Genomic DNA, 110,869 nt, shown 5'->3' on the forward strand with positions numbered 1-110,869 from the left:
CGCTGAAGAGCTCGACGGGTGCGGATCTGAGCGTCACCGGCAAGGCCGACCTGCTCAAGGCTCTCGCCCTGACGACGTCTGTGGGCGGCGGCAACGCCACCGTGTCCGTTGCACGGACTACGAGCGCGGGCTCGCTGGGTGCGACGATCGCCGACGGCTCGACGCTGAACGTCGACGGCCACGTCATTACCTTCAAGAACGCGCCGATCCCGGGCTCGACCGGTGCTCCGAGCGTTCCGAGCGGCTTCGGTGCGAGCGGCAACGTCCTCACCGACGGCAACGGCAACTCGACCGTCTATCTGCAGGCAGGCACCGTCAACGACGTGCTGAAGGCGATCGACCTTGCCACCGGCGTGCAGACTGCCGCGATTGCTGCCAACGGCACGGCGACACTGAGCACCGCAACCGGCCAATCGAACTCGACGATCAATACGTCCGGCCAGCTCAAGCTCTCGACCGGGATCAATGCCGACCTCTCGATCACCGGCTCCGGCAATGCGCTGAACGTGCTCGGCCTCGCCGGCAACACCGGCAGCGCCACCGCCTTTACCGCGGCACGTACCTCGGGCGTCGGCGGCCTCAGCGGCAAGACCTTGACCTTCTCCGCCTTCAACGGCGGTACGGCGGTCAACGTCACCTTCGGCGACGGCACCAACGGAACGGTCAAGACGCTCGACCAGCTCAACACGCAGCTTCTGGCCAACAACCTGGCTGCGACGATCGACGCCAACGGCCTGCTGACCATCACGGCGTCCAACGACTACGCGTCGTCGACGCTCGGCTCGACGACCGCCGGCGGTGGCATCGGCGGCACGCTGACTTCGGCGCTGACGTTCTCGACGGCGTCCAACCCCATCCAGGATGCGGTTGCACAGACGGCCCGTGCGAACCTGGTGTCTCAGTACAACAACATCCTGAACCAGATCGACACGACCTCGCAGGACTCCTCGTTCAACGGCGTCAACCTGCTGAACGGCGATCAGCTCAAGCTGGTGTTCGACGAGACAGGCAAGTCGAGCCTCAACATCACTGGCGTGACCTACAACTCCAAGGGTCTCGGCCTCGCTGCCTTGACCGTTGGTGTCGACTTCATCGACAACGCCGCGTCCAACCGCGTGCTGACCAATCTGAACGCCGCGTCGAGCACGCTGCGCTCGGAAGCCTCAGCGCTCGGTTCGAACCTCTCGGTGGTGCAGGTGCGTCAGGACTTCAACAAGAACCTGATCAACGTGCTGCAGACCGGTTCTTCGAACCTCACGTTGTCCGATACCAACGTCGAGGCGGCCAACAGCCAGGCGCTGTCGACCCGCCAGTCCATCGCGGTTTCCGCGCTGTCGCTGGCCAACACCTCGCAGCAGAGCGTGCTCCAACTGCTCCGCTAAGTAGCTGGCATCACTGAATAAAACCAGAGCGGCGGGGTCGTTTGCCCCGCCGCTTTTTTGCGTCCGGAGGCGGGCAGGGACGTTCACCGGCCATTAACCCTATCCCTTAAACCGGCGTTAACCATACTTTAAAGGACAGCCTCTAAGACTGGACAAAAGCCCGCTTTCAAGACCGCGCGGCCGATTCGTACCTGGTTCAAGAGGAAGACTCGCCAATGTCCAACATCGTTCTCTCGGCGTCCGTTCGCCAGAACCTGTTGTCGCTGCAGTCGACGGCCGACTTGCTGGCCACGACGCAGGAGCGGCTGTCGACCGGTAAGAAGGTCAACACGGCGCTCGACAATCCCACCAACTTCTTCACGGCCCAGGGGTTGGACAACCGGGCGAGCGACATCAGTAACCTGCTGGATGGCATCAACAACGGTGTGCAGGTGCTGCAGGCGGCCAACACCGGCATCACCTCGCTGCAGAAGCTAATCGACAGCGCCAAGTCGATCGCCAACCAGGCGCTCCAGACCACGGTCGGCTATTCCACCAAATCGAACGTCTCCACCACGATTCCCGGTGCGACGCCCGCCGACCTCCGCGGCACGACCTCCTATGCGAGCGCGACCGCCAAGAGCAACGTGCTGTATACCGGCGCAGCCGGTGGCGTGACCCCGGTCACGGGAACCGCCGCGCTCGGCGCCTCGCTCGGCTCGACCGCCGGCGCCTTTACCGGCACAGCGGCGCTCGCCGCCGACGGCACCACCGCACTGTCCGGTACCGCCACGCTGCTCGGCACGACCGCATCTACCACCTTCAGCACGGCGCCCGCGGACGGCGACACCCTCACGGTCAACGGCAAGACCATCACCTTCCGCACCGGTATCGCCCCGAGCACGCAGCCGACCGGCTGGGGCCTCGACGCCAGCGGACACATCGCCACGGACGGTAACGGCAATTCGATCGTCTATGAGGGAACGGCGGCTGCGCCCGGCGCGACCGTCAACGACGTCCTCAGCGCGATCGACCTCGCCAGCGGCGTCAAGACCGCGGCCATCAGCGCAGGCGCCGCAACCATCACTGTCAGCGGCTCGGCCGGTCCTGTCGGAACGCTCCAGGTGGCATCGTCCATCTCGGGAGGCGGCGCGGTTACGCTGAAGAGCTCGACCGGTGCCGATTTGAGTGTGACGGGCAAGGCCGATTTTCTCAACAAGCTCGGTCTGACCCCGGCGACCGGTGCAGGCAATGCCAGCGTCACTGCGGCCCGATCGACCACCGCGGGCTCGCTCGGCTCTCTCGTTCAAGACGGCTCGACGCTGAACATCGACGGCCACACCATCACCTTCAAGAATGCCCAGACGCCCCAGTCGGCGATCAGCGTGACCTCCGGTGGCGTCAACGGCAACATCGTCACCGACGGCAACGGCAATTCGACCGTCTACATCCAGAGCGCGACGCTTACCGACCTGCTCAACTCGATCGACCTCGCCACCGGCGTCAAGACCGCCAGCATCTTCAACGGCGCGGCGACGCTGTCGACCACCGCGGGCCAGATCCCCTCGTCGGTCAACAGCAGCGGTCAGCTTGCGCTCTCCACCGGCATCAACGCCGACCTGTCGATCACCGGTACCGGCAATGCGCTCAACGCGTTCGGTCTCAGCGGCAATACGGGAACGGCGACCGCTTTCGCCGCGGCGCGCAACTCCGGTGTCGGCGGCGTCAGCGGCAAGACGCTGACTTTCACGTCTTTCAACGGCGGCACGCCGGTGAACGTCACCTTCGGCGACGGCACCAACGGCACCGTCAAGACGCTCGACCAGCTCAATGTGCAGCTTCAGGCCAACCACCTGACGGCGACGATCGATGCCAACGGCGTGCTGACGGTCACCACCGTCAACGAGTACGCATCCTCGACCCTCGGCTCGACTGCCGCCGGCGGAACGGTCGGCGGTACGATCACCGGCGTGCTGGCCTTTACCACCGCGCAGCCCCCGATTCAGGATCCCGTCGCGCAGACCGCGCGCTCCGGCCTGGTCAGCCAGTTCAACAACATCCTGGCGCAGATCGACACGACCTCGCAGGACTCGTCCTTCAACGGCGTCAACCTGCTCAACGGCGACACGCTGAAGCTGGTCTTCAACGAGAACGGCAGCTCGACGCTCGGTATCAACGGCGTCGTGTTCAACGCGGCCGGCCTCGGTCTCAGCAATCTCGTTCCGGGCACGGACTTCATCGACAACGGTGCCACCAACAAGGTGCTGGCCAGCCTGAATGCCGCTTCGAGCACGCTGCGCTCCGAGGGTTCGTCGCTCGGTTCGAATCTGTCGATCGTGCAGGTGCGTCAGGACTTCTCCAAGAACCTGATCAACGTTCTGCAGACCGGCTCGTCCAACCTGACGCTGGCCGACACCAACGAGGAAGCGGCGAACAGCCAGGCGCTGTCGACCCGCCAGTCGATCGCGGTGTCCGCGCTGTCGCTGGCCAACCAGTCGCAACAGAGCGTGCTGCAGCTGCTCCGCTAATTTCGCGGCGCAAGATCACTCATCGATTTCGCGGCGGGGCTAACGCTCCGCCGTTCATTTTAGGGAGATCGCTAAGGCAGGATTAGCTGAGATCGACGCGCACAACGCGTGACGCGTTTACAGCGTGCACATGCGCGTCTAGCTTCACGATGACGAAGAACTCCGAGACCCGTAATAATCCGGAGTGCTTCCAAGCACACATGTAAGCAAATCTTAAGCGGTGCTGCCTAGGGTCGGGAAAGAAATCCTTAAGCGCGTTCAACGGGCTAGGTAACCTCCAGGGTGTGATTGATGTCGAATTCCGCTGCCTCGGCCTACGCGCGTGTTGCAACGACCACCGCATCTCCTCGCGACATCGAAGCGCAGACCCTGCTCAAGGCAGCGAACAAGCTTCAGGATGCGATCAACAGCGCCGAGCCGTTCAGTGAGCAGACCACGCAGGCCCTGATGTTCAATCGCAAGCTCTGGACGATTTTCCTGAGCGAGGCCATGCGCGAGAACAATCCGCAGCCGATCGACGTCCGGCAGAAGATCGCCAACATCAGCGTGTTCGTGCTGAGCCAGACCGCCGCGCTGCAGATGAGCCCGCAGTTCGATCACTTCCGTCCGCTGATCGAGATCAACCGCAATATCGCCGCTGGTCTGTCCGGCCGTCCGTGATCGAGCACGGCTCGTTCCGCTTCGGCAACACCAAGTTCATGCTGACGGATAGCGGCAAGGCGCAGATCGGAACGTCGTCACCGATCCCGCGACCGGTTCGAGCGATCTCGATGTTGCCGTTGCGACGCTCGACGCCTGATCGTCAGGCGCTGCGGTCGGTGCTTGCCGGACGCGAGGGCTCGGATTTCAAATCCTGCGCATGGAAATAGGCCCGCCGGCGTAGCATTGCTTCGTCGGGGAACTGGTTGACCACCGCGTCGGTCCTGTCGTTGACGACCTGGAAGACGAACGACGCCGCCGCCTGGTCGAACACGACCTGGCGTGAGACGTTCTCGTTGCTTCGCAAATCGTTACGTGCAGGCGCGCTCGCATCGCCGGCGGCCACTGTCTGGCTCACGGGCAGATCGGTTTGCACGGCCTCGTTCGCCGCCGCATTCGACGTCGTTACGATCTGCACGGCGGCCGGTATCCCCACCGGCCTGATGCTGAAATCTGTACTCATGGCAGCCTCCTGGTTGCCTCACGTGAGTCAAATCCCAACCCCTCTCAATACGCAACCATGGAACACCGGGATTGAACATCCGGTAAGGAAACGTGCCTAACCGCGCGACGATGTTGCCGCGCGGCTTTTCGTAAAATTGTCGCTTGTTGTTGCGCGCGCTCAGAGCGAGCGGCTGACCGCGAGCGGCGTGATGTGGCGCGGGCCCGGCGCGGCGCGTCGTCCCGCGGCCGTATAGGTGTTCGGCACGTTGCGCTTCTGGATCTCGGCGTTGACGCCGCGCACGACGCTCTCCGAGACGGCGTGAGCGGTTGCGAGCACGGTGAGATTGACCTGGAGCATCGCGCGGAATGCATCGTGGTGCCGATGCAGCGTCGAGAGCAGCTCGGGCGCGGATTTGGCGAGCTGGGCCTGGTTCGCCTTCAACTGGGTGACGGCGCCGACATAGTTTCGCGACAGCTCCTGCTTCTTGCTCTCGAGCGTCATTACCTCGCGGACCTGGCCGGCGCGCACGAGCTCGGTCTCGCGCTCGATCAGGCCGAGCAGGGCACTCATCGCATCCATCAACTGCTCGGCGATCTTGCGTGCCTCGGCGCTGCCGGGTGCGGTGTTCGGGCGCTGCGCTTGCACCGGCTGACGCGAGGCGTTGAAGTGGTTCATCTCGTTTGACCTTATGCCGTGCGGATCGTTTTTGCCTGCTGCATGATCAGGGTGCGATAGACGTCGGTGGCGATGCCGACGCCGCCGGCGTTGGCGAAGTTCTTGGAATATTGCTCGGTCAGCATCGAGCGCCACACGCCGGTGCCAGGCGTGTCGCCGAACGGGCCTTCGCCCTTCAGGCCCGAGGTCATCTGCGAGAACATGCTGTTGAGGAACATCGCCTCGAAGTCGGTGGCGATCTTCTGTGCCTTGGCCTGCTGCTTCGGCGGGACCTTCTGCAGTGCTGCGGCGAGATCGAAGTCCGGCCGGCCGTTGCGGCTCTCCACCGAGAAGGCGGAGCTGGCGACCCGTGCGGTGTTGACCATGCCGGTCTGCATCACATCACCTCGATGTCGGCTTCGATCGCGCCGGCGGCCTTGATCGCCTGGAGGATGCTGATCATGTCGCGCGGGCCGATGCCGAGGCCGTTGAGACCGTCCACGAGCTGCTGCAGCGAGATGCCGTCCTTGACGACGGCCAGCTTCTTGCCGTCCTCGGTGACGGTGACGCTGCTGCGCGGCGCGACCACGGTGCGTCCCCGCGACAGCGGGTTGGGCTGGCTCACCTGCGGGCTCTCGGAGATCGTGACGGTGAGGTTGCCCTGTGCGACCGCAACGGTGGCGACGCGGACGTCGCGGCCCATCACGATGATGCCACTGCGTTCGTCGATGATGATCTTGGCGGCGAGATCCGGGTCGACCTGGAGCTGCTCGATTTCGGTGAGAAAGGCGACGACATTACCCTTGAACTCCGGCGGGATCGCAAGCTGCACGGTCGATGGGTCGATCGGCTCGGCGGTCTTGACGCCGAGATAGTCGTTGATCGCGGCGGCGATCCGCTTGGCCGTGGTGAAGTCGGCATTACGCAGCGCAAGGCGGACGTTCGGCAGGCGATTGAGCGCGAACTCGATCTCGCGCTCGATGATGGCACCGTTGACGATGCGTCCGACGGTCGGCACGCCACGCACGATTTTCGCCGCCTCGCCCTCGGCCTGGAAGCCGGAGATCGCGAGCGAGCCCTGTGCGACCGAGTAGACGTTGCCGTCGGCGCCGAGGAGCGGAGTGACGAGCAGGGTGCCGCCCTGGAGATTCTTGGCGTCGCCGAGCGCGGAGACGGTGACGTCCATGCGCGTGCCCTGGGTGGCGAAGGCCGGCAGATTGCCTGTCACCATCACGGCGGCAACGTTGCCGGTGCGGATGGTGGCGCCGCGGATGTTGACGCCCATGCGCTCGAGCATCGCTTGCAGCGACTGCTTGGTGAAGGGGATGTTGTTGAGGGTATCGCCGGTGCCGTTGAGGCCGACGACGAGGCCGTAGCCGATGAGCTGGTTCTGCCGCACGCCTTCGATGTTGGCGAGATCCTTGATGCGCGATGTCGCGCTTGCAGAATTGACCGAGAGCACCAGCGCTGACAGCGCGGCGCAGGCCACTCCCACAAGTCTCACCCAACGAACGCTTGGCATCCTCTGCTCCCCGAGGCTCCTCAAATCGAAGGACCATCACGACACTCCCATGACGAGCTGGTCCGACGCTGTCCTTGCGAGCGCTGTGCCAAGTCGGGGCAGCGGGCGTAGGTAGCTGAATAGGTTGAATAAATCTGTTTCGAGCGACCTCAGCCTGTGTTGTCCCTGAGGAGCGAAACTGCCGCCTGTCGGCAGATTTTGCCGGGCTGTTTACGGGGCGTTAACCATAAAACGGCGAATGTGGCGCATCGATCACCCGGATTGCTTCCGATGCGCATCTACGGACCGAACGGCACCACGCTTGGAACGCCGGCCAGCCAGGCCAGGCGGACGAGCTCCGGCACCTTCGTGCTGCCCGACCCGTCGTCGGCGCCGGAGACGCGGGGCGCCGCCGCACCGAAGGCCACCGCCAACATCGACGGGCTGCTCGCGCTGCAAGGCATCGAGGAGGATCCCGTCGAGCGTCGCAAGCGCTCTGTCGTGCGCGGAAAGACCGCGCTCGACGTGCTCGACGATCTCAAGATGGGACTTCTCTCCGGCAAGCTCGACGCCTCGACCGTGATGCGGCTGCGTGACGCTGCGGCGAACCTGAAATCGTCCTCCGGCGATTCCGGCCTGGATTCGGTGCTGTCCGAGATCGAGCTGCGCGTCGAGGTCGAGCTCGCCAAGGCCGGGCAGGCGTAGCGTCTTAAGCCGCTTCATCCTTCAACTGCGCGTCGTAGCGGCGCTGGGCGGCGAGCACGTCTTTCAGATTCTGCTCAGCCCAATCGCGCAGCGGATCGACGGCTGCAGCGAGCGTCACGCCGAGCTGCGTGATCGAGTATTCCACGGTCACCGGCACGGTTGCGATGGCGTGACGCGTGATCAATCCGTCGCGCTCAAGCGACTTGAGAACCTGGCTCAGCATCTTCTGCGAGATGCCTTCGATCGTGCGGCGCAACTGATTGAAGCGCATCGGCTCCTGGCGCAGCAGCAGCAGGATCAGCACCGCCCATTTGTCACCGACGCGGTCGAGGATCTGTCGCGTGGGGCAGTTCGCTGCATAGACGTCTGGCTTCATCGTCGGGTCCTCGCGATCCATTCCGCTCATTTACCGGCGCCGCCGGTTACTCCTGTGTAATCAGGTAAGCACAAAGTGCTCTCTTAACACCAGCGCTCTTTACGATATCTAGTTACCGATAGTTACCAAAGAAAGCAAAGGAGCCTTCCATGAAAATCGCAGTTGCCGGCGCCTCGGGCCGGGCCGGGTCGGAGATTACCAAAGAACTGTCCCATCGCGGCCACACGGTTACGGCCATCGCCCGCAACCCCGAGAAGATCGCGGCCCTGCCGAACGTCACGCCCACCAAGGGGGACGTGCTCGACCAGCCAGGACTTGCCAAGTTGTGGGCCGGGCATGACGTCGCCGTGAGTTCCGTGCACTTCCTGGCCAGCGACGCGCTCAAGCTGATCGGCGCGGCCAAGGATTCCAAGGTCGGTCGTTACCTCGTCGTCGGCGGGGCCGGCAGCCTGGAGGTCGCTCCGGGCGTCAAACTGGTGACAACTCCCGGCTTTCCGGCTCAGTACAAGGCTGAGGCGGAGGCAGGTTCGGCCTTTCTCGACCTGCTGCGGCAGGAAAAGGCGCTGAACTGGACTTTCATCTCGCCGTCGGCCCTGTTCATCGAGGGGGAGCGCACCGGCAAGTTCCGGCTTGGTACCGATCAGCTTCTCGCAGATGCGAACGGCAAAAGCTGGATCACCTTCGCGGATTACGCCATCGCGCTCGCCGACGAGATCGAGCGGCCCGCCCATGAGAGGCAACGTTTCACGGTCGGCTACTAGGCCTACGGCCGCTCCCGGGCCCTTCAGGATAAACCTTTCCTGTGCAAGGGCTTGGGGGCGCCGGTCGGACGATCAGGGAAACATTGTCTGTCACAGGAGGCCGCTATATAACGCCCCGCTCAGCGGACCCCGTTCCGCGTACGAGTCGTTGCTTAGACAGATAGGCCGCCCTTGGAAAAGTTGAAAAACTACCGACCGACCGAAAAAGAGCCTTTCATGAACGACAGGCAGAAGGAGTACTTCCGCTTGAAGCTCCTCGCCTGGAAGGATGAGATCCTCAAAGAGTCCAAGCTCACCCTGCAAGCCCTGCAGGAGGAGAACGTGAACCACCCCGATCTCGCCGATCGGGCATCGTCGGAAACCGACCGCGCCATCGAACTCCGTGCCCGCGACCGCCAGCGCAAGTTGATCGCCAAGATCGACGCCGCGCTCCAGCGTATCGAGGACAACACCTACGGCTATTGCGAGGACACCGGCGAGCCGATCTCGTTGAAGCGGCTCGAGGCTCGTCCCATCGCGACGCTCTCGGTGGAGGCGCAGGAGCGCCACGAGAAACGCGAGAAGGTCTATCGCGACGAATAGAGTCCGAGCCGCAGCGATGCGGCTCTTTGTTTTTTGACGCAAGGCGCGCCTTTTCGCGCCCTGATCGGCATTTTGCCTGTCGCTTGCAACCGCGCGCTTCGGCGCGCGAGCGCAATCGCGAAAAGTGAATCGCGATCAATGGGCTAGACTCAACTCCTCCGAGCTCACGTGAGTTCGGATGAGAAACAGCCTTCACTTCAGGTGCGGGAGGTTTTGCGAGTCGCATCAAGGACATCGACTTGAATGCTGAGGCACTGATCCAGGAGCTTCACGTCTTGCTGCATCAGGCCTGTTGCTACGCTCCAAGGCGCGCATCCCCATAAAGCCCGGACCAGCTCAATATTTCCTTAAACGCCGGCGCAGCCCATGCTGCCATGATGTGGCCGCTCAGCGTCAGCAGCTCATCCAGCTTGGGCTGGTGACGTGCAGCCGCGCGGCCTCCTGCGCTTGTCACGCCCCGGCGGGGATGCTGAAGTGCCGTCCTCGATTGTGGTGTGTAGGAGCCGGCGCCGATGGACAGAATTCTCGCAGCCGCAAAGGCGATCGCGCTGGCGCGCCGCAACCATGCGCCGCTCGCGCCGCTCGAAGTTCCTCCGGCCGATGAAGCCGAGGGCTATCAGGTCCAGCGCGCGCTGCACGATCTGCTGCTGCCGCATGCCGGCCCGCTGGTCGGCTACAAGATCGGCTGCACCAGCCAGGTGATGCAGGATTACATCGGCATTCCACACCCATGCGGCGGCGGCGTGTTCCAGAAGGGCGTGCACGACAGCGGTGTACGGCTCGCGGCTGCCGACTATGTCCGGGTCGGCGTCGAATGCGAGATCGCGGTGCGGCTGAAGCGCAATCTCGCCGCCGGCGAGGCGCCGTTCACGGCCGAATGGGTCGGCGAAGCCGTCGAGGCCTATCATCCCGCGATCGAGATCGTCGACGACCGTTATGTGAAGTGGGAAACCATGGGCGCGCCGACGCTGATCGCCGACGATTTCTTCGCCGCTGGCTGCGTGCTGGGCGAGGTCGTGCCGCGCTCGTCGGTGCCTGACCTGAATGCGATCAAAGGCCGCGCCATCGTCAACGGCGAAGAGGTCAGCCATGGCACCGGCGCCGACGTGCTCGGCCATCCCCACAACGCACTCGCCTGGCTTGCCAACCATCTCGCCGCCGAGGGCAAGGGTCTGCACGCGGGACAGCTCGTTCTCACCGGGAGCCTGGTGAAGACGCTGTGGCTGAAAGCCGGCGACAAGGTGCGGATGGAGCTGGACGGGCTGGGCACGGTGGAGGCGGAGTTTACGTGATCTCTCCGCGTCATTGCGAGCAAAGCGAAGCAATCCAGAGTCCCTCCGCGGTGGCGGTCTGGATTGCTTCGCTTCGCTCGCAATGACGGAGGTTAGAGCAGCGGTGTCGCTACGATCGCGCATCCGGCCAGTTGTATGCAGCCATCGCCAAAATACATGCGGCCCTCGCCAGGGGAGCTAGCGAGGGCCGCGTCGTACATCGTCGTCCGCGCCTAGGTTCGCGAACACGATGTGGGAGCTCGGGAGAAGTTAGAAGGGCAGCAGCACGTCCATGACTTGCTGGCCGTAGCGCGGTTGCTGCACGTCCATGATCTGGCCGCGGCCGCCGTAGGCGATGCGGGCCTGCGCGATCTTGGTGGAATCGATGGTGTTGTCGCTCTGGATGTCTTCGGGGCGGACGATGCCGGCGACGATGAGCTCGCGAATTTCGTAGTTGACGCGGATTTCCTGCTTGCCTTCGACCACGAGGTTGCCATTGGGCAGGACCTGGGTGACGACCGCCGCAACGTTGGTCTGCAACGCTTCCTTGCGGTCCACGCTTCCTTTGCCCTCGCTGGACGCGGTCGAGTCGGCGGTGAGGATGCGTCCGGGCAACACCTTCTGTGCTTGGGCGCCCAAGGTCTTGGCGCCGATGAAGTCGGTGATTCCGGAATCTTCCTTGTTGGTGCGGCTGCGCTGGGTGTCGTTTTCGATATTGGCCTTGTCGGTGATGTTCACGGCCACCGTCAGGATATCGCCGACCTGATGGGCGCGCTGGTCCTTGAAGAAGGCGCGGCTGCCGCTGCGCCACAGCGAGTTCGGATTGTAGGAGGCGACCTCGGGCTTCGGCATCGGCATCTGCACCGGCTTGTAGCCGGGCTGCGTCGTCGGATTATCGATCGCCGACAATTTCGGCTGCTCGCCGATCTGCGACAGGCGGTCGATCGAAGAGCAGCCGCTCGCCAGCGCGCAAGTCGCCAGCAGCAGGGCAGAGATCGCGATGCGACGGGGACGAAAAGCCGAACTGAACGTGGACATGACTTACTCTGACTTGGCTGGAGCTTGCGAGACGCGGACTTGCGGGATCTGGGCTTGCGCGATCTGGGCCGGAGATGCCGGGGTCTGGACCAGGTTCCGGACGAGGGCTGCGGTATCGACGGGGGCGGGCGCCTCGTCGCGCTTGAGCGAGGAGGTCTGCTCGACCGCGGCCGGCATCGGCGCGGCCTGGCTGGCGCCCTGGACCGTCACCTGGCCGCGGCCGGTGACGACGCCGCTCAGCGTGCGCTTGGTCTGCAGGTTGAGCACGCTGATGGTGTCGCCCTCAGCGCCGCTCTCGATCGCCTTGCCGCGCGTGGTGAGGTAGATTCCGGGGACCTGGTAAATGACGGTGACGTTCTGGTCGCGTTGCACGAAATCGGGCTTGACGATGTCGGCGACGCGGATCGGCGTTCCCGCCCGCATCGGCCGGCGAAGCTGCATGCCGAGCGTGCGATCGCGCGAGGCGGCCTCACCGGTGACCTCGGCCTTCGGCCGGCGCTCCATGGCGACGTCGGAGGACTTCAGGAGATCGACGCGATCGATGTCGCGCGTCAGCACCGCCACTTCCACCGTCTCGATCGCGGTGCCGCTGAAACGCAGCTTGGTCGGCGCCGGATTGTTGTCGTTGTTGATCTCGAAGGCGATGTCGAAACGGCCGCTGCGGGCGTCGTAGCGGGTTGCGACCGGCTGCAGCGCACCGGTGTTGGAGGCATCCAACCGCATGTCGGCAATGCCGCGGTCGAACGTGACGGTGATGTTGGCGGCATCGCCAAGTCCGAAGCGGCGCTCGAGCGCCGTGGCGACCGCGGTTTCAAGGTCCTTGTTCGCCAGCGTGCGGGCGAGACGGGTGACCTGGACCTCCTTGATGTCGCCGGTCATCACGCCGATCACCTGCTTCGCGCGCAACACCGCCAGCACTTGCGCGACCGGCAGCGCACCGGTGGTGCCGAGATCGGGTGAGCGGTAGAGCGGGATCAGCGCGGCCGAGCCGGCATTGTCGATGAGATCGCCGACCCGCACCACGTCCGAGGTCACGGTGATGCTCGCGCGCAGCGTCGGCGTCGCGATGAAATCGTCGGCGGCCCGTGCGGGCAGTGCCAGCGCGAGGAGAGCGGAGATCGTGGCGAGGGTGGTGCGGATCATCGTCATCACCTCAGCGGAACAGCGCCGTGGTCGACTGCATCATCTGGTCGGCGGCGCTGATCACCTTGGCGTTCATCTCGTAGGCGCGCTGGGCGGCGATCAGATCGCTCATTTCCGAGACGACGTCGACATTGGCCTGCTCGAGGCTGCTCTGGGTGATGTTGCCGAAACCCTCGGAGCTCGCGGTGCCGTCCTGCGGCGGGCCCGAGGAGGGCGTCTCGGTGAACTGATTGTTGCCGACCGGCTGGAGGCCGGCTTTGTTAATGAATCGGGTCAGGCCGATCTGGCCCTGGACGGCCGAGGTCGACGAACCCGGCAGCGTCACCGAGACCTGGCCCTGCACGTTGATGGTGAGGCCGGAGGCGTTGTTCGGGATCGTGATCGTCGGTTGCACCGGGTTGCCCTGCGCGGTGACGATGCGCCCCTGATTGTCCATCTGGAAGGTGCCGTCGCGGGTGTACTGGTAGCTGCCGTCGGGCATCAGGATCTTGAAGAAGCCTTCGCCCGTGATAGCCATGTCGAGGTCGTTGCCGGTCTGCGACAGCGTGCCCTGGGTCATGCTGCGCGGCGTGCCGACGGTCTTGACGCCGCCGCCGATGTCGACGCCGACCGGCAGGATGGTGCCCTGGTCGGAGGACTGGGCGCCGACGCGGCGGACGTGTTCGTAGATCAGGTCCTGGAACGCCGCGGTCTGCTTCTTGAAGCCGGTGGTGCGCAGGTTCGCGATGTTGTTGGAAATCACCTGAACGTTGAGTTCCTGTGCCGCCATTCCGGTTGCTGCGGTGTGAAGCGCCTGCATGTCAGTTCTCCCTCAATCAGGCCGGAACGTCGGCGAGCTTCTCGATCGCCGACTTGTGCATGTCACTCTGCTGCTGGAGCAGGTTGGCGATGGCAGTGTAGCTGCGCATGACTTCGACCATCCGGCTCATCTCACCGACCGAGTTCACGTTCGACTTCTCGACATAGCCCTGCTGCACGGTCGACTTGGTGTCGGCCTGCGGGACCGCGGAGCCGATGTTGTAAAGGTTGGCGCCGAGCTTGGTCAGCTTGGCCGGATCGTCGAACGAGGCCATGCGGATCTTGCCGCGGATCGAATCGTTCTTGGCCGTGCCCTCGAGCACGGTAATGGTGCCGTCCGGCGCGACGTTGATGTCGTGGTCGGTCGGCTGGAAGGTGATCGGGCCGCCGGTGCCCAGCACGAGGTTGCCGTCGGAGGTGACGAGCTGGCCGGTGCTGTTGAGCGAGAACTTGCCGTCGCGGGTGTAGCGCTCGGCGCCATTGGCCTGAACTGCGAAATAGGCGTTACCGCTGATCGCCATGTCGAGCGGATTCTTGGTCGGCTCCATCGGCCCCTGGCCGACGTCGCGGAAGGTGCCGCGGTCCTGCACATAGGAGACCCGGCGGTCGGAGCCGACGAAATTGTCCTCACGCGCGTTCGAGTTGAGGTACTCCTCGAACAGCGAATGGTCGGCCTTGAAGCCGTTGGTGTTGGCGTTGGCGACGTTGTTGGCGATGACATCCATCTGCCGTTCCAACGTCATCTGTCGTGACAAGCCGATCAGAAGCGCGTTCTGCATCGGAAATCTCCCCTGAGTGAGATCTGCCAGCTCGCTCTCCCAAGCGCATTGGCCGATCCCGTGAACGAGACCTCGGGTTCTCCCAAACCTTGGGTCTCGGTCCTTTCTCAGCGAAACTCGTGCCAAGCAAAAAAATGTTGAAGTTTCAATGCATTGCTCGTTTTTCGAGGGTGCGGGGAGGCGGCAGAAAGGGTCTGTTAGCCATGTTTGCCCGGCAGATTTTTCCTAGCGAAGGCCCAATCGAAAGGTTCCGTTAACCATTATTACCGTAGCGTTTGCGGGTAAGAGGAGCACTGCGCTGGGGCATTTGTATCGCGTCACTGTCTGCCAGGAGCTTCGCTCTTTCGACCCCTTGAGAGATGAGCGAGCGCGGCGATCATGGCAGAGAATGAAGCGGAAGGCGGCGCAGGCGCGGAAGCCGCTCCGCCCAAGAACAAGTTCAAGCTGATGATCATGGCGGTAGGCCTGCTCGCCGTTCTCGGCGGCGGCGCCGCGACCTGGTTCTTCTTTTTCCGTCACGGCGACGACGAGCATCACGCCGAGGCGGCGCCCCCGCCGAAGCCGCCGTCTTTCGTCGAGGTTCCCGACATCATGGTCAACCTCGCCGGCGCGCCGGGCGAGCGCGTCCAATATCTGAAGCTCAAGATCGTGCTGGAGCTGAAGGAAGAGAAGCAGGTCGAGGCGATCAAGCCGACGATGCCGCGCATCACAGACATCTTCCAGACCTATGCGCGCGAACTCCGCTCCTCCGATCTCAACGGTTCCGCCGGCATCTTCCGGCTCAAGGAAGAGCTGACCAAGCGGGTCAACGCGGCGGTCGCTCCGGTCCAGGTCAGCGCGGTGCTGTTCAAGGAAGTCGTGATCCAGTGAGCATGACGGGCTAGGGATCATGGCAGGCACCGACCAACCAGACCAGGATGCAATTGCCGCCCAATGGGAGGCCTCGCTCGATTCCGAGGATCCCGCCGAGGCCGCGAAGGCTGCTGCCGAAAACGAACTATCCGAGACCATGGCCCTGCAATGGGCGGCCATGGTCGAGGATGGCAGCCGCGATCTCGGCGCCGGCAAGAATTCCGGCGAACGGGTGCTGTCGCAAGAGGAGATCGACAACCTCCTCGGCTTCGCGGTCGGCGACGTCACGCTCGACGATCATTCCGGCATTCGCGCCATCATCGATTCGGCGATGGTCTCCTACGAGCGTCTGCCGATGCTCGAAATCGTCTTCGACCGCCTGGTGCGGTTGCTGACGACCTCCTTGCGCAATTTCACCTCCGACAACGTCGAAGTCTCGCTCGACCGCATCACCTCGGTGCGCTTCGGCGACTACATGAACTCCATCCCGCTGCCCGCCGTCCTCACCGTCTTCAAGGCCGAAGAGTGGGACAATTTCGGCATGGCCGTGGTCGATTCCAGCCTGATCTACTCGATGATCGACGTGCTGCTCGGCGGCCGCCGCGGCTCGAGCCAGCTCCGCATCGAGGGCCGGCCCTACACCACGATCGAGACGGAATTGGTCAAGCGGCTGGTCGAAGTCGTCATGGCCGATGCCGAACAGGCGTTCCGGCCGCTGTCGCCGGTGACCTTCACCATCGACCGGCTCGAGACCAACCCGCGTTTCGCCGCGATCAGCCGTCCTGCCAACGCCGCGATCCTGGTGCGCCTGCGCATCGACATGGAAGATCGCGGCGGCAACATCGAGCTGCTGCTGCCTTACGCGACCATCGAGCCGATCCGGGGCGTCCTGCTCCAGATGTTCATGGGCGAAAAGTTCGGCCGCGACCAGATCTGGGAAGGCCATTTCGCCACCGAGATCGTGCAGGCCGAGATCTCCGTCGACGCCGTGCTCTACGAAGCCGACATTCCGCTCAAGCAGCTGATGCGGCTGAAGGTCGGCGACACGCTGCCGCTTGACATGCGTGCGGATGCCAACGTCACCGTTCGCTGCGGCGACGTCACCATCACCGAAGGACGCATGGGCCGGGTCGGCGACCGCGTCGCGATACGGGTGACGAAACCCTTGCGCAAGCCAAGTACGACACTTGCGATGTTCGAAAAGGTCGACGAGCAGAACAAGATGATGGAGGCCCCATGAACCACTCCCTAGGAATGGCGATCGAGACGCTGGTGGCTATCCTGTTGATGCTGACCATCGTCTACTGCGTCACGCTCAACAAGCGACTGACGCGGCTGAAGGCGGACGAGCATTCGCTGAAGGCGGTCATCGGCGAGCTGATCACCGCAACCGAGATCGCCGAGCGCGCGATCGGCGGGCTGAAGCTCGCCGTGCGCGACGTCAACGAGAACCTCGGCAGCCAGCTCGCGTCGGCGACCCAGATGTCCGAGCAGCTCTACAAGCAGCTCGGCGAAGCCGACAACGTGGTGCGGCGCCTGTCCAAGATCGCAATCGCCGCGCGCCCCGTGACGAACCCGGAAATGGTCGCAGCGCCCGCAGCCAAGCCCTCGTCGGCGAAGGCGGTGGCGGCTGCGGCCGAAGCCTTCTCCGAGCGCCGACGCTCCAACGGTCTTGCCGCATAAAGTCAGGGTATGAAGTCCTTTCGCAACATCCGCGTCATTCCGATCGTGCTGGTTGCCGTCGCTGGCCTCGCCACGCTGAAGGTCACGGGTCTTGTGATCAATGGCGGCTATGTCTTCGACTACAAGCCGGGCCCGACCAAGAAGTCCTGGGCGCAGGAGAATCTGAACTTCCCGGCCAGCCGTGAAGATCCCGATATCACCGGCTCGACCCATGGCGCGCCGAAGGAGGCGCCGAAGCCGGCCGCACCGGACACCAAGTCCGAAGGCGCCGCGGTCAGGGAGGAAGCCCAGCCGCAGATCTCCGCCTCGGAGCGCGCGATCCTGGAACGCCTGCAGTCGCGCCGCCAGGAGATCGAAGCCCGCCAGCGCGAGATCGACATCCGCGAGAGCCTGTTGAAATCCGCGGAGAAGCGCATCGAGAACAAGGTCGAGGAGATGAAGGCGGTAGAAACTCGTATCTCCGCGACGCAGGCCGAGCAGAAGGCCGCCGAAGCCCAGCGCATGAAGGGCCTCGTGACCATGTATGAGGGCATGAAGCCGAAGGACGCCGCACGGGTCTTTGACCGGCTCGAGATGGGCGTACTGATCGAGATCGCCTCGCAGATCGCGCCGCGAAAAATGTCGGACATCATGGGATTGATGTCCCCGGAGGCCGCCGAGCGGCTGACGGTCGAGATGGCCCGTCGGGCCAATGGCGGCGGCGATCAGTCCGCCTCGGCCGGCGAGCTGCCCAAGATCGACGGCAAGCCGACCCAAAAGCCGAATTGAGGGCTCAAGTCGAAGCGCGCTTCGGCAACCCGCGCGCTATTCCGCGGTGCTTCAGCGAGGCCGAGCGAGAGGCTCGCGTGTCTAGTTCACGAGCGCCGGTTGCACCCTGCGGCCAGCGAGGCGCAACTGCTTCTCCCCACGAGGAAGAATCCGAGACTGCTGCTTGGTCAGCGCGGCCTTCGTGATACGAGTCACGAGCTGCAGCGTGCTATGGCAACAGGAACATTCATATACTTTCAGGGCATATCCTCTGGCGATCGGAACGACTGCGACGACCGCTCTCGCCCTGCTACATACAATGCAACCGGCTTCTCCGCTCATTGATTACCCCCCAAGCTAACCAATCGGTTCTTCGCCGAGATCGCATCTGATTCAGAGTCGCTCGCGAACCGCAACTCCTCGGAGGTTGTGAGTGCGCGCGCTCAGCAACTCATCGAAGCCGCGGATCCAAGCTCCCGCCGCGGATGCAGACGCAGCAGGCGCCACCTTCTGAGACTGCGATGAGTTGACGCGCGCAGATGTGAAGTGGCGTACAGTGACGCGTTAAGACTTCGTCCTAGGCTTCCACCATTCGCAATCAGCAGCGCAGGAGTAGGCCATGAACTACTCGTCCGCGGGAGAACGCGTCATTGAGGCCGTCAACCGTCTCCTCATAGCGGCGATGACGTCCGCCTGGACATCCACCCTAAGTCACCAGCATACAGCGCCGCCCGAAGAGGGCGAAAGCAACGATGACGAATCTTGTCTTGATGGAGAGAATTCCTCCGCGCCGGATGGCGCCGGCAAGCGACACTGAAGACGCGGTCGGCTTACGGCGTCACACGACCAGATCGTGTAACATATGGCCGTGAACTGCACTTGCGCCGTAAGGTGGATCAACATCGAGCAGGGATGCTTCAGACAAGGACTCCAGCTCGGACCCGTGGGTGCCTCCAGTGTGGTCGTGATGACGGGCGAGGTCTGAAAGATGATCCAGCACTGCACCGTGTTGTGAACCCTGCGAAGTGTCATCCTTGAACTGGAATGAGTCGCCGAGCTGCGGGGAATCGGCAGGTATTGACCCAGCCGCTGCATGGGGCTGCTCGTGCTGCTCGGCCGCCTTGCTTGAGGGCGAATGGTCGACTCCGCCGGTCGACGACTTCGGAGCGCCCGGGTTGAGCGTAATGTTTGCCTCGTCATTGCTGCTATGGCCGTGGGCATTGGCGGCGTGTTCCGGGTACAAGTCGCTATGATCCCGGGCATTACTCCCTGGCTGAAGGCCGAGGCCGGTCTGCTGGTCGGCGGCGTTGTGAGCAAAATTCAGCGCGGCGACAGCGATGTCAGGCATCTGGCCGGTTCCGGCGGTCATGCCATGGTTGCCAGTCGTGTCCGTGTCGAGCTTTGCCCAATGATCGAAGACAAAGCTGCTGTCCGTCGGTGTGGCCACGTGTTGCAAGATCGTGGACATTCCGAGGGCTGCGGGCGCTAACGCGTCACTGTAGGGCGTTTCGGTTGCGTACGTTTGCTCCCCGTCTGAACCGGAGAGGCTGGAATGGTCGGTCCGTCCGATCTGGACCCAGCTCGAATCGAGGCTGTAGGTCGACTGGATTGTCGAACTCCCGTCGGCGAGGAGCGTGCCGTCGCCGCTCGTGGAATCGGACCAGCCCCCGGAAGAGGTTGCCGTCACGACAAGCGCGTCACTCTGCGCCGCTGCGGTGAGGTCGAGCAGCTCGCCGGCATTCGCCATCACAGGTACCGCCGCCGGTGCCTGGATGAAGTCCGCCGCGTCGATGGTTGCGATCCCCTGCAAATGGATTTCGAGCAGACTGGAATCGCCGATGTGCAGGGTCTGGTCCGTTGGATTGACGTATACGATGGTTTCGTTAGCAGCGCTGTCATAGAGCCAGGCGATCGCATGTGCCGGCACGGTCGTGCTGGTTGAGCTCAAGGCCAAGATGACGAACCCAAGCGCGCCAAAAGCGGTCAAGTCGATCTTGTCGGCCCCCGATGCGAAGTCGGTGATGGTGTCGTACTGGCTTGCTTTGGAATCGGCTACGAACAAGTAAGCGAAGCGGTCGTTCCCATTGCTGCCGGTGAGTTGGTCCGCACCAAATCCACCGGTAATGGTGTCGCTGCCGTTGTTGCCGTTGATTGTATCGTTGCCCGAGCCCCCGTAGATGGTATCATCCCCATCGTTGCCTTTGATTGTGTCATTGCCGGAGCCGCCGTAGAGAACGTCCGCTTTGCCGGTGCCGTTGACGGTATCACTGCTGGCCCCGGCGTAGATGATCTGACCTGTGTCGCCGCCGCCCGCGATGGTTTCGCCCCCCGGCGTTCCATACACGTTGGGGGGATCCGAGATCACGACAGATCCGGTGGCCAAGTAATCAAAATCGTTGGGGTCTGCGTCACTGGCGCCATGGATGGCGATGGTCACCACCTGCGTCGTACCATCGATGGCAGTGACCGCGAAGGTGTCGGTCAACGTGTCGCCGACCTCAAGCGACTGAACCACACTATTGTTGTTGTCGAGGGTGTAAGTCCATACGCCGGCTGCCGTCATGGCGAAGGTGCCGTAGCCGTCGTCGCTCGCGGTAGCCGAAGAGACCGCGGTAAAGGTGTTCGGCGGGTTGTCGACGTCTGTATCGGTGAGCGTGCCGGTCGCGAGGGGAAGCCCGGCCGAGAAAGTGCCTGCCTCGGTCACCGAGCCGGTCGTAGTGCCGGAAATGACGGCCGCGTCGTTGGTGCCTTGGATGGTGATCGTCACCACCTGCGGCGTTCCATCGAGGGTTGTTACAGTGAAACTGTCGATGAGTGTGCCGCCGACATTGAGCGCCTGTACCGCGCCGTTGGCGTTGTCGAGCGTGTAGGTCCACACGCCGGCGGCGCTTATCGCAAAAGTGCCATAACCGCTCGTGCTTGCCTTGGGCGAACTCACGGGTGTGAAAGTATTGGACGTATTGTCAACGTCGGCGGCAACGAGCGTGCCCGTTGCGCTCGGCGTGCCTGGTGTCGCGTTGGCAACGCCTCCGGCCTCGGTCAGCGAGCCGGCCGTGGCGCCGGAAATGATGGCGGCATCGTTGTTGCCGTGGATGGTAACCGTCACCACCTGGGCAGTTCCGTCCAGAGTGGTCACTGTGAACGTATCGATCAGTGTCTCGCCGGCATTGAGCGCCTGCACTGCAGGGTTGGCGTTGTCGAGGGTATAGGTCCACACGCCCGCCGCCGTCATGGTGAAGGTGCCGTAGCCGGCCGCGCTCGCCGTTGCCGTGCCGACTGCCGTGAAAACATTTGCGGTCGTGTCGACATCAGTGTCGGTGAGCGTGCCGGTCGCGGTGGAGGTGCCGGGGTTTGCATTGGCGATGCCGCCAGCCTCGATCACAGCACCGGTTGCCGCGCCGGAGATGATCGCCGCGTCACTGGCGCCGTGGATCGTGATCGTCACCACTTGGGCCGTGCCTCCGATCGTGGTCACCGTAAAGCTGTCGGTCAGCGTCTCGCCGGAATCGAGCGCTTGCACTGTGCTATTGGTGTTGTCGAGCGTGTAGGTCCACACGCCGGCTGCGGTCATCGTGAAGGTGCCATAGCCACTGGTGCTCGTTGCTGGCGAACTCACTGCCTTAAAGGTATTGGGCGGATCGTCGACGTCGGTGTCGGTGAGGGTACCGCTCGCAATCGGCGTGCCGGCTGTTCCGTTGGTGATATCGCCAGCCTCGACAACTGAGCCGGTCGTGGTTCCGGAGATGAATGCGGTGTCGTTGACGCCGTTAATGGCGATCGTGAAGGTCTGGCTGACAGAGGCGGATCCGTCGGAAACAGTCACCACGAAGCTCTCGGTCGTGGGCGCCGTCAGCGCGTTGATCGCGGCGCTGTTGGGCACGAACGTATAGGCGCCGCTCGCGCTGTTGACGTAGAGCGCCCCGTAGGGATCTGTCTTCGACAGATCGTATGTCACTCCGCCGATAACCGTGTTGCCGGCGCTCGCCCCGATGACGCCGAAGGTCAGCTTGGCATCACTATCGTTGCTGCTCGCGGTGAACGTCCCGCTCGTCGCCGTGAATGTGTCAAACACCACGGTATCGAGTTCGGCCGGGCCGGCTCCGATGCTCAGCGTCGGCGGTGCATGTATGATCAGGGGCACAGGGATGATGAACGGCGGGGCATGCGCAAGCGGATCTTGCAGTGCGGGAGCCTCGGGCGGAATGAAATTGATCGGCTGTAGCGGCTGGGATTTGACGAAGGGGGGTGTGCCCGACCCGTGGGGTCCTTGCCCTTGAAGATTGGCGAGCGCGTCCTGTTGCGCGGCCCTCAACTCCTCCATGTGAGCAGCAGTGTTCGTGACCTGGTTTACGCTGACCGAGGACCCCACCTTTTTGAGCACGATCGTCTCGCCGGGATCCTCGACGATGATGTGCCGTGGGATCGGCTCCTTCGTCACGAGCTCGAATGCGCCGTGGGCAAGGTCCTTGTAAGTGATGGAATCGTCATCCAGAATTGTCACATCCGGGTCCGCGGCCTCGCCATTTTTAGCGGCGGAGAAAGTCAAGGCTGCAAGCGTCAGGATCCCGAAACCGCCCGCGTGGCCCCGGGCGCGAATGCCTGCAACTGGCGTATTCAGCCGGAGCGACCCGGCTTCTGCCAGCCGGCCTGGCACGAAACCGAAGCTCCCTCGGCTCACGTCGAGCAAGGCCGAATGTGATATGCCTTCGGCTTCGAAGACAAATTCGCTCAGAGCGACGTGAGTGCCGCAGGCCAGGTTGAAAAGAGTACCGTCGATGAAGCGAATTGTAATCTGTCCGTCGGCACCGGTTTCTATCACGTCAGCCCGGTTGACCGGCGCACCAGCTACGGCTTGTGTGGCGACGCCGCTGGCTCGCCTGAGCGTACCGCAACCGATCACTGTATGAATGTGGCCGATGATTGGGACGGACAGGGCTATGGCGGCCTCGTTCCCAACCTGGATGCCGGACGCAACTGACATGGCTCGACCTCGCTTGGGTGATCGATTCAGGCTCGGCGCGCTGCCATGGTCTTGCTCGGCTCCGTCCTCGCCTAGGGACAACAAATATCCTGGGCGCCAGCAGCCGAAGGCTTGCCCGCCGAACTAATCAAGTCTGCTCTAGAGAGAGGCGCATTGCGCAGCGAACAGCGACGCGTACTTCCGATCCCCGCCGTGCCCTGCCCTCCCGTCAAAAGTGATTGAATTTACAAACGCGGAGCATTTAATTTGTGGCGTTTCCGTAACCCTGGAGATAAATTAAAACGATAAAACAAATTAAACAAGAATTATATATGATATTTTGTGGCAGCTAGGCTTCGCGGTTCAAAAAATGGGCCGACGACAGCGACAAGATCTTCTCAGAAAGGGTGGATCATGTGCAGATCTATGATAGCCGCATTGGCGACCAGCTTTGTTTTGGCGCTTGTCAGTTTCCTGCCGAGTGCGGCTCGAGCGCAAATCGATTCCGCCAAGCCCGCCGTCGTTAGCTCGTCATCGAAACCCATTGGTAAGGTAGTGGCGGCCACAGGCTCGGTCTCGATCGAGCATGCGGGCGCAGTGATCGTTCAGGCGAATGTCTCGGGTGAGCCCGGCCGGGCCAACACGGGCGATCCCGTATATCTCGGTGACGTGGTGCGGACCGGGGCCGACGGCCGAATCGGCATCAACTTTACGGACGGCACCTCGTTCAATCTGTCGAGCAATGCCCGTATGGTGTTGGATCATTATGTGTACGAGCCGGACGGCAAGTCTAATGCGACGCTGTTCAATCTCACCAGGGGAACGTTCACGTTTGTCGCTGGCAGTGTCGCAAAGACCGGCGACATGAAGGTCGATACTCCCGTCGCCACGCTAGGAATCCGAGGCACGACGCCGCATATCGAGATTTCGGATGATGGGTCAGTCAAATTCTCGACCCTGATCGAAGAGGGCAAAAGCAAGCTCCTGAAGAAGCCGCCGGCATCCGCAGCAGCGGAGCCCGATCGAAGCAGCAACCGCAGACTCAACATCTGTCGGGGATGTTGAGAACTTTGCTCGTTCCGAAGCGCCGTGATACCCGCAATGCCGGCCGGGCAGAGAGCCCCAGGGTTAGCCCTTCGTTCACGCAGTCAAACGCTTGGTTTGAAAATGATCGCAAGAGCCAGTGTCATCAAGACAGTGATGCTCATTTTCGTCATTGTGCTGTCCGGTCCGTCGGCTTTAGCGCAGAAGCCGAAGAAGGTCAGTTCGCTCAAGAATGTTGAACTGTGTAACGGCTCAGATCGCGTATTGCCCGAAGCTCGGATCGATGGCTGCACGGCGTTCATCGATGCGGGCGAGGGGACGGCGAACGGCTTCGCTGTCGCTCACAACAACAGGGGCAATGCCTACAGCGCCAAAACCGACTATGAACGCGCGATCAGTGATTTGGTTGAAGCGACCAGGCTCAATCCAGATTATGCGAAAGCTTTCAACAACCTCGGCGTGGCTTATCTGAGGAAAGGCGCGCACGACCTGGCCCTTGTCGCTTTTGGGGAGGCGCTCAAGCTCAACCCAAACTATGGCGCTGCTTTTGCCAACCGTGCGGCAGCCTACCTGAAGAGGAATGCGTACGACCGTGCAACGCAGGACTATGATGAAGCAATTCGCCTCGATCCGAATCTGGAGGCGGTGTGGAGCGGACGCTGTTGGGCCCGAGCCGTCCTCGGCGCCTTGCGGGCCGCGCTGGAAGACTGCGATAGGGCGCTTGAATCGGGATCAAACAATGCCGCAACATACGATTCGCGAGCTCTGATAAACCTGAAAATGGGGCAATTCTCCGCGGCTATCGACGACTACAATTTTGCGCTGCGGTTCGCGCCCAAGCTGGCACATGCGCTCTATGGCCGCGGAGTTGCCAGACTTAAGCTCGGCGACAGAGCTGGCGGCGATAGCGATATTAGCGCGGCAAGAAGAATCGACGCTGGAATTGGCGAGGACTTTGCCCGCTATGGAGTGCCGTCTAACGATTGACAAATCGCGGCGGCGCTGTTGCGTGGGTGTTAACAACTCCTTAACCGCCTGCGTCTCAACTCCAAAGCTGGGGGCCGACCACGCTCGATCCGGCAGGGCGTGCGGCCCCAATCAAAATATAGCATTAACAAGTCCTTAATTGGCGAGACCTACAGTCAATGGCACCGGCCGGCGCGATGGCCGGCTTGGATTGTCAGACCGGAAGAAATGCTGCCAATGGCGCAGAAGGCTGCCGATGGATTGTGGTCGCGAGCCCGCGCTTTGGCGCAGGGCCTGTCGCGTCATGTCTGCGCGGCGCCGCTGCTGGCAGCCGGCCTGCTGATCGGCTTCACGGCGCCTGTCCCGGCGGCCGATGCTATCCGGGGCGAGGCGACTTTCTCGGCCGGCGGCGGCTTTGCCCGTCTCGTGATCAAGCTCGGAGAGGACGTCCCCTCCGAGGTGACGACGGCCGGCTCCATTCTCGTCATCCGTTTCGACCGGCCGGTCGACGTTCCCGTCGACCGCGTCCCGGAAGGCGCGCCCGACTACGTCAACTCCGCCCGCCGCGATCCCGATGGCGGCGCCATCCGCCTGTCGCTGGCGCGGCGCGTCACCGTCAACACCATGAATGCCGGCGAACGTACCTTCATCGACCTCTTGCCGGAGGGTTGGAAGGGGCCGCCGCCGAGCCTGCCGATGGACGTGGTCAAGGAACTCGCCGAGCGCGCGCGCGTCGCCGAACGCGCGCTGCGCGCCCAGCGCGCCGCGGCGGAGAGCAAGAAGCGTCCGCAGATCCGCGTGCGCGCCTCGGTGCAGCCGACCTTCGTCCGCTTCGTATTCGAGATGCCCGACGGAGTCGGGGTATCCTCCGTGCTCAACGAGCAGAAGCTCACGCTCGCCTTCAACGCCAACCTCAATTTCGATCTGGCGGACGCGGTCGTCGCGGCGCCGCCGAACGTCGCCTCCATCAAGCAGAAGGCCGATATCGACCAGACCAGTGTCGAGATTGCGCTGATCGGCGATTCCGACGTGCATTCGTTCCGCGACGAGAAGAACTACGTCGTCGACATCTCCTTCCAGCCGGACAAGGGCAAGATGGCCGCGTCGGCGGAGGCTGCGATCGCGCAGGCCAAGCCCGCCGCTCATGGACCGGCGCCTGCGCCCGAGAAGCCGGCGGTCGAGAAGCCGAAGGAGGCGCAGCGCGAGATCGCGCCACCGACGTCCGAGACGATCGCGCGCGAAGCCAGGATCGACGTCAAGCCCGAGGTGAAGCCGGAAGCACCCGCCGCCATGCAGCCTGCTGAAGCGCCGAAGCCGATGCCGGCTCCTGCGTCCGAAGCCGCGCACGCTGCGCAAGCGCTCAAGGAAGCGCCCAAGGAAGTTTCAAAGACTGTCGCGCCAGTTGCAGAAACTGCGGTCGCGCCTGCCAAGCCGGTCATGGCCGAAGCGCCTCAGGAGGCCGTGAAGGAAGCTGCCAAGGAGCCCGTCAAAGAGCCGGTCAAGGCCGCGCCAGCAGAGGCGTCCGCCGCGCCGCAGCCGATTGGTGCCAGCGTCGATGTCCGTCGCGACAGCGACGGCCTGCGCGTGACCTTCCCGCTTCAGGTCGCAACGCCTGCGGCGGCGTTCCGCCGTGGCGACACCGTCTGGCTGGTGTTCGATACGGCGAAGCCGATCGACGTCGAGGCAATCCGCACCAGGGGCGGTGCGATGATCGGCGAGGTCGGCCGCGTCCCGCTCGAGAAGGGACAGGCGGTGCGCATCCGTCTCACCCGGCCGCTGGTCTATTCGCTGACGAGCGAGGAGGTCGGCAAACAGACCAACTGGCTCTTGACCCTCGCCGACAAAATCCAGGCGACGCCGCTGCCGCTGATGATCTCGCGCAACATCACCGACCCGGCGCTCGCCAACATCGCGATCCCCTTCGCCAATCCGGGGCTCCTGCACAAGCTCACCGATCCCGATGCCGGCGACACGCTTTATGTCGTCACCGCGCAACGGCCGGTGCGCGGCTTCATCAAGCGGCAGGACCTCGTCGATCTCGCGCTGCTGGAATCCGCGCATGGCATCGCGATCCGGCCGAATTCCGACGAGGTTGGCGTCGAGGTCGGGGCCGACAAGGTCATCCTCGGCAAGAAGGGCGGGCTGACGCTGTCGCCGGTCGACATCTCGGCCGAGCGCGCGCCGACCGCAGTGCGGCCGGTCTTCAGCCCCGAAGGCTGGCGCAAGGGCCAGTCGGAAAACTTCATCGCGCGTCAGAACGACCTGATCACCGCGATCTCCAGCGTCGAACCGGCGATGCGTTCGCTGCCGCGGCTCGACCTCGCGCAATTCTACATGTCGCGCGCGATGTATCACGAGGCCAAGGCCGTCACCGAATTGATGCTGGCCGATCCCCTCAACAAGGAGGAGAGCGGTGCGCTGATCATGCATGCGATCGCGAGCATCCTGATCGGCCGGCCGGCACAGGGCCTGAAGGACCTCGCCAATCCCGTGATCGGCAACAGCCACGATTCCCAGCTCTGGAAGGCGCTCGCCTATGCGCGCCAGGGCAAATGGGCGGACGCGCGCGAGAAGTTCAAGAACGTCGAATTCGCCATCGCCTCGCTGCCGCTCGACGTCCAGCGCATCGTGACGATGGAGGCGATGCGCGCTTCGCTCGAGGTGAAGGACTATGCCGGCGCCTCCAAGCGCCGCAGCGAGCTCGAGGTGGTCGGCGTTTCGCCCGAGGCCGCGCCCGGCTTCGCCGTGCTGCGCGGCCGGCTCGCCGAGGCGCTCGGCCACGACAAGGACGCGCTCGACGACTACAAGTTCGCGGCCGGCTCGTCGGACCGGCCGGCTGCGGCCGAGGCCAAGCAGCTCGAAGTCGCGCTGCGGCAGAAGCGCGACGAGATCGGCAAGGAAGACGCGTTGCGTGAGCTCGAAACGCTCGCGATGACCTGGCGCGGCGACTCGATCGAGGTCAAGACGCTCCAAATGCTGTCGCAGATGTTCGCCGAGAACGGGCGCTACCGGGACGCGCTCACCGCGGCGCGCACCGCGACAAAGCTGCAGCCGAACGCGGAAGCCTCGCGCCAGGCGCAGGATCTCGCCTCCGACCTGTTCACGCAGATCTTCCTAGGGCCCAAGGGCGACGAGCTGCCGCCGATCGAAGCGCTGGGGATGTTCTACGAGTTCCGCGAGCTGACGCCGATCGGCCGCCGCGGCGACGAACTGATCCGACGCCTCTCCGACCGTCTTGCCTCGATCGATCTGCTCGATCAGGCCGCCGAGCTCCTGCAATACCAGGTCGACCACCGCCTCGAGGGCGCGGCGCGTGCACAAGTCGCCGCGCGCCTGTCCATGATCTATCTGGCCAATCGCAGACCCGACATGGCGATCACGGCGTTGCGCGCGAGCCGTATCAGCGACCTCTCAGGTGAACTCAGGCAGCAACGCCTGCTGCTGGAGGCGCGTGCCCAGAGCGACGTCGGCCGCCACGACCTCGCGCTCGACATCGTCTCCAACGTTACGGGGCGCGAGGTGCTGCGGCTGCGCTCGGACATCTTCTGGGCGGCGCGGCGCTGGCGCGAATCCGCCGAGCAGATCGAGCTTTATTACGGCGAGCGCTTTCGCGACTTCAAGCCGCTCAATGCGGTGGAGAAAAGCGATATCATCCGCGCCGCCGTCGGGTATGCGCTCGCCGACGACTCGATCGGCATGTCGCGCTTCCGCGAGAAATATGCGCCGCTGATGAGCGAGAGCGCCGATCGGCTCGCCTTCGACATCGCGAGCAAACCGACCGGCGCCTCCAGCGCTGAATTCGCCGATATCGCCAAGCTGGCTGCCAGCGTCGACACGCTCGACGGCTTCCTGCGCGAGATGAAGCAGCGCTTCCCCGACGCAACCGCGCGGGCGCCGGCCTCGCCGCAAGCCAAGGACCAGTCCGACCACACCGGCTCGCTGCCCACGATCCCGGTGGTGCGGCAGATCAAGATGACGCGGTAGGATCGCTGCTCCTTCTGGGCCTCGCGACAGGCGCCCGTGAGCAAGCTCCTCGAAGTGACGGGGAGGGGCCGAAGACTATCGCCCAGGGGCGCGTACTCATCAACCCGATCAGCCCCGCGGACCTAGGCCACGTCCATTCAGTCTTTGAGACCGGACAATGGCCCGTTTGCCTTTGCTAGTCGGCTGAGGGCTTCAGGTCCATTGTGAGAAACATATGCTCCGCAAACCGACCTTAGGGCGTAGAAACAGGGAAGCAGCTAAGGGCCAGGAAGCGATCTTAACGGGCTTAGTTGAGCTTTACCCGCACCTGATAGATTGCCGAGGCCAAGGTCGAGGCAAGCACTAGCACGAGACCAAGCCCGATCATGGGGTTCCTTGCGATCACCGCCGCAAGCGATACCCCCAGCGCCGCGGCCAACATCTGCCAGAAACCCAACAGGGCGGAGGCAGCACCGGCGCGATCGCCGAATGGCGAAAGAGCTTGCGCACTGCAGAGCGGATTGACCATGCCCATGCCTAGCAGGAATACGCATGCGCCGACAAGAAATGGCAAAAAGCGCCCGTCGAAAAGCGCGAATAGCAACACCATGCCGCCACCGACACAGGCCAGCGCGAGGCCGATGCAAATCGATCGGTCGAGACCAAGATGCGGAACAATTTTTGTTGCGATAATGCCAGCGCTAAAGACGATCATGACAGTGCCTGCGAAGAACAGGCCGAGTTGCATGGGCGTGAAGTCGAGGCCTTCTATCAAGACACGCGGCAACGCCGAAAACATTGCAAACAGCGCACCTAAGATGAGGCTAACAGTTGCGGCAGGAACCAAGAAACGGCGGTCAGTCGATAGCGACCAGTAATTCTTGGCGATCGTCGAGGAATTGAACTCGGCGCGTGGCGCGTGGTGCGTTTCTCCGAAAGCCGCAAGAAATGCTGAAGCAGCGACGACGGCGAAGATACCGACGAACACAAATGCTGAACGCCAGCCAAAAAAATGATCCAGCGCGCCACCGACCAGGGGCGAGAATCCGGGCGCCGCTGCCATCGCAACCATAACAAAGGTGAGCACACGCGCTAGCTGTTCGCCCTGAAAGAGATCTCTTGCGATAGCTCGCGAAAGGACAGACGTGGCACATGCGCCACCGGCCTGCACAACGCGACCCATCAATAGTGCCGCCAAATCATTGGCTAACGCGCACCATATGCTACCTGCGAAAAATACAGCAAACCCGATCATCACGGGTACGCGCCGGCCGAAACGATCCGACAACGGACCGACAACAAGTTGTCCGACCGCGAACATGGCGAGGAATATGGTGATAGCTGACGTTACCTGAGCGCTGGAGACGCCTACCGCGACGGCGATACTCGGTAGCGAAGGCAACAGGATGTTGGTGGCCAACGTGCCACTCGCAGACAACGCAGCAAGAACGGCGACCTGAAGACCAAGCGGCACGACTCGAGCGAGCGGACGGTTTTCGACGTTGCTGGTCATAAGCCGCTTCGGATCAATGAATGATAACCATCATATCAACGACCCATTGAATGCGCAACCTGAGCATATTCCGGTATGTCACGAACCGCCGAACGCGCTCACGGTCCGCCTTGCGCTGGTAAGCTGAAGTGCACGCCTACAAACCTCGGGCCAGAGGGATGGGGTCGCTGACCGCTCCCCAGGCTCGCTACCCCCCGTAACTCTGCACCAGGCTCCCCGCCACCAACGACCAGCCGTCGACCAGCACGAAGAAGATCAGCTTGAACGGCAGCGAGATGGTCGCGGGCGGCAGCATCATCATGCCCATCGACATCAGCACGGACGCGACGACGAGGTCGATGATCAGGAAGGGAAGGAACAGCAGAAAACCGATCTCGAAAGCACGCTTCAGCTCCGAGATCATGAAAGCGGGGACGAGGATGCGTAAGCCGAGCTCGTCGGGGGTCGCGGGCGGCGGCTCGCCGGAGAGATCCAGGAACAGCTTGAGGTCCTTCTCGCGCACGTTCTTTTGCATGAAGCCGCGCAAGGGGACGGAGGCGCGCTGAAGCGCGTCCTCGACGCCGAGCTGATTGGCGACCAGCGGACGGATGCCTTCGTCGTAGGATTTTTGCAGGACCGGTCCCATCACGAAGAAGGTGAGGAACATCGCCAGCGCGATGATCACCGAGTTCGGCGGGGCGGTCGCTGTGCCCATCGCGGTGCGCAGCAGCGACAGCACGACCACGATGCGCGTGAACGACGTCATCATGATCAGGATCGACGGTGCGATCGACAGCACCGTCAGCAGCGCGATCAGCTGGATCGCGCGCTCGGTGACGCCGCCACCGCCAGCGCCTCCGCCGCCGAGATTGATGCTGATGTCCTGCGCATGCGCCGGCATCGCGAGCGAAGCCGCGCCGATCAGGACAGAAAGAAGAAAAACTCTACGCGGGAGGGCCGGCAGACTCACGAAGACGGCTTCGGACGGCCGAGCAACGAGGCCATCTCGTCTTCGAGATTTTCAAAGCTGGTCTTTTCCGGAGCCGGCTTTGCGGCAGGGGCCGCTGGTGCCGGCGGCTCGCTACGGGCCACACGCGGAGGAGCGGCCGGGGGCTCCGGGGCGACCGGAGGGGCAAGCGTCTCGCCGGCGGGGCGGCGCAGCGCAGCCTCGAGCCGCTGCGCCATCTCGGCGAGATTCTGCTCGGCGCTCGATGGCGCCGCAGGAGCGGGCGCCGGCGGCGGAACGGGCGGGGCCTGCGGCACAGGCGGAGGAGGAGCGGCTACGCGCTCGGCGCGCACTGGAGGCGCCTTCACCGGCTCGCTCTGGCGCGGCGGACGCGGCATCAGAGGGGGTTCGTTGCGCGCAACGCGCGGCGGAACAGGTTCGGGACGCAGCTCGCGCTCGGGGCGCGGCGCGATCGGCTCGGAGCCGAAGCCGGCCAGTGGCGGCTCGTTGCGGCGTTCGGCCAGCCCGGGAGCGGGCCGGCGCACCTCGTCGGCAAAGGAGGGGCGCGCGGGCCGCGGTGGCGGCTCGGGCATTTGCTGCTCGGGATGATCGAGCAGTTCGGGCCGCGGTGCTTCGTCGGCCCAGCTGCTGGAATCATGCATCGGTGCAAGACGCGGCGGCTCGGCGGCATTGGGACGCTGCGGGAGCTGGTCGCGGCCGGGCGCTGCACGCACGATGTTGGGTTCGACGACGATGTCGGTGGGGCCGCCGATCATCAGAAGATGCTCGACATTGTCACGCCGGACCAGCACCAGACGGCGGCGGCCGTCGACCGCGGCGGCATCGATCACGGCGAGCCGGGGCATCCGGCCGCGCTGGGTGTTGGCGCCGAGCCGGCTGGTGGCGAATCGGCGAACCAGCCATGCAGCGACGCCGATCAACCCCAGAACGACGATGAACGCGACGATGAAGGTGATAGGGCTGCCTTGCATACTTGTCCCCGACAAATGGCGCTTTTCTCGGGCCCGTGGTCAGATGCGCCAACCACCGGCTTACGTTGCCCCAAACTGCGATTTCTTAACGTCCCACGGCAAGTTTTGCCGTCCCCAACTCTTAATAACCCATGAATCGCTCGATCCAAAACGACTTCTTGGCCTGTGTACGCACCGCCAAGCGGTTGGGTTAATGCCGCTTTTGGAGGCGTAGAATCACGGGGTGCGCGCATTCGTGTCCCGGCGGGGGACAACTGCCTGCGACTCCTTAACCAGCTGTTAACCATACAGGCGGCAAATTCTGCCTAGCTTCGGTCCATGGGTCCTGCGAGGCGGAAGGAGCCGCAACGATGTCCATCAACGATCTTCCGGTGCTATCGGCGCTTCGCACCAAGATGCAATGGCACCAGGAGCGCCAGCGCGTCCTGTCCGAGAACGTCTCCAATTCCGACACGCCCAAATTCCGGCCGCGCGACCTCGTCGAGCCGCAGCTGGACAAGAGCGGGGCCGTCACGGGTTCGATGGGCCCCCTGACGCTCACCCGCACCAGCGGTTCCCACATGGCGCCGTCAGGCGCGGCTTCCGGATTCGACCAGAACAAGAATGCGGGTTTTGAGACCCGCCCCGCGGGCAACGCCGTCAATCTCGAAGAGGAGATGATGAAGGCCGCCAGCAACCAGATGGATTATGCGGCGGCGACCTCGCTCTATTCGAAGAGCCTGCACCTGCTCAAGACCGCGATCGGCAAAGGCTAGAGCTAGAGGAAGCGCATCATGGCGAATGACAGCAGCGACTTTGCCCGTTCGATGGCGATCGCGACCTCCGGTCTGCGGGCGCAGGCCGGGCGCATGCGGGTGATCTCGGAGAACATCGCGAACGCGGATTCGACATCACAAAGCGCTGGCGGCGATCCCTACCGGCGCAAGGTGCCGACCTTCTCCTCCGCGCTCGACCGCACACTCGACGCGCAGGTCGTCACCCTCGGCAGGATCAAACCCGACCAGTCCAATTTCCGCACCAAATACGAGCCGAACAATCCGGCGGCGGATGCGACCGGCAACGTCAAATATCCGAACGTGAACTCGGTGGTCGAGATGACCGACATGCGCGACGCGCAGCGGTCGTACGAGGCCAATCTCAACATCATCAGCGCGACGCGCCGGATGATCCAGCGCACCCTCGACATCCTCAAGAGCTGAACAGGACATTTGAACCATGGCAACACCGACAATTGCCGCCAACGCCTATGCAAACCTCGCCCGCGTGCTGGAGAGCAGCGGCGCCGGCAAGGGCAGCGAGCCGAGCGGGCAGTCCTTCGCCTCCCTTTTGAAAGACACTGTCGGCAGCGTCCTGGAGTCCGGCCGAAAATCCGATGCGCAGACGGTGGCGATGGCCGCCGGCAAGGCCAACGTGATGGACGTGGTGACGGCGGTCGCAGACACCGACGTCGCCGTGTCCACGCTGGTCTCGGTCCGCGACCGCGTGATTGCGGCCTATGAAGACATCATGAAGATGCCGATCTGATTTTCTCCGTCGTCATTGCGAGCGTAGCGAAGCAATCCAGAATCGTTCCGCGGTGGCAGTCTGGATTGCTTCGCTACGCTCGCAATGACGAGGAGAAGTTCGTGCGGTCCTCACCGAGCGGTGCGGATGAGACTTGAATAAAGGAACTGCGAAATGACCGGACCGGAAACCCTCGACGTCGCGCGCGATGCGATCTGGACCATCGTGATCGTGTCGTCGCCACTGATGGTGGTCGGCCTCGTGGTCGGCGTCGTCGTGTCGCTGTTCCAGGCGTTGACGCAGATCCAGGAGCAGACGCTGATCTACGTGCCGAAGATCCTGGCCATCTTTGCCACCATGCTGTTGGCCTTGCCGTTCATGGCCGACGCGCTGCATTCCCACATGCTGCGGATATCGTCGCGAATCATCGGCGGCTGAGGCACAATGCGCCCGTCATGCGCATCGACGTCTCGCTGCTGCCGGCGCTTGCCGCCTCCTTCATGCTCGCCTTTGCCCGGGTCGGCGCGATGGTGATGCTGTTGCCGGGGCTGGGCGAGACCAATATCCCGACACGGATCAAACTGTCGATCGCGCTGCTGCTCACGCTGATCATCCTGCCGCTGCATCGCAACGCCTATCAGGTCGACATGGGCTCGATCGCGCCGCTGCTGGTGCTGATGCTGCATGAGATTGTGATCGGCATCGTGCTGGGGGCGACCGCGCGGGTGACGTTGTCGGCGCTCCAGGTTGCCGGTTCCGTGATCGCACAGCAGATGGGGCTAGGTTTCGTCACCTCGGTCGATCCGACGCAAGGGCAGCAGGGCGTGCTGGTCGGTAACTTCCTGACGATACTGGCGGTCACGCTGCTGTTCGCCACCGACAGCCATCATCTGGTGATCGCGGCACTGAATGACAGCTACACGATCTTCGCGCCGGGCGAGACGGTGTCGAGCGGCGATATCGCCGCGCTGGCGACGCGCGCCTTTGCCGCCGCGTTCCGCCTCGGCTTGCAACTTTCCGGACCCTTCCTGGTGTTCGGCCTCGTCTTCAACATCGGGCTCGGCGTGCTGGCGCGGCTGATGCCGCAGATGCAGGTCTATTTCGTAGGCGTGCCGCTCTCGATCTTCGCCGGCTTCCTGGTGCTCGCCGTCGTGCTCACGGCGATGATGGGCACCTATCTCGACTATTTCATCGGTGTCATGCACCAGATGATGCCACTCAAGTGACCGGGTGATCGATGGCGGAAGACAACGATCCAGAGAGTCAAACAGAAGACCCGACGCAAAAACGTCTCGAAGAGGCGCTCGAACGCGGTGACGTCGCCAAGAGCCAGGAGATCAACACCTGGTTCATGATCGCGGGCGCCACGCTCGTGGTCTCGAGCTTCTCCGGATCGGTCGGCAGCGGGCTGTTGGCGCCGATGCGCAACCTGATCGCCAATTCCTGGATGATCAAGACCGACGGCAGGGCGCTGCTCGCCCTGATGCAGCAGATCGAAGTCGCGGTGCTGGCGGCGATGGGCGTGCCGCTGCTGATGCTGGTGCTGGCGGCAATTGCCGGCAACATGCTGCAGCACCGCCTGGTCTGGTCGGCCGAATCCCTCAAGCCCAAGTTCAGCAAGCTGTCGCCTGCCGAAGGCCTCAAGCGCATCTTCGGCAAGCAAGCGGCGGCAAACTTCCTCAAGGGTCTCGGCAAGCTGATCGTGCTCGGCGCGGTCATGACCACGATCCTGTGGCCGGAACGGCATCGCATGGAGGCGATGGTCAGGCTCGATCCGGCCGCCATGCTCGGCGCCACCACCAGCCTGACCATTCACCTGCTCGGCGCGGTGGTTGCGGCGCTCGCGATCATCGCCATCGGCGACTACTTCTTCCAGTATCGCAGCTGGTTCCAGCGGCAGAAGATGTCGCTCCAGGAGATCAAGGAAGAGTACAAGCAGTCCGAAGGCGATCCGCACATCAAGGGCAAGCTCAGGCAACTGCGCCAGCAGCGCTCCAAGAAGCGCATGATGGCGGCGGTTCCCAAGGCCTCTGTGATCATCACCAACCCGACCCACTATTCGATCGCGCTGTCCTACGAGCGCGGCATGTCTGCGCCGATCTGCGTCGCCAAGGGCGTCGACAACCTCGCTTTCAAGATCCGGGAGATCGCGCGCGAGCACGACATCCCGATCGTCGAGAACGTGCCGCTCGCCCGCGCGCTCTACGCCACCGTCGAGATCGACGAGGAAATCCCGACCGAGCACTACCATGCGGTGGCCGAAGTCATCGGCTACGTCATGCGTCTGAAGAGCGGATTTGGCGCCAGCCGGCAATAAAACCCCTGAAAAGTACTGGAAATGGCCGTAATCTGGGAATCAGCGTACCTTTCGCCCCTGCTGCCCTTGCGCCTGCGGGTCCGATTCAGGCAGGGAGGACCCTGCGCGCCCTGTAGCGCGTTGATTCTCTGCCGACAGGCTGTGCCAGCTTGAGATGACTGCCGAGACCGACCACGACCTCACACGCGAGCCCGTTGCGGCGCACGAGCCGTCGCCGCGCTCGGGCAGCATTGCGCTGGTGCTGCTGGTGGCTGCCGGCCTCGTCGCCGTCGCCGTCGGGCTGATGACGCTCGGGCGCGCGCAGGCCCAGCCCTATATTCTCGGCATCCTCGCCGTGCTGGCGATGGTCGGCCTGTTCAACCTGTTTGCCTTCGCCGCCGGCATCATCCGCTTCGTCGATCGCAATCTCGACGATCCCGTGATGGGGCGCATCGCCGACCACGCCTTCGACGGCCTCGCCGTGACCGACCCGCGCGGCCATGTGGTCTATTCCAATGCGGCCTATCTGACGCTGACCGGCGCCGCCGGCCCGCAGGACGTGCGCCCCGTGGAGCGCGTCTTCATCGGCAACCCCGACGTCTCCGAGGCGGTGTTCCGCCTGTTGAAAGCCGCGCGCGAAGGCAAGCGGCAGCAGGAAGAGGTGCGCATCTCCGGCAATGACGGCAGCCAGGGCCGCTGGCTGCGCATGCGGGTGCGGCCCCTCGGCACCGGCAAGCGCGAGACGAGATACGCAGTGTGGTCGATCGCCGACATCACCCGCGACCGCGAGCGCCAGGAGGACGTGTTCCAGGAACTCCAGCACGCGATCGAATATCTCGATCACGCGCCCTGCGGTTTCTTCTCGGTCAATCCGGCCGGGGAGCTCGCTTACGTCAACGCGACGCTGGCGAACTGGCTCGACTACGACCTCGCCGAGATCGGCTCGGGCGGGCTGAAGCTCACCGACATCGTCTCCGGCGATGGCGCTTCGCTGCTCACGGCGATCGTGGCGGTGCCGGGCGAAGTCAAGACGGAAGTCTTCGACATCGACCTGCGCATGCGCACCGGCAAGACCATGCCGGTGCGGCTCTATCACAAGCTCGCCTTCGGCGCCGACGGCGCGCCGGGCCCGTCGCGAACGCTGGTGATCAGCCGTGCCCGCGACGAGCGCAGCGATCCGGATCGCGCCGCCGAAGTGCGCTTCATGCGCTTCTTCGACCATACCCCGATGGCGATCGCCACCGTCGACCGCGGCGGCAACGTCGTGCGCGCCAATGCGCGCTACGCCAAGCTCGGGCAGGCGCTGGGGCTCGATAGCGCCAGCAAGTCGATCTTCCGCGCGGTCAATTCGCGCGACCGGCACCTTTTGATCGCGGCCATCAATCAGGCCGCGGAGGGCCAAGCCGACGTCGCGCCGGTCGAAGTGGCGCTCGAAGGAACCAAAGAGCGCTGGGGCCAGTTCTTCGTTACGCCGGTGGACGCGGCCGAGAACGATGCGGAAGTCGCCATCGTGCACATGCTCGAGACCACCGAGCGGCGCGCGCTGGAAAACCAGATCAACCAGTCGCAAAAGATGGAGACGGTCGGCCAGCTCGCCGGCGGCATCGCCCACGACTTCAACAACGTGCTCTCCGCCATCATGATGGCGAACGACTTCCTGCTGAACGCGCACAAGCCGACCGACCCGTCGTTCCAGGATATCATGCAGATCAAGCAGAACGCGACGCGGGCCGCCACGCTGGTGCGGCAGTTGCTGGCGTTCTCGCGGCGGCAGACGCTGCGGCCGCAGGTGCTCGACCTCGGCGATGCGCTCTCCGACCTCGCCATGCTGCTGCGCCGCCTGATCGGCGAGAAGGTGAAGCATGAGACCATCCACGGCCGCGATCTCTGGCCGGTCAAGGTCGACGTCTCCCAGTTCGAGCAGGTCATCGTCAACCTCGCGGTCAACGCGCGCGACGCCATGCCCGACGGCGGCAAGCTGATCATCCGCACCGCCAACGTCACCACCGAGGAAGCGGCCAGGCTGGCCTACAAGGGCATGCCGGCCGCGGACTACGTGCGGATCGAGGTCGCCGACACCGGTACCGGCATCCCCGCCGATATCCGCGACAAGATCTTCGAGCCGTTCTTCTCGACCAAGGAAGTCGGCAAGGGCACCGGCCTCGGGCTCTCCACTGTCTACGGCATCGTCAAGCAGACCGGCGGATTCATTTACGTGGACTCGGAGCCGGGGCAGGGCACCTCGTTCCACATCTTCCTGCCGCGCCATCATGCCGAGCCGGAGGTGCAGGTCGAGCAGCCGGCGCCGGTCGTTGGCGCCAGCAATGGTGCCGCGAAGGACGCCGGGCCTGCGGCGGACGCCAAGCCCCGCACCGATCTCACCGGACAGGGCACCATCCTCCTGGTCGAGGACGAAGAGGGCCTGCGCGCGCTCAACGCACGCGGTCTGCGCTCTCGCGGCTACACCGTGGTCGAGGCCGAGAATGGCGTCGAGGCGTTGGAGGTGCTGGAAGAACAGAGCGGCGGAATCGATCTCGTCGTGTCCGACGTCGTGATGCCGGAGATGGACGGCCCGACACTGCTCAAGGCGATGCGCGAGAAGAACCCCGACATCAAGTTCATCTTCGTCTCCGGTTACGCCGAAGACGCGTTCGAGAAGAGCCTGCCCGAAGGCCAGCAGTTCGACTTCCTGCCCAAGCCGTTCACGCTCAGCCAGCTCGTGGCGGCCGTGAAGGAGACGATGGCGAAGGCGGGGTGAGGGCCTCAACGCAATGATGACGGCAAAGCGGAATTCCCGTCGCCAAAGCGACCGGTAACCCGCGACCGCGGCTCCTTTGCACACCCGGCCAAGCCGCCGCCAAATATGGGCTTTTGCCACATCCCCGCGACTGAGGGCCGCAGCCATAAGTTCCGATAGTGGCTTCCTTTTTACGGAAGGCTGCCCATCTTAGGGACACGTCCCCATGCCGGGGATCTGGGAAACGAACATGAATTTCTCGCAACGCTCCCGCAGCATCTTCAAGACGATTGCCGTCGTGCTGGCGCTTGCGCTGCCGACTGCGCTGGCGATCTCGTCCGCCGACGCGCGCGTCGGTGGCGGCATGTCGTCGGGTTCGCGCGGTTCACGCACCTATTCGGCCCCGCCGTCGACCACGACCGCGCCGGGCTCGACCTCGCAGTTCAATCGGACCTACACCCAGCCGGGCGCAGGCATGAATTCGGCTGCCGCCGCACCCGCGCGCGGCGGCCTGTTCGGCCGGGCCGGCGGCTTCATGGGCGGCCTTGCGGCCGGCTTCCTCGGCGCAGGCCTGCTCGGCATGCTGTTCGGCGGTGGCCTGTTCGGCGGTCTTGGCGGCATGTCGTCGATCATCGGCCTGATCATCCAGATCGTGCTCGTGGTGCTCGTGGTTCGCTTGGCGATGTCCTGGTGGCAGCGCCGCCACACCCCGCAGGCGGCCTATGCCAACGCTGAAGCCGGTGCCGGTCCGGGACCGCAGGCGAACAACCGTAGTGGCCTTGGTGGCGGTCTTGGCGGCGGCTTCGGCTTCGGCGCCAACAACGCACCGCTCGAGATCAAGCCGGACGACTATGAGGCGTTCGAGCGCCTGCTCGGCGACGTCCAGTCCGCCTGGTCCAACGAGGACGTGGCCAAGCTGCACACGCTGGCGACGCCGGAAATGGTCTCCTATTTCGAGCAGGACCTCGGCCAGAACCGTGCGCGGAACGTCGTCAACAAGGTCAGCGATGTGAAGCTGATGCAGGGCGACCTCGCGGAATCCTGGCGCGAAGGCGAGACCGATTACGCGACGGTGGCGCTGCGCTTCGCGCTCACCGACAAGACGCTCGACCGCAATACCGGCGCAATTGTCGCCGGCAGCGAGCAGCCGGGCGAGGCCACCGAAGTCTGGACCTTTGCCCGACGTCCGGGCGGCGCCTGGGAACTGTCGGCGATCCAGCAGACCAACTGATCGCGCGTATAGCGACAAACGAGGGCGTCGTGCTTCGGCACGGCGCCCTTTTTGTTTGAGCGGCGCGTTTCCGGTCAGGCGGCCATTTGGGCGAAGCACTTAATTGCTTGTTGGCCGCGCAGAGCTGCCGCAATTTCGCGCCTGCCGGTCGGATGAGGAGATATTCCGTGAGCCAGTGTGTCGCGCGCCTCAGGACAAACTACGAAGGCATTGCCAGGAGTTCGTCCCTGCTGCTGGAGGCGATCGGAACGGCGTATGACCGGATCGAGGCCGAGCGCGACCGCAATTGCTGGATCTATCTTCGCCCGCGGCAGGAGGCACTCGAAGAATGCCATAAGCTGGTGGCGCGCGCGCGGACGGGCGAAAATCTTCCGCTGCTCGGCATTCCATTTGGTGTGAAGGACAATATCGACGTCGCGGGAATGCCGACCACTGCCGCATGTCCGGCGTTCAGCTATACGCCCTGGAATTCCGCGCATAGCGTCGAACGCCTCATCGCGGCCGGCGCAATTTGCCTCGGAAAGACCAATCTCGATCAGTTCGCCACAGGCCTATCCGGCGTGCGCTCGCCCCACGGCCCCTGCGCGTCGGTTGCCGACGCGCGCTATGTTGCCGGCGGCTCCAGTTCCGGGTCCGCGGTCGCCGTGGCGGCCGGGCACGTCGCCTTTGCGCTCGGCACCGATACCGGCGGCTCGGGGCGCATACCTGCCGGGTTCAACAACATCGTCGGAATCAAGCCGACCATTGGGCTGGTGTCATCACGTGGCCTGGTGCCGAACTGTCCGACGATCGATTGCGTGTCGGTATTCTGCAATACGGTCAGCGATGGCGAAGCGATTCTCGACATCATCGAAGGGTTTGATTTCGAAGATCCCTACAGCCGCCAGCCCAGAATTGTTTTCTCCGCCAACGGGCCGGCGCCATCATTCCGGTTCGGCCGCGTTGCGCCAGCGGATCTCGAATGCTTCGGCATGTCGGAATGCGGCGAACTTTACGAGAGCGCCTGCGAGCGTTTTTCTCATATCGGAGGAACGGCGATCGAGGTGGACTTCGCCCCATTCCGCCAGGCCGGGGAGTTGATGTTCAGCGGTCCCTGGGTCGCGGAGCGGCACTCTGCCATCGCTTCGCTCATCGACGTCCAATCCGGCTCCTTGCTTGATGTCACGAGGACCGTGCTGGACTCAGCCGCCGGCTATTCGGCGATCGACACGTTTGGTGCCATTCACCGGCTGCACCGGCTTCGCCGCGACGCCGAAGCAATCTTTGCCGGCATCGATGCCCTGGTGGTTCCGACTGCACCGCGGCCGTTCACACTGGAGGAGATGCATCGTGATCCGATCACCCTCAACAATCGTCTGGGCTACTACTCGTACTTTGCCAATCTACTCGATCTCTGCGGCGTCGCCGTTCCGAATGCGAAATTGCCAAACGGCATGCCCATGGGCGTGACCCTGCTGGCGCCGGCCTGGCACGATCGCGCGCTGATCGGACTGGCGCGGCGGTTCGAGGCGGGGCAGACGGATCGGCATTCGAATTAAAGTCTGGCGGCTAAAGGGCCGACATTATCCCATCGCCTGCCCGAGCGTAGAAACATCCAGAATCGAAATCACGGATCTTTCGTATCTGATCACGCCTTCGTCCTGGAGCCGCGCGAGTTGCACGGTCACCCATTGGCGGGTGGATCCGATGAGGTTGGCGAGATCCCCGTGGGTAAACGGTATGCCGACGACGATCTCACCGTCGCGCTTTACGCCGTAGACGTGAGACAGGAAGATCAGCAAGCTGTGCAGCCGCTCGGTGACCGAGCGCGTCCCAAGCATCTGAGCCATTGCCGAATAGCATCGCGCCTTGAATGCGAGGGCATCCAGCAAGGCGACGGCGATTGCCGGCGATTCAAGCGCAAGCCGCCGCAACGCCAGTCCGGGCATGAACGTCAAGCGGCTGCGCTCGGCCGCAACCGATGTCCACATGTGCGGGCCCGTCCCGAATATGTCGGGCCCGCCGACGAAGTTGCCGGGAAACCAATAGGCGAGCGTGACTTCGCGCCCCGACGGTGCCGCATAGTAGCTGCGTATGCGGCCCTCGCTGATCAGGTAAATTCCGGCCTGCGCGTCGCCCTGAGACCAAACCAGTTGGCCGGCTTCCAGGATCTTTTCGCGTCCGATCGCACGCAACCGGTTGCAATCAGCCCGGTTGAGACCATCCAGCAAGCCGGGCAGCGGTCTGACGAGATCGTCCGACTCCGCGAGCATCACACCTGCCGCAATCGCGCTGTTCGCCCTGTGCATGGCCGGCTCCGCATGTGAGACCCGGCATCGACTATTCAAGAACCATGCCAGCCCGCTGCGGTCCGCCTCGGACCCGAGGGCTCCGGGTCATCAGTCCGCGTCCGACTGATTGAACGCCCGCAACCCTTCTGCGCGGATGACGTCGAGACAATCCTTCTTGAGCGAAAGATAAGTTGGCTCGACCATGACAGAACTCGACCGTGGGCGCGGCAGCTTGACCGCGACTTCGCGCAGGATGCGGCCGGGTCCCGCGCTCATGATGAGAACGCGGTCGGCCAGCACGATGGCTTCATCGATGTCATGCGTCACGAATACGATTGTCGCCTTGATCCGGTCGCGCAACGCCAGCAGATTGTCCTGCATCACCGCGCGGGTCTGTGCGTCGAGCGCCCCGAAGGGCTCGTCCATCAGCAGCACACGGGGCTGATTGGCCAACGCTCGCGCGATCGCCACGCGCTGTTGCATGCCGCCGGACAGCGTGTTCGGATAAGCGTCGGCGAAACGCTTGAGGCCGACCATCGCGATCAGATCGTCGGCGATGGCATACGCTTCCGTCGTGGACTTCCCGAGCATCCTGGGACCGTGGGCGATGTTGCTGCGGACGGACTTCCAGGGGAAGAGATGCGGCTGCTGGAACACCATGCCGACATCGGGACGCGGACTGTAGACGGGCGCGCCCTCGACCAGGATCTCGCCTTCGAACGGCACTTCCAGCCCGGCGATCGTATTGAGCACCGTCGACTTGCCGCAGCCGGAGGGACCGGCGATGCAAACGAACTCGCCAGGCGCCACGTCAAACGAAACGCGATCGACCGCGATGATCTGCCCGCGCTTGGTGTCGAAAACGATGCTCAGGTTCGAGACTTGAATGGCCGGTTGTTTCCGCGCCGATTCGACGGAGGCAGGCGAACTTGCCAGCGCCAGGTTCATGCCCGATCGAGATCCCGACATCAGCGCCACCAGACGATACGTTCGGCAAGAGCCGCAAACAGCCGGTCGGCGATGAACGAAATCAACCCGAGCGCTGCGAGCCCGCCCATGACCTGGCCCGTTTGCAAATTCTGCTGCGCAATTTCGATCCTGTAGACAATGCCGGCGAAAGCGCCAGCCAGTTCAGCCGCGACAAGCGTGTAGAAGGAGATGCTGACGGCGGTGCGCAACCCGACCACAATGTAGGGAAGCGCGCCCAATAGCACGATCTCCTGCAGCATCTGCCGTCGGGGCGTGCCGAGCATCAACGCCGCCCGAATAAGGCCACGGTCGACCTTCTGCACGCCGATGTGAGTCGAAAGCCATACCGTAAAGAATACGCCCCATACGACGAGGAACAATTTTCCCGCCTCCGACAGGCCGAACCAGAGAATGACGATCGGCACGAACGCAATCGGCGGAATTGGCCGCAAGATATGGAATAGCGGGGACAGCAAGCTCGAGATAAGGGGGAATTGGCCGGTGAGGACACCGAGGAGGATGCCGAGCGCGCCGCCTATGATGAATCCCGTCGTGACGCGAAAGAGGCTGGCCAACAGATCGCTAAAGAACTGTCCGCTTCGTATCCATTCAAGCACGGCCGCAGCAACCACCGTCGGCGGCGGAAACAGCACCATGTTGACGATCCCGGAACGGGAGATCAGTTCCCAGAGCCCAATGAACAAGGGAAGCGAAAGCGCCCCGACCAGAATATTGAGGCGGCGAAGCCGAACCGAATTCGGCAGCCGAGCGCGACTGACAGTGCGGATGGCAATATCGCGTCCTGCTGAAGTGGCTTCCTGCATGGCCGCGCGGGTGCCTATTTCCACGACAGGGTGACGCGTGCGGGATCGACCTTTTTCAGTGGCTCGGTGACGACGACCTTGCTGAAGTCGGGCATCGCCGCTCCCGGAGGATGGTTGCCGCTCTCGAGGCGCCATGCGGAATGGGTCTTCAGAATCTCGATCAGCCGGTCGTCGAGACGCACCCCGTAAACATAGTCGGTCCAGATGGGGGCGAGTTCGTCCCGCTTCATTCCAACCGCGTCCGCCACTGTCGTGATTGCTTCATCCGGGTGTGCCTTCATCCAGATCTCGGCATCGATCAGTGCGGCGATGAATTTCTCGACCAACACCGGGTTGGCGTCCAGGTAGGGCTTCATGACGACGATATTGAACGTCTCGGAATAGGTGCCCTTTGTATCTACCTCAGCGACGGCTTCGCCCAGGGCCTTCTTCGCGTTGGCGACGTGGGGCTCCCAGGTGTCGATCGCGTCGATGCTTCCGGCGGCCAGTGCCGGCAGCATCTCCTGCGGCCGCAGATTGACGAGGGTGACATCCTTGGGCGTCAATCCCGCCGACTTCAGCAAGGTCGCCGTGTAAACCTCGCTACCAGTGCCGGCAGTGAAGGCGATTCGCTTGCCGCGAAGATCTGCCCTGGTCTTGACGCCCGCCTTGGCCGCGACGAGCGTCTTGAGATCGGAATATTCCATCCCGGCGACGAAGGCGATGGGCTGGTTTGCCATCGTCGAAGCGGTGACCGGCGCCTCCGCCGTGGTCGCGATGTCGGCACCGCCCCCGATCACGGTGTCCAGGCACTGCTTGCCGGACGTGAAGTTCGAAACCGTGATGTCCAGTCCGTGCTTTTCGAAAATTCCTTTCGACTTTGCGACGATCGCAAGGCCGGAGATCGGTGCGAGATTTTGTGCCAGCCGGGCTTTGAGCAGTTCCGCGGCCAAGGCGCAGTTCGGACCGATGGCAAGACCGACGGCAAGACAGCAAAGGGTGGCGCGGCCGGCAATTGTCGTGATTGGGCGGATTGTGGTCCGGTGCATGACGATCTCCCCTTGCGCCGCGCCCTGCGCAGCCCCGATGTGATCGCGGATACCGCCCTGAACGGTCCCCGCCACAGTCCCCGCGTCCTCCCCTGGACGATCACTTGAGGATCGGCCCATTTGGTATGCTCGCCCGGCACCATTGTCCCGGGAAGCAATTAATCGACATGGCAGTCGGGAAGCGGCCGGGAATCGTCGGCGATCCCGCTGACCAACTGATCGCAGACGGCATGAAAAACCAGGGCATCGTGCTTCCTGCACCGCGCCTTTTTCTTTTGGGCGTCTCGCATTGCGGCATCGGAATAAGCGGGCCTGCGTCGGGTTGAAATCTGGCGGCCAACGACAACACAAAGGGAGGACAGGATGATCCGCATTGAGAGATCCGTGACGATTTCAGGCCTCGCGCTCGCTGCGGCCTTGCTTGCGGCGCCATCGGCGCAGGCGCAGTCGGCGAACATGACGTTCTTCGTGACTTCCAGCGGTCCTGGCAAAGGCGCTGATCTCGGCGGTCTGGAGGGGGCCGATGCGCAGTGCCAGAAGCTGGCCCTGGCCGGCGGCGCCGGCAGTAAGACCTGGCGCGCCTATCTCTCCACGCAGGCCGCCGACGGCAAGCCGGCCGTCAACGCGCGCGACCGCATCGGCAAGGGACCGTGGCAGAACGCCAAGGGCGTGGAAATCGCCAAGGACGTGGCCGATTTGCACAGCGCCAACAAGATCAGCAAGGAGACAGCGCTGACCGAGAAGGGCGAGATTGTAAACGGCTATGGCGACCAGCCTAACCGGCACGACATTCTCACGGGATCGCAGTCCGACGGCACCGCGTTTGCGGGTCCCGACGACCGCACCTGCAAAAACTGGACGTCGAGTACGCAAGGCGCGGCGATGCTCGGCCACTCCGACATCAACGGCCCTGCGACCAACCCGACGGTCAAATCCTGGAACACCGCACACCCCTCGCGCGGACCCGATGGCGGCTGCTCGCAGGCCGATCTGAAGAGCACCGGCGGCGACGGCTTGCTCTATTGCTTCGCATCGAATTGAGGCTTCCGTCATTGCGAGGAGCGCAGCGACGAAGCAATCCAGAGTCCCTCCAGGGTGACAGTCTGGATTGCTTCGCTGCGCTCGCAATGACGGAGCGTGTGGTGCCGCCCTTCCGCCCCATCCTGACGGAACCTTGTCGCGCGTGATAGATTGGTCCTGTCGCTTCCACGCTCACGGACCCTTCCATGAAATACGAGCTCTATTATTGGCCCGAGATCCAGGGCCGCGGTGAATATGTGCGGCTGGCGCTGGAGGAGGCGGGCGCGGCATACGTCGACATGGCGCGTGGCCCACGCGGCACAGCTGCGATGATGAAGATGATGGATGCGCACAAGGGCACGCCGCCCTTTGCACCGCCGTTCCTCAAAGCCGGCAAGCTCGTCATCGGCCAGACCGCGAACATCCTGCTCTATCTCGGCGCCCGCCACGCCCTCGCCCCGAAGTCGGAAGCGGGTCAACTCTGGGTGCATCAGCTCCAGCTGACGATCACCGATTTCGTGGTCGAGATTCACGACACCCATCACCCGCTCGGGCCCTCGCTCTACTACGAAGATCAGAAACCGCCGGCAAAGAAGCGCACCGCCGACTTCTGGGGCGAGCGCGTGCCGAAATATCTCGGCTATTTCGAGCACCTCCTTCAGGACAATGGCGGCGCCTATGTCACCGGCCGCAGGTTGACCTATGTCGATCTCTCGCTGTTCCAGATCGTCGCGGGGCTGCGCTATGCGTTTCCGAAGCGGATGAAGGCGTTCGAGACCGATATCCCGGGTCTCGTCGGCCTGCACGACCGCGTTGCCGCGCGGCCGAACATCAAGACCTATCTTGAAAGCGAGCGCCGCATTCCGTTCAACGAGCAGGGCATCTTCCGCCGCTACCGCGAGTTGGATGGCTAGCCGGTCCGAAGGGAAGTGCACAGCAGAGTGATGCGCGCGCTCACCACACGCCAGGCAGCAGGCGATAGCGCACGCGCGACACATAGTCGGCATAGCCCGGGAGGCCCTCGCGTAGCGTGCGCTCCTCGATGCGAATGCGGACCGCAAACAAGACGAGGAACAAGGGCGCCATCAGAATTCCCCACCATGAGCCCAGAAGCAGCGGTACGCCGGCGAAGAACAGGATCATGCCGCTGTACATGGGATGGCGTACATGGGCATAAGGTCCCGTCGAGATCACGCGCTGCGCGCGCTCGGCTTGCAGCTTCACCACGGGCGCCGCGAACGAGTTCTCGCGGAAAACCCAGAGGATGAACAGCGTCGAAAGCAGGAACAGGGCGAGGCCGAGCATCTGCAGCGCCATCGGCATGTCGGAGGACAGCGTACGCCGGTCGAGCCCCATCGCCGCCAGCCAGACCAGCATCGCGACGACGAAGATGGTCATGAACACCTTGTCGGCAGCGGGCTGGTCCTTTTGCAGGACCGGCCGCAGGCGTTCGGCGAGCAGTGCGGGGTCGACCCGGTAAAGCCACCAGCCGCAGAGCGGGCCGAGCAGGGCGGAGGTCGCGAGGAACACCCAGGCCGAAGGCCAATGCAGGGTCCCGGCGGACGCGAACAGCAGCGCGCCCATGGCGGCGGTGGTGATCGTGCTCTGCAACAGGAGTCTTGCGATCATGCGCAGGTCTCAGGGTAGCCGCGCACGATATTGGTCCCGGTATCCGGCAAAGATGCGGCCGGACACGCGAAAAGCCCGATCGACCGGATCGGGCATTTCATCTTCGACGCGGCTGATCAGGCGAGCTGATCGATCCGCGTACCCTGACCCGGCGGCAGCGGCGCGGGCGGCGGCGGCTTATAGGTCGGGTCGTTGTCCTTGGTCTTGATCTGATCGTCCTGCTGCTTGGTCGTGTCGTAGCTCGGCACCACGATCGCGATCGGCGGCGGCGAAACGGTAGAAACGCTCATCCACAAATCCTCACATATGGAAACAATTGACCCTGCGCCGCGAGACGCGAAATTTCCTTCAAGCCAATCGTTAAAATGCGAGGGATCCGGTGCGGTGGAATGTGCTCTCGGACCTCTCCTCGTCATTGCGAGGAGCCCTTGCGACGAAGCAATCCAGTATGTCACCGCAGAGACAGTCTGGATTGCTTCGCTACGCTCGCAATGACGGAGTGTGTGGAAAGAGGGGGGCGCCCCGCCTATTCGTCCTTGCCGCGCGTGATCGCGATGGACGCATCCGTCTTGGTGCGGGTGCATTCCATGTTCAGACGCCGGTAACGCATGCTGATCTTGTCGCCGCGCAAGAGCCCCATCCGCTTCAGGCAGCGTGTCGCGCCCGTCGTCGTATCGTCCTTGGTCACGGTGAAGACGATCGCTGCCGTCGACCCCACCAGCGCCAGGAACTCCGGCTTGGGCTTGCGATCGCCCTTGGCATAGAGCTCGATCGAATATTTGTCGCCACGGCAAGCCACGGACAATTCCTTGGCCGCGGGGTGGGTGAGGTAGACGACGTTGGCGGCGCGAAAATTCACCTTGAGTCTATCGACCTGGTTCGCCAGCTCCTTGGCGCTGTCGTCGCAGCGGTCCGCGCGGGCGGGCGAGGCGAGGGTCACAAGGCCGGTGATGGCGGCGGCGACCAGGATCGCGCCGCGGACGTGCAAGTTCAATGTCATGATGAAGAGCCCCTTAGCGGGCGCATTCAACCGTCGTCCCGCGCGCAGCGCAAGGGGCGCGCCCAGGGTCTTCACCGGCATCATGAGGATACGTGTCCGCCCGGGAGCCGCCGAAAAAGGTCGCCATGCCGCCGAATCGGGATGCCCCGACCGCACCAGAGCGCCTTCCCTTTGCGGCAAAAAAGCTTAGAACGCTTCTATGAAATGGGCCCATGCGAGGGCTCCAAAACCCCGAGATTCCAGCCCATGAACGCTCCCACCGCCTTCCCCGATCCCGCAAAGCCTGTTCCGCCCTACAGGCACACGCCGCTGTTTCCGCTGGGCAAGGACGAGACGCCCTACAAGAAGGTCACGACCGAGGGCGTGCGGGTCGAGAAGGTCTTGGGCCGGGACATGCTGGTGGTGTCGCGTGAGGCGCTGCGGGCCCTGTCGGAAGCGGCCTTTGGCGACATCAACCACTATTTGCGGCCGGGTCATCTGAAGCAGCTCCGCGCGATCCTGGAGGACGGCGAGGCCAGCCCGAACGACAAGTTCGTCGCGCTGGACTTCCTGAAGAACGCCAACATCGCTGCCGGCGGCGTGCTGCCGATGTGCCAGGACACCGGCACCGCGATCATCATGGGCAAGAAAGGCTGCAACGTCATCACCGACGGTGACGACGAGGCGGCGCTGTCGGAAGGCGCGCGCGATGCTTACCTCCGCCGCAATTTGCGCTACTCGCAGGTTGCGCCCTTGTCGATGTACGAGGAGAAGAACACCGCCAACAACATGCCGGCGCAGTGCGAGATCTATGCCGAAGGTGATGATGCCTACAAGTTCATGTTCATGGCGAAGGGCGGCGGTTCCGCCAACAAGAGTTTTCTATTCCAGGCAACGCCTTCGGTGCTGACCAAGGACCGGCTGCTCGCCTTCCTCAAGGAGAAAGTGTTGACGCTGGGCACTGCAGCGTGCCCGCCTTATCACCTCGCGATCGTGATCGGTGGCACCTCGGCCGAGCTCTGCATGAAGACGGTGAAGCTGGCGTCGGCCCGCTATCTCGATGCGCTGCCGACACACGGCTCGCCCGACGGCAACGCCTTCCGCGACGTCGAGATGGAGCAGGAAATTCTAAGGATGACGCAGTCGCTCGGCGTCGGCGCGCAGTTCGGCGGAAAATATTTCTGCCACGACGTGCGCGTGATCCGCATGCCGCGTCATGGCGCCTCGCTCCCGATCGGGCTCGGCGTCTCCTGCTCGGCCGATCGCCAGGTGCTCGGCAAGATCACCAAGGAGGGCGTCTATCTCGAAGAGCTCGAGCACAACCCGGCGCAGTACCTGCCTGAGCTCGAGCAGTCGCTGGGCGGCGAGGTCGTCAAGATCGACCTCAACCAGCCGATGAAGGATATCCTGGCGACGTTCGCGAAATATCCGACCAAGACGCGGGTCTCGATGACCGGCACCATGATCGTTGCGCGCGATTCCGCGCATGCCAAGCTGCGCGAGCGGCTCGACAAGGGCGAGCCGTTGCCGGACTATTTCAAGAACCATCCCGTCTATTACGCGGGCCCCGCCAAGACGCCCGAGGGCTACGCCTCCGGTGCGTTCGGCCCGACCACCGCGGGCCGCATGGATTCCTTTGTCGATCAGTTCCAGGCCGCCGGCGGCTCGATGGTGATGGTCGCCAAGGGCAACCGCGCGCCGGCCGTGCGCGAGGCCTGCAAGAAATATGGCGGCTTCTATCTCGGCTCGATCGGCGGTGCCGCGGCGAATCTCGCCGAGCACTGCATCAAGAAGGTCGAGGTGCTCGAATATCCCGAGCTCGGCATGGAAGCGATCTGGCGCATCGAGGTCGTAGACTTCCCGGCGTTCATCATCATCGACGACAAGGGCAACGACTTCTTCAAGGAGTTGAATCTGGGCTGAGGCCGCGTTCCCCGGACGCTGCGCAGCATGAAATGGTGCGCAGCTGATCCGGGTCCACGTGGCGGCATGGGTCCCGGCTCTGCGACGCACCGCTTCGCGCTGCATCGCGTCCGGGACACGAGACTTACTCGCTCAACTGCAATTCGTGACCTGGTTGGAGCACAGGCCGCGCCACCAGCCGCGGACGCCGTCCTCGCTTTCGACGAGGCCCCAGAGGCCGCTGCAAGCAAAGATGTGCTTCGGGCCGCCATCGGTGTCGATGGGGCCGCCGAGCTCGCGCTGGGCCGGCATCCACTTCGCATCGACGAAAGGCGCCTGGAATAGGCCGCCCATGCGTGTCGCGCCATTGGCGTAGGACGCGCCGACCTTGTTGGAGGCGACCCAGCCGCGTCCGGCATAGGGCTTTGGCGCGCTACGCGGATATTTCTTGTCGTCCTCGTAGTCCTTGCCCGGCGGCTTGGCGCCTTCGATCAGAAACCAGCCGTTCCTGAAGCCGATGATGCGGAATTCGGTGAGCCAGCCGCCATCGGGCGTGTTCTCGCTGCCGCCGAGCTTGAGGCGGTAGGGCGGCGGAAGCGTACCGAGCACACGCGCCTTGACCGATGGTTCGGCACGCACGTTGAGGCCATTGGGATCCTTGTCCACGGACCAGGCGCCGAGATCGCAGGGCTCGGTGCCGTCGGGGAGCGTTGACCGCTTGGCGACGAGTTCGGCGTGCAGCTTTGCGAACTCAGTGTCGTCGTTGTCAGGATCCGGCCCATTACGCGGCTTCAATTCGGCTGAGACTGCGCGTGTCGCATCCGGCGTCAGCGCGACCACGAGAGCCTGGCGCGCAGCGAACACGCTTGCAGGTGACTTGGGATCGTTCGACGAGGTCGGATAAACGGCGAGGTAGCCCGTCGACCCTTCGGTTCGATAGGCCGTGCCGGCGACATAGCCTGCCGGTATCATGGCGAGCGCGCTTGCCCGCCACGGCGGTTCGGCATCGTCCGCGCGCGCCGCTTGTGTCGCGACACACAGGATCGTCGCCGCGATGAGACGGAGCGCTCGCATCGGTGCGGCGCGGGCTTACGCGCGCGTGCCGGTGAACGGGAAGCTGCCCATCGGGCCGATGCCCATCTCCCCGCTCATGCTGTCGCCGGAAACGGTTCCGATGAACTCGAGCGTCAACGGCATCGGATTGGTGATCGAGACCTTCCAGTTGACGGCATCGCCGCTGACGGTGCCGTCGAAAATCTCCGCGGTATTGCCTTCCGCACCCTGCGTACCCGTAAGCGTGCCGCCCGCGGCAGTCAGGCTCAGCGTCGCCTTGCGCTCGCCCATGGGCGTCGTCATGGTCAGAGTCCAGTTGCCGTCCACGGCCATTCGCGTCTCCCATATCCCGGCGGACCGCGACGATCCGCGGACCAGTCCCGGCCGAGCGTATAGCGCAACTCGCAGCAGCTGCCTAACGCTCCGTAGGAGGCATTTAGGCGCGGGCGGCGGCGCGCCGTCGGCTGGTGACGATGAGGCGGAGCACGACATATTGCACGGCGAAGGCGAGGATCTTGCCGCCGCCCGCGACCACCGTGAGATAGAACGCCCACAGTTTCAGATCGCCTGTGGAGGCGACGGCGATCATTCCGGCGCCGATCACGAACATCAGCGCCGCCCAGGCATAGCCCGCTGCCGTCACATATTCCGGAACGGTCTCGACGACGATCGGCGGCATGTAGCGCAGCATCCAGCCGCGCTTGAGCATGATGGCGCCGATCGCGAAATGCGCGATCGAGGGCTTTGCGAGCATAAAGCGGGGATCGTTGGTGAGCAGCGTGACCGTGCCGAGCACGACGACGAGTGCGACGCTCGCATAGGTCATGTAATTGAGCTGCTGCCCCTTGACGCGCGCGTAGATCACCTGCGCGATCGCTCCGGCAATCGCCACCGACGTTGCCAGGACGACGTTGTCGGTAACGAGGTAGATGACCAGGAAGACGATGGCGGAGAAGAGGTCGGAGGCGAGGCGGGCGAATACGTCCTTCATCGTCGATCCTGTTCAGCGGGAGTTGGACAAGGCGCTGGCCGGCGCACCGTACTTGATCTGCCGATATTCGGGATACCATTTTGTGAAGTAGATCGCGCTGTTGCGGGCGGCGAAGGCGACCGCTAGGCTCGACCAGAGCGGCAGGCCGGGGACGTAGAGCAGCACGAGATTGGCGGCCGCCATCAGCAGCGCAGCCGCAGTCCATGCGCCGGTGATGACGTAGTTGGCATAGAGAAAGCCGGGCATTGCCGCGGTCTCGGCCGGCACGGATTCGAGCGCGTATTGCAGCGTGAAAGGGCGGCGGACCAGCATCGAGCCGAGCGAGATGACGAAGATGCCGATGTCGATCGACAGCTTGACACCGAGCGTCCCGAGCGCGGGGTTGAACAGCGCGAGGTGGAAGCCGATTGCGGCGAATAACAGCGCCGAGCCCACGGCCAGGATCTTCACCGAGCGGCCGCGCACGACATCGATCGCCACGGTCGCGAGACAGATCGCCGACGCCGCGAACACGCTGATCGTGGCCGATGTCATCAGCATCAGGAAGGTGAACGCGCCGTAGGGCGCGAGGATCAGGAAAATCGCCATGGTCCGCCTCGGTCAGGCCTTATCTTTACGGTGTAAAGATCAGTAAGTCAGGAGCAAGGCGGGGTCAAGCAAAATCTTTACAGTGTCAAAATGACGTAGGCGACTTCCAAAAATTCAGTGACTGCAACGGCTTGGGCGGCCATCTCGTCGATGAATCCGGCCCAGGGCAGGTGCGAGAGGACAGGTAACGCGCAGGCGGCCGAGAGGACGAAGGCGAGCAGGATGCCGCCGTTGAAGATGGTTTGGCCGCTCCGCCGCGGCCGGATCATCTGAAGTGTGAGCGCGGCGCAGATCAGGACGAGGACGACGAGATAGTCCGCGATGAGCGAAGACATATGCATGAGAGACCTTTTGATGACATCCTCGATGACGAGGAACAGCTACTGCGCGTCGACCCAATTGCCGTGAAAGCCGTCGGGCACCCGATGGCCGAGCTGCACCAGCGCGACGGGGCCGGCCTCGACATCTCCAGCGTTGAACACGGCGAGGTCGCTGCGGTTCTCCCGCGCGCGCCAGACCACCGCCAGCAGCCAGCCATCGCCTTCCGCCGCATCCTTCGACCGCTCGACGAACACGGGCTCGGAGATGGTGTCGCCGGCCGGCAGCAGATAATGGCCGAGGCGCTTGCCATTGCCGTCGACATGGACGACGCCGGATAGCGCACCGAACATCGGCAGCTTCGGATTGGCGCAGGCGTACCAGCCGTGACGGTTCATCAAGCCGGCGCGGCGGTCGTCGATGCGCGGGAATTCGCCGGTGAGATCGTCGAGATAGGTCTGTTGGAAGCGGTCGGTGTCGCCTGAGAGATCAAACGTCCAGCGGCAATGGCGGGCGCGCGACTTCTCCGGATCGGTCGGCCGGCCGTCGGGATGCGTAAATAATGGTGCTTCCTCGAACTGCATGACGTCGGTGATGATGCGGTTGCCGTCCTCCCACGCATTCATGACGTGGAAGACGTAACAGGCTTCAGCGCGAAACCAGACGATGTCCTTCGCCGTGCCGTTGCGTTTCATCACGCCGACATAGGCGCCCTTGTCCGGCTCCCAGGCATAGGGCGGCCGCCCGCTCATCGCGCGCTCCATGCTGCCGGTGATGGGCAGGATCGGAAACAGCACATGGTTCTCGGTGACGATGAAGTCGTGCACCATGCTGGCATAGGGCGCCTCGAAACGTTCGAAGCGTGTCGCCTTGCCGGACGCGTCGATCGAGCCGTAGGAGAGGGCGGGCGTTAGCGGTCCCGCGGCATTGTAGCCGAAGAACACCAGCTCGCCCGTCACGGGATCGATCTTGGGATGCGCGGTAAAACTGCCGGCGACGCGGCTCTGATAATTGTGATAGCCGCGCGTTGCGAGCGTGCCCGGCTCGATCTCGGTCGGCAGATGGGCTTCTTCCAGCGCCAGCAGCTTGCCGGCATGGAAGATGATGTTGGTATTCGCGACGCCGCTGTCGGTGAGGTCTTGCGGCGCATCCGGCAGCTTGCGGCCAAAGCCGCCGACCAGCGCGCGGCCGGCATCGTGCTCGGCCAGCCATTTCGGCGTGCGGATCCAGCGGTTGCGATAGCTGGCCCGGCCGTTCTCGAGCTGAAAGGCGTGCAGCATGCCGTCGCCGACGAACCAGTGCGCGCCAGGCGAGTCGAACTGCGGGTTGGGACCATTGCGATACAGCGTGCCGTTCAGCTCGCGTGGCAATTCACCGATGATTTTCAGGAAGGGCGCGTCGGCCTCGAATGGAATCGGACCGAGGTTATGGCGGCGTTCGGCAACGGCGTCCTGCTGCACAGCGTATCCCTCTTTATCTTTACATCGTAAAGATCCAATTAGCCGTACGAGGGGCGCTGGTCAAGTGAAATCTTTACACTGTCAATATTGCGTCCTATAGCTGCCTCATGGGCAAGAGCGAAATCAGGACAGCAACCGCGCGCGGTGTGCGCACCCCAAAGAAGGCGAGCGCGCCAACGCGTCCCGCGCCACGGCCGGCGCGCGTCAAGGCCGAGGCGCCCTATCATCACGGCGCGCTGCGCGAGGCGCTGCTTCAGGCCGCCGAACGGGTACTGGAGCGTGACGGGCTCGCCGGCCTGACATTGCGCGCGGTGGCGCGCGAGGCGGGCGTCTCGCATGCCGCGCCCACCCATCATTTCGGCGACCTCACCGGGCTTCTCAGTGAGCTCGCGGCGGTCGGCTTCCGCCAGTTCAATGCGGCGATGGCGTCGTCCTCCAACGCCGCCACCACCCCGCTCGAGCACGCGCTGGCGCGGCCGAAAGCCTATGTCGCCTACGCCCAGGCTCATCCCGGCATGTACGGCATCATGTTCCGCACCGAGCGGCTCGACTATTCCAGGCCGTCGCTGCACGAGGCCGCCGAGGCGTCCTTCGCCGGGCTCGCCAATGCCGTCGGCATGATGCGGCAGGAGCAGATCAGCGGCGACGCGCTGACGCTCAGTCAGGGCGCTGCGATCTCGCGCGCCTGGTCGATGGTGCACGGTTTTACCATGCTGCTGCTTGATGGGCGGCTGGAGGATATTCTGGGGCGCCTGCCCGAGGGCACGACGCCCGAACGCCTGCTCGAGGCGATGCTGATGTCGCCGGTGACCGGGAAGCCGCCGGGTCCTTGATTCAGTCGGGCTCAACGCAACCCCAGCCATGATGCGGCGTTGACGCCGCATGGCAAGAGCACCCCGCGCCCCCTGGAAACGTCAAAATCCGCGCAAGCGCGCCGGCAGGGCGTCCAAGCATCTCACGCCCGCGCAGAAATCGGCGACCAAGGCGCGTGCCCGCCGCGCCGGGCGCCGCTATCCCAACCTCGTGGACAACATGCGCATGGCAGCGAAGAAAACGTCCAAGGCCAAAGCTTCAAAGAAAAAATCCGCGAAGAAGTCGCCCAAGCGCAAGGTTACAAAGAAGGTCGCAACGAAGAAGGCTGCAAAGACGTCGCGCTAACACCGCACCAAGACGGAAGCCTAGCGCATCGTCGCCAGCTCGACCGCACGGCCCCGTGCGCCGATGATCTTCACCTCGTCCTTGCCGCACGTGAAGCTGCGGGCAAGGTCGTCTCCCGCCTTGCGCGCCAGCTCATTGGCGTTCGGGTTGGCGATCGCGTCGACATAGGCGACGTGGCAGACGGGGCCGGGTCGCAGCCGGGTCACGATCAGCATGGCCTTGGTATTCGGCCGCCCCTGCTTGTCGGGATCGGTGCCGTCGGCGATGTGCCAGCGCTGGATGATCGCAAACGGTCTGGCGGCCGCGGTGCGCCATTCGACGGTGGTCTCGGACGAGTTGAACGGAGCGAACCAGATTTTTGCCGGCGGTTCCTCGGCCGCGGCCTTGCGATTGCGGCCGACGGAGACGACCTCACGAAGATCGTCCTCGGCGATCAGGACCACGAGGCCATCCTTGCCCTTGCATACCCGCGCGGTGCTGCCGTCGAGCTCGCTGGGCTTGCCGATCTGGCGACAATCCTTCGGCGCCGTCGAGGTATATTGGCTGCCCACGGATTGGGCGTCGGCGCGGTCAAGACCGCTGCACATCAGCAACATGGCCAACAGCAATATGGCCAAGCCTGCGGTGGTGATGCGGAACATGATGGCGCCTTTGATCGGCCGGGAACTCCGTACCATCAGACGTCTTGATTGTGGGCAAGGTTCAAACAGGGTCGACAGACACCTGACAGCGGCGCGGAATCGTTCTAGAAGAGCGGCTTCGCTTGGCTCTTTCAGCCTCGTTCGCGTCCTCGTTTTTCGTGATCATGCCAGCCACCTCTTCGAACAAACCTTATCGCGTCGGCCGCTCGAAAACCGGGCTCGGCCTCTTCGCAACCAAGCCGATCAAGAAGGGCACCCGGATCATCCGTTATTACGGACCGATCCTGGACTCCCGGATTCCCGAGCACGACGACATCGAGAACAAATACCTGTTCGAGCTCAACGGCCGCTGGACCATCGACGGCTCGGTGCGCAAGAACCTCGCGCGCTACATCAACCATTCGTGCCGGCCCAACGCCGAATCCGACGTCCGGCCGCGCGAGCGGAAGGTCTTCATCCGTGCCATCAAGAACATCGAGCCGGGCGACGAGATCAATTACGACTACGGCACCGATTATTTCAAAGCCTACCTGAAGCCGATCGGCTGCAAGTGCGAATCTTGCGAGAAGAAGCGCAAGAAGCTGCGCGCCGAGGCGCGGACCGAACGCGCCAAGGTGAAGGCGCGCACGGAGCGCAAGGCCGAGAAGGCTGGCGCCAAAGGCGCCAAAAAGAAGAAGCTCAATGGCCATGCCGTTGGCAAGGCGAAAGGCCGCGCGCGGGCCTAGCTAGCACTTGCGCGGCCGGCTCCGTTGTCGTGCTCTTGTCAAGCTCTGACAGCCAGCACACTCCCGCTCCTGCGCAATCCCACATATTGCAGTTCGGCAAACACGCCGGTCGCGATCGCCTGTGCCACGACCATGAGCTCGCCGGCAAGATTCGGCGACACCGCGCCCGAGAGCAGCAGCGCGATGCTGCCGAGCGTCCAGGCCGCGTTGCCGACCACGACCAGTAGCACGAGCGGCTTTGCCACGGAGGCGCGTGAAGCGAGCCAGCCGACGAGTGCGGTGTAGGCGATCAGGAACAGGCCCGTCTCGCGCAGCAGCGCTTCGGGCAGGTTGAACAGTGACGCGAACGCGCCGGCGCCGAAAGTGAAGCCGAGAGCGGCGACGCCGCTGAAGATCGCGTCGGCAAGAAGCGCGCGGCGAAGGAATGTGGATGCGTCGATCATCGTGGTCTCCATGGTTGGGGTGGGCTCGGGAATAAACTCAGTGCCATCCGCGCCACCAGACGCGGAGCAGGCGGGCGATGCGGAACGGGCAGAGGCTCCTGCCGACGCTGTGCTCGAAGGCCGTGACCTGCGCGACGACATAGTCGCCGGTCGAATGCACCAGCGGCTCCGGCATGTTGAGGCTGCGCGCCAGCATCCGGGTTGCGAGCGCCATGGCCCAGGGGACAAGGTGGTCTGTGACGGTCCGGTAGAGCAGCAGTGCGATCATGGTCGTCTCCTGTTACGACCGAAGATGCGCCGGCCCGAGGCCCAATTCGATTACCTCTGACGTAATGGAAGCGCCGAAATCTGCGTGCTAGGTTTTCGACCATGAACGCACATGCATCTACGGCACAGGCCGAACGCAGCCAACCGGTCCATATCGGCGACCATTTGCGCGAGTGGCGGCAGCGCCGCCGCATGAGCCAGCTCGATCTCGCCGGCGAGGCCGAAATCTCGGCGCGACATTTGAGCTTCGTCGAGACTGGCCGCGCCGCACCCTCGCGCGACATGGTGCTCAGACTCGCCGAGCGCCTCGACGTGCCGTTGCGCGAACGCAACGTGCTGCTGGTCGCCGCCGGCTATGCCCCGGCCTTTCCGCAGCGCCCGCTGGAGGATCCCGCCTTGAAATCAGCTCGCCAGGCGATCGACCTCGTCCTCAGGGCGCACGAGCCCAATCCGGCGCTGGCCTATGACCGGCACTGGAATCTGGTCTCGGCCAATCGCATGCTGGCGCCGCTGCTTGCCGGCATTCCGCAGCGGCTGCTCGGCCAGCCCCTCAACGTGCTGCGGCTCGCCTTCCATCCCGAGGCGCTGGCGCCGCGAACGGTCAATCTCGCGGAATGGTGCGGACATCTCCTGGAGCGGCTGCACCGGCAATGCGAGGCGACCGCCGATCCCGAGCTGATCAAGCTGTACAACGACCTGAAGAGCTATCCGATCCCGGCGCGCGCGGCGCCGCTGTCGAGCGACAATGTCGCGATCCCCTTCAAGCTGCGACACGACGGGGAGATCCTCAGTTTCTTCTCCACCACCATGGTGTTCGGCACGCCCGTCGACATCACGCTGTCGGAGCTGGCTCTGGAAACCTTCTTCCCGGCCGACGACCGCACTGCCGAGCGGCTCCGACAAATGGCAGCAGCCATGAGCTAGCGGCCTTGCCTCGGCATGGGTTCGGCTTATCTTTGGGCACAACCCGCAATGCCCGAAGGAGGCGCTCATGAGCACCCTAAAGCCGCTCCAGATCGACGTCGTTTCCGACGTGGTATGCCCCTGGTGCTATATCGGCAAGCACCGGATCGAGAGCGCGCTGGCGCTGGTGCCGGACGTTCCGGTCAAGCTCAATTTCCGTCCCTTCTTCCTCAATCCCTGGGTGCCGTCCGAGGGCATCAGCCGGGAAGAGTATCTCACCAAGAAGTTCGGCTCGGTCGAGGCCTACAAGGGTATTGCGGGGCGCGTCGTTGCGGCCGCGGGCGAGGAGGGGCTCGTCTACCGGCCCGAGCTTGTCGCGCGTCAGCCCAACACCACCGACTGCCACCGCCTGATCCTCTGGGCCGAGGCGATCGGCAAGGCGCCCGAGATGAAGCAGCGCCTGATGGAGCTCTACTTCCGCGACGGCGGCGACCTCACTGATGTGAACGTGCTGGTGCAGGCGGCTGCCGATGTCGGCCTCGATGCCGACGACGTGCGCAGGCGCCTCGCCACCGACGAGGACGTCGCGCGGGTATCGGCGGACGCGCAGGAAGCCGCCGAGAAGGGCATCTCCGGCGTGCCGACCTACGTGTTCGCGCAAAAATACGCCGTCTCAGGCGCGCAGGATCCCAACATGCTCGCGCGCGCCATCCGCGAGGTCTCAGCGGAGATCAACGCCCAGGCGGCGGAGTAGGAGCTATCTATTTGCGAAGCAGGCGAACTGCGCGGCGCGCCGCCGCGTAGGCGATGCCGTGCGCCGCGAGCGCTCCGTGCACGAGCGCCACGATGGGGTCGTTCCGCCGCAGCGGTATCAGCACGTCGCCGACGGCGAAGCGCCCGCGCCAGATCGGGTTGATCATGGGGTGATCGGCGCTCGCGGTGGAATCCGCGCTGGCGATGGCGGGATCGGCGCAGAGGCGGCGGGTGAGCTCGAGCGTGAGCTGCACGCCCGGCGAATATCTTGCAAAGCGCTCGTCGATGCCGAGCTTGAAGAAGAAGGCACGGTCCTGATGCCGCAGCACGATGCCGGCGGCCACCGGCGTCGCGCCGGCGCGAAGGGTGACGATCTCGCATTGCGCGGTTTCTGCCAGCGCGGGAACGGCGCGGCGGATGAAGGTTGCATCGCCGGCATGCTGGACCAGCGCGGTGCCGCGCTTGCCTTTCCAGCCACTGGCTTCGAGCCGCAAGAATGTTTCGAGCGCCGGCCCGATCTCGTCGGGGCTGTGCGCGACATCGAACACGACGGCGCCGTGTTCCTCGAGGCGATGGCGCTGGCGGCGCAGCTCCTTCACCTTTTTGGTACCGAGCGCGTCGCGAAGCAGCGCCTCGCCGTCCTGCGTCGCGTCGAGGCTGGCGCGGCTGTAGGAGCTCAGGAGGCGCGGCTTCAAGCCGTCGCGATTCAGAACCTGGTTGACGGCGGTCATTGCCGCCCCCTCGAGCGCGACGTCCTTCAGCACGAGCGCATGCGCTCCGGCCGCGCGGGCCTGCTGCAACAGGCGCGCCGCTGCCTCGATCGGGGCATCGCGGTCGATCAGGGGGCTGCACAGCGTGCCGTAGGGATGCGCGCTCACCAGCGCGGGCAGGGGAATCTTCCATGCCCGCCAGAGCGAGATCACCGGCATCAGCCCGATCAGCCGCGATCCATCGTATGCGGGAAGCGCCGAGGCATCCGTGCGGCCGCGCGCGGTTGCACTGACGGCGAGCTCCCAGCCAGGCAAGTAATATCCGTTCGGCTCGATGGCGCGCTGCGCGAGTGCGCGCCACTGGCCGGGTTCGATCGCCGTAAGCGGAACACGCGCGCGCGAGGCCGCGGCATGCTCTGCCGATGCCGGGTTGATCGCAGCCTGGTGCGCGATATCGACCACGTCCCGTCGTCCCCGTTCAGGAGGCCATGCTTAGCGCAAAGATTGGAAAATACCGTTGGGACACCGCTTCAATTCGAGTGGTAATATTAACGTCTCGTTGAGCATCCGGCCGCGAGCCGGCCGGATGTCTCGATGGATAAGCCAGAATGCTCTCGACCCGGAGGATCATCATGGTCGCCACACCTTTTACGCCGATTGCGTCGCTCCTTGGCGGCGCGATGATTGGCCTGTCCGCCGTCCTGCTGATGTGGACGACGGGACGGATCGCCGGGGTCAGCGGTATCGCGGCGCGGCTGTTTCCGCCTTACGAGGATCGGCAATTCGCCGGCCGGCTCGCCTTCGTCGCGGGCCTTATCGTCGCGCCCGTCCTGGTGCGCCTTGTCACCGGAAGCCTGCCGGCGCAAACGATCGCCGCCGGAACGCCGCTTCTGATCGTCGCGGGATTGCTCACCGGCGCTGGGCGCGGTGTGGGGCAGCGGCTGCACCTCGGGCCACGGCGTCTGTGGCTTGTCGCGGTTGTCGGTGCGATCGCTGATCGCGACGATGACCTTCATGGCGGCAGGCATGGCGACCGTCTTCGTGATGCGGCACTGCAGCTGACCGCGATGACACTTCTCATTCAATTCGGGATCGGTCTGGTCTTTGGCCTCGGCCTCATCGTCTCAGGTATGTCGAACCCGGCAAAGGTCCTGAATTTCCTGGACGTTGGCGGCATCCCGGCAGGAACGTGGGACGCAAGCCTCGCTTTCGTGATGGCCGGCGCGGTCGCGGTGACCTTCATCGGCTTCAGCCGCGTCTTGAAACTCGCACGACCTGTCTTCGCCGACCGCTTCTACGTCCCAACGCGAAACGATATCGATCCGAGAATTATCGCCGGTCCCGCCATCTTTGGTATCGGCTGGGGCCTCGTAGGCTTTTGTCCAGGCCCGGCGTTGACCGCGCTCGGATTTGGCTCGGCCTCCGCCTTCATCTTCGTCGCCGCGATGTGTGCCGGCATGGTGCTCGCCCGCTTCATCGCGCAGGTCCCGTCGGCAACGCGTAGCGTCACCCCGGGAGAGCCGCTCGAGATCTGACATGGAACAGGACCGGGCGAGTTGTCTCGTCCGGTCCCGGCTGTCATGGCTTCATCGATTACCAGCGATCGCCGACACCGACGCCAACACTGACGCCGGGCGCGCGAATGCCAACGCCACCGCGCGGACCGTCGTCCCAGTCGCGATAGGTGCGGCGCTCATAGTAGCGATCACGCGGCATGGTCGCGTAGGAGTCGCGCACGATCACGCGCGAGCCGCCGCGGGTGCGATAGCAATTGCCGGAATCGTCGCAGACCAGCCGCACTTCCTGGACGAGATCGGGGCTGGTGTATTCGCTGGTCGTATAGACGTCGGCGGCCTTCGCGCCGCTCACCGCTGCCAAGGCTCCGACGCCAGTCAGCAACGCAATCGTGAATGTCCTCATCATGTCCTCCTCGAAACTGCCCTCGGCGGTAACAAGAAGGGGAGGCCATGATCGTTCCGGCAAAATTACACGTTTTTCCCGGAACCGGATCGGATGTCGGCTTGATCCGTTCCCTAGATCGGCTCGTAGCTTTCAGACCCGCAGATGTCGTCCGCTTCTGCGCGGCGGCGATCGACCACCTTTCCGCTTGATATGGTCACGATGTAGGTCTGTGGCCCGAGCGGCGAGCCGGTCGCCGAGGTGAGCTGGGCGCGGACGCAAGCTGTCCAGCCCGGTCCCCGCACCTCGCGATGGGGTGAGGCGACATGCACCTCACGCGGATAGGACGTACTGAGAAAGACGAATTCGATCTGCTCGCGCACGACGCGTTTGACGTCGGGCGGCGATTCGGGCCGCGGCTGCTCGGCCTCCTTCATGCGCATGAACTCCGGCACCGGTGCGCGGCTGTCGGCAAAAACGCAGGCCCCGAGCGCGAGCGCGCTGGCCAGCAGCGCGGCATGAGCAATAATTCGTAACATCCGTGAAGGTCCCCTGCGGGCCAAAACATAGGCACGAATGCGATCCGACGAAGACCCGGCCGATCAAGATTTGCTGAAGCCAGAATTTCTTGGAGCCAGGATTTCCTGAAGTCAGGATTCCTGAAGTCTTGGAGCTCGCGGCATTGGCTATTCCATCATTGCCGGCTAGTTTGTACCCCAGACGAGGGGGATTGCGCCCATGAGGATTTTGGTCATAGCGGCCGCCGTGCTGGCGCTGGCGGTTGCCTCCGCTCAGGCGCAGATGGGCGGCGGCAGGCGTCAGCCTAACGAGGGCGGCCAGAAGGCGGACAACAAGCCCAAGGTCGACGAGAAGGCCTACAAGGCCGCACTCGAGCGCATTCCCGAGTCCAAGGAGAAGTACGATCCGTGGAGCGGGGCGCGTCCGCCTGAACCTGCCAAGAAGCCGAAATAGGTGAGGCGGGCGTTGGCGACCCGCTCCTGCTATTTGACCGCTCTCATCACGCTCCTGTTGTTTTCGTCGCGGCCAGGCCTCGCCTGGGAGAGCTGGGGTGGCGATCCCGGAGGCTCGCGGTTCTCGTCATTGCGGGAGATCACGCCCGACAATGTCGGCAACCTGGTTCGGGCCTTCGAATTCCACACGGGTGATCTCGCGGCGCGGCCGCCCGGGGTGATGCGGCGAACCAAATTCCAGGCGACGCCGTTGTTCGTCGAGAACAGCCTGGTCTTCTGCTCGCCTTTCAACGAGGTGATCGCGCTCGATCCCGGCACGGGTGCGCAGAAATGGCGCTACGATCCGAAGATCGCGATCAACCAGCGTCCCGCCAACCGCTACGTCTGCCGCGGCGTCGCCTACTGGATCGACGACGAGGCGCCTGCGGATGCCGCATGTCGATCGCGCATCTTCATGGGCACCAACGATGTCCGCCTGATCGCGCTCGATGCGAAGACGGGAATCCCCTGTGCCGGTTTCGGCAGGGGTGGCGAGGTCAGGCCCGATATCGGCATGAAGCTGGAATGGCCCGGCGAATTCCAGATCACCTCGCCGCCGGCGATCGGCCGCGGGGTCGTCGTGGTCGGCTCCGCGATCGGCGACAACCGCCGCGTCGACGCGCCGAGCGGTGTGGTGCGCGCGTTCGATGCGCGCAGCGGTCAGCCGCGCTGGACCTTCGAGCCGCTCAAGCGCGACGGTATCGAAGCCGGTCACGCCAATGTCTGGGCGCCGATGTCGGTCGACGCCGCGCGCGGGTTGGTATTCCTGCCGACATCCTCGCCATCGCCGGATTTCTGGGGCGGCAAGCGGCCGGGCAACAACGAGCATGCCAATTCGGTGGTCGCGCTGCGCATTGAGACCGGCGAGTTCGTATGGGCATTCCAGACCGTGCACCACGACGTCTGGGATTACGATCTGCCGGCGCAACCGACGCTCACGCGCATCGACACCGGCGAAGGTCAGCGCGATGTCGTGATCCAGCCGACCAAGCAGGGCTTTGTCTTCGTGCTCGATCGCGATACCGGCAAGCCGGTGTGGCCGGTCGAGGAGCGCAGCGTTCCGCAGGCGGCAGCGGAAGGTGAACGGCTGTCGCCCACGCAGCCATTCCCGACGCATGTGCCGCCGCTGGTTTCCCAAAAAATCTCGACTGAGGATGCGCTCTCGTTCCTTCCTGGCCTGCGCCGCTCAGCTTGCGAGACGCAGTTCGCAGAGGCACGTAACGAGGGGCTGTACACGCCACCCTCAACGCAAGGCACGCTGGAGTTTCCCTTCACCGGCGGCGGCGTCAACTGGGGCAGCGCAGCCTTCGATCCCGTCAACCAGATTCTCTATGCCAACACCAGCCGGGCCGTTCATCTCATCAAGCTGATTCCGCGGGCGGAGGCGGCCGGATTCGATCCTCCGCCCGGTCATGATTTCGGCCAGCAGAATGGCGCGCCGTTTGCGATGTCGCGTGCGGTGGCAACATCGCCGCTTGGTTTTCTTTGCAACAAACCGCCCTGGGGTGAGATGGTCGCGGTCGATCTGAAGGCCGGCAAGATCCTCTGGCGGTCGACGGTGGGCACCACCGAGGATCTCGCCCCGCTCGGCGTGCCGCTGCCGTGGGGTGCGCCGCTCGTCAACGGGCTCGCGGTCACGGCAGGCGGTCTCGTCTTCACCGGAGCCATGGACGCCTATTTGCGCGCCTTCGATGCACGAAGCGGAAGGGAGCTGTGGCAAGGCCGGCTGCCGGTGCCCGGAGTCGCCAATCCCATGACCTATTTCTGGAAGGGCGAGCAGTATGTCGCCATCGGCGCCGGCGGCCACTCCGAGGCAGGCACCTCGATTGGCGACAGTGTCGTTGCGTTTCGCCTGGCACGGCCGGGCGAAGGGCCGTCGCTGTGGTCGCGTACCATCGATCGCCCCGGTGGACGATTTTTTGCGACATCTTCAATGATCGCGCTCGCGATCGTCTCGCTTGTGATCGCAAGCCTGCGCTGGCGTCGCCAGCGTCGTATCGCGCGAAGATAACACGGCATCGCGCGCGCGATGCGAACGATCGTTCACATCATATGCACTACTGTACGAAAGCGAGGCCGATGCGCCTCTCGGTGCGCCAGACGGTGCGGCATTTCCGCACGAAATTGTCGCGCGCGATCGCGAGCGTGAACGATTGCGGTAATGTGACGAGGACATCGAGGTCGATTGCGGCACCGTTCGCCGACATATTTCGCACCGTGCATGTGATGCCGCAATTTTCAAAGGTGATCTTTCCACCCTTGAAAACACGGTAACGCTGCGCCGCACGCTTCTCGATCATCCGCCTTAATCCATAATGATGTTTGTGAAGTAGTGCATAGAAATTACGTTGAACTAAACTCAATACTGGCGCTACTTGCATAGCGCTTCAGACTTCGTTTACGACGTCGAAGCGGAGGTCACTCCGCCGACTTTCCCCCGAGCCCTTCCTTTTGTGGCGCTACGCGCCGATGGAGATATTGATGAAGACGACGTTTTCGCTTCTGTTCGCCGCAGCGCTCTCGCTGTCGTCCATGCCCGCCCACGCCACCAAGCTCGATCTCGCGACCATGAGCTGCAAGCAGTTCCTCGATAGTGGCGACGACACCATCAAGATGGTGCTGACCTGGATGGACGGCTGGTACAAGGGCGACGAGGACAACGCGATCTTCGACACCGACGTGTTCGTCGAGAACGCCAAGAAGTTCGGCAGCTATTGCGGAAAAAATCCGAACGTCAGCATCGTCACCGCGGCCGACGAAGTGCTCGGCAAGTAATTTCCCGCTTGGCCGTGCGAAGTGCGATCGCCATCGCGTTTCCTCGACATGACGCCATCGAGAGCCGCGGTGCGCTTTGCGCTCCCGCGGCTTTCGTCTCTTCGGATGATGCTCACCCCGGCAGCATCGCGAACGCGCTGGACACCATCGCCACCGGCTTGTTGTCGGTGGCCGAGAGCAGCGTGACCCGGCCAAAGCTCATGGTGCGTCCGAGCCGCACCACGCGGGCGTCGGCCAGCACGTCCGACGAGGAGACGGCGCGCATGAAATGCGTGGTCTGGTCGACCGTCGTCATCGGACGATAGCCGCGGTTGGCGGCGAGGTTCGCGATCACCATCGCGGTGTCGGCGAGCGCCATTAGCGCCTGGCCGCAGACCACGCCGCCGTTGCGGCACAGCCGTTCCGAGAACGGCATGCGCAGGAGCGCTGCGGGCTGCCAGTCCGGCACGTCCGGCGGCGGCAGGTGCTCGATGCGCTCGACCGAGAGGTTGAGATCCTGGACCCAGGGCGCAAAGACCTCGCCGAGGATGCGTCGGGCTTCCGTGATGCCGAACTCGGCTTCTGGCTGCGATGGCATTGCTGTCGTTCCCTCCGTATTGCCGGATGTTCGGCATTGCGAGCGGACCGGCGCGGCAAAGTCACCCGGTCTGCCGCGGGTCCCGTCGGCTTGAAAATGCCTGACTTCGCCCGGTATGATGCCATGGAGCGGGTATGGGTGGGTGATGTTGCGTCGGTATGTCCTCGTGTTTTGTCTGGCCGGGCTCGGCCTGTTGCTGAACGGGTGCACCAGGTGCGGCCCGATCTGGGACGACTGGCTCCACGCGCCGAAATCGTGCAGATCGGACCGGCTCTAGCGGGTCGAGCGGCCCCTGCGGTAATGACAGGGGTGACACGGCGCGGACGACCCGCGCCGCCACGGATAATCAAGGAGTCAATGATGAAGCTTTTCCGTATGGCCGCGGTGCTGGCTGTCCTGGCCGGACCGACCGTGCTGGCGGGACCGGCCTATGCGCAAATGCCCAATATCAACTTGCTGCAGGACGGTCCGAGCAAGACTCCAGAGGAGAAGGCCGCGGAAGCCGAGCGTGAGAAGGCCTACAAGGAAACGCTGAAGAAGATTCCGGACTCCAAGGCCTCCAACGATCCGTGGGGCGGCATGCGCTCCGACCCGCCGAAACAGCCGGCGGCGCCAAAGGCGTCGGCCACGACCGGTGCGCCGAAGAAAAAGTTGGGCACGACTGCCAATTGACCTCCTGCCCGATCGGAGGCGGTTGCTGCCTCCGGCCGGGACTCCTCTTTGATCGGCCTACTTCCTACATTGAGTGGGAGCGTATTGCGTCGAGGAGAGCAGAACATGGCCGATCGTCCGCGGGATCTCGCCGAGCGGATGGCGCGCCGGCGCAAGATGGGCGGCAAGCCCGACCCGATGGCCGGCGACGGCTATCTGCGCGAGACCTTCACGCTGCCGCGCGCGGCGGCGCGGGAGAGGGCGCAGGCTTTCTTCGCCCGCTACCCCAAGGCCGGCTATATGAGCGCGGTCGAGACTTGGCGCGAACTGCCCGGCGGCGACATCGAATTCACGATGCGGCGCCTGCCCAGCGCGGATTAGGGCCGGCCTCTATTCGAAGGTTTCGGATGTGATGCGGATCCGGAACACGGGCTCCTTGGCTTCGTCCAGCAGCTCCATGTGCCATTCGGAATTTTCCTGCAGCTTGCGGGCGATGCCGGCGGCCATGTCGGCGCAGACGCTGGTCATCTCCTTCCAGGCCGAATCGCGATCGGCAAATTCCGACGCCTGGTCGGCACAGCCGGAATAGCTGCCGTTCCGGATTCGAAAAAAGTAGAGCGGCATGGTTCGCACCGATCGCGCCTGATGGCTCAGTCCCCACGGCCATAATCGCGGGCAGTCCAATCCCAAACCATCGGCAGATCAATTCCGGGCGGCTACGGAATAGCCCCCATGGACGCCGCGCGCCCTGCTGTCATGGCGGCTGCAGCGCGCAGGGGCGCCATCCCGCCGACGATCTCGGTCCGGCCGTTCAGGCGGTTTCGCGCCCGATCGCCTTCAGCTCCCGATCGATGCGCCGGCCGCCCGGCGGCGGCGCGAGGCCTCTCCCGTGGTTCTCCGGCCATGAACAGAGTTCCTGGACCGGGCAGCGGCGTCTTCGGCGCGCGGCGGCATGTGCCTTGCTTGGCCCGATGAGGCTAAGGAACATGGGCGCATCATGCTGGGCATTCCCCGCCGCTATTCTCATTTCGTGTTCGGAATCATCCAGTCCGGACTGACCTCGCTGGTCGCCGCGGGCATCGCCAGCCTTCCCGCAGGGAACGCGCTGGAGTTCCTCGCGCACTGGATGGTGTCGTGGCTGATCGCATGGGCGGCGATGCTGCCGATCGTGCTGCTCGCAGCGCCGGCGATCCGCGCCTTCTCGCTGCGGCTGACCCAGGAGGAGGGCGGTTCGCAAACCGGCCGGCCGGCATGAAAGTCGGCATGAAAACCGGCATGAAAAAACCCCGCTTGGAGAGCCAAGCGGGGAAAAGGTTATTGGAGGCTGAGGTGCTGGGCTGCAACACCATAGCCGGACGACCCTAGCCGGCTCAGCTTACGACAGCCTGACAGGGCGACGGCGGCAGCGAAGGCCCAGAGCTCGGGGCCGCACACTGACCCTGCACCGGTCCCAATTTCGACATCCGTTCGCACAACTCAGGACACAACCGCAGGCGAGATTTCGCAGCGACGGTGCTGCCATGGGGGAAACGTGGCGTGCCGGCAACGGGGTGGCATCATGGACAACGTAGAGCGGTCATTCGCCGCCGCGACGGCGGCTGGCTTCGTAGTGCTGGTGATCGGCATCGGGTTGCTGGTTCTGCTGTAGGCCGTGTTGGCTGCCGGGACACGGCGCGGGTCGAAAGGCCCATGCGCGCCTTTCAAAAACACGAAAACAACCCCATGCACAGTAGCCCGCCTACAAATTCCATCGTTCAATCAATGGCTTACTGGTAGTATTGAGATACCGTATCGGCTCGGATTCGCCTCCGCGGCCATCCGATTCCCGTGCCAATCTGCTTGAAATCAACAGGCGGCCGCTCCGGCATCGTCGCCGGAGCATTGCCGCTGGCGAACACCTCCATCGCCCCACGAGTCGCAAGCGGGCCTCGGTCAGCTCCTAAACCCTCGTCGTGGCGGCCTTATTGAAGCTTGATCGCGTCCAGCGGCAAATGGAGCTCGGCGGCACGCTCTTGGCGATCTTTCTTGCGGAACTCGTTTTCCTTGCGCTCGAACTTGATCATCTCTTCCCGCGCCGCCTCCAGCAGCGGATTGCGCCGGTTCGTATCGTGATGCGTGTTGTTCGTCATGACTGAGGTCCCCAGAGTTGCGGTCCCATCCAAGAGAAGACCGCAGGCCGCGAAAGGTTCGGTGCCGCAGGATTACGGAATTCTGACGGCGCGCGGATCATCCGTCTTTGATGCGCGTCAGACAGCACCAAAATCCGCAAAGAACATATTGCGAACCTAGAACAAATAGGGTACATTGATTTTATCGCCGCGCCGCCTCGCCAGCCGTTTGTCCCTCTAGCGAATCCTCGCCATAAGGAGCACGACCCAATGTCCACCACTGCCCTGCGTATCGTCGAAGGATCTTCCATGGACAAGAGTAAAGCTCTGGCCGCCGCGCTCTCCCAGATCGAGCGGCAGTTCGGCAAGGGCTCGGTGATGAAGCTCGGCAAGAACGACCGTTCGATGGATGTCGAGGCGGTCTCTTCGGGTTCGCTCGGGCTCGATATCGCGCTCGGGATCGGCGGCCTGCCGAAGGGACGCGTCGTGGAGATCTACGGGCCGGAATCCTCGGGCAAGACCACGCTGGCGCTGCACACGGTGGCGGAAGGGCAGAAGAAGGGCGGCATCTGCGCCTTCATCGACGCCGAGCACGCGCTCGACCCGGTCTATGCGCGCAAGCTGGGCGTCAACATCGACGAGCTCCTGATCTCGCAGCCGGACACCGGCGAGCAGGCGCTGGAAATCTGTGACACGCTGGTGCGCTCCGGCGCGGTCGACGTGCTGGTGATCGATTCGGTCGCGGCGCTGGTGCCGAAGGCCGAGCTCGAGGGTGAGATGGGCGATGCGCTGCCAGGTCTGCAGGCCCGGCTGATGAGCCAGGCGCTGCGCAAGCTGACGGCGTCCATCAACAAGTCCAACACCATGGTGATCTTCATCAACCAGATCCGCATGAAGATCGGTGTGATGTATGGCTCGCCGGAAACCACCACCGGCGGCAACGCGCTGAAATTCTATGCCTCCGTCCGCCTCGACATCCGCCGCATCGGCGCGATCAAGGAGCGCGACGAAGTGGTCGGCAACACCACCCGCGTCAAGGTCGTCAAGAACAAGCTGGCGCCGCCCTTCAAGCAGGTCGAGTTCGACATCATGTACGGCGAGGGCGTCTCCAAGATGGGCGAGATTCTCGATCTCGGCGTCAAGGCCGGCATCGTCGAGAAATCCGGCGCATGGTTCTCCTATGACAGCCAGCGCCTCGGTCAGGGCCGCGAGAATTCGAAGGCGTTCCTGAAGGCCAACCCCGACATCACCGCCAAGATCGAGACCTCGATCCGCCAGAACTCCGGCCTGATCGCCGAGCAGATTCTCGCCGGCAGCCCCGAGCGTGATGCCGACGGCGAGGAGCCGGCGGACGAGTAAGCTTCAACAGTAAAGTTTTTCGCGAGGAGCGGGCGCTGAGGACGTTGAGTTGCCGACGTCTTCGGCGCCTGTTTCGTTTTGCGTGGGGTGATGGGTTTCACTTCGCTCTACCCATCCTAAGAAGCTGAACTGACAAACGAGCGGCTGTGGCGATGGGATCGCGAGAGCCGCTCATTGGTCGCGCCCTATTCCTACTCCGCCGCTTCCGCGTAATCGCTCACCGGCGGGCACGAGCACACAAGGTTGCGGTCGCCATAGACATTGTCGACGCGGCCGACCGGGCTCCAATATTTGTCCGTGCGCGAGGTGCCCGCGGGGAAGCAGCCTTCGGCGCGGGTGTAGGCGCGCTTCCAATCGTCGTCCGCGATGTCGTGCACGGTGTGCGGGGCGTGGCGCAAGGGCGACGCCTCGATCTTGAAGCGGCCGGCTTCGACCTCGGCGATTTCCCTCCGGATCGCAATCATGGCATCGCAGAAGCGATCGAGCTCCGCCTTGGATTCCGATTCGGTCGGCTCGATCATCAGCGTGCCCGGCACCGGGAAGCTCATGGTCGGCGCGTGGAAGCCGTAGTCGATCAGGCGCTTGGCGATGTCGTCGACGGTGACGCCTGAGGTCGTCTTCAGCGCGCGGGGATCGACGATGCACTCATGCGCGACGCGGCCTTTCTCGTTCTTGTAGAGCACCGGGAAGTGCGCATCGAGCCGTGCCGCGACGTAGTTGGCGTTGAGGATCGCGATCTCGGTAGCGCGCTTGAGGCCTTCGCCGCCCATCATGAGGATGTAGATGTAGGAGATGGTCAGGATCGAGGCTGAGCCGAACGGCGCTGCCGAGACCGGGCCGACTGGCGCTTTCCCATCCGTCACGGGGTGACCCGGGAGGAACGGCGCGAGATGCGCCTTGACGCCGATCGGTCCCATGCCCGGGCCGCCGCCGCCATGCGGGATGCAGAAGGTCTTGTGCAGGTTGAGATGGCTGACGTCGGCGCCATAATCGCCGGGCCTGCTAAGGCCGACCTGCGCGTTGAGGTTGGCGCCGTCAAGATAAACCTGCCCGCCATGGCCATGCACGATGTCGCAGATCTCGCGAATGTGCTCCTCGAACACGCCGTGGGTCGAGGGATAGGTGATCATGACAGCGGCGAGGTCGTTCGAATGCTTCTCGGCCTTGGCGCAGAGATCGTTGACATCGACGTCGCCGTTTTTCTCGCAGGCGACCACCACCACGTCCATGCCGACCATCGCGGCCGAGGCCGGGTTGGTGCCGTGGGCGGAGGAGGGGATCAGGCAGATCTTGCGGTGGCTCTGCCCACGCGCTGCGTGATAGCCGCGGATGGCCAGAAGCCCGGCATATTCTCCTTGCGCGCCCGAATTTGGCTGCAGCGAGATCGCGTCATAGCCGGTGATGTCGCACAGCCACTTCTCCAGGCGCGCGAACAGCGCGTGATAGCCGCGGGCCTGCTCGCGCGGGGCGAACGGGTGCAGGCTGCCGAATTCCGGCCAGGTCAGCGGCATCATCTCGGTGGTCGCGTTCAGCTTCATGGTGCACGAGCCGAGCGGAATCATCGCGCGGTCGAGCGCAAGGTCGCGATCGCTGAGCTTGCGCATGTAGCGCAGCATCTCGGTTTCCGAGCGATGTGCGTGGAACACGGGATGGGTGAGGAAGGAGGTTGCGCGCTTGAGTGCCTCCGGCAGCGCCTCGCGCGTGGTGGCGTCGATCTCGGCATAGGCGAGCTCGCCGCCGAAGGCGCGCCAGACCGCTTCCACCGTCGCAGGCGTGGTGGTCTCGTCGAGCGCGATGCGCAGAGCGCTCTCACCAATACCGAGATTGATCTTCTCGGCGGCCGCGCGCGCGACGATCTCGGCACGCTTCGCGCCGGCGTCCACGCTCAGTGTGTCGAAGAAGCTGTCGGACTGCAGCGCAAAGCCGAGCTTGCGTAGGCCCGCGGCGAGCACGGCCGCGCGGCGATGCACGTTGCGTGCGATCTGCGAAAGGCCTTCGGGGCCGTGATAGACCGCATACATCGAGGCGATCACGGCGAGCAGCACCTGCGCGGTGCAGATGTTGGAGGTCGCCTTCTCGCGACGGATGTGCTGCTCGCGGGTCTGCAGCGCGAGGCGATAGGCAGGCATCCCGCGCGAATCCACGGAGAGGCCGACGATGCGGCCGGGCAGCGAACGCTTCAGCGCATCGCGCACCGCCATATAGGCCGCGTGCGGCCCGCCATAACCCATCGGCACGCCAAAACGTTGCGCCGAGCCGATCGCGATGTCGGCGCCGAGCTCGCCGGGCGAGGCGAGCAGTGTCAGGGCGAGGAGATCGGCAGCGATGATCGCGAGCGCGCCCTTGGCCTTCAGGCTGGCGATCGCAGGCCTGAGGTCGCGCACAGCGCCTGAACTGCCCGGATATTGCAGCAGCGCGCCAAGCACGTCCGTCTTGTCGAGATCGGTGAGGGGATCGCCGACGACCAGGGTCCAGCCCAGGGGCTCCGCGCGGGTGCGCATCACGGCGAGCGTCTGCGGATGCACGTCCTTGTCGACGAAGAAGGCTTTTGCTTCAACTTTCGAGTGCCGCTCCGCGAGCGCCATCGCTTCCGCCGCCGCGGTGGCCTCGTCGAGCAGCGAGGCGTTGGCGACGTCGAGCCCGGTGAGATTGCAGATCATGGTCTGGAAATTGAGCAGCGCCTCGAGCCGGCCCTGGCTGATCTCGGGCTGGTAGGGCGTGTACGCGGTGTACCAGGCCGGGTTCTCCAAAATGTTGCGCTGGATCACCGCAGGCAAGATCGTGCCGGAATAGCCCTGGCCGATCAGCGAGGTGAAGACCTGGTTCTGGGCGGCGAGCTCGGCCATATGCGCGATCGCCTCGGTTTCGCTGAGCGGCTTGCCGAGATCGAGCGGGGCGGCCTGCCGGATCGAGGCCGGCAGCGTCTGCGCCATCAGCGCATCGACGCTGTTCGCGCCGACCGCCTCGAGCATCGCGGTGACGTCGCGTGCCGAGGGGCCGATGTGGCGGCGAACGAAGCTGGTGGTGTCGCCGTTGGATTTGCGGTGCGCGGTCATCATGGGTCCTCGCTTCAGAGTTCGCTGTCGCCGTCATGCCCCGCCTAGTGCGCACTTGCGCACGGGGGCGGGGCATCCAGTAAACGCAGCCGCTTCGGCTAGGGCCGATGGGCCGCGGCGTACTGGATCGTCCGCCTTCGCGGACGATGACACCGAGAGTGTGGTTCGAGTTGTTCTCATCTCACGCCGTGTGGGCCTTGTACGCCGCTTCGTCCATGAGACCGCCGAGCTCGCTCTTGTCGGCCATCTTGATCTTGAAGAACCACGCCTTGCCCTGCGCATCCGAGTTTACCAGCGCCGGCTCGCTCGCGAGCTCGGGGTTGGTCTCGAGCACCTCACCGCTAACAGGCGCGTAGACATCCGAGGCGGCCTTGACGGACTCCACGACGGCGGCGGGTTCGGCCTTCTTCAGCGTGCGGCCGAGCTTGGGCAATTCGACGAACACGACGTCGCCGAGCTGCGATTGCGCGTAGTCGGTGATCCCGACCGTGGCGACATCGCCGTCGATCGCGAGCCATTCGTGGTCGGAGGTGTAGAGCGTCGTGGTCATTTTCTCAGTCCTCAGCGTTTGTAGGTGTTTTTCACGAAGGGCATGGCGGCGACCTGCACGGCCAGGCGTTGGCCGCGCACCTCGGCGAAGAGTTTCGTGTCGATCGCGCTCGATGCTGTGGGCACATAGCCCATCGCGACCGGCGCATTCAGGCTCGGGCCGAAGCCGCCCGAGGTGACCTTTCCGATCGGCTCGTGAGAGGTCGCGTTCGCAAACAGCAGCGCGCCCTCGCGCACCGGCGCGCGGCCCTCGGTACGCAGGCCGACGCGGCGGCGGGATGCGCCGTGGTCGAAATGGGCCAGAATCCTTTCCGCGCCGGGAAAGCCGCCGGCGCGCGCGCCGCCGGTGCGGCGGCTCTTCTGCACCGACCATTCCAGCGCGGCCTCGACCGGCGTGGTCGCGGTATCGATGTCGTGGCCGTAAAGACAGAGCCCGCCCTCGAGCCGCAGGCTGTCGCGGGCGCCGAGCCCGATCGGCATGACGTCCGGATTGTCCAGCAGCGCCTTGGCGAGCCGTTCGGCATCGCCGGCAGGAACCGAAATCTCGAATCCGTCCTCGCCGGTGTAGCCGGAGCGCGAGACGAAGCAGTCGAGGCCGGCAACCCTGTGCGGGCCGGCATCCATGAACTTCATGGCGGGCGCCTCTGCACATAATTTCGCCAGCGCCGATTCCGCCTTCGGGCCTTGCAGCGCGATCAGCGCGCGGTCGGTCAGCGAATCGATCACGCAGTCGTCCGCGAGATTCGCGCGCAGATGCGCCTCGTCCTCGGCCTTGCAGCCTGCGTTGACGACCAGGAAGAGGTGATCGCCGAAATTGGCGACCATCAGATCGTCCAGAATCCCGCCCTCGGCATTGGTGAACTGAGCGTAGCGCTGCCGGCCCGGCGCAATCGCCAAGATATCCTGCGGCACCAGCCGTTCCAGCGCGCGGACGGCGTCCTCGACCTTGCCCGATCTCGGCCTGAGTGCGATTTGGCCCATGTGGGAGACGTCGAACAGGCCGGCTGCGTTGCGGGTATGAAGGTGCTCCTTCAGGACTCCGGCCGGATATTGCACCGGCATGTCATAGCCCGCGAACGGCACCATCTTGCCGCCGAGCGAGACATGCAGGTCGTAAAGGGGGGTGCGTTTCAGGGATTCTTTGTCGTCACGCGCAAGCATCGGGGGGCCCTCGGCGGTTCCCCGGGAAGGATTTCCCGTGGACACCAGTCGAAGCCCCATCTGTCGCTGTGCCTGAGAGTATTATCCCGTCGGCGGACGCTGTCCGAACCAACCCTTCTAAAAGGTCTTGGCCCGTCGGCGCCTCTTTCCAGATGCTGTCAAAGCCACGCGGTCCTTTTGCCTGAGAGTTTCCGGGGCGGTTGCTCCTTCGGCGCCGGCACCAGTGCCGGTCTCTCCCGACGTGGCCGTACGATACAGATGGGTAAAGACCACAGGCCGGCCAAGCCTGTCAACGCGGCATCGGCGGCTTTCCAACGGATTGCGCGACTGCGGCAACGCCTTGATCTGTCTGCACAGTTTCTGGACAGCGAAGCTGGCCTTGTCTAAAAGCGCTTTGACCCGCAGATATCAGCCCAAACTTGCGGTTTGGATGGCGTATGGCGGGTCCAAGCACACCCGATTGGATGAACATGAGCGGCGTCAACGAGATCAGGTCGACCTTTCTGAACTTCTTTGCCGAGAACGGCCACGAGATCGTGTCGTCCTCGCCATTGGTGCCGCGCAACGATCCGACGTTGATGTTCACCAATGCCGGCATGGTGCAGTTCAAGAACGTCTTCACCGGCGTCGAGAAGCGGCCCTATCAGCGCGCCACCACCTCGCAGAAATGCGTGCGCGCCGGCGGCAAGCACAACGACCTCGACAATGTCGGCTACACCGCGCGCCATCTCACCTTCTTCGAGATGCTCGGCAACTTCTCGTTCGGCGACTATTTCAAGGAGCGCGCGATCGAGCTGGCCTGGACGCTGATCACGAAGGAGTTCGGGCTCAAGAAAGACAAGCTGCTCGTCACGGTCTACCACACCGACGATGAGGCGGCCGGACTGTGGAAGAAGATCGCGGGCTTCTCCGAGGATCGCATCATCCGCATCCCGACCTCGGACAATTTCTGGGCGATGGGCGACACCGGCCCGTGCGGCCCGTGCTCGGAGATCTTCATCGATCGCGGCGATCACATCTGGGGCGGGCCGCCGGGCTCCCCGGAGGAGGATGGCGATCGCTTCCTCGAATTCTGGAATCTCGTCTTCATGCAGTACGAGCAGGTGACGAAGGAGGAGCGCGTGGCGCTGCCGCGTCCCTCGATCGACACTGGCATGGGGCTGGAGCGCATGGCCTGCATCATGCATGGCGTCGACAGCGTATTCGAGACCGACCTGTTCCGTCATTTGATCGATGCGACGGCGTCCGCGCTCGGCAGCGGACCGGATGAGAAGACCGTGGCCTCGTTCCGCGTCATCGCCGACCATCTGCGTTCGTCGGCCTTCCTCGTCGCCGACGGCGTGCTGCCCTCGAACGAGGGCCGCGGCTATGTGCTGCGCCGGATCATGCGCCGCGCGATGCGCCATGCGCAGTTGTTAGGTGCGAAAGAACCGCTGATGCATCGGCTGGTCTGGGCGCTGGTGCGCGAGATGGGCCAGGCCTATCCGGATTTGATGCGCGCGGAAAATTTGATCGAGGAAACGCTGCGCCTGGAAGAGACCCGCTTCCGCAAGACGCTGACACGCGGCCTCGCCATTCTCGACGAGAAGAGCGCGTCCTTAAAGAAGGGCGACATGTTCGACGGCGACGTCGCCTTTACGCTGTACGACACCTATGGCTTCCCGCTCGACCTGACGCAGGACGCGCTGAAGTCGCGCGGCATCAGCGTCGATCAGGCCTCGTTCACCGACGCGATGGAGCGTCAGAAGGCCAAGGCACGCGAGTCCTGGAAGGGGTCTGGCGAAGCTGCTTCCGAGGCGATCTGGTTCCCGCTGCGTGAGAAGCTCGGCGCAACCGAATTCCTGGGTTACGAGACCGAGAGCGCCGAAGGCGTGGTGACCGCGCTGGTCAAGGACGGCAAGGAAGCCACCAGCCTCAAGGCCGGCGAGCTAGGGGCGATCGTGCTGAACCAGACGCCGTTCTACGCGGAGTCCGGCGGCCAGGTCGGCGACACCGGCGTATTGACCGGCGAGGGCGGCATCAAGTTCCGCGTCACCGACACGCAGAAAAAGCTCGGCGATTTCTTCGTTCACATCGGCACGGTCGAGAGCGGCGAGCTGAAGCTCGGCACCGCGCTGCAGCTCGAAGTGGATCACGGCAGGCGCTTTTCGATCCGCGCGCATCACTCGGCCACGCATCTCATCCACGAGGCGCTGCGCCAGGTGCTCGGCGACCACATTGCCCAGCGCGGCTCGATGGTCGCGCCGGATCGTTTACGTTTCGACTTCGTGCATCCGAAGCCGATCACGGCGGAAGAGCTCGCGCGCGTCGAGGACATCGCCAACAACGTGGTGCTGGAGAATGACGAAGTCTCGACCCGCGTCATGGGCGTGGACGAGGCCCGTGAGGCCGGCGCACGCGCGCTGTTCGGCGAGAAATATGGCGATGAGGTTCGCGTCGTCTCGATGGGCCGCACCGCGCGCGAGCGCGGCGCCAACGCACTCGGCTGGTCGGTCGAACTGTGCGGAGGCACCCATGTCAGGCGCACCGGCGACATCGGGCTGATCACGCTGACGGGCGAGAGCGCGGTCGCCTCCGGCGTGCGCCGCATCGAAGCGCTGACCGGCAACTACGCGCGAAAACACGCCAACGACACCATGGCGCTGGCGAAGACCGCCGCGCACGAGCTGCGCACGTCGATCGACGACGTTCCGGCGCGCATTGCCGCGCTGATGGAAGAGCGCAAGAAGCTCGAGCGCGAACTCTCCGACGCCCGCAAGAAGCTGGCGATGGGCGGCGGTGCAGCTTCGAGCAACGGCGCGGCCTCCGGCGTGCGCGAGGTCGGCGACGTCAAGCTGATGGCGCGCGCGGTCGAGGGCATCGAGATGAAGGATCTCAAGAGCCTTGCCGACGACGGCAAGAAGCAGATCGGCTCCGGCGTCGTCGCCATCGTCGGCGTCACCGAGGACGGCAAGGCTGGCGTGGTGGTCGGCGTCACCGCTGACCTCACCTCGCGCTTCAATGCGGTCAATCTGGTGAAGATCGCCTCCGAAGCGCTCGGCGGCAAGGGTGGCGGCGGGCGGCCCGACATGGCCCAGGCCGGCGGCCCCGATGGAGCGAATGCGGCCGCAGCACTCACGGCGATCGAAAAAGCCATGACTGAACAAAAATCGACCGGCGCGTAAGCAGGTGCGCCCCGTTCCGCGAGGGCGTGGCTCAACCGATCCCAATCTGAGGGATCGCCTCTACGAATTGCTGGAGCACGATCCGCTGGCCTACTCGGTCGGGTCGCGCTTCATCCAGCTGATCATTGCCGTCATCGTGCTCGACGTCGCCGCGATGATCCTTGCCTCGGTGCCGGAGCTGGACGCGCAATTCGGTGCGCTGTTCGCAGGCATCTCCATCCTCGCCATGATCGTGTTCGCGCTGGAATATGCCGCGCGCCTGTGGACGGTGGCGGGTCACACCCAGCGTACGGCGTCTGCGCTGTCGGACCGGCTCAGCTACGTCTTCTCCGCACTCGGCATCGTCGATCTCCTCGCGTTCCTGCCGGCTGCGATTGTGCTCGCCACGGGCCGGCATGCAACGCTGGCAGCGCTGGGCGTGCTGCCGTTCTTCAAGCTGGTGCGCTATTCGCCGGCGATGCGTTCGCTGCTCGCGGCCGTGCATGCCGAGCGGCGGGCGCTGATCGGCTGCATCGTCATCCTGATCGGCGCGGTGCTGACGTTTGCCTCGCTGCTCTACGCCATCGAGCGCGACGTGCAGCCGGACAAGCTCGGCACCATTCCGCAAGCGATGTGGTGGGCGATCGTGACGCTCGGCACCGTCGGCTACGGCGACGTCGTGCCGGTGACGGCGCTCGGCAAGTTCATCTCCGTTTTCACCATCATCAGCGGCTTTGCCATGATCGCGCTGCCGGTCGCGATCATCTCGACGGCCTTTGCGGAAGAGGTGAAGCGGCGGGACTTCGTGGTCACCTGGGGCATGCTGGCGCGGGTGCCGCTGTTCTCACACCTCAGTGCATCCGAGATCGCCGACATCATGCGGCTGCTTCGGGCGCGCACGATCGAGCAGAGCGAGATCCTGGTGCGGCGGGGCGATGCGGCTTCGTCGATGTATTTCATCACCGCCGGCGAGGTCGAGATCACGCTGCCGAACCAGCAGGTGCGGCTCGCGGATGGCACCTTCTTCGGCGAGATCGCGCTGCTGCACAAGACCAAACGCAGCGGCACGGTGACGGCGACACGCAAGACCCGGCTGCTGGTGCTCGACGCCCAGGATTTTCACGCCCTGATCGAACGCATGCCGACGCTCGCCGCGCATGTTCACAAGACGGCGAAGGCGAGGCTGGAGGGCAGCGGCGATCTCGCCGCGGCAGAGCTGGCGCAAGGCGAGAAAGATGGGGCGCCCTGAGCACTCCGTCACATCAAATCAATGCGCTTCCAAGCCCACAAGGAATTTGCGTGTCTCGGTGTCAATCCGGCTGCCGCGGGAGGCAATCTCCTCGCGGGCCGACTGGAATGTGTAGCCGAGATGGGCGCCGTCGTGCCACGGATAGAAGGTGCTGCACCAATAGCCCGTAGTGATTGAGCGGCATCGAAACGTAAGAGGCTCCGTTCGGGAGACCGCGTCCGACGTGATGTAGACGTCGCCTGACTGCGGCGTAGCCTTGAGGGAGTCCTGGTAGGTCGAGCGTGTCCCTCCGAATTCACCCAAGATCACTTCGTCCGGCGCAAATAGGTAGATATCAAGAGGGAAATCGAGCTTGTCGTCTCCGCCGTGCTTGGCCGCGGCGTGAGCGGCGCAATAGCTCTCGGCCCAGTCCGGGACCGGGCCGGTGCAAAGCGGAGGGGGCACCAGGCCAAAGTTGCGCAACTGGAGCCATATCCGTTTGGCTTTGACCGGGCGTGCGCCATCATCATTCAGAGCGCAAAACTCCCGTAGGCTGGCGCTGTGCTCGAGATAGTAGGCGCGCGCGCTCGAACTCCTGTCGAGATAGATGTTCAGGAAAGTTTTGGCTGGAAAGGAGAAGGCGGCATCGGCGATCGTCACGCGAAACGTCGTGTTCCGGCAAGCCTCCGGGGCGGGGCGCATTTTCCAGTCGTGCCACCAGCTCGGGATGAACAGGATGGCGGGCACCATCGCAAATCCGGCGAGGCCGATCGCAAGTACGTAGCGCAGCCGGAGTCCGTAAGCTGCGAAGAGCAGGGTGAAGCCACGAACGAGGACGCCGGTTGCGAATCCGGTGGTCACGACGGCCCAGAATGCCACTCCGATTCCACCGCCCGGGCCCTCATTGTAGCCGAGGCGGGACGACACGATCCAATGCTGCATCCAAAGCGCCGCCAACAGCCCGCCGAAGATGCATGTCACGCCCGCCACCAGCGCCACGTCGGCATCAACGCAGGGATCGCGTAGGGAATCAGAACAAGCGCGATCAGGAAGAGGATGAGGTTGGTCGTCACAGTTGTTCCTTGAGCTTCGGAACAACTCTTAGATGTGGTTCGTGAGAGCGCGGTAAAGAGGCCGGCGCGATTGCATCGGTCTGCCGACAGGATGCGTTTACCAATCGGCCGAACGGGACGGTCTCAGCCCTTCTTCAGGAAAACATAATCGGCCGAATAGGGCGCGCTCCTGAACTCGCCGGGCTTGTCGCATGCGCCGTCGAGCTTGCCGCCATGGGTGTTGATGCGCTGAACCGTGGTCACGGGCGTGAGGACACCGCTGCCGCGGTGGGTGGTCACTTCCAGTTTCAGCCAGGGAATGTCGGCCGCGGTGGTACCCGGGGCATTGCCGGCGGCCTTGGCGGCCACGGCGCTGCCGTCGGCATGCTCCCAGTTCGGCCCGGCATAGTGCCGGCCGATCGTCTTGCCCTCGGAGAGAAGCGTCGCGATCGGTTCGCGGAAGGCCCAGGCGAGCTTGCCGTCGGTGCCAGCCTTGCATTCATAGACCTGCGCGCCCTCGGCGTGGACGCTGAGCACGATGTTCTCGCCCGGCGCGCTGATGGCGTCGGGGAGTGGGTCGGCGGCCACAGCCGGTCCAGCGAGCAGCAACAGGCAGGGGACGGCAAGCTTGATCGACATGGTCGCATCTCCGCGCAAAGGTCCAAAAAAGCGAACGGGCCGCGCTTGCGACGCGGCCCGTGATGATGTCCGACCCAGTCGGGCGAAATTGCGGACGGCTTACGCCGCCAGCGCCTTGCCGAGGTTCTCGGCGACCTTGTCGAGGAAGCCGGTGGTCGAGAGCCAGCGCTGGTCGGCGCCGACCAGGAGCGCGAGGTCCTTGGTCATGTAGCCTTCCTCGACGGTATCGACGCAGACCTTCTCAAGGGTGTTCGCGAACTTGGCGAGCTCCGCATTGTTGTCGAGCTTGGCGCGGTGCGACAGGCCGCGGGTCCAGGCGAAGATCGACGCGATCGAGTTGGTCGAGGTCTCCTTGCCCTTCTGGTGCTCGCGGTAATGGCGGGTCACCGTGCCATGGGCGGCTTCGGCTTCCACCGTCTTGCCGTCGGGGGTGAGGAGGACCGAGGTCATCAGGCCGAGCGAGCCGTAGCCCTGCGCCACCGTGTCGGACTGCACGTCGCCATCGTAGTTCTTGCAGGCCCAGACATAGCCGCCGGACCATTTCAGCGCCGAGGCGACCATGTCGTCGATCAGGCGGTGCTCGTAGGTCAGGCCCTTGGCGTCGAATTCCTTCTTGAACTCGCGCTCGTAGATGTCCTGGAAGATGTCTTTGAAGCGGCCGTCATAGACCTTCATGATCGTGTTCTTGGTCGAGAGATAGACCGGGTAGTTGCGCAGCAGGCCGTAGTTCAACGAAGCGCGGGCGAAGTCGATGATGGAATCGTCGAGATTGTACATCTGCATCGCGACGCCGGCGCCCGGGGTCTTGAACACTTCCTTCTCGATGACGGTGCCATCCTCGCCGACGAACTTCATCGTCAGCGTACCCTTGCCCGGGAACTTGATGTCGGTGGCGCGATACTGGTCGCCATAGGCGTGGCGGCCGATGATGATCGGCTTGGTCCAGCCGGGAACCAGGCGCGGCACGTTCTTGCAGATGATCGGTTCGCGGAAGATCACGCCGCCGAGGATGTTGCGGATGGTGCCGTTCGGCGACTTCCACATCTGCTTGAGATTGAATTCCTTCACCCGGGCCTCGTCCGGAGTGATGGTGGCGCACTTGACGCCGACGCCAACCTTCTTGATGGCCTCGGCGGCGTCGATGGTGACCTGATCGTTGGTCTCGTCACGGTATTCCATGCCCAGGTCGAAATAGAGCAGCTCGACATCCAGGAACGGGTTGATCAGCTTGTCCTTGATGTACTGCCAGATGATCCGGGTCATCTCGTCGCCATCGAGTTCGACGACGGGGTTGGACACCTTGATTTTTGCCATGATCGGGGAAGCCTCTTGGGAACGGCGCTTTGGCGCGCCACGGGAATATCCGCCGCCTCTTAGCACCGGGACGCGGCCGGCGAAAGCCAAGGGATTATGCACTTTTAGCTCATCCAGCCTCCGCAGATGGGGGGCGGGAGCAGCCCCGCCGCGGGGGCCGGGGTGAAGTTTCAGACGAGATTCAAAAGTCGAATCCAACCCGTTATTTCCCTTGAGAATTTCCTCAGGACAGGCAAACGACAGGCGCTCGGGCAGCCGGCCCGAGAGCAGGTCAAGACGGGTCGATACCGGGTCAGGACCGGCCTTGAATCAATTCATCAAGAGCGCCTGTCCAAGGCCTTGAGAACCAGTGTGAAAGCGAAGCGAGATGTCGGGGACTGACAAGAGCAAAGCGGGCCTTTCCCTCGACGGTCCCATCGTCATCCTGGTCGAGCCGCAGCTTGGCGAAAACATCGGCATGGCCGCGCGCGCCATGGGCAACTTCGCGCTGAGCCGATTGCGCATCGTCAACCCGCGCGACGGCTGGCCGAATATCGCAGCCCAGCGCGCCGCGGCCGGGGCCGACTATATTCTGGATAAGGTCGAATTGTTCGACACGGTCGGTGAGGCCGTCGCAGACCTCGACCTGCTGTTCGCCACCACCGCGCGTCCCCACGACCAGGCCAAGCCGGTGGTGGGGCCGGAAGCCGCAGCCAGCGAGATTTCAGGGCACGTTGCGGCGGGCGGCAAGGCCGGTATCCTGTTCGGCCGGGAGCGCTGGGGCCTCACCAACGAGGAGGTCGGGCTCGCCAACCGCATCATTACCTTCCCGGTCAATCCGGGCTTCGCCTCGCTCAACCTCGCCCAGGCCGTGCTCCTGGTCGGCTACGAATGGTTCAAGCGCGCGACCTCCGGCGAGCTGCCGCACAGCATGCCGGAGCGCTCCGAGCGCGCCTCGCAGCACCAGATGCAGGCCTTCTTCGACAATCTCATCCGCGAACTCGACCGGGTCGAATTTCTGCGCCCAGCCGAGAAGCGCGACACCATGCTGGTGAACCTGCGCAACATCTTCACCCGCATGGAGCCGACCAAGCAGGATATGCACACCCTGCATGGGGTGGTGATGGCGATCGCGGAAGGGCGCAAGGGCCCGGCCAAAGGCGGCGTGCTCGACGGCGAGCAGGCCACGCGTCTGCGCGCGCTGCTGGCCGAGCACGGGCAGGGCGGCGGGGTGCCCGACAGCGGCTCCACCGTGCGCGGCCTTGCGCGTCTGCTCCGCCGCAACCCGACCGATGCCGAGCGCCTGCTGTGGCAGGCGCTCACACGTGATCGCCGCTTCGCAGGAGGGTTCAAGCGCCAGACCCCGGTCGGCCGACACATCCCGGACTTCGTCTCGTTCCCGCACCGGATCGCGATCGAACTGGTCAACCCGGGCGAGGGCGAGACCATCGCTGCCGACCGCGCGGGCCGGCGGGCGTGGCTTGAGGCGCGGGATTATCGGGTAATCGAGATGCGGGCGGCGGATGTGGAGCGGGATCTGGAGGCGGAGCTGGCGCGGCTGCAGGGGATGATCGCGCAGGGCGCGTAGATTTCGTCGGGAAGCGGAGCGAATTGTCGCTCTCGCTCACCTTGGCCGATCAGCGCCGGTTCAGCGCTGAAAGACAACCTTGCCGCCGACCAGGGTCAGGTCCACCTTGATGTCCTTGATCTGCTCCTCCGGCACGGCCGCGTAGTCAGCGGAGAGCACGACGATGTCCGCCAGCTTTCCGGGTTCGATGGTCCCTTTGCGCGTTTCATCGAACGTGTAGCGCGAAGCCGCGCTGCTGTAGAGCCGTAGGGCCTGCTCGCGCGTAATGGCTTCTGCCGAGCCGTAGACGTTTCCGTTGGGGTCCTTCCTGGTCACCATGATGTACATGTTGAGGAAGGGGTTGATCGGGTTGACCGGAAAATCCGTCCCGGCGCCGAGGCTGTTGAGCCCCATTTTTTCGATCAACGTCCTGGTCGGCACGGCGCGGTCGGCGGTCGCTTTCCCGAGAAATCGTTCGACGGTCGCTCCCTTGTCCCACATGAAAACGTTCTGGAAATCGACGCGGACTCCCAGTCTTTGCGCACGCTCCATCTGTTCTGGCCGGATCAGGCTGGCGTGGATGAGGACGAAGCGACGGTCGCGGATCGATTTTTCTTTATCCGCGGCCTCGAAGGCATCGAGCACATGGTCAATACCCAGATCGCCCACCACGTGGACACCGACACGCCAGTCATAACGGTTGCAGACGGAGATGAGTTGCTTCAGCCGCTCGGGAGTCTGCTGCGTGATGCCGTGATAGTTGTCGTGCGAATCGGGATACACGTCACGCATGAGCGCTGTCTTAAGCGTCATGCCGCCGTCGTAAAAGATCTTGATGCCCGCGAACTTGAGCCAATCGTCACCGAAGCCTGATGAGGCCCCATTGCCTGACATGATCGCTTCCCATGCCGTCAGATCGGCTGGGGGCTCCGGTCGAAACATCACGCCGGTGCGCAAAGTGGCTTTCCCGGCTGCGACAAGCTTCTGCAGCGTGCGGACATCGCGTGGCTCTGTTGCGCCTTCGATCACACTGGTGATGCCGAAGCTGTTCAGCACACCTTCGGCAATGGTGAATTGCCGCATCTCGTCGTCTTCTGTCCAGGGTGGTACGGCCTTCTCGACCCGATCGATCGCCGTCTCCACGAGCACGCCGGTCAATTCACCGGCTGCGTCGCGTTCAAAGTTTCCACCACTCGGATCCGCGGTGGTCTTGTCGACACCGACCACTTGTAGAGCCATGGTGTTCGCCATCGAGAAATGCCCGACGGTGCGAAGATAGACCGGGTTGTTCGGAGCAACGCTATCGATCTCCTGCCTCGTCAGATAGCGCTTCTCGGCCAATTGTGAGGGCGGATGCCACGCGCCACCTACAATCCACTCACCCGGCTTTTTCTTCGTGGCGAATGATTTGATGGCTTCGAGCGCGTCCGCAACGGTCTTGGCGCGGCCCAGGATTACGACATAGTCGCCCAGACCAGCGGCCTTGAAGTGAGCGTGTGTATCGATCAATCCGGGGATGACGGTCTTGCCAGACACGTCGAGCACGCGGGTCCGGGCGCCTGCAAGCGCCTTGATCGAAGCACTGGTTCCGGTCGCGATGATCGTTCCATCTGCGACGGCGACTGCCTCCGTGACGGTCGATCGGTCGTCCAACGTCAGAACCTTGCCGTTAACGAGGACCAGGTCAGGCGCATTAAGCTCCGGCTGCTGCGCCTCGGCATTTGCGACGCCAGCGATGAACATGCCCGTAGCAAGGATTGCAAATGCCTTTAACTTGCGGACCATCGCGTACCCCTTTGGATCTTTTTGCTTGGCGACAGCTGCAAGGGTATCTTTGATCAAATAGGGGTTCAATGCTTCTCGACGCTTGGCAGCGTCGCACGGTGGGCAGGTGGAGTGCTTCCTTGTTAGGCGGAAAGCTGGCCGGCCGCCCACGTCCGTCTACGAAGGACGCCCGAGCTGCACCTCGCGCTCCACCGCAATCCATGTCGTGCGCGCCACCGCCAGCAACTTCCCGGCTTCGTCATGCGCTGCAGCTTCGGCCATGCGCTTGCGGCCGTCGCGGCCCGTTGGCCAGGCCGTGATGATGCAGCGGTCTCCCGGGCGCGGGCGATCTTCGATCCGCGCCGACATCCGTCCCAGCAGCAGCGGCGCCTTGTCGAAGCTGCCGCTCTGCGGATCGCAATTGCAGGCAAAACCGGTGGGGCAGTCGAGCGCCGACCAGAGGAATTCGGTGGCGACCAAGCCGTCCTCGGCGGCGAGATTCTTGTCCGGCGTCCAGCTCGCCGCGAGAACGGCGCTGTGACCACGGAGCGAGCCGGCAAAGATGCGCAGGCCGTCGCCTTTCGTCCTTGCAGGACCGCAGACGAAACATGTCGGCAGGGGATGCTCGTGCGGCTTCACCGGCGTCAATAGCTCGGCGGCGCAGGCGTCCTCGAAGCTGGCTGTTTCCATGCGCGCAAGCTCGACGCTTGCCGCTCGCCCGGTCGCGACGATCTTGTTGCCGTCGCGAAGCTCCCATGTGCCGTCGTTCGTCGCGACCGCATCGAGCATCGTGTCCAGCGGCGGCGGTGCGCGCAGCGTCACCTCCGCGGCCCCGGGAATGTGGCGGGCGAGCCGGCCGCAGACATAGCCGCCGTTCCCGGAGTTGGGAGGACCGCAAAAGCGTTTGTCGATCATAATCTGTGTCATCGGTTTTGTTCTCTCTTCCCGGTGTACTTTACCTGACCTTGAGAACAATTCGGCCCCGAACCGTTCGGTTGGCCACGGCACGCATGGCTTCGCCGGCCTCCTCCAAAGGGAGGACGCGATCGATGTGCGGGCGTATTTGTCCGTCGGCCAGCAATTGCATCAGCGCGGCGTTCATACGGGCGGCTTCGAGCGAGAATTTCTCCGCCCAGGCGCCGACGAAGACCCCGAGGATGGAATAGTTTTTCAGCAGCGGCAGGTTCATCGGGAGCTGGGGAATCTCGCCGCTAGTGAAGCCGATCGGCATCAGCCGTCCGCCCCATTTCATCAGCCGCGCCATCTGCTCGAAAATCGCGCCACCGATAGTGTCGAAGCCGATGTCGATGCCTTCTCCTGCCGTGACCGACTTGATGCGGTCGCGCAGATCCTCGCTGCGATAGTTGACGATTTCGCTAGCCCCATAGTTGCGAACCAGAGCAGCCTTGTCATCGGAGCCGATACCGGCGACGACGCGCAGGCCCAGATGGCGGCCGAGATCGACCACGGCAAGGCCAACTCCGCCAGCAGCACCGGTGACGAACAGCGTTTCGCCGCGCTGCGCCCGGGCCCGTTCGACCAGCGCGTAATAGGCCGTGCCGTAATTGTGCAGGACCGTCGCCGCGGCTTCGAATGCGACGCCTTCAGGCAGAAGAACGCACTTTGAGTCCTTCGCTATCATCCGTTCGGCGTAGCCGCCGGTCCATGCGCTGCACGCCACACGGTCGCCGGGCGCAAATGCCGTGACCTCGTCGCCGACCGCGACGACGATGCCGGATGCTTCCGTGCCGGGCACGAAGGGCGTCGGCGGCCGCATCTGGTAGAGGCCCGAGACCACCAACTGGTCCATGAAACTGACCGAGGCGGCGTGGACGTCGATCAGAATCTCGTCGCGCGCCGGCTTCGGCTCGTCGATTTCACTGAGGCGCAAATCGCCAGGTCCGGTGAATGAACTGCATAGAACTGCTCTCATCGTATCGCTCCAGCGGATTGTCCATGTTCGGCAGGTTCTCTCAACGGCGTCGCATATCCTGCGACGAGCTTGACGAAATCGGCCTGTCGCGCTGCACCAGTCTTCTCAAACAGGCGACGGACATGCGTCTTGATCGTCGTAACTGCGACGCCGAGCGCCGCCGCCACTTCGGGAACGCCGCCGAGTTCGACAATCGCGAGCAACACACGCAACTCCGTCGGCGTCAGTTTGAATGCGTTACGGAGAGCTTCGGAACGAGGCGATAGTGTCAGCGCCGCCTTGCGGACGAACAACGCGGCAACCGCGCTGTAGGCGACACCCGCATTTCGGCGCACGCCCGATGTTAGCGACAGGACATGGGCGACGTGGCGTTCTCCGTCCAATCCGATCATCGAGATCGCGAGTCCGTTGATGCCATGGGCCTCGTCGCCGCGTCCCGCTGCCGCGAAGACTTGCCGCAACGTCTGGCTGACCATGGTATCGCAGGCCATTAGCTGCCCACGGAGCTCAAGCAGGACGTTGCAGGCATCGAGCATGGTCTGCCCGGCGGTATTGGCATGAATGAGACGTCCGTCCGTGTCGACGAGAAAGAGGCTGGCGTCGAGCCCATCGAGGATATCGGCGAACACGGCGGGGTTTGCGGCCACGGGAACGGGCCCCCGCCCGATTGCAAATGCGCGGCTTGGCACTGCGCTCATCGGGGTGCACCAGCGGGGCGAGGGGGCTGCCGCTCGTCCGCCGGGCGGCGCGTGAAAAGCCGCGGCAGCAGCATCGGAACGCGGCGGCGATATTGCCGATAGGTCATGCCGAACTCGGCGATCAGATCCCGCTCCTCGAACTGCAGGGCGACCAGGATGTAGGCCGTGTTCGCAATCGCGAACAGCAGATGGCCAACGGTCATCTCGGGCGTGGCCCAGAACGCGAGCAGAAAGCCCAGCATGAGCGGATGTCGCACGATCTTGTAGAGCAGCGGCGTTCTGAACGACTGACCTGGTATCTCGGACCCGCGGAACGCGACGAAAGCCTGGCGGAGGCCGAACAGATCGAAATGATCAATCATGTGGGTCGAGGCGAACGCGATCAGCCAGCCGAGCCAATGCACGCCGATCAGCAACCAGGCCGCTATTCCGCTCGCTTGCCAGACCGGCGTCGGGATCGGACGCCACTGCCAGAACAGCAAAAGGAGGATCAGGCTGGAGAGCAGCACATAGGTGCTGCGCTGGCAGGCGAGGGGGAGGAATTTGGCCCACCATCGCTTGAAGGCCGGGCGCGCCATGACGCTGTGCTGGATTGCAAACAGGCTCATCAGCAGCAGGTTGACGACGATGGCCTCGCCCCAATTCGCGGAGCTGCCGACGCCGATCGACATATCGATCGATTTGGGCACGACATAATTGCCGACGAAACCGAGCGCATAGAGAAATGAGATCGTGAAGATGACGTAGCTCACGATGGCATAGAGCAGGATCAGGAGGCGCGAGATCATGTTTTTTCCTATTGTGCCTGATGCAGCCGTGCCGCATGCAGGAGCCTGAGTTGCTCGCCGGCGAGCAGGCTCGATCTGCCCCGATTGCTATTGCTGGACCGTCCCCTGTGCGTCCCCCGGGGGCGCCGCGAGGGAAGGGAGGACTTTCATGACGGCTTTCTCGCTGGGGACGTTCGGGTTCCCGGAGGTCCACGCCGACGGCCGCCCGATCAAGTTGGCCTTACGCAAGGGCCTCGCGCTGCTGGTCTATCTCGCGGAGGCCAAGGGCGCTGCCCGCGAAATCGTGGCCACGCTGCTGTGGCCCGAGGCCGACCGCGACACCGGGCTTGCGCGATTGCGGCGCCTGCTTCACCGCATCGAGCTGACACTCGGTCAGAAGGTATTCGAGACCGACCGGACCAGCGTGCGATGGTCTCCGGCAGTCGCGCTGAAGGTCGATGCACATCTGTTCGAGAGCGCCTGCGATCGCGGCGATTTTGATGAGGCGTGCCAGGTCTACGGGGGAGATTTCCTCGCAGGCTTCTCGCCGGAGGATTGTCCGGAATTCGACGACTGGGCGTTCTTCCGCCGCGAGGCGCTGCGGGGACGGCTGATGCATGCGCTGGAGCGTCTGGTGCAGGACAAGACTGCTGGCGGCGACTACTTTGCCGCGGCCGCGCATGCGACCCGTCTGGTCGAGCTCGATCCTTTGAGCGAGGTCTACGGCCGGCATCTGATCCGCAGCCTGCTGCTGGCGGGCGACCGTAGCGCGGCAGAGCGGCACCACGCGGCACTGACGCAGCGGCTGCGTGACGAGCTTGGTGTTAGGCCCGAAGCCGAGACTGAGGCGTTAATGAGTCCCGCGGCGGCACACGCCGTTCCGGCGACGCGCTACGTGAAGGGCGCCGGTGTGCATCTGGCGTATCAGACCTATGGCAGCGGTCCGCTCGATATCCTGGTCATGCCCGGCTTCGTGTCGCATGTGGAACGCGCCTGGGAGTATCCCGCGAGCCGGACGTTTCTGGCCTCACTGATGAAGCTTGGGCGTCTGATCGTGTTCGATCGTCGCGGCATCGGGTTGTCCGACCGGGTTGGATCGGCGCCTGGTATCGATGTCACCGCGGAGGATATCGGCACCGTGCTGCGGGCCGTGGATGCGCGCCGCGTCGTGCTGTTCGGCGCATCCGAGTGCGGGCCGGCCTGCATCAAATTTGCGGTCGACGAGCCGCGTCTCGTGGCCGGACTGATCCTGTTCGGTGCATTGGCCAAGGGCTGCTGGTCGCAGGACTATCCGCACGCGTTGCGCGCCAGCCAGTACGACGCCTGGAGCAAGCACCTCATCGCGCAATGGGGAGGTCCGGTGGAGATTGAAACCTTCGCGCCCAGCCTTGCCGGCGACCCTCAGGCACGCGCCTGGTGGGCGGGGCTATTGCGCGCGGCCTCCAGTCCCGGCGGCATCTCGGCGGTGCTCGAGGCGTTTCGCGACGCCGACGTGCGGCACCTTTTGCCGCAAATTGCCATGCCGACATTGGTGCTGCATCGTCGAGACGACAAGGCCGTACGGATCGCGGCCGGCCGCGATGTGGCGAGCCGGATCAAAGGTGCGCAGTTCGTCGAGCTCGACGGCCATGATCATTGGTTCTTCGCAGGCGATCAGCAGCCGGTGCTGGGGGCGATCAAAAGGTTCATAGATCTGTTGCCGGGCGGGGTGAGAGCGGGCCGTAAGGTGCTGTAGCCCGGATGGAGCGGAGCGCAATCCGGGACAGTGTCCCCGCATTCCGCTGCGCTCCATGCGGGCTACGAGGTCACACCGCCTCTAACTGATCCGCCGCGCGCTTCTTCTTTGGCTTTGACTGGCTGAGCAGGGGGCCCGCGGTCAGCGCCGCCGTATCGGCCACGCCCGGATCGCGCGACACCATCGCCGCGACGATCGCGCCGTCGATCAACAGGCCGAGCTGATGTGCGAGCACGACGGGCTCGTTCGATCCGAGCTCGCCGGCGAGCTTCTCGATGTGGCCGAGCACGATCTTCTTGTGCTTCATCGCAATGTTGCGGAACTGCTTGGCGTCCTTATCGTGCTCGCCGACCGCATTGATGAAGGGGCAGCCGTAGAAGCGCTCTTCCGCGAACCAGCACTTCAGGGCCGGGAAGATGCGCGTGAGCTTGGCTTGCGCGTCGCCGCCGCCTTCTTCCATGGCGCCGATGAACCATTCGCGCCACTGCTTGCCTTCGCTTTCCAGGACCGCGTTGACGAGATTGGTCTTGGAGCCGAACAATTTATAGAGCGTGGTCTTCGCGGTGCCGGCTTCCGCGATGATCGCGTCGATGCCGGTGGCGTTGATGCCGTTCTTGCAGAACAGATGCGTCGCGGCGTTGAGCAGGCGCCCGCGCGCAGACTCGTCGTCGCTGGTGCCGTGCGGCGACTGAGACTTCTGCTTAGACGTCTTGTTCAGTGAGGGCTTGTTGAGTGAGGGCTTGGCCATGGGCTGCAACTTAATCGCAGCCGCGCCGCATCAGCAAGCCGCATCTGTTCCGCGCTGAAAAGATTCGCAGGGGAAAGCCCGTCTGCATCGCCTTTGAGCAAACGATCCCTGATCAATCCGCAGGCAGCTCCCGCTAAGCGGCTCCAATGCTTCGCCTTTTGATTTTGGCCGGCTCTGGCACGCTCCATGCAAGGAAACAGACCGTTCGGTATCCTACCGATTTCCACTTCTGCCAGGGAGAAGATGATGACTGCCGTCGTTCAAAAGACAGTGCTGACGGGTTGCCTCGCGCCCATCGACAAGAATGGCCTCGAGCAACTGATCGCCAACGGCAAGGCCAATCCGAAGGTCATCAAGACCTTGAAGTGCAAGACGGTCGCGGAAGGAAAATTCCGCCACGCCAACTACATCCGCAGTCTGCCGCCCTACATCGTCGACGAGCCGCCGGGCCTTTTGGGCGACGACACTGCGCCGAATCCGTCCGAAGCCTCGCTCGCCGCGCTGGGCTCCTGCCTCGCCGTCGGCCTGCACGCCAACGCCGTGCATCGCGGCTGGATCGTCAACAAGCTCGAGCTCGAGCTCGAGGGCGATCTTAACATCACTGCGGTGTGGGGCACCGGTGACATCTCGGACAAGCCGGTCGGCTTCACCGACGTGCGCGTCAAGGTCGACATGGAATGTGAGGGGATCTCGCCGGATGAGATCAATGCGCTGGTCGCCCATGTGAAGCAATGGTCGCCGGTCGCCAACACCTTCACCCGCCCGGTCAATCTCGAGGTCGGCATCTAGTAGACGGCAACAGGACAAGGTGCGGGAGACGATCATGGGTTCACTGGCTTTATCACGGGCCGAAGTTTTGGATCAGCCCGCACCGTCCATTGCAGGAGAGGTGGCGCGGATTGCGCGGGAGCAGCTCGCGCCGCTCGCCGCCGGCATCGATGCCGGCACCGTCTATCCCGCCGAGGTGCTGCGCCAATTCGGCGAGGTCGGCGCTTGGGGCAGTCACGTGCCGCACGAGGGGCCCGCGGACTTGCGCTGTGCGATCCAGGCCATGTCGGCGATCGGCGAGGTCTGCGGCAGCACCGCCTTCATGGCGTGGTGCCAGAACACACTGGTCTGGTACGCCGCCAACTCCACCAACATGACGCTGGCAAAGCGCTTCGGCGATGCGTTCTCGACCGGCCGCGTGCTCGGCGGCACCGGGCTTTCCAATCCGATGAAGAGCTTTTTCGGCATCGAAAAGCTCAAGCTGAAGGGGCGCAAGGTCGACGGCGGCTACATCGTGCGCGGCGCGCTGCCCTGGGTCTCCAATCTCGGCCCGGGCCATTATTTCGGCACCATCTTCGAGCGCGAGGACGAGCCGGGCATCGCAAGCGGCGATCCTGGCACTGTCATGTTCCTCGCGGACTGCTCCGATCCCGCGATCACGCTGACGCCGTGCAAGCCGTTTCTCGCGATGGACGGCACCGGTACCTACGGCGTGCAGTTCCGTGACGCCTTCGTGCCGGATGAGCTGATCCTGGCTGATCCGGCCGGCCCCTTCGTGAAGAAGATCCGCGCCGGCTTCATCCTGCTGCAGGCTGGCATGGCGCTGGGGCTCATCAAGGACTGCATCAACATCATGGATGAGGTCGACAACCCGCTCGGTCACATCAACCGCTATTTGCCGCAGCAGCCGGTGCATTTCCGCGATCTGGCCGCCGAACTCGAGGCCGAGACCATGATGCTGGCGCGCGATCCCTACAATGAAGAGGAGACCTACTGGCGCAAGGTGATTGCGCTCAGGCTTCGCGCCGGCGAGGCCAGCGTCGCGGCGGCGCATGCGGCGATGCTGCATTGTGGCGCGCGCGGCTACCTCAAGTCCCACCGCGCGCAGCGCCGCCTGCGCGAGGCCTATTTCGTCGCGATCGTCACCCCTGCCACCAAGCAGCTGCGCAAGATGCTCGCCGATTCCTGAGTTTTACGAGCCCACCCACCATCTAACCTCAACGGAGAGGCTGCCCATGACGGACGTTCTGATCTCTGCCAGCGAACTTGCCGATCTCTTGAAGACCGAGCCCTGTGTCGTGATCGACACGCGCAACCCCGACGCCTATGGCGCCGGGCACCTTCCCAACGCCGTGAACGTGCATGAGATCTTCACGTTTCTTGCGACCTCGACGCCGGAGGGCATGGCCGAGCTGAAGACGAAGTTCGCTGATGCGTTCGGCGCTGCCGGTCTCTCCGGCAAGGAGACGGCCGTGATCTACGAGCAGTCGATGAACTCGGGCTTCGGCCAGTCATGCCGCGGCTATTACCTGCTCACCATGCTCGGCTATCCCAAGGTCAAGGTGCTGCATGGCGGCTTCGATGCCTGGGCGGCCGCGGGTCTTCCGGTGACAAAGGATGTGCCGGCGCCGGCGAAGGCGTCGTTCTCGATCGTACCTGAAGCGGGCGAGATCCTGATCGACGCCAAGACCATGCTGGGGGCGGTCGGCAAGCCGGGCGTCGCCATTCTCGACGTGCGCGATGTCGACGAGTGGATCGGCGACAGCTCGTCGCCCTACGGGAAGGATTTCTGCCCGCGCAAGGGCCGCATCCCCGGCGCGGTGTGGCTGGAGTGGTATCGCATGATGAAGCCGACCGCCGAGGGCCCGCGCTTCAAGTCCAAGGATGAGATCCTGGCGGAATGCGCCACTGTCGGCATCTCGCCGTCCACGCCGGTCTATCTCTACTGCTTCAAGGGGGCGCGCGCCTCGAACACGTTCCTGGCGCTCAAGAACGCCGGCGTGAAGGACGTGCGGATGTATTTCGGCTCCTGGAACGAATGGTCGCGCGATCCGTCGCTGCCGATCGAGCAGGGATTGCCGATCGCATCGGAGGTGACGACCAAGGCGGCGTGATCGCCGCTAACCGCCGGCCCGCGGACGGGGCGCGATTCCCAGCGCCTTGATCCGCGAGGCCAGCGTGGTCGGCTTGATATCCAGCATCTCGGCCGCGCCACCGGGGCCGAACACTTTTCCGGCGCAGCCTTCGAGCGCGGCCAGGATGTTGGCGCGCTCGTGGTCGCGCATTTCGGATGACGTCATCACAGCGGGCCGTGCGTCAGCCTTCTGCCGCGCGGCGCCGGCTGGGGCCTGCGTGCCGGAGGAGTCGGGCAGATCGATCCGCAAACGGCCGTTCTGCGACAGGATCGCGGCGCGCTCGATTACGTTCTGTAGTTCGCGGACATTGCCCGGCCAGTCATAGCGTGTCAGCCGACGCGCATCGCCTTCCGACAGGCGCAGATTCGATTTCAGCGCCTTGCTCTCGCGGGTGAGAAAATGCTGGGCGAGCAGCGCAATGTCCTCGCGCCGTTCGCGCAGGGGCACCGTCTCGATCGGAAACACGTTGAGGCGGAAATAGAGGTCCTCGCGAAAACGCCCGCGCTGCACCTCCTGCTTGAGGTCGCGGTTGGTCGCGGCGATGACGCGGACGTCGACCGCGCGGGTGCGCTCCTGGCCGACGCGCTCGAAATTGCCCTCCTGCAATACGCGCAGCAGCTTGCCTTGCAACTCGAGCGGGATCTCGCCGACCTCGTCGAGGAACAGCGTACCGCCATCGGCAAGTTCGAACCGGCCGATGCGGTCGCGCGTCGCGCCGGTGAAGGCGCCGCGGACATGGCCGAAGAATTCGCTCTCGAACAATTCCCGCGGGATCGCGGCGCAATTGACGCGGATCAGTGGCCGGTCGCTGCGGGTAGAGTCCTCGTGGATGGCGCGTGCGATCAGCTCCTTGCCGGTGCCGGACTCGCCGGTGATCATCACCGCCGCGCTGGTCGGCGCCACCAGCTTGACTTGGCGCAGCGTCGTCTGGATCGCCTCGCTGCCACCGATGATGCCGCGCGGATTGGTCTCGATGCGGATTTCTTCCTGGAGGTAGGCGTTTTCGAGCTCGAGACGTTCGCGCAGGCGATCGACCTCGGCGAGCGCGGCGTGCAGCTTCTCATCGGCCTCGCGGCGCTGGCTGACGTCGCGAAACACCACGACGGCACCGACCACCACGCCGCGGTCGCGGATCGGCGTGGAGGTGTATTCGACCCAGGCCGGCGAGCCGTCCTTGCGCCAGAACACCTCGCCGTCGACCTGGTGCACGGCGCCGTCGCGGAACGCCGCGTAGATCGGGCAATCATGGTTGTGATAGTGCCGCCCGTCATGGTGGGTGTGGTGCATGATGGGATGGATTTCCTTGCCGACCAGCTCCTCGGCTGTCCAGCCCAGCATCCGCTCGGCGGCGGGGTTCACGAAGGTGGTCTTGCCTTCCGCGTTGACGCCGTAAATGCCTTCGCCGGCGGCGCGCAGGATCAGCTGGTTCTCGCGCTCGATGTCCTGGAACACGCGCTCGACCCGCTGCCAGGTCGAGATGCCGCTGCGCATATGGTCTTCAGCGGCCGCATCGACATTGCGGCGGCGGCGCGCGTCGAGATCGGTCAGGGTGAGCTGGACCAGCGTGCGCCCATCATGGGGCAGGACGCTTCCCGCATATTCCAGCCGGAGATTTTGCCCGGTGGCATGGCGCGGGTTGAGCGCCGTGGTCCAGTAGGCGCCCTTGTGCAGCACCGCCTGGGTAAAGACGGTCAGCGCCGGAAGCTCGCCTTCATGCAGCGTGCTCGCCCTGGTCTGGCGCAGCAGCGCGCGGTCGTAGCCGAGCAGGGCGCAGGCGGCGGGATTGGCATCCACGATCTGGTCGCCGAAGGGGTCGACCAGCAGCGTCGCTTCGACCGAGGATTCGAAGGCCGCGACGCGCGGATCGATGGTCGGAGCCACATCGTCGTGGGCGAGTATTGGCGTCGTTGCCATTACGAAATCTCGTTATTCAACTACGAAATGTCGTTTATTACGAATTTTCGTAGTGATCAAGTGTGAGCGAAAGTGCTGCGTCATCAAGGCACTGGCCGACCTGAAGGTGGTGGCATGCTCCTTGCGTAATTCTCCTCGCAAATGACGCGCAGGAGGTCCGATGTCAATTTTCGACAATCCGTTTGATCCCGATCGCAACCTGCGAGCCGGCTGTGCCTGTGGTCAGCATCAATCCGCAGCGGAGCATGAGCAAGCAACCGCATTGCGCTGCGCTCCCGTCGAGAGCGAAGAGAAGCGCTACGAAGGCGTCGTCGCATCTGCCGTGATGCGCGCGATCTTTCCGCAGGATCTGGCGCGGCGCGCGTTTCTGAAATCGGTCGGGGCCTCCACCGCGCTGGCGGCGCTGTCGCAGTTTTTCCCGCTTCAGACCGCCACCGAAGTCTTTGCGCAAGCCGGCGCGCCGGAAAAGAAGGACCTCAAGGTTGGCTTCATCCCGATCACCTGCGCGACGCCGATCATCATGGCGGCGCCGCTGGGCTTCTATGCCAAGCACGGCCTCAACGTCGACGTGGTCAAGACCGCCGGCTGGGCCGTGATCCGCGACAAGACCATCAACAAGGAATACGACGCCGCGCACATGCTGGCGCCGATGCCGCTCGCGATCTCGCTGGGCTTAGGTGCCAACGCCATTCCGTTTGCTGTACCTGCGATCGAGAACATCAACGGGCAGGGCATCGTGCTGGCGAGCAAGCACAAGGACAAGCGCGACCCGAAGGACTGGAAGGGCATGAAGTTCGCCATCCCCTTCGACTATTCCATGCACAATTATCTGCTGCGCTACTATCTCGCCGAACACGGCATCGACCCCGACACCGACGTGCAGCTGCGTTCGGTACCGCCGCCGGAAATGGTGGCAAACCTGCGCGCCGACAACATCGACGGCTTTCTCGCGCCCGACAACATCTGCCAGCGCGCGATCTATGACGGCGTCGGCTTCATGCATCTTTTGTCCAAGGAAATCTGGGACGGGCATCCCTGCTGCAGCTTCGCCGCCAGCCGCGAGTTCATCACGACGGCACCGAACAGCTTTGCGGCGCTGACGCGTGCGATCGTCGATGCCACCGCCTATGCGTCGAAGGCGGAGAATCGCAAGCAGATCGCCGAGGCAATCGCGCCGGCGAACTACATCAACGCGCCGGTGACGGTGCTGGAACAGGTCCTGACCGGCACCTATGCCGACGGCCTCGGCGGCGTGAAGACGGATGAAAAGCGCGTCGATTTCGACCCGTTCCCCTGGCAGTCCTTTGCGGTGTGGATGCTGACGCAGATGAAGCGCTGGGGCCAGATCAAGGGCGACGTCGACTACAAGGCGGTCGCCGAGCAGGTCTATCTCGCCACCGACACAAGAAAGCTCATGACAGAGATGGGCCTGGCGCCGCCAGCCGGCAGCTACAAATCATTTGCGGTGATGGGCAAGACTTTCGATCCGGCCAAGCCGGAGGATTATCTGGCGGGCTTCAAGATCAGGAAGGCGTCGTGAGGGGCCGCGATGTGCCTCCGCTGTCGTCCCGGCGAAGGCCGGAACCCATAACCCCCGGGCGGAGTTTGGCGAATATACGTTGTTCGGTACTACGACCTTTCGACTCCGCTAGATTCCGCGGTATGGGTCCCGGCCTTCGCCGGGACGACTCGTGGAGAGGTCTTGCTGCATGACCGCCTCCCTTCGTCTCCGCGCCGGCCTGGTCTCAATCGTGCTGCTCGTCGCGTTCCTCGGGGTCTGGCATCTCGCCGTGCGCTCGACGGCACCGGTGGCCACGATGAGCCCGGAATACGCCAAGCTGATGGGCCTGACTGCGACGCAGGGCAAATCCGCCATGCCCGGGCCGTTCGATGTCGGCGCAAAACTCTGGGAGCATTTGAAGAGGCCGTTCTACGACAACGGGCCGAACGACAAGGGGCTCGGCATCCAGCTCGGTTATTCCATTGCGCGCGTCGGCACCGGCTATCTGCTGGCGGTGCTGGTCGCGATTCCGCTCGGCTTTCTCATCGGCATGTCGCCGCTGCTCAGCAAAGCGCTCGATCCGTTCATCCAGGTGCTGAAGCCGATCTCGCCGCTGGCGTGGATGCCGCTCGCGCTCTACACCATCAAGGATTCCTCGATCTCCGCGATCTTCGTCATCTTCATCTGCTCGATCTGGCCGATGCTGCTCAACACCGTGTTCGGGGTCGCGAGCGTACGCAAGGAATGGATCAACGTCGCGCGAACGCTCGAGGTCGGCACGATCAGGCGCGCCTTCACCGTGATCCTGCCGGCAGCGGCGCCGACGATTTTGACCGGCATGCGCATTTCGATCGGCATCGCCTGGCTCGTGATCGTCGCGGCCGAAATGCTCGTCGGCGGCACCGGCATCGGCTATTTCGTCTGGAACGAGTGGAATAATCTCTCGATCACCAACGTCATCATCGCGATCCTGCTGATCGGGGTCGTCGGCATGCTGCTCGACCAGATTCTCGCGCGTTTCACGCGCATGGTCACGTTTCCGGAGTAGGGCTGTGACCGATAAATTCGTCTCCATCGAAGCCATCGCCAAGCGCTATCCGGGCGCGGGCGGCGTGACGACGACGATCTTCGAGAATCTGTGGCTGTCGATGGCGCGCGGCGAGTTCGCTTGCGTGATCGGCCATTCCGGCTGCGGCAAGACCACGGTGCTCAACATCCTCGCCGGCCTCGATGCGCCGAGCGAGGGCGCGGTGATCGTCGACGGGCAGGCCATTTCAGGGACGAGCCTCGACCGCGCCGTGATCTTCCAGAGCCATGCGTTGCTGCCCTGGCGCACCGTGCTCGGCAACGTTGCCTACGCCGTGAGCTCGAAATGGCGGAGCTGGGATCGCGCCAAGGTGAAGGCGCATGCGCAAACGTTTATCGATCTCGTCGGTCTGACGGGGTCGGAACACAAGCGACCTTCCGAGCTTTCCGGCGGCATGAAGCAGCGCGTCGGCATCGCGCGTGCGCTCTCCATCACGCCAAAGATGATGCTGATGGACGAGCCGTTCTCGGCACTCGACGCGCTGACGCGGGGCACTCTGCAGGACGAGGTGCGGCGCATCTGTCTTGAGACCGGGCAGACCGCGTTCATGATCACCCATGACGTCGACGAGGCGATCTATCTCGCCGACAAGATCTTCCTGATGACCAACGGCCCCGGCGCGGTGCTCGCGGAAGTGGTCGAGAACCCGCTGCCGCGGGACCGAGGCCGCATCGATTTGCACCGCCATCCGCTGTATTACGCGCTGCGCAACCACATCGTTGATTTCCTGGTGATGCGCAGCAAGACTTTCGCCGCCGAGACGCCTGGTCACGATCCGCGCAATGTGCCGGTGGTGCGTATCGGCAAGCCCGGACTGACGATCGCGGCTGACGCCAAGTCGGAGCCGCTCAATGAGACGTCGTGGCCGGGCTTGGCCCGGCCATCCACGTCTTCCTAGTACAGCCAAGAACGTGGATGCCCGGGACAAGGCCCGGGCATGACGACAGCCAAGGAGACCCTGACATGAAACGCGAAGACCTCACCGAGAAGCTGCTCGACATCAAGCGCGAGAAGGGCTGGACCTGGAAATACATCTGCGAGCAGATCGGCGGCTATTCCGAGGTGCTGATAACAGGTGCGATCCTCGGCCAAATGAAATTGACCAAGCCGCAGGCCGCCAACGCCGCTGAACTATTCGGCCTGACGAAGGCCGAAACCACGATGCTGAACGAGACGCCGATGCGCGGCATGCCGATGCCGCCGACCGATCCCTTGATCTATCGCTTCTACGAGCTGGTCATGGTCAACGGTCCGGCCTGGAAGGCGCTGATCGAGGAGGAGTACGGCGACGGCATCATGTCGGCGATCGATTTCGACATGGTGATGGAGCGCCTGCCCAATCCGAAGGGCGACCGCGTCAAGATCACCATGAGCGGCAAATTCCTGCCGTACAAATATTACGGCGCCAGCGGCAATGTGCCGGAATATGGCTTCAAGGAGGGATAGCGATCCCTCCGTCATTCCGGACGCCGCGATAGCGGCGATCCGGAATCTCGAGATTCCGGGTTCGGTCCTGTGGACCGCCCCGGAATGACAGTGTGTGCGGATGCCTCTTTCGCCTTATTTCCCGGCCTTCACCTCGGCCGCCGCCACCGCGATCAGCTCGTTCATCTTGGCGCGAATCGCCTGTTCGGTGATGGCCACGTTCTTGGCGGCGAAATCGGCCATGACCTTGCGCAGGACGTCGGCGTCACCGGCCTCCTCGAAATCGGCCGCGACCACCTCCTTGGCATAGGCCGTGGCGGCATCGCCGGTGATGCCGAGCTTTTCGGCCGCCCACAGACCGAGCAGCCGGTTGCGGCGGGCTTCCGCCTTGAATTTCTGCTCCTCGTCGAGGGCGAACTTCTTCTCGAAGCCTTCCTCGCGCTTGTCCAACGTGCTCATGCCTTTTCCAATTCCCTGCTGACCGGACCCGGCTGGCCCTCGTTGCGAGAGCCCCGGTGCATGCCTAGATAGGGGGCACGAATCGGCAAAACAACGAGCCGTTAAGCCGCAGGCAAGGCGGTATAAGTTTGATGCCGGACGGCTGGATCGATTGTGCTGGGGGAGCCAATCGGATAGGTTGCCTCAGGCTGGGTTCCCGTTCTGTTTTCTCGGGTTCCAGGCTGTTCACGGCAGCTCCGCTGTGGGTCGTAGTCTCGTCAACCGGAGCACACCAAATACATGGATTTCAACAAAACACGGTACATCCCCATGAGCCGTCGGCGTCGCATTTATGAAGGCAAGGCAAAGGTTCTTTACGAAGGCCCGGAGCCCGGTACCCTGATCCAGCACTTCAAGGATGACGCCACCGCGTTCAATGCGAAAAAGCATCAGGTGATCGAGGGCAAGGGTGTCCTCAACAACCGGATCTCGGAGTACCTGTTTCAGCACCTCAACGACATCGGGGTGCCGACCCATTTCATCCGCCGCCTCAACATGCGCGAGCAGTTGATTCGCGAAGTCGAGATCGTGCCGCTGGAAGTGGTGGTGCGGAACGTTGCCGCCGGCTCGCTGTCGCAGCGCCTCGGCATCGAGGAGGGCACGCAGCTGCCCCGCTCGATCATCGAGTTCTACTACAAGAACGACCAGCTCAACGACCCCATGGTGTCCGAAGAGCACATCACTGCTTTCGGCTGGGCGACGCCGCAGGAGATCGACGACATCATGGCGCTTGCCATCCGTGTCAACGACTTCCTCACCGGTCTCTTCCTCGGCATCGGCATCCGCCTCGTCGACTTCAAGATGGAGTGCGGCCGGCTGTTCGAGAACGATATGATGCGGATCATCGTCGCCGACGAGATTTCCCCGGATAGCTGCCGTCTGTGGGACATCAAGTCGAACGAGAAGCTCGACAAGGACCGTTTCCGTAGGGATCTCGGTGGGCTGCTCGAGGCCTATACCGAAGTCGCCAAGCGTCTCGGCATTCTCATGGAGAACGAGCGTCCGGCGGGCTCCGGCCCGGTGCTGGTGAAGAGCTAAGAGGGATCTGACGTGAAGGCACGTGTTACCGTTACGTTGAAAACGGGCATCCTCGATCCGCAGGGCAAGGCGATCGAGGGTGCGTTGAAGTCGCTCGGCGTCGACGGCGTCGCCAGCGTTCGCCAGGGCAAGGTGTTCGACATCGAGCTCGCGGGCGCAGACAAGGCGAAGGCGGAGGCGGCGTTGAAGGACGCCGCCGACAAGCTCCTGGCGAACACCGTGATCGAGAATTATCGGGTCGAGCTGATCGGGTGACCGGGATGGCTCACAGCCATCCGACCCGACGAAAGCGCCAGTACAGCGCGCCGCACGCCGTCAGCATCACGCCGAGCAGCGTGTAATAGCCGTATTCCCAGTCCAGCTCCGGCATGTGCTTGAAGTTCATGCCGTAGATGCCGGCAAGCGCGGTCGGGATGGCGATGATCGCGAGCCATGAGGCAAGCTTCTTGGAGACCGCCGTCTCCTGGGCCTGGCCGACCAGCAGGCTCGCTTCAAAGGCGAAGGCCAGCACCTCGCGCATCGAATCGATCCGTTCCTGGATATTCCTGACGTGGTCGGTGACGTCGCGGAACAGCGGCTGCATCGTCGCGCGCACCATCGCCAGCTCGTCATGCTCGAGCCGGCGGCAGACCTCGACCAGAGGGCCGATCGCGGTCCGGAGCCGCAAGAGGTCGCGGCGCAGCATATAGAGCCGTTCGATCTGCGCCTTGCTGATCGCCTTGGAGAGCACGTCATCCTCAATGCTCTCGACTTCTTCGTGAATGCTCTCGAGCACGGGCGAGTAGTTGTCGACGATGAAATCGAGAATGGCGTAGAGGATGTAGTCCTCGCCGCGCGCGAGCGCTCGCGGGCAGCTTTCGCAGCGTTCGCGCACCGGGGTGTAGGACGTCGACGCGCCGTGGCGCACCGAGACCAGATAGCCTTCGCCAACGAAGATGTGCGTCTCGCCGAAGGCGATCCGGCCCTCGATCAGTTGCGCAGTCCGCGCCACGATGAACAGGGCCTCGCCATATTGCTCGATCTTCGGTCGCTGATGGGCGTGGTTGGCGTCCTCGATGGCGAGCTCGTGCAGGTCGAACTGCTTCTGCACCGCGCTGAGCAGCGCCATGTCGGGTTCGTGCAGCCCGATCCAGACCACGTGGCCGGGCTTCGCCCGCCAGCTCGAGGCTTCGCTGATGGCGATATTGGCGACGCGCCGGCCGTCGACATAGGCACCGGCGGCGATGACGCCCTCGGTGGACACCGGCTCGGAGGGGAATGTGGGCAGCGACGGGACATTCATGGCTTTAATCCCGGGCGAATCGATCGGCCGAATGGCGGGCTATGGCCTGTGCACAACGCTCGCTGCCGAGGCTAGCACTGGTAAAATCCCCGTCAAATGGATATGTCTGCTGGCGATTTGGCAGCCGTGCCAGCCCCATTCCAATCCTCGTTCGGAACCTCTGCCATGAAAGCCGCCATCCTCGTCTTTCCCGGAATCAACCGTGAGCGCGACATGGCGCGCGCCTTGAGGCTGATCTCGGGCAGCGAGCCCGCGATGGTCTGGCACGCCGAGACGTCGCTGCCTGATGGCACCGACCTCGTGGTGGTGCCCGGTGGGTTCTCCTATGGCGATTATCTGCGCTGCGGCGCGATTGCGGCGCGGGCGCCGGTGATGGACGCGGTGCGCGACTATGCGGCCAAGGGCGGCCTCGTGCTCGGCGTCTGCAACGGCTTTCAGATCCTCTGCGAGTCCGGCCTCTTGCCCGGCGTCCTGATGCGCAATGCGCGGCTGAAATTCATCTGCCACGACGTGCATCTCCGCGTCGAGCGCTCCGACACGCCGTTCACGCGCGGCTACAATGCAGGGCAGGTGATCCGCGTGCCCATCGCGCATGGCGAGGGCAATTATGCGGCGGACGCGGAGACCATCAAGCGGCTCGAAGGTGACGGTCGCGTGCTTTACCGCTATTGCTCGGCCGACGGTGCGATCGACGATGTCAGCAACATCAATGGCGCCGCGCAATCCATCGCCGGCATCGTCAACGACAAGGGCAACGTGCTCGGCATGATGCCGCATCCGGAAAACCACGTCGAAGACATTATGGGCTGCACCGACGGCCGCGGCCTGTTCGCCGGCCTCACCGCGCATCTGGAAAAGGCCGCGTGATTAGGTCCGTGCTGAAGCGGCTGTCGGCCGCTGTCGCCGTCGTTACGCTCTCGACGGCCGCGTTCGCGCAGGACTTCCCCAAGCGTCCGGTCACCATGATCGTGCCGTTCGCGGCCGGCGGCACGTCCGACGTGATCGCGCGCACGGTTGCCGAGCAGATGGGCATCGCGCTCGGCCAGACCATCGTGATCGAGAACGTCGCCGGCGCCGGCGGCTCGACCGCACTGGCGCGCGCCTCCCGTGCCGAGCCTGACGGCTACACCATTGCAATCGGCAATGCCGGCACCAACGCCGCGACCTATACCATCTATCCCAAACTGCCGTTCACGCCGGACTCCTTCGTGCCGATCGCCATGGTGGCGAAGACGTTCGGCATCATCGCCGTGCGCAAGGATTTTCCGGCAAAGGACCTGAAGGAGTTCATCGCCTACGCCAAGGTCAACCCGGGCAAGATCAATCTCGGCCATGCCGGCGTCGGCTCTTCGAATTACCTTATCTGCAAGAGCTTCATCACGGCCGCCGGGATCGACGCGACGCTGGTCGGCTATCGCGGCGCCGCGCCCGCGCTCACCGATGCGATCGGCGGCCAGATCGACGGCGTCTGCGATGCGGCAGCCTCCGTCTCGCAGTCGATCAACGAGAAGCTGGCGCGCGGGCTCGTGGTCGGCTCGACCGTCCGGCTCGCCACAGTGCCTGACCTGCCGACATCAGCCGAAGCCGGCCTGCCCGAATTCGAAGCGCAGGGCTGGAACGGCCTGTTCGCGCCCAAGGGCACGCCTGCGGCAATCATCGCCAAGCTGAATGCAGCGGCACGCACGGCGGTCGAAACCGACGCGGTGAAGAAGCGCTTTGCCGACCTCTCGACCGTAGCCCCCGATGCCGACGAGCACACGCCCGAGGTGCTACAAAAGCTCGTGACGCGCGACGTCGAGAAGTATCGCAAGATGCTGGCGGACGACGCCAAGTAATAGCTAGCGTCGTTTCAAACGTTCCGTCGGAACTGTCATGGCCGCGACGCCCGCCATGACCAGCACCAGTCCCAGCGCCAGGTTCGAGGGTACGCTCTCGCCGAGCAGCAGCACGGAGAGGCCGACGCCGATCGGAATGCGCAGATAGCCCTGCGCATTCGTCGTCAGCGTGCCGAGCCGTCCCAGGCACATGTAGAACAGCATGAGCCCCAGGGCGCTGGAGACGATGCCCATGACGATGGTGGCTGTGATCGCGGTCGGCGTCGGGTGCAGCGTCCAGGGCTGGTCGATGATCAGCGAGGGCGGCAGCAGCACGAGGCCGCCGAACAGCAGTGAGCCGGCCGCCACCACCATCGGGTCGTATTCGGACAGCCGCAGGCCGAAGATCGTGGCGCAGGCGAACGAGATGGTGGCGAGCAGGATGGCGATCTCGGCCACGATTTCGCTGCCGAAGCCGCGCAGCGCATCCAGGCCCACGATGACGATGGTGCCGGCAAGGCCGAGGAGCGCGCCTGCGAGCTTCAGCAGCGTTGCCGGCTCGTGACGCGTGATCAGCGAGGTGATCAGAAAGGCGAAGATCGGCGTGGTCGAAGCCAACACCACCGTGTTCGACGCCGGCACATATTGCTGCGACCAGGTGATGATCAGGAACGGAAAGGTCGAGTTGATCAATTGCTGGGTTGCGAACAACTTCCAGGCCTTCCCGTCGGTCGGGATCCTGACGCCGCGCATCCACAGGATCGCGAACAGGAACGCGGCCGCGATCAGCGACCGCGCTGAGATGAAGGTGATGGGCGGGATCGTGTCCAGCGCGAGCTTGGCCAGCGGATAGGTTGAGCTCCAGCAGCAGGCGAGCGCGACGAGCAGCGCATAATCGCGCCAGTTGCGCGCGCCGGCGGCGGGCATGGATGGCAATGGCGAGGCCGTGGCGCGAGCCGTCGGCGGTGTGCTCTGCGGCACCTTGATGTTGCTCCCCGGCGCGACAGCGCTGGACACAAGTCTGGGCGAGGGGGCGCCAAAAGGGAAGGCGGCGAGCTATGCGTTTGGCTGCAGTGCCGGCTTCCGCTTCACCCGCTTGATCGTGCCGGAGAATGTGAACAGGGGCCGCCCGCCTGACGTCAGCTTGCCGCGCAGGAAGATCAGCGAGCCCCCGGCGCGGGAGACTTCGCCGACGCATTCGATCAGCTCGCCTTCGCGCGCCGCATCGAGGAAGTCGCAGGCGAAATTGGTGGTCACGGCCGGCCCATCCAGTTCGTGGGTGGCGATCGCGAACAGGCAATAGTCGGAAAATGCCATGAAGCAGCCGCCATGGACGTTTCCGGAGCCGTTGAGGTGCTTCTTCTCGACCCGGAACGCCGAGCGGACGCTGCCGTCGTCCTCGATCTTGTGCCAGAACGGGCCGATATGGCTCTCAAAACTGTCGCGAATCCAGGTCCGCCAGCCCTGGAATTCCCCGTCGGTGGCGACGTGGAGGTCGGGGCGGCGAGGCGGGGGCGCTTTGGTCAATTCATGCAAGGAAATGGGCCTTCAATTGCGGGTCTTTTGCCCTTAAATCCGATCTGCCCGTGCTGTGCAATTCCTGTTCCCGCAGCCCCCGGCCGCAAAACGTGGGACAGCGGGAAAATGCGCCATAAAGGGCTTTTCCAAGCCGTCCGATGTTCCTAAGAACGGCCTACCGCCGTCGAAAGCCTCGAATCCATGAAGAACGAACCAAAGATCACCCCCGAGCTGATTGCCGCCCACGGGCTCAAGCCCGATGAATATGAGCGCATCCTGAAGCTGATCGGGCGGGAGCCGACCTTCACCGAGCTCGGCATCTTCTCGGCGATGTGGAACGAGCACTGCTCGTACAAATCCTCGCGCCTCCATCTGAAGGGCCTCCCGACCAAGGCGCCTTGGGTGATCCAGGGCCCGGGCGAGAATGCCGGCGTGATCGACATCGGCGACGGCCAGGCCGTGGTCTTCAAGATGGAGAGCCACAACCACCCAAGCTATATCGAGCCGTACCAGGGTGCGACCACCGGCGTCGGCGGCATCTTGCGCGACGTCTTCACGATGGGCGCGCGGCCGATCGCCTGCCTCAACGCGCTGAGCTTCGGCGCACCGGAGCATGCCAGGACGCGGCACCTCGTCTCGGGTGTCGTCGCCGGCGTCGGCGGCTATGGCAACTCTTTCGGCGTGCCGACGGTCGGCGGCCAGGTCCGCTTCCACACCCGCTATGACGGCAACATCCTCGTCAACGCAATGGCGGTCGGCCTCGCCGATACCGACAAGATCTTCTATGCGGCCGCCTCCGGCGTGAACATGCCGATCGTCTATCTCGGCTCCAAGACCGGCCGCGACGGTATCCACGGCGCTTCGATGGCCTCGGCCGAGTTCGACGACAAATCCGAGGAGAAGCGTCCGACCGTGCAGGTCGGCGATCCCTTCGCCGAGAAGCTGCTGTTGGAGGCTTGTCTCGAGATCATGGAAAGGGGCTGCGTCATCGCGATCCAGGACATGGGCGCGGCGGGGCTGACGTGTTCGGCGGTCGAGATGGGCGCCAAAGGCGACCTCGGCGTCGACCTCGATCTCGATGCGGTGCCGACCCGCGAGATCGGGATGAGCGCCTACGAGATGATGCTCTCGGAGAGCCAGGAGCGCATGCTCATGGTGCTCAAGCCCGAGAAGGAGAAAGAGGCCGAGGCGATCTTCAAGAAGTGGGGCCTCGATTTCGCCGTGGTCGGCTACACCACGCCGAGCAAGCGCTTTGTGGTCAAGCATGGCGGTGACGTCATGGCCGATTTGCCGATCAAGGAGCTCGGCGATGAGGCGCCGCTCTATGACCGCCCGCATGTCCCCTCCGCCGCCTTGACGGTCGTGCATGCGCGCGAGGTGCCGGCTCCGATGGGTCTCGGTGCCGCGCTCGAAAAGCTGATCGGCACGCCCGATATGTGCAGCAAGCGCTGGGTCTGGGAGCAGTACGACCACGTCATTCTCGGCAACACCATGCAGCGCCCCGGCGGCGATGCCGCCGTGGTGCGCGTGCAGGACGGTCCGAAGGGCCTGGCGCTGACCGTCGACGTGACGCCGCGCTATTGCGAGGCCGATCCGTATCAGGGTGGCATGCAGGCGGTGGCGGAAGCCTGGCGCAACATCACCGCGGTCGGCGGCAAGCCGCTCGCGATCACCGACAATCTCAATTTCGGCAATCCAGAGCGGCCCGAGATCATGGGCCAGTTCGTCGGCTGCCTGAAGGGCATCTCGGAAGCCTGCCGCACGCTCGACTTCCCGGTCGTGTCCGGCAACGTCTCGCTCTACAACGAGACCAATGGCCGCGCGATCCTGCCGACGCCCTCGATCGGCGGCGTCGGCCTGCTCGACGATTTCACCAAGTCGGCCTCGCTCGCCTTCAAGGCGGAGCGCGAGGCGATCCTCCTGATCGGCGAGACTCACGGCTGGCTCGGCCAGTCGGTTTACTTGCGCGACATCTGCGGTCGCGAGGAGGGTGCGCCCCCGCCGGTCGACCTCGCGGCGGAGAAGCGCAACGGCGATTGCGTCCGCGGCATGATCCATGCGGGCACCGCGACCGCCGTGCACGATCTCTCCGACGGCGGCCTGCTGATCGCGCTTGCCGAGATGGCGATGGCGAGCGGCATCGGCGCAAAACTGCTCGCCGCGCCGACCGCGCTGGTGCCTCAGGCCTATTGGTTCGGCGAGGACCAGGCACGCTATCTCGTCACTGTGCCTGAGACCGAGGCCGGCCGCGTGCTCGCCAAGATGCGCGGCTGCGAGGTGCCCTGCGTGCGGATCGGCACCACCGGCGGCGACGCCGTCGCGATCGCGGGCGAGGCGCCTGTAACGATCGACGCGCTGCGGACCTCCTTCGAGCGCTGGCTGCCGGAGTATATGGGCGGCAAGGCGGCGTAAGGCGCTTCCCCGAACTCCGTCATTGCGAGCGCAGCGAAGCAATCCAGAGCCTCACCGCCGAGGCACTCTGGATTGCTCGTCGCAAGAGCTCCTCGCAATGACGAATGGAAAGAGCTCGGCCTCACAGCACGTGCGAGGCCCCCGGAATCTTCCGCAAGCCCGCCGTCAGTCCCCAGCTCAAGATCACCGTGAGCACGAAGCCGATCGTGGCCTTCACGATCGCCGGCCACCCGTAGTCGTACAGCGCGTACTGGATCCACAACGCGATCGGGTAGTGCACCAGGAAGATGCCGTAGGCATCCGCCTGCATGCGGTCGAGCAGGTTCGGGCCCGGCGACTTCTGGTGCAGGAAGAAGGCGAGGATCGCGAGCAGGATTCCGGCCGAAAACAGCACGAACAACGTGCCGTAGATCGCCTGGTACCAGTGCGGCTGCGGGTCTGGATTGCCCAGAACTTCGCGCTTGATGTAGATCATGCCCCACATCAGGCAGTAGGGGATCAGCGTGGCGAGCACCCACAGCCAGCGCTGTTTCGGCAACTGGCCGCCGGCGCTGAGGATACCGCGATCGAAATTCGCAGCTCCAACACTGACGCCGATGAAGAAATAGGCGAAGTAGAGCAGGACGCGGCTCGCCTGCACCGAAAACGGCCCGAACTCGAACCATTTGCTGCCGCCGAAATAGAGCAGCGCCGGCACGTAGGCGATTGTCGCGACGATCACGAGCAGCAGCCAGAATACGGCCGGCTGGTCGAATCCGCGCAGCGACACGCGGTTGCCGGGATCGACCAGATGCGCGGAGACCCGGTAGAGCAGGCTCGCGGTCAGATCGAACGCCAGCAGCACCCACACGAACCAGATCGGGCCGCTGGGCCACGGGCCGACCGTGATCGTCTTCCACCAGAACGCCGTGAAGCCCAGGCCCGGATCGTGCCGCAGCGCGATTGCGTAATAGGCGAGCGGGATGACCGTGAACGCCGCGATCGCGAACGGCAGCCCGAGCCGTAACAGGCGGTCACGGAGAAAGACCGACGGCGCCTTGCGCGCGATGCCCGGCCAGGTGAACAGTCCTGACAGGAAGAA

Annotated in this window: 110 protein-coding genes, 1 pseudogene and 1 riboswitch (1 of these 112 cut by a window edge); of the genes and pseudogenes, 57 read left to right on the forward strand and 54 right to left on the reverse strand. The window is 64.0% G+C overall.

Translation table 11 applies throughout. From position 1 onward, the window contains the following. The 3 genes from AC0L27_RS12645 to flaF form a co-directional block, all read left to right on the forward strand. The coding region (locus AC0L27_RS12645; protein ID WP_473319302.1) for a DUF1522 domain-containing protein at positions 1-1,382 on the forward strand (1,382 nt) is incomplete at its 5' end. Positions 1,383-1,597: 215 nt separating this feature from the next. After that, positions 1,598-3,889: a DUF1522 domain-containing protein gene (locus AC0L27_RS12650; RefSeq protein ID WP_473319303.1), complete on the forward strand. Its 2,292-nt coding sequence runs from the start codon at positions 1,598-1,600 to the stop codon at positions 3,887-3,889. Between the two features lie 291 nt (positions 3,890-4,180). Then, positions 4,181-4,549, forward strand: a complete 369-nt coding sequence (flaF, locus tag AC0L27_RS12655; protein ID WP_007612319.1) for a flagellar biosynthesis regulator FlaF — start codon at positions 4,181-4,183, stop codon at positions 4,547-4,549. 142 nt (positions 4,550-4,691) lie between these two features. Here flaF and AC0L27_RS12660 read toward each other — a convergent pair whose 3' ends face one another. From AC0L27_RS12660 to AC0L27_RS12675, 4 genes are all read right to left on the reverse strand, one after another. Further along, positions 4,692-5,051: a hypothetical protein gene (locus tag AC0L27_RS12660; RefSeq protein WP_354058113.1), complete on the reverse strand. Its 360-nt coding sequence runs from the start codon at positions 5,049-5,051 to the stop codon at positions 4,692-4,694. A 159-nt stretch (positions 5,052-5,210) separates the two neighbouring features. Beyond that, a complete protein-coding gene (locus tag AC0L27_RS12665; protein WP_473319306.1) occupies positions 5,211-5,708 on the reverse strand; it encodes a hypothetical protein in 498 nt (165 codons plus the stop codon). An 11-nt stretch (positions 5,709-5,719) separates the two neighbouring features. Continuing rightward, positions 5,720-6,085: a flagellar assembly peptidoglycan hydrolase FlgJ gene (gene flgJ / locus AC0L27_RS12670; RefSeq protein WP_027567592.1), complete on the reverse strand. Its 366-nt coding sequence runs from the start codon at positions 6,083-6,085 to the stop codon at positions 5,720-5,722. Further along, positions 6,085-7,209 (reverse strand): flagellar basal body P-ring protein FlgI, encoded by a 1,125-nt coding sequence (locus AC0L27_RS12675; protein WP_473301665.1) that lies wholly within the window; start codon positions 7,207-7,209, stop codon positions 6,085-6,087. Before AC0L27_RS12675 ends, flgJ begins: the two co-directional genes overlap by 1 nt. Positions 7,210-7,479: 270 nt before the next feature. Between AC0L27_RS12675 and AC0L27_RS12680 the strand changes: the two genes are divergently transcribed. Continuing rightward, positions 7,480-7,893 carry a flagellar assembly protein FliX gene (locus tag AC0L27_RS12680; RefSeq protein WP_473301664.1) on the forward strand — a complete coding sequence of 138 codons (414 nt, stop codon included), beginning with the start codon at positions 7,480-7,482 and terminating at the stop codon, positions 7,891-7,893. Between the two features lie 4 nt (positions 7,894-7,897). Here the strand turns inward: AC0L27_RS12680 and AC0L27_RS12685 are convergent, their stop codons facing one another. After that, positions 7,898-8,269 carry a winged helix-turn-helix transcriptional regulator gene (locus AC0L27_RS12685; RefSeq protein ID WP_473319458.1) on the reverse strand — a complete coding sequence of 124 codons (372 nt, stop codon included), beginning with the start codon at positions 8,267-8,269 and terminating at the stop codon, positions 7,898-7,900. Positions 8,270-8,418: 149 nt separating this feature from the next. Here AC0L27_RS12685 and AC0L27_RS12690 point away from each other — a divergent pair, with 149 nt between their 5' ends. The 3 genes from AC0L27_RS12690 (at position 8,419) to AC0L27_RS12700 (ending at position 10,904) form a co-directional block, all read left to right on the forward strand. After that, positions 8,419-9,030: an NAD(P)-dependent oxidoreductase gene (locus tag AC0L27_RS12690; protein WP_473319309.1), complete on the forward strand. Its 612-nt coding sequence runs from the start codon at positions 8,419-8,421 to the stop codon at positions 9,028-9,030. 216 nt (positions 9,031-9,246) lie between these two features. Next, entirely contained in the window at positions 9,247-9,612 is a 366-nt protein-coding gene (gene dksA / locus AC0L27_RS12695) for an RNA polymerase-binding protein DksA (RefSeq protein WP_008554760.1), read from the forward strand. 512 nt (positions 9,613-10,124) lie between these two features. Beyond that, positions 10,125-10,904, forward strand: coding sequence for a 2-keto-4-pentenoate hydratase (locus tag AC0L27_RS12700; protein WP_354208432.1), 780 nt, complete (start codon positions 10,125-10,127; stop codon positions 10,902-10,904). 249 nt (positions 10,905-11,153) lie between these two features. Here the strand turns inward: AC0L27_RS12700 and flgH are convergent, their stop codons facing one another. Genes flgH through flgF form a run of 4 tightly spaced genes read right to left on the reverse strand, consistent with a single transcriptional unit; the run spans position 11,154 to position 14,641 of the window. Then, the gene (gene flgH / locus AC0L27_RS12705; protein WP_018456424.1) at positions 11,154-11,921 is read right to left on the reverse strand and encodes a flagellar basal body L-ring protein FlgH; all 768 of its coding nucleotides are present in this window, start codon (positions 11,919-11,921) and stop codon (positions 11,154-11,156) included. A 3-nt stretch (positions 11,922-11,924) separates the two neighbouring features. Further along, entirely contained in the window at positions 11,925-13,064 is a 1,140-nt protein-coding gene (gene flgA / locus AC0L27_RS12710; RefSeq protein WP_473319311.1) for a flagellar basal body P-ring formation chaperone FlgA, read from the reverse strand. Positions 13,065-13,074: 10 nt separating this feature from the next. Next, a complete protein-coding gene (gene flgG / locus AC0L27_RS12715; RefSeq protein WP_007602131.1) occupies positions 13,075-13,863 on the reverse strand; it encodes a flagellar basal-body rod protein FlgG in 789 nt (262 codons plus the stop codon). Positions 13,864-13,879: 16 nt separating this feature from the next. Beyond that, positions 13,880-14,641: a flagellar basal-body rod protein FlgF gene (gene flgF / locus AC0L27_RS12720; RefSeq protein WP_275170001.1), complete on the reverse strand. Its 762-nt coding sequence runs from the start codon at positions 14,639-14,641 to the stop codon at positions 13,880-13,882. Positions 14,642-15,019: 378 nt separating this feature from the next. On the opposite strand from flgF, the gene fliL reads away from it, so the two are divergent. From fliL to AC0L27_RS12745, 5 genes are all read left to right on the forward strand, one after another. After that, positions 15,020-15,511, forward strand: coding sequence for a flagellar basal body-associated protein FliL (gene fliL / locus AC0L27_RS12725; RefSeq protein ID WP_354208435.1), 492 nt, complete (start codon positions 15,020-15,022; stop codon positions 15,509-15,511). Positions 15,512-15,530: 19 nt separating this feature from the next. Beyond that, positions 15,531-16,733, forward strand: coding sequence for a flagellar motor switch protein FliM (gene fliM / locus AC0L27_RS12730; protein ID WP_027567600.1), 1,203 nt, complete (start codon positions 15,531-15,533; stop codon positions 16,731-16,733). Further along, entirely contained in the window at positions 16,730-17,176 is a 447-nt protein-coding gene (locus AC0L27_RS12735; RefSeq protein WP_106944397.1) for a DUF6468 domain-containing protein, read from the forward strand. The genes fliM and AC0L27_RS12735 overlap by 4 nt, the downstream gene beginning before the upstream one ends. 9 nt (positions 17,177-17,185) lie before the next feature. After that, positions 17,186-17,944, forward strand: coding sequence for a MotE family protein (locus AC0L27_RS12740; protein WP_473319315.1), 759 nt, complete (start codon positions 17,186-17,188; stop codon positions 17,942-17,944). 598 nt (positions 17,945-18,542) lie between these two features. Beyond that, positions 18,543-18,740 carry a hypothetical protein gene (locus AC0L27_RS12745; RefSeq protein ID WP_275170004.1) on the forward strand — a complete coding sequence of 66 codons (198 nt, stop codon included), beginning with the start codon at positions 18,543-18,545 and terminating at the stop codon, positions 18,738-18,740. Positions 18,741-18,761: 21 nt separating this feature from the next. On the opposite strand, the gene AC0L27_RS12750 is transcribed toward AC0L27_RS12745, so the two are convergent. After that, positions 18,762-22,904: a VCBS domain-containing protein gene (locus tag AC0L27_RS12750; protein WP_473319317.1), complete on the reverse strand. Its 4,143-nt coding sequence runs from the start codon at positions 22,902-22,904 to the stop codon at positions 18,762-18,764. Between the two features lie 417 nt (positions 22,905-23,321). Between AC0L27_RS12750 and AC0L27_RS12755 the strand changes: the two genes are divergently transcribed. The 3 genes from AC0L27_RS12755 (at position 23,322) to AC0L27_RS12765 (ending at position 28,877) form a co-directional block, all read left to right on the forward strand. After that, positions 23,322-23,948: a FecR family protein gene (locus AC0L27_RS12755; protein WP_342761035.1), complete on the forward strand. Its 627-nt coding sequence runs from the start codon at positions 23,322-23,324 to the stop codon at positions 23,946-23,948. 102 nt (positions 23,949-24,050) lie between these two features. Continuing rightward, entirely contained in the window at positions 24,051-24,914 is an 864-nt protein-coding gene (locus tag AC0L27_RS12760; protein ID WP_473319320.1) for a tetratricopeptide repeat protein, read from the forward strand. Positions 24,915-25,130: 216 nt separating this feature from the next. Continuing rightward, complete coding sequence (locus AC0L27_RS12765) at positions 25,131-28,877, forward strand: tetratricopeptide repeat protein (RefSeq protein WP_275170007.1); 3,747 nt, start codon at positions 25,131-25,133, stop codon at positions 28,875-28,877. Positions 28,878-29,163: 286 nt separating this feature from the next. Here the strand turns inward: AC0L27_RS12765 and AC0L27_RS12770 are convergent, their stop codons facing one another. The 3 genes from AC0L27_RS12770 to AC0L27_RS12780 all read right to left on the reverse strand — a co-directional run bounded on the left by AC0L27_RS12770 (position 29,164) and on the right by AC0L27_RS12780 (position 32,286). Further along, positions 29,164-30,369, reverse strand: coding sequence for a multidrug effflux MFS transporter (locus AC0L27_RS12770; protein WP_473319325.1), 1,206 nt, complete (start codon positions 30,367-30,369; stop codon positions 29,164-29,166). Between the two features lie 187 nt (positions 30,370-30,556). Beyond that, a complete protein-coding gene (gene fliP, locus AC0L27_RS12775; RefSeq protein WP_275170009.1) occupies positions 30,557-31,318 on the reverse strand; it encodes a flagellar type III secretion system pore protein FliP in 762 nt (253 codons plus the stop codon). Further along, positions 31,315-32,286 (reverse strand): flagellar biosynthetic protein FliO, encoded by a 972-nt coding sequence (locus AC0L27_RS12780; RefSeq protein WP_275170010.1) that lies wholly within the window; start codon positions 32,284-32,286, stop codon positions 31,315-31,317. Before AC0L27_RS12780 ends, fliP begins: the two co-directional genes overlap by 4 nt. Positions 32,287-32,636: 350 nt before the next feature. Here AC0L27_RS12780 and flgB point away from each other — a divergent pair, with 350 nt between their 5' ends. From flgB to atzF, 9 genes are all read left to right on the forward strand, one after another. Then, the gene (gene flgB, locus AC0L27_RS12785) at positions 32,637-33,041 is read left to right on the forward strand and encodes a flagellar basal body rod protein FlgB (protein WP_275170011.1); all 405 of its coding nucleotides are present in this window, start codon (positions 32,637-32,639) and stop codon (positions 33,039-33,041) included. 18 nt (positions 33,042-33,059) lie between these two features. Beyond that, positions 33,060-33,485 carry a flagellar basal body rod protein FlgC gene (gene flgC, locus AC0L27_RS12790; RefSeq protein ID WP_027567607.1) on the forward strand — a complete coding sequence of 142 codons (426 nt, stop codon included), beginning with the start codon at positions 33,060-33,062 and terminating at the stop codon, positions 33,483-33,485. A gap of 16 nt (positions 33,486-33,501) precedes the next feature. Further along, entirely contained in the window at positions 33,502-33,810 is a 309-nt protein-coding gene (gene fliE / locus AC0L27_RS12795) for a flagellar hook-basal body complex protein FliE (protein WP_275170012.1), read from the forward strand. Positions 33,811-33,963: 153 nt separating this feature from the next. Continuing rightward, a complete protein-coding gene (gene fliQ / locus AC0L27_RS12800; protein ID WP_007612284.1) occupies positions 33,964-34,227 on the forward strand; it encodes a flagellar biosynthesis protein FliQ in 264 nt (87 codons plus the stop codon). Between the two features lie 17 nt (positions 34,228-34,244). Beyond that, positions 34,245-35,015, forward strand: coding sequence for a flagellar biosynthetic protein FliR (gene fliR / locus AC0L27_RS12805; RefSeq protein ID WP_473319333.1), 771 nt, complete (start codon positions 34,245-34,247; stop codon positions 35,013-35,015). An 11-nt stretch (positions 35,016-35,026) separates the two neighbouring features. Beyond that, complete coding sequence (gene flhB / locus AC0L27_RS12810; protein ID WP_275170014.1) at positions 35,027-36,106, forward strand: flagellar biosynthesis protein FlhB; 1,080 nt, start codon at positions 35,027-35,029, stop codon at positions 36,104-36,106. A 154-nt stretch (positions 36,107-36,260) separates the two neighbouring features. Continuing rightward, positions 36,261-38,843 carry a cell cycle histidine kinase CckA gene (cckA, locus tag AC0L27_RS12815; RefSeq protein WP_275170015.1) on the forward strand — a complete coding sequence of 861 codons (2,583 nt, stop codon included), beginning with the start codon at positions 36,261-36,263 and terminating at the stop codon, positions 38,841-38,843. Positions 38,844-39,048: 205 nt separating this feature from the next. Then, positions 39,049-40,053 (forward strand): Tim44 domain-containing protein, encoded by a 1,005-nt coding sequence (locus AC0L27_RS12820; protein ID WP_275170016.1) that lies wholly within the window; start codon positions 39,049-39,051, stop codon positions 40,051-40,053. Positions 40,054-40,220: 167 nt separating this feature from the next. Next, positions 40,221-41,591, forward strand: a complete 1,371-nt coding sequence (gene atzF / locus AC0L27_RS12825) for an allophanate hydrolase (protein WP_473319336.1) — start codon at positions 40,221-40,223, stop codon at positions 41,589-41,591. A gap of 24 nt (positions 41,592-41,615) precedes the next feature. On the opposite strand, the gene AC0L27_RS12830 is transcribed toward atzF, so the two are convergent. From AC0L27_RS12830 to AC0L27_RS12845, 4 genes are all read right to left on the reverse strand, one after another. Continuing rightward, positions 41,616-42,341: a Crp/Fnr family transcriptional regulator gene (locus AC0L27_RS12830; RefSeq protein ID WP_007612272.1), complete on the reverse strand. Its 726-nt coding sequence runs from the start codon at positions 42,339-42,341 to the stop codon at positions 41,616-41,618. 90 nt (positions 42,342-42,431) lie between these two features. Continuing rightward, positions 42,432-43,271: an ABC transporter ATP-binding protein gene (locus tag AC0L27_RS12835; protein WP_473319459.1), complete on the reverse strand. Its 840-nt coding sequence runs from the start codon at positions 43,269-43,271 to the stop codon at positions 42,432-42,434. A gap of 20 nt (positions 43,272-43,291) precedes the next feature. Continuing rightward, positions 43,292-44,116: an ABC transporter permease gene (locus AC0L27_RS12840; RefSeq protein ID WP_473319338.1), complete on the reverse strand. Its 825-nt coding sequence runs from the start codon at positions 44,114-44,116 to the stop codon at positions 43,292-43,294. A 14-nt stretch (positions 44,117-44,130) separates the two neighbouring features. Next, the gene (locus AC0L27_RS12845; RefSeq protein WP_473319340.1) at positions 44,131-45,405 is read right to left on the reverse strand and encodes an NrtA/SsuA/CpmA family ABC transporter substrate-binding protein; all 1,275 of its coding nucleotides are present in this window, start codon (positions 45,403-45,405) and stop codon (positions 44,131-44,133) included. A gap of 102 nt (positions 45,406-45,507) precedes the next feature. Here AC0L27_RS12845 and AC0L27_RS12850 point away from each other — a divergent pair, with 102 nt between their 5' ends. Together AC0L27_RS12850 and AC0L27_RS12855 are read left to right on the forward strand one after the other, a co-directional pair. Beyond that, positions 45,508-46,185 (forward strand): lectin, encoded by a 678-nt coding sequence (locus AC0L27_RS12850; protein WP_473319343.1) that lies wholly within the window; start codon positions 45,508-45,510, stop codon positions 46,183-46,185. Between the two features lie 185 nt (positions 46,186-46,370). After that, positions 46,371-47,078, forward strand: coding sequence for a glutathione S-transferase (locus AC0L27_RS12855; RefSeq protein WP_473319345.1), 708 nt, complete (start codon positions 46,371-46,373; stop codon positions 47,076-47,078). 40 nt (positions 47,079-47,118) lie between these two features. Here AC0L27_RS12855 and AC0L27_RS12860 read toward each other — a convergent pair whose 3' ends face one another. From AC0L27_RS12860 to AC0L27_RS12870, 3 genes are all read right to left on the reverse strand, one after another. Then, complete coding sequence (locus tag AC0L27_RS12860) at positions 47,119-47,793, reverse strand: methyltransferase family protein (protein WP_473301644.1); 675 nt, start codon at positions 47,791-47,793, stop codon at positions 47,119-47,121. A 116-nt stretch (positions 47,794-47,909) separates the two neighbouring features. Next, positions 47,910-48,083, reverse strand: a complete 174-nt coding sequence (locus AC0L27_RS12865; RefSeq protein WP_007612258.1) for a hypothetical protein — start codon at positions 48,081-48,083, stop codon at positions 47,910-47,912. 236 nt (positions 48,084-48,319) lie between these two features. Continuing rightward, positions 48,320-48,793 carry a hypothetical protein gene (locus AC0L27_RS12870; protein ID WP_275170024.1) on the reverse strand — a complete coding sequence of 158 codons (474 nt, stop codon included), beginning with the start codon at positions 48,791-48,793 and terminating at the stop codon, positions 48,320-48,322. A 246-nt stretch (positions 48,794-49,039) separates the two neighbouring features. Here AC0L27_RS12870 and AC0L27_RS12875 point away from each other — a divergent pair, with 246 nt between their 5' ends. Beyond that, on the forward strand, positions 49,040-50,695 hold the full coding sequence (locus AC0L27_RS12875) for a fumarate hydratase (protein ID WP_473319347.1): 1,656 nt from the start codon (positions 49,040-49,042) through the stop codon (positions 50,693-50,695). A 132-nt stretch (positions 50,696-50,827) separates the two neighbouring features. On the opposite strand, the gene AC0L27_RS12880 is transcribed toward AC0L27_RS12875, so the two are convergent. The 6 genes from AC0L27_RS12880 to AC0L27_RS12905 all read right to left on the reverse strand — a co-directional run bounded on the left by AC0L27_RS12880 (position 50,828) and on the right by AC0L27_RS12905 (position 55,084). Beyond that, positions 50,828-51,748, reverse strand: coding sequence for an SH3 domain-containing protein (locus tag AC0L27_RS12880; protein ID WP_473319349.1), 921 nt, complete (start codon positions 51,746-51,748; stop codon positions 50,828-50,830). A 15-nt stretch (positions 51,749-51,763) separates the two neighbouring features. Beyond that, complete coding sequence (locus tag AC0L27_RS12885) at positions 51,764-52,060, reverse strand: hypothetical protein (RefSeq protein ID WP_247497827.1); 297 nt, start codon at positions 52,058-52,060, stop codon at positions 51,764-51,766. Positions 52,061-52,163: 103 nt separating this feature from the next. Beyond that, entirely contained in the window at positions 52,164-52,718 is a 555-nt protein-coding gene (locus AC0L27_RS12890) for an inner membrane-spanning protein YciB (RefSeq protein ID WP_473319351.1), read from the reverse strand. Between the two features lie 12 nt (positions 52,719-52,730). Beyond that, complete coding sequence (locus AC0L27_RS12895; RefSeq protein WP_473319353.1) at positions 52,731-53,306, reverse strand: hypothetical protein; 576 nt, start codon at positions 53,304-53,306, stop codon at positions 52,731-52,733. 77 nt (positions 53,307-53,383) lie between these two features. After that, entirely contained in the window at positions 53,384-53,647 is a 264-nt protein-coding gene (locus AC0L27_RS12900) for a hypothetical protein (protein WP_473319355.1), read from the reverse strand. A gap of 39 nt (positions 53,648-53,686) precedes the next feature. After that, entirely contained in the window at positions 53,687-55,084 is a 1,398-nt protein-coding gene (locus AC0L27_RS12905; RefSeq protein WP_473319357.1) for a carotenoid oxygenase family protein, read from the reverse strand. 107 nt (positions 55,085-55,191) lie between these two features. On the opposite strand from AC0L27_RS12905, the gene AC0L27_RS12910 reads away from it, so the two are divergent. Both AC0L27_RS12910 and AC0L27_RS12915 read left to right on the forward strand, forming a co-directional pair. After that, entirely contained in the window at positions 55,192-55,917 is a 726-nt protein-coding gene (locus AC0L27_RS12910) for a TetR/AcrR family transcriptional regulator (protein ID WP_473319358.1), read from the forward strand. Positions 55,918-55,966: 49 nt separating this feature from the next. After that, positions 55,967-56,242 carry a hypothetical protein gene (locus tag AC0L27_RS12915; RefSeq protein ID WP_473319360.1) on the forward strand — a complete coding sequence of 92 codons (276 nt, stop codon included), beginning with the start codon at positions 55,967-55,969 and terminating at the stop codon, positions 56,240-56,242. Between the two features lie 20 nt (positions 56,243-56,262). On the opposite strand, the gene AC0L27_RS12920 is transcribed toward AC0L27_RS12915, so the two are convergent. After that, positions 56,263-56,883, reverse strand: a complete 621-nt coding sequence (locus tag AC0L27_RS12920) for a hypothetical protein (protein ID WP_473319460.1) — start codon at positions 56,881-56,883, stop codon at positions 56,263-56,265. Positions 56,884-57,047: 164 nt separating this feature from the next. Here AC0L27_RS12920 and AC0L27_RS12925 point away from each other — a divergent pair, with 164 nt between their 5' ends. Further along, positions 57,048-57,608, forward strand: a complete 561-nt coding sequence (locus tag AC0L27_RS12925) for an SET domain-containing protein (protein WP_354059621.1) — start codon at positions 57,048-57,050, stop codon at positions 57,606-57,608. A 38-nt stretch (positions 57,609-57,646) separates the two neighbouring features. On the opposite strand, the gene AC0L27_RS12930 is transcribed toward AC0L27_RS12925, so the two are convergent. After that, complete coding sequence (locus AC0L27_RS12930; RefSeq protein WP_473319362.1) at positions 57,647-58,051, reverse strand: hypothetical protein; 405 nt, start codon at positions 58,049-58,051, stop codon at positions 57,647-57,649. 37 nt (positions 58,052-58,088) lie between these two features. Then, positions 58,089-58,319 (reverse strand): hypothetical protein, encoded by a 231-nt coding sequence (locus AC0L27_RS12935; protein WP_354058187.1) that lies wholly within the window; start codon positions 58,317-58,319, stop codon positions 58,089-58,091. A 101-nt stretch (positions 58,320-58,420) separates the two neighbouring features. Between AC0L27_RS12935 and AC0L27_RS12940 the strand changes: the two genes are divergently transcribed. Next, on the forward strand, positions 58,421-59,242 hold the full coding sequence (locus AC0L27_RS12940) for a helix-turn-helix domain-containing protein (RefSeq protein ID WP_275170034.1): 822 nt from the start codon (positions 58,421-58,423) through the stop codon (positions 59,240-59,242). 67 nt (positions 59,243-59,309) lie between these two features. Further along, positions 59,310-59,975 (forward strand): DsbA family oxidoreductase, encoded by a 666-nt coding sequence (locus AC0L27_RS12945; protein ID WP_275170035.1) that lies wholly within the window; start codon positions 59,310-59,312, stop codon positions 59,973-59,975. A 7-nt stretch (positions 59,976-59,982) separates the two neighbouring features. Here the strand turns inward: AC0L27_RS12945 and AC0L27_RS12950 are convergent, their stop codons facing one another. Continuing rightward, positions 59,983-61,146 (reverse strand): GNAT family N-acetyltransferase, encoded by a 1,164-nt coding sequence (locus AC0L27_RS12950; protein ID WP_473319364.1) that lies wholly within the window; start codon positions 61,144-61,146, stop codon positions 59,983-59,985. A 170-nt stretch (positions 61,147-61,316) separates the two neighbouring features. On the opposite strand from AC0L27_RS12950, the pseudogene AC0L27_RS12955 reads away from it, so the two are divergent. Both AC0L27_RS12955 and AC0L27_RS12960 read left to right on the forward strand, forming a co-directional pair. Beyond that, a pseudogene (locus AC0L27_RS12955) lies at positions 61,317-61,746 on the forward strand (YeeE/YedE family protein). Positions 61,747-61,751: 5 nt separating this feature from the next. After that, positions 61,752-62,219 (forward strand): DUF6691 family protein, encoded by a 468-nt coding sequence (locus tag AC0L27_RS12960; RefSeq protein WP_473319366.1) that lies wholly within the window; start codon positions 61,752-61,754, stop codon positions 62,217-62,219. Positions 62,220-62,277: 58 nt separating this feature from the next. Here AC0L27_RS12960 and AC0L27_RS12965 read toward each other — a convergent pair whose 3' ends face one another. Continuing rightward, positions 62,278-62,607 carry a hypothetical protein gene (locus tag AC0L27_RS12965; RefSeq protein WP_275170039.1) on the reverse strand — a complete coding sequence of 110 codons (330 nt, stop codon included), beginning with the start codon at positions 62,605-62,607 and terminating at the stop codon, positions 62,278-62,280. 110 nt (positions 62,608-62,717) lie between these two features. Beyond that, positions 62,718-63,122 (reverse strand): hypothetical protein, encoded by a 405-nt coding sequence (locus AC0L27_RS12970; RefSeq protein ID WP_473319368.1) that lies wholly within the window; start codon positions 63,120-63,122, stop codon positions 62,718-62,720. A gap of 199 nt (positions 63,123-63,321) precedes the next feature. Here AC0L27_RS12970 and AC0L27_RS12975 point away from each other — a divergent pair, with 199 nt between their 5' ends. Then, positions 63,322-63,555, forward strand: coding sequence for a hypothetical protein (locus AC0L27_RS12975; protein ID WP_007602200.1), 234 nt, complete (start codon positions 63,322-63,324; stop codon positions 63,553-63,555). Positions 63,556-63,588: 33 nt separating this feature from the next. Beyond that, on the forward strand, positions 63,589-65,604 hold the full coding sequence (locus AC0L27_RS12980; RefSeq protein WP_473319462.1) for a pyrroloquinoline quinone-dependent dehydrogenase: 2,016 nt from the start codon (positions 63,589-63,591) through the stop codon (positions 65,602-65,604). Positions 65,605-65,650: 46 nt separating this feature from the next. On the opposite strand, the gene AC0L27_RS12985 is transcribed toward AC0L27_RS12980, so the two are convergent. Then, positions 65,651-65,893, reverse strand: a complete 243-nt coding sequence (locus AC0L27_RS12985) for a PilZ domain-containing protein (protein ID WP_473319370.1) — start codon at positions 65,891-65,893, stop codon at positions 65,651-65,653. Positions 65,894-66,074: 181 nt separating this feature from the next. Here AC0L27_RS12985 and AC0L27_RS12990 point away from each other — a divergent pair, with 181 nt between their 5' ends. Continuing rightward, on the forward strand, positions 66,075-66,368 hold the full coding sequence (locus AC0L27_RS12990) for an HdeA/HdeB family chaperone (protein ID WP_354058200.1): 294 nt from the start codon (positions 66,075-66,077) through the stop codon (positions 66,366-66,368). Between the two features lie 112 nt (positions 66,369-66,480). Here the strand turns inward: AC0L27_RS12990 and AC0L27_RS12995 are convergent, their stop codons facing one another. Beyond that, positions 66,481-66,945, reverse strand: a complete 465-nt coding sequence (locus AC0L27_RS12995) for a PaaI family thioesterase (RefSeq protein ID WP_007612196.1) — start codon at positions 66,943-66,945, stop codon at positions 66,481-66,483. A gap of 360 nt (positions 66,946-67,305) precedes the next feature. On the opposite strand from AC0L27_RS12995, the gene AC0L27_RS13000 reads away from it, so the two are divergent. Both AC0L27_RS13000 and AC0L27_RS13005 read left to right on the forward strand, forming a co-directional pair. Next, a complete protein-coding gene (locus AC0L27_RS13000; protein ID WP_473319372.1) occupies positions 67,306-67,617 on the forward strand; it encodes a hypothetical protein in 312 nt (103 codons plus the stop codon). Between the two features lie 105 nt (positions 67,618-67,722). After that, the gene (locus tag AC0L27_RS13005) at positions 67,723-67,977 is read left to right on the forward strand and encodes a hypothetical protein (RefSeq protein WP_275170044.1); all 255 of its coding nucleotides are present in this window, start codon (positions 67,723-67,725) and stop codon (positions 67,975-67,977) included. 9 nt (positions 67,978-67,986) lie between these two features. On the opposite strand, the gene AC0L27_RS13010 is transcribed toward AC0L27_RS13005, so the two are convergent. Beyond that, positions 67,987-68,220, reverse strand: coding sequence for a DUF6894 family protein (locus AC0L27_RS13010; RefSeq protein WP_275170045.1), 234 nt, complete (start codon positions 68,218-68,220; stop codon positions 67,987-67,989). A gap of 373 nt (positions 68,221-68,593) precedes the next feature. On the opposite strand from AC0L27_RS13010, the gene AC0L27_RS13015 reads away from it, so the two are divergent. Further along, positions 68,594-68,851 carry a DUF2798 domain-containing protein gene (locus tag AC0L27_RS13015; RefSeq protein WP_473319374.1) on the forward strand — a complete coding sequence of 86 codons (258 nt, stop codon included), beginning with the start codon at positions 68,594-68,596 and terminating at the stop codon, positions 68,849-68,851. A 706-nt stretch (positions 68,852-69,557) separates the two neighbouring features. On the opposite strand, the gene AC0L27_RS13020 is transcribed toward AC0L27_RS13015, so the two are convergent. Further along, a complete protein-coding gene (locus AC0L27_RS13020) occupies positions 69,558-69,725 on the reverse strand; it encodes a hypothetical protein (protein WP_473319375.1) in 168 nt (55 codons plus the stop codon). A gap of 249 nt (positions 69,726-69,974) precedes the next feature. Between AC0L27_RS13020 and recA the strand changes: the two genes are divergently transcribed. Further along, a complete protein-coding gene (gene recA / locus AC0L27_RS13025; RefSeq protein ID WP_026233157.1) occupies positions 69,975-71,063 on the forward strand; it encodes a recombinase RecA in 1,089 nt (362 codons plus the stop codon). Between the two features lie 191 nt (positions 71,064-71,254). On the opposite strand, the gene gcvP is transcribed toward recA, so the two are convergent. The 3 genes from gcvP to gcvT all read right to left on the reverse strand — a co-directional run bounded on the left by gcvP (position 71,255) and on the right by gcvT (position 75,829). Beyond that, positions 71,255-74,119 (reverse strand): aminomethyl-transferring glycine dehydrogenase, encoded by a 2,865-nt coding sequence (gene gcvP / locus AC0L27_RS13030; RefSeq protein WP_473319463.1) that lies wholly within the window; start codon positions 74,117-74,119, stop codon positions 71,255-71,257. A 181-nt stretch (positions 74,120-74,300) separates the two neighbouring features. Further along, entirely contained in the window at positions 74,301-74,669 is a 369-nt protein-coding gene (gene gcvH / locus AC0L27_RS13035) for a glycine cleavage system protein GcvH (protein WP_247328286.1), read from the reverse strand. Between the two features lie 11 nt (positions 74,670-74,680). Continuing rightward, complete coding sequence (gene gcvT, locus AC0L27_RS13040) at positions 74,681-75,829, reverse strand: glycine cleavage system aminomethyltransferase GcvT (protein ID WP_473319377.1); 1,149 nt, start codon at positions 75,827-75,829, stop codon at positions 74,681-74,683. 160 nt (positions 75,830-75,989) lie between these two features. Further along, positions 75,990-76,078, reverse strand: a riboswitch (glycine riboswitch). Positions 76,079-76,299: 221 nt separating this feature from the next. Here gcvT and alaS point away from each other — a divergent pair. After that, positions 76,300-78,993 (forward strand): alanine--tRNA ligase, encoded by a 2,694-nt coding sequence (gene alaS, locus AC0L27_RS13045; protein WP_473319465.1) that lies wholly within the window; start codon positions 76,300-76,302, stop codon positions 78,991-78,993. A gap of 4 nt (positions 78,994-78,997) precedes the next feature. Further along, positions 78,998-80,221: a cyclic nucleotide-gated ion channel gene (locus AC0L27_RS13050; protein ID WP_473319379.1), complete on the forward strand. Its 1,224-nt coding sequence runs from the start codon at positions 78,998-79,000 to the stop codon at positions 80,219-80,221. Between the two features lie 18 nt (positions 80,222-80,239). Here AC0L27_RS13050 and AC0L27_RS13055 read toward each other — a convergent pair whose 3' ends face one another. The 3 genes from AC0L27_RS13055 to AC0L27_RS13065 all read right to left on the reverse strand — a co-directional run bounded on the left by AC0L27_RS13055 (position 80,240) and on the right by AC0L27_RS13065 (position 83,205). Next, a complete protein-coding gene (locus tag AC0L27_RS13055) occupies positions 80,240-81,199 on the reverse strand; it encodes a hypothetical protein (RefSeq protein WP_354208476.1) in 960 nt (319 codons plus the stop codon). Positions 81,200-81,396: 197 nt separating this feature from the next. Then, the gene (locus AC0L27_RS13060; RefSeq protein ID WP_354208477.1) at positions 81,397-81,891 is read right to left on the reverse strand and encodes a DUF3455 domain-containing protein; all 495 of its coding nucleotides are present in this window, start codon (positions 81,889-81,891) and stop codon (positions 81,397-81,399) included. A 99-nt stretch (positions 81,892-81,990) separates the two neighbouring features. After that, on the reverse strand, positions 81,991-83,205 hold the full coding sequence (locus AC0L27_RS13065) for an NADP-dependent isocitrate dehydrogenase (RefSeq protein ID WP_275170054.1): 1,215 nt from the start codon (positions 83,203-83,205) through the stop codon (positions 81,991-81,993). Positions 83,206-83,572: 367 nt separating this feature from the next. Here AC0L27_RS13065 and AC0L27_RS13070 point away from each other — a divergent pair, with 367 nt between their 5' ends. Then, positions 83,573-84,772 (forward strand): TrmJ/YjtD family RNA methyltransferase, encoded by a 1,200-nt coding sequence (locus AC0L27_RS13070; protein WP_354208478.1) that lies wholly within the window; start codon positions 83,573-83,575, stop codon positions 84,770-84,772. Between the two features lie 60 nt (positions 84,773-84,832). Here AC0L27_RS13070 and AC0L27_RS13075 read toward each other — a convergent pair whose 3' ends face one another. From AC0L27_RS13075 to mddA, 5 genes are all read right to left on the reverse strand, one after another. Further along, the gene (locus AC0L27_RS13075; RefSeq protein ID WP_354208670.1) at positions 84,833-86,536 is read right to left on the reverse strand and encodes an amidohydrolase; all 1,704 of its coding nucleotides are present in this window, start codon (positions 86,534-86,536) and stop codon (positions 84,833-84,835) included. Positions 86,537-86,692: 156 nt separating this feature from the next. Then, positions 86,693-87,442 carry a hypothetical protein gene (locus AC0L27_RS13080; protein WP_354208479.1) on the reverse strand — a complete coding sequence of 250 codons (750 nt, stop codon included), beginning with the start codon at positions 87,440-87,442 and terminating at the stop codon, positions 86,693-86,695. 28 nt (positions 87,443-87,470) lie between these two features. Next, positions 87,471-88,448, reverse strand: a complete 978-nt coding sequence (locus AC0L27_RS13085) for an NADPH:quinone oxidoreductase family protein (protein ID WP_354208480.1) — start codon at positions 88,446-88,448, stop codon at positions 87,471-87,473. After that, on the reverse strand, positions 88,445-89,095 hold the full coding sequence (locus tag AC0L27_RS13090) for a helix-turn-helix transcriptional regulator (protein WP_354208481.1): 651 nt from the start codon (positions 89,093-89,095) through the stop codon (positions 88,445-88,447). Before AC0L27_RS13090 ends, AC0L27_RS13085 begins: the two co-directional genes overlap by 4 nt. Before the next feature lie 47 nt (positions 89,096-89,142). Further along, positions 89,143-89,934: a methanethiol S-methyltransferase gene (gene mddA, locus AC0L27_RS13095; RefSeq protein ID WP_354208482.1), complete on the reverse strand. Its 792-nt coding sequence runs from the start codon at positions 89,932-89,934 to the stop codon at positions 89,143-89,145. A 148-nt stretch (positions 89,935-90,082) separates the two neighbouring features. Here mddA and AC0L27_RS13100 point away from each other — a divergent pair, with 148 nt between their 5' ends. After that, a complete protein-coding gene (locus tag AC0L27_RS13100; protein ID WP_473319385.1) occupies positions 90,083-91,648 on the forward strand; it encodes a bifunctional AfsR/SARP family transcriptional regulator/alpha/beta hydrolase in 1,566 nt (521 codons plus the stop codon). A 70-nt stretch (positions 91,649-91,718) separates the two neighbouring features. Here the strand turns inward: AC0L27_RS13100 and AC0L27_RS13105 are convergent, their stop codons facing one another. Then, positions 91,719-92,396 (reverse strand): TetR/AcrR family transcriptional regulator, encoded by a 678-nt coding sequence (locus AC0L27_RS13105; RefSeq protein WP_473301622.1) that lies wholly within the window; start codon positions 92,394-92,396, stop codon positions 91,719-91,721. A gap of 246 nt (positions 92,397-92,642) precedes the next feature. Here AC0L27_RS13105 and AC0L27_RS13110 point away from each other — a divergent pair, with 246 nt between their 5' ends. The 3 genes from AC0L27_RS13110 to AC0L27_RS13120 are packed head-to-tail and all read left to right on the forward strand — an operon-like array spanning position 92,643 to position 95,278. Then, positions 92,643-93,185: an OsmC family protein gene (locus tag AC0L27_RS13110; RefSeq protein ID WP_354058233.1), complete on the forward strand. Its 543-nt coding sequence runs from the start codon at positions 92,643-92,645 to the stop codon at positions 93,183-93,185. Between the two features lie 34 nt (positions 93,186-93,219). Further along, positions 93,220-94,353, forward strand: a complete 1,134-nt coding sequence (locus tag AC0L27_RS13115) for an acyl-CoA dehydrogenase family protein (RefSeq protein ID WP_473301621.1) — start codon at positions 93,220-93,222, stop codon at positions 94,351-94,353. A gap of 46 nt (positions 94,354-94,399) precedes the next feature. After that, positions 94,400-95,278 (forward strand): sulfurtransferase, encoded by an 879-nt coding sequence (locus AC0L27_RS13120; RefSeq protein ID WP_473319388.1) that lies wholly within the window; start codon positions 94,400-94,402, stop codon positions 95,276-95,278. 6 nt (positions 95,279-95,284) lie between these two features. Here the strand turns inward: AC0L27_RS13120 and AC0L27_RS13125 are convergent, their stop codons facing one another. Continuing rightward, positions 95,285-97,213 carry a sigma-54 interaction domain-containing protein gene (locus AC0L27_RS13125; RefSeq protein WP_473319390.1) on the reverse strand — a complete coding sequence of 643 codons (1,929 nt, stop codon included), beginning with the start codon at positions 97,211-97,213 and terminating at the stop codon, positions 95,285-95,287. A gap of 160 nt (positions 97,214-97,373) precedes the next feature. Here AC0L27_RS13125 and AC0L27_RS13130 point away from each other — a divergent pair, with 160 nt between their 5' ends. The 4 genes from AC0L27_RS13130 to cynS all read left to right on the forward strand — a co-directional run bounded on the left by AC0L27_RS13130 (position 97,374) and on the right by cynS (position 101,247). Beyond that, positions 97,374-98,753 (forward strand): CmpA/NrtA family ABC transporter substrate-binding protein, encoded by a 1,380-nt coding sequence (locus tag AC0L27_RS13130; RefSeq protein ID WP_473319392.1) that lies wholly within the window; start codon positions 97,374-97,376, stop codon positions 98,751-98,753. A 169-nt stretch (positions 98,754-98,922) separates the two neighbouring features. After that, positions 98,923-99,762, forward strand: coding sequence for a nitrate ABC transporter permease (gene ntrB / locus AC0L27_RS13135; protein WP_354208489.1), 840 nt, complete (start codon positions 98,923-98,925; stop codon positions 99,760-99,762). 4 nt (positions 99,763-99,766) lie between these two features. After that, the gene (locus tag AC0L27_RS13140; protein ID WP_473301618.1) at positions 99,767-100,699 is read left to right on the forward strand and encodes an ABC transporter ATP-binding protein; all 933 of its coding nucleotides are present in this window, start codon (positions 99,767-99,769) and stop codon (positions 100,697-100,699) included. 65 nt (positions 100,700-100,764) lie between these two features. Then, on the forward strand, positions 100,765-101,247 hold the full coding sequence (cynS, locus tag AC0L27_RS13145; protein WP_007612142.1) for a cyanase: 483 nt from the start codon (positions 100,765-100,767) through the stop codon (positions 101,245-101,247). Between the two features lie 114 nt (positions 101,248-101,361). Here cynS and AC0L27_RS13150 read toward each other — a convergent pair whose 3' ends face one another. Further along, positions 101,362-101,685: a DUF1476 domain-containing protein gene (locus AC0L27_RS13150; protein ID WP_007602260.1), complete on the reverse strand. Its 324-nt coding sequence runs from the start codon at positions 101,683-101,685 to the stop codon at positions 101,362-101,364. A gap of 309 nt (positions 101,686-101,994) precedes the next feature. On the opposite strand from AC0L27_RS13150, the gene purC reads away from it, so the two are divergent. Next, a complete protein-coding gene (gene purC / locus AC0L27_RS13155; protein ID WP_171944915.1) occupies positions 101,995-102,762 on the forward strand; it encodes a phosphoribosylaminoimidazolesuccinocarboxamide synthase in 768 nt (255 codons plus the stop codon). A gap of 12 nt (positions 102,763-102,774) precedes the next feature. Then, the gene (gene purS, locus AC0L27_RS13160; protein ID WP_007602264.1) at positions 102,775-103,017 is read left to right on the forward strand and encodes a phosphoribosylformylglycinamidine synthase subunit PurS; all 243 of its coding nucleotides are present in this window, start codon (positions 102,775-102,777) and stop codon (positions 103,015-103,017) included. A gap of 10 nt (positions 103,018-103,027) precedes the next feature. Here the strand turns inward: purS and AC0L27_RS13165 are convergent, their stop codons facing one another. Then, positions 103,028-104,044, reverse strand: a complete 1,017-nt coding sequence (locus tag AC0L27_RS13165; RefSeq protein WP_354208491.1) for a magnesium and cobalt transport protein CorA — start codon at positions 104,042-104,044, stop codon at positions 103,028-103,030. Between the two features lie 165 nt (positions 104,045-104,209). Here AC0L27_RS13165 and purQ point away from each other — a divergent pair, with 165 nt between their 5' ends. Continuing rightward, on the forward strand, positions 104,210-104,911 hold the full coding sequence (gene purQ / locus AC0L27_RS13170; protein WP_354208492.1) for a phosphoribosylformylglycinamidine synthase subunit PurQ: 702 nt from the start codon (positions 104,210-104,212) through the stop codon (positions 104,909-104,911). Continuing rightward, complete coding sequence (locus AC0L27_RS13175) at positions 104,908-105,879, forward strand: tripartite tricarboxylate transporter substrate binding protein BugD (protein ID WP_354208493.1); 972 nt, start codon at positions 104,908-104,910, stop codon at positions 105,877-105,879. Before purQ ends, AC0L27_RS13175 begins: the two co-directional genes overlap by 4 nt. Positions 105,880-105,882: 3 nt before the next feature. On the opposite strand, the gene AC0L27_RS13180 is transcribed toward AC0L27_RS13175, so the two are convergent. Beyond that, a complete protein-coding gene (locus AC0L27_RS13180) occupies positions 105,883-106,839 on the reverse strand; it encodes a DMT family transporter (RefSeq protein WP_354208494.1) in 957 nt (318 codons plus the stop codon). 75 nt (positions 106,840-106,914) lie between these two features. Further along, positions 106,915-107,394 (reverse strand): PaaI family thioesterase, encoded by a 480-nt coding sequence (locus tag AC0L27_RS13185; protein WP_275170072.1) that lies wholly within the window; start codon positions 107,392-107,394, stop codon positions 106,915-106,917. A gap of 183 nt (positions 107,395-107,577) precedes the next feature. Between AC0L27_RS13185 and purL the strand changes: the two genes are divergently transcribed. Then, a complete protein-coding gene (purL, locus tag AC0L27_RS13190; RefSeq protein WP_354208495.1) occupies positions 107,578-109,788 on the forward strand; it encodes a phosphoribosylformylglycinamidine synthase subunit PurL in 2,211 nt (736 codons plus the stop codon). A gap of 121 nt (positions 109,789-109,909) precedes the next feature. Here purL and AC0L27_RS13195 read toward each other — a convergent pair whose 3' ends face one another. Further along, positions 109,910-110,869: the 3' portion of an acyltransferase family protein gene (locus AC0L27_RS13195; protein WP_354254872.1), read on the reverse strand. 219 nt of this gene lie beyond the right edge of the window; the window shows 960 of its 1,179 coding nt (coding positions 220-1,179); its start codon lies off the right edge, out of view — the gene reads right to left on this strand; its stop codon occupies positions 109,910-109,912.

This window comes from Bradyrhizobium sp. Ken51, assembly GCF_055807435.1.

Excerpts from the sequence above, each read along its gene's own strand:
- AC0L27_RS12835 (WP_473319459.1), bottom strand. The coding sequence starts at position 43,271 with ATGAACCTGGCGCTGGCAAGTTCGCCTGCCTCCGTCGAATCGGCGCGG.
- AC0L27_RS12885 (WP_247497827.1), bottom strand. The coding sequence starts at position 52,060 with ATGGCCGTGGACGGCAACTGGACTCTGACCATGACGACGCCCATGGGC.
- AC0L27_RS12830 (WP_007612272.1), bottom strand. The coding sequence starts at position 42,341 with ATGCACAGGGCGAACAGCGCGATTGCGGCAGGTGTGATGCTCGCGGAG.
- AC0L27_RS12700 (WP_354208432.1), top strand. The coding sequence starts at position 10,125 with ATGGACAGAATTCTCGCAGCCGCAAAGGCGATCGCGCTGGCGCGCCGC.
- flaF (WP_007612319.1), top strand. The coding sequence starts at position 4,181 with ATGTCGAATTCCGCTGCCTCGGCCTACGCGCGTGTTGCAACGACCACC.
- AC0L27_RS12750 (WP_473319317.1), bottom strand. The coding sequence starts at position 22,904 with ATGTCAGTTGCGTCCGGCATCCAGGTTGGGAACGAGGCCGCCATAGCC.
- AC0L27_RS12890 (WP_473319351.1), bottom strand. The coding sequence starts at position 52,718 with ATGAAGGACGTATTCGCCCGCCTCGCCTCCGACCTCTTCTCCGCCATC.
- fliM (WP_027567600.1), top strand. The coding sequence starts at position 15,531 with ATGGCAGGCACCGACCAACCAGACCAGGATGCAATTGCCGCCCAATGG.
- AC0L27_RS12665 (WP_473319306.1), bottom strand. The coding sequence starts at position 5,708 with ATGAACCACTTCAACGCCTCGCGTCAGCCGGTGCAAGCGCAGCGCCCG.
- AC0L27_RS12840 (WP_473319338.1), bottom strand. The coding sequence starts at position 44,116 with ATGCAGGAAGCCACTTCAGCAGGACGCGATATTGCCATCCGCACTGTC.
- AC0L27_RS13000 (WP_473319372.1), top strand. The coding sequence starts at position 67,306 with ATGAAGCTTTTCCGTATGGCCGCGGTGCTGGCTGTCCTGGCCGGACCG.
- AC0L27_RS12745 (WP_275170004.1), top strand. The coding sequence starts at position 18,543 with ATGAACTACTCGTCCGCGGGAGAACGCGTCATTGAGGCCGTCAACCGT.
- AC0L27_RS13125 (WP_473319390.1), bottom strand. The coding sequence starts at position 97,213 with ATGGCAACGACGCCAATACTCGCCCACGACGATGTGGCTCCGACCATC.
- AC0L27_RS13130 (WP_473319392.1), top strand. The coding sequence starts at position 97,374 with ATGTCAATTTTCGACAATCCGTTTGATCCCGATCGCAACCTGCGAGCC.
- AC0L27_RS12965 (WP_275170039.1), bottom strand. The coding sequence starts at position 62,607 with ATGATGAGGACATTCACGATTGCGTTGCTGACTGGCGTCGGAGCCTTG.
- AC0L27_RS12940 (WP_275170034.1), top strand. The coding sequence starts at position 58,421 with ATGAACGCACATGCATCTACGGCACAGGCCGAACGCAGCCAACCGGTC.
- AC0L27_RS13100 (WP_473319385.1), top strand. The coding sequence starts at position 90,083 with ATGACGGCTTTCTCGCTGGGGACGTTCGGGTTCCCGGAGGTCCACGCC.
- AC0L27_RS12760 (WP_473319320.1), top strand. The coding sequence starts at position 24,051 with ATGATCGCAAGAGCCAGTGTCATCAAGACAGTGATGCTCATTTTCGTC.
- fliL (WP_354208435.1), top strand. The coding sequence starts at position 15,020 with ATGGCAGAGAATGAAGCGGAAGGCGGCGCAGGCGCGGAAGCCGCTCCG.
- cynS (WP_007612142.1), top strand. The coding sequence starts at position 100,765 with ATGAAACGCGAAGACCTCACCGAGAAGCTGCTCGACATCAAGCGCGAG.
- AC0L27_RS12930 (WP_473319362.1), bottom strand. The coding sequence starts at position 58,051 with ATGATCGACGCATCCACATTCCTTCGCCGCGCGCTTCTTGCCGACGCG.
- AC0L27_RS12915 (WP_473319360.1), top strand. The coding sequence starts at position 55,967 with ATGGCAAGAGCACCCCGCGCCCCCTGGAAACGTCAAAATCCGCGCAAG.
- AC0L27_RS12860 (WP_473301644.1), bottom strand. The coding sequence starts at position 47,793 with ATGATCGCAAGACTCCTGTTGCAGAGCACGATCACCACCGCCGCCATG.
- cckA (WP_275170015.1), top strand. The coding sequence starts at position 36,261 with ATGACTGCCGAGACCGACCACGACCTCACACGCGAGCCCGTTGCGGCG.
- AC0L27_RS12990 (WP_354058200.1), top strand. The coding sequence starts at position 66,075 with ATGAAGACGACGTTTTCGCTTCTGTTCGCCGCAGCGCTCTCGCTGTCG.
- AC0L27_RS13020 (WP_473319375.1), bottom strand. The coding sequence starts at position 69,725 with ATGACGAACAACACGCATCACGATACGAACCGGCGCAATCCGCTGCTG.
- AC0L27_RS13075 (WP_354208670.1), bottom strand. The coding sequence starts at position 86,536 with ATGGTCCGCAAGTTAAAGGCATTTGCAATCCTTGCTACGGGCATGTTC.
- AC0L27_RS13060 (WP_354208477.1), bottom strand. The coding sequence starts at position 81,891 with ATGTCGATCAAGCTTGCCGTCCCCTGCCTGTTGCTGCTCGCTGGACCG.
- AC0L27_RS12935 (WP_354058187.1), bottom strand. The coding sequence starts at position 58,319 with ATGATCGCACTGCTGCTCTACCGGACCGTCACAGACCACCTTGTCCCC.
- purQ (WP_354208492.1), top strand. The coding sequence starts at position 104,210 with ATGAAAGCCGCCATCCTCGTCTTTCCCGGAATCAACCGTGAGCGCGAC.
- AC0L27_RS12675 (WP_473301665.1), bottom strand. The coding sequence starts at position 7,209 with ATGCCAAGCGTTCGTTGGGTGAGACTTGTGGGAGTGGCCTGCGCCGCG.
- flgJ (WP_027567592.1), bottom strand. The coding sequence starts at position 6,085 with ATGCAGACCGGCATGGTCAACACCGCACGGGTCGCCAGCTCCGCCTTC.
- AC0L27_RS12985 (WP_473319370.1), bottom strand. The coding sequence starts at position 65,893 with ATGATCGAGAAGCGTGCGGCGCAGCGTTACCGTGTTTTCAAGGGTGGA.
- purC (WP_171944915.1), top strand. The coding sequence starts at position 101,995 with ATGAGCCGTCGGCGTCGCATTTATGAAGGCAAGGCAAAGGTTCTTTAC.
- AC0L27_RS12910 (WP_473319358.1), top strand. The coding sequence starts at position 55,192 with ATGGGCAAGAGCGAAATCAGGACAGCAACCGCGCGCGGTGTGCGCACC.
- AC0L27_RS12850 (WP_473319343.1), top strand. The coding sequence starts at position 45,508 with ATGATCCGCATTGAGAGATCCGTGACGATTTCAGGCCTCGCGCTCGCT.
- AC0L27_RS12895 (WP_473319353.1), bottom strand. The coding sequence starts at position 53,306 with ATGGCGATTTTCCTGATCCTCGCGCCCTACGGCGCGTTCACCTTCCTG.
- AC0L27_RS12970 (WP_473319368.1), bottom strand. The coding sequence starts at position 63,122 with ATGTTACGAATTATTGCTCATGCCGCGCTGCTGGCCAGCGCGCTCGCG.
- fliR (WP_473319333.1), top strand. The coding sequence starts at position 34,245 with ATGCGCATCGACGTCTCGCTGCTGCCGGCGCTTGCCGCCTCCTTCATG.
- AC0L27_RS12870 (WP_275170024.1), bottom strand. The coding sequence starts at position 48,793 with ATGACATTGAACTTGCACGTCCGCGGCGCGATCCTGGTCGCCGCCGCC.
- AC0L27_RS12880 (WP_473319349.1), bottom strand. The coding sequence starts at position 51,748 with ATGCGAGCGCTCCGTCTCATCGCGGCGACGATCCTGTGTGTCGCGACA.
- AC0L27_RS13015 (WP_473319374.1), top strand. The coding sequence starts at position 68,594 with ATGCTGGGCATTCCCCGCCGCTATTCTCATTTCGTGTTCGGAATCATC.
- AC0L27_RS12875 (WP_473319347.1), top strand. The coding sequence starts at position 49,040 with ATGAACGCTCCCACCGCCTTCCCCGATCCCGCAAAGCCTGTTCCGCCC.
- recA (WP_026233157.1), top strand. The coding sequence starts at position 69,975 with ATGTCCACCACTGCCCTGCGTATCGTCGAAGGATCTTCCATGGACAAG.
- AC0L27_RS13150 (WP_007602260.1), bottom strand. The coding sequence starts at position 101,685 with ATGAGCACGTTGGACAAGCGCGAGGAAGGCTTCGAGAAGAAGTTCGCC.
- AC0L27_RS12820 (WP_275170016.1), top strand. The coding sequence starts at position 39,049 with ATGCCGGGGATCTGGGAAACGAACATGAATTTCTCGCAACGCTCCCGC.
- AC0L27_RS13005 (WP_275170044.1), top strand. The coding sequence starts at position 67,723 with ATGGCCGATCGTCCGCGGGATCTCGCCGAGCGGATGGCGCGCCGGCGC.
- AC0L27_RS12685 (WP_473319458.1), bottom strand. The coding sequence starts at position 8,269 with ATGAAGCCAGACGTCTATGCAGCGAACTGCCCCACGCGACAGATCCTC.
- flgA (WP_473319311.1), bottom strand. The coding sequence starts at position 13,064 with ATGATCCGCACCACCCTCGCCACGATCTCCGCTCTCCTCGCGCTGGCA.
- AC0L27_RS12740 (WP_473319315.1), top strand. The coding sequence starts at position 17,186 with ATGAAGTCCTTTCGCAACATCCGCGTCATTCCGATCGTGCTGGTTGCC.
- AC0L27_RS13080 (WP_354208479.1), bottom strand. The coding sequence starts at position 87,442 with ATGACACAGATTATGATCGACAAACGCTTTTGCGGTCCTCCCAACTCC.
- alaS (WP_473319465.1), top strand. The coding sequence starts at position 76,300 with ATGAGCGGCGTCAACGAGATCAGGTCGACCTTTCTGAACTTCTTTGCC.
- AC0L27_RS12735 (WP_106944397.1), top strand. The coding sequence starts at position 16,730 with ATGAACCACTCCCTAGGAATGGCGATCGAGACGCTGGTGGCTATCCTG.
- AC0L27_RS12945 (WP_275170035.1), top strand. The coding sequence starts at position 59,310 with ATGAGCACCCTAAAGCCGCTCCAGATCGACGTCGTTTCCGACGTGGTA.
- AC0L27_RS12660 (WP_354058113.1), bottom strand. The coding sequence starts at position 5,051 with ATGAGTACAGATTTCAGCATCAGGCCGGTGGGGATACCGGCCGCCGTG.
- flgH (WP_018456424.1), bottom strand. The coding sequence starts at position 11,921 with ATGTCCACGTTCAGTTCGGCTTTTCGTCCCCGTCGCATCGCGATCTCT.
- flgB (WP_275170011.1), top strand. The coding sequence starts at position 32,637 with ATGTCCATCAACGATCTTCCGGTGCTATCGGCGCTTCGCACCAAGATG.
- AC0L27_RS12770 (WP_473319325.1), bottom strand. The coding sequence starts at position 30,369 with ATGACCAGCAACGTCGAAAACCGTCCGCTCGCTCGAGTCGTGCCGCTT.
- AC0L27_RS12855 (WP_473319345.1), top strand. The coding sequence starts at position 46,371 with ATGAAATACGAGCTCTATTATTGGCCCGAGATCCAGGGCCGCGGTGAA.
- AC0L27_RS13110 (WP_354058233.1), top strand. The coding sequence starts at position 92,643 with ATGACTGCCGTCGTTCAAAAGACAGTGCTGACGGGTTGCCTCGCGCCC.
- AC0L27_RS12900 (WP_473319355.1), bottom strand. The coding sequence starts at position 53,647 with ATGCATATGTCTTCGCTCATCGCGGACTATCTCGTCGTCCTCGTCCTG.
- AC0L27_RS12865 (WP_007612258.1), bottom strand. The coding sequence starts at position 48,083 with ATGAGCGTTTCTACCGTTTCGCCGCCGCCGATCGCGATCGTGGTGCCG.
- ntrB (WP_354208489.1), top strand. The coding sequence starts at position 98,923 with ATGACCGCCTCCCTTCGTCTCCGCGCCGGCCTGGTCTCAATCGTGCTG.
- gcvH (WP_247328286.1), bottom strand. The coding sequence starts at position 74,669 with ATGACCACGACGCTCTACACCTCCGACCACGAATGGCTCGCGATCGAC.
- AC0L27_RS13065 (WP_275170054.1), bottom strand. The coding sequence starts at position 83,205 with ATGGCAAAAATCAAGGTGTCCAACCCCGTCGTCGAACTCGATGGCGAC.
- AC0L27_RS13165 (WP_354208491.1), bottom strand. The coding sequence starts at position 104,044 with ATGAATGTCCCGTCGCTGCCCACATTCCCCTCCGAGCCGGTGTCCACC.
- AC0L27_RS12995 (WP_007612196.1), bottom strand. The coding sequence starts at position 66,945 with ATGCCATCGCAGCCAGAAGCCGAGTTCGGCATCACGGAAGCCCGACGC.
- AC0L27_RS13120 (WP_473319388.1), top strand. The coding sequence starts at position 94,400 with ATGACGGACGTTCTGATCTCTGCCAGCGAACTTGCCGATCTCTTGAAG.
- AC0L27_RS13070 (WP_354208478.1), top strand. The coding sequence starts at position 83,573 with ATGTCGGGGACTGACAAGAGCAAAGCGGGCCTTTCCCTCGACGGTCCC.
- AC0L27_RS12975 (WP_007602200.1), top strand. The coding sequence starts at position 63,322 with ATGAGGATTTTGGTCATAGCGGCCGCCGTGCTGGCGCTGGCGGTTGCC.
- flgC (WP_027567607.1), top strand. The coding sequence starts at position 33,060 with ATGGCGAATGACAGCAGCGACTTTGCCCGTTCGATGGCGATCGCGACC.
- gcvT (WP_473319377.1), bottom strand. The coding sequence starts at position 75,829 with ATGCTTGCGCGTGACGACAAAGAATCCCTGAAACGCACCCCCCTTTAC.
- AC0L27_RS12690 (WP_473319309.1), top strand. The coding sequence starts at position 8,419 with ATGAAAATCGCAGTTGCCGGCGCCTCGGGCCGGGCCGGGTCGGAGATT.
- AC0L27_RS13115 (WP_473301621.1), top strand. The coding sequence starts at position 93,220 with ATGGGTTCACTGGCTTTATCACGGGCCGAAGTTTTGGATCAGCCCGCA.
- AC0L27_RS12920 (WP_473319460.1), bottom strand. The coding sequence starts at position 56,883 with ATGTTCCGCATCACCACCGCAGGCTTGGCCATATTGCTGTTGGCCATG.
- gcvP (WP_473319463.1), bottom strand. The coding sequence starts at position 74,119 with ATGACCGCGCACCGCAAATCCAACGGCGACACCACCAGCTTCGTTCGC.
- flgG (WP_007602131.1), bottom strand. The coding sequence starts at position 13,863 with ATGCAGGCGCTTCACACCGCAGCAACCGGAATGGCGGCACAGGAACTC.
- AC0L27_RS12650 (WP_473319303.1), top strand. The coding sequence starts at position 1,598 with ATGTCCAACATCGTTCTCTCGGCGTCCGTTCGCCAGAACCTGTTGTCG.
- AC0L27_RS12780 (WP_275170010.1), bottom strand. The coding sequence starts at position 32,286 with ATGCAAGGCAGCCCTATCACCTTCATCGTCGCGTTCATCGTCGTTCTG.
- AC0L27_RS13085 (WP_354208480.1), bottom strand. The coding sequence starts at position 88,448 with ATGAGAGCAGTTCTATGCAGTTCATTCACCGGACCTGGCGATTTGCGC.
- AC0L27_RS12925 (WP_354059621.1), top strand. The coding sequence starts at position 57,048 with ATGCCAGCCACCTCTTCGAACAAACCTTATCGCGTCGGCCGCTCGAAA.
- AC0L27_RS12765 (WP_275170007.1), top strand. The coding sequence starts at position 25,131 with ATGGCGCAGAAGGCTGCCGATGGATTGTGGTCGCGAGCCCGCGCTTTG.
- AC0L27_RS13105 (WP_473301622.1), bottom strand. The coding sequence starts at position 92,396 with ATGGCCAAGCCCTCACTCAACAAGCCCTCACTGAACAAGACGTCTAAG.
- AC0L27_RS12960 (WP_473319366.1), top strand. The coding sequence starts at position 61,752 with ATGACACTTCTCATTCAATTCGGGATCGGTCTGGTCTTTGGCCTCGGC.
- dksA (WP_008554760.1), top strand. The coding sequence starts at position 9,247 with ATGAACGACAGGCAGAAGGAGTACTTCCGCTTGAAGCTCCTCGCCTGG.
- AC0L27_RS12680 (WP_473301664.1), top strand. The coding sequence starts at position 7,480 with ATGCGCATCTACGGACCGAACGGCACCACGCTTGGAACGCCGGCCAGC.
- flhB (WP_275170014.1), top strand. The coding sequence starts at position 35,027 with ATGGCGGAAGACAACGATCCAGAGAGTCAAACAGAAGACCCGACGCAA.
- fliE (WP_275170012.1), top strand. The coding sequence starts at position 33,502 with ATGGCAACACCGACAATTGCCGCCAACGCCTATGCAAACCTCGCCCGC.
- fliQ (WP_007612284.1), top strand. The coding sequence starts at position 33,964 with ATGACCGGACCGGAAACCCTCGACGTCGCGCGCGATGCGATCTGGACC.
- mddA (WP_354208482.1), bottom strand. The coding sequence starts at position 89,934 with ATGATCTCGCGCCTCCTGATCCTGCTCTATGCCATCGTGAGCTACGTC.
- purL (WP_354208495.1), top strand. The coding sequence starts at position 107,578 with ATGAAGAACGAACCAAAGATCACCCCCGAGCTGATTGCCGCCCACGGG.
- AC0L27_RS13010 (WP_275170045.1), bottom strand. The coding sequence starts at position 68,220 with ATGCCGCTCTACTTTTTTCGAATCCGGAACGGCAGCTATTCCGGCTGT.
- flgF (WP_275170001.1), bottom strand. The coding sequence starts at position 14,641 with ATGCAGAACGCGCTTCTGATCGGCTTGTCACGACAGATGACGTTGGAA.